The 115,343-nt window shown below is 64.3% G+C and carries 98 protein-coding genes (1 of these 98 running past the window's edge); 48 read left to right on the plus strand and 50 right to left on the minus strand.

Features of this window, described 5'->3' with window-relative positions:
• Positions 1-659: 659 nt before the first annotated feature.
• The 3 genes from D3260_RS08040 to D3260_RS08050 all read left to right on the plus strand — a co-directional run bounded on the left by D3260_RS08040 (position 660) and on the right by D3260_RS08050 (position 5,537).
• Positions 660-1,319, plus strand: a complete 660-nt coding sequence (locus D3260_RS08040) for a transposase (protein ID WP_120098080.1) — start codon at positions 660-662, stop codon at positions 1,317-1,319.
• 375 nt (positions 1,320-1,694) lie between these two features.
• The gene (locus tag D3260_RS17480; RefSeq protein ID WP_158583456.1) at positions 1,695-2,312 is read left to right on the plus strand and encodes a hypothetical protein; all 618 of its coding nucleotides are present in this window, start codon (positions 1,695-1,697) and stop codon (positions 2,310-2,312) included.
• 1,059 nt (positions 2,313-3,371) lie between these two features.
• A complete protein-coding gene (locus D3260_RS08050) occupies positions 3,372-5,537 on the plus strand; it encodes a PhoX family phosphatase (RefSeq protein ID WP_120098081.1) in 2,166 nt (721 codons plus the stop codon).
• Positions 5,538-5,733: 196 nt separating this feature from the next.
• Here the strand turns inward: D3260_RS08050 and D3260_RS08055 are convergent, their stop codons facing one another.
• Positions 5,734-6,531, minus strand: coding sequence for a TonB family protein (locus D3260_RS08055; RefSeq protein ID WP_158583457.1), 798 nt, complete (start codon positions 6,529-6,531; stop codon positions 5,734-5,736).
• Between the two features lie 330 nt (positions 6,532-6,861).
• Positions 6,862-7,623 carry an SDR family oxidoreductase gene (locus D3260_RS08060; RefSeq protein ID WP_120098083.1) on the minus strand — a complete coding sequence of 254 codons (762 nt, stop codon included), beginning with the start codon at positions 7,621-7,623 and terminating at the stop codon, positions 6,862-6,864.
• Between the two features lie 148 nt (positions 7,624-7,771).
• Here D3260_RS08060 and D3260_RS08065 point away from each other — a divergent pair, with 148 nt between their 5' ends.
• Positions 7,772-8,686: a LysR family transcriptional regulator gene (locus D3260_RS08065; RefSeq protein WP_120098084.1), complete on the plus strand. Its 915-nt coding sequence runs from the start codon at positions 7,772-7,774 to the stop codon at positions 8,684-8,686.
• 395 nt (positions 8,687-9,081) lie between these two features.
• Here the strand turns inward: D3260_RS08065 and D3260_RS17250 are convergent, their stop codons facing one another.
• Positions 9,082-9,306, minus strand: a complete 225-nt coding sequence (locus tag D3260_RS17250) for a hypothetical protein (RefSeq protein WP_147418134.1) — start codon at positions 9,304-9,306, stop codon at positions 9,082-9,084.
• A gap of 12 nt (positions 9,307-9,318) precedes the next feature.
• On the opposite strand from D3260_RS17250, the gene D3260_RS08070 reads away from it, so the two are divergent.
• Positions 9,319-11,652, plus strand: coding sequence for a bifunctional diguanylate cyclase/phosphodiesterase (locus D3260_RS08070; protein WP_120098085.1), 2,334 nt, complete (start codon positions 9,319-9,321; stop codon positions 11,650-11,652).
• 207 nt (positions 11,653-11,859) lie between these two features.
• Here the strand turns inward: D3260_RS08070 and D3260_RS08075 are convergent, their stop codons facing one another.
• Together D3260_RS08075 and D3260_RS08080 are read right to left on the minus strand one after the other, a co-directional pair.
• On the minus strand, positions 11,860-12,933 hold the full coding sequence (locus tag D3260_RS08075; RefSeq protein WP_120098086.1) for a GTP-binding protein: 1,074 nt from the start codon (positions 12,931-12,933) through the stop codon (positions 11,860-11,862).
• Between the two features lie 13 nt (positions 12,934-12,946).
• On the minus strand, positions 12,947-13,186 hold the full coding sequence (locus D3260_RS08080; RefSeq protein WP_120098087.1) for a hypothetical protein: 240 nt from the start codon (positions 13,184-13,186) through the stop codon (positions 12,947-12,949).
• A 1,051-nt stretch (positions 13,187-14,237) separates the two neighbouring features.
• Between D3260_RS08080 and D3260_RS08085 the strand changes: the two genes are divergently transcribed.
• From D3260_RS08085 to D3260_RS08095, 3 genes are all read left to right on the plus strand, one after another.
• Positions 14,238-15,197, plus strand: a complete 960-nt coding sequence (locus D3260_RS08085) for a triacylglycerol lipase (protein WP_199671420.1) — start codon at positions 14,238-14,240, stop codon at positions 15,195-15,197.
• A 160-nt stretch (positions 15,198-15,357) separates the two neighbouring features.
• Positions 15,358-16,203 carry a lipase secretion chaperone gene (locus tag D3260_RS08090; RefSeq protein ID WP_158583458.1) on the plus strand — a complete coding sequence of 282 codons (846 nt, stop codon included), beginning with the start codon at positions 15,358-15,360 and terminating at the stop codon, positions 16,201-16,203.
• A gap of 448 nt (positions 16,204-16,651) precedes the next feature.
• Positions 16,652-17,284, plus strand: coding sequence for a sulfotransferase family 2 domain-containing protein (locus D3260_RS08095; protein WP_158583459.1), 633 nt, complete (start codon positions 16,652-16,654; stop codon positions 17,282-17,284).
• 1,266 nt (positions 17,285-18,550) lie between these two features.
• On the opposite strand, the gene D3260_RS08100 is transcribed toward D3260_RS08095, so the two are convergent.
• Both D3260_RS08100 and D3260_RS08105 read right to left on the minus strand, forming a co-directional pair.
• Positions 18,551-18,994, minus strand: a complete 444-nt coding sequence (locus tag D3260_RS08100) for an HPP family protein (RefSeq protein WP_233544006.1) — start codon at positions 18,992-18,994, stop codon at positions 18,551-18,553.
• A gap of 529 nt (positions 18,995-19,523) precedes the next feature.
• On the minus strand, positions 19,524-21,140 hold the full coding sequence (locus D3260_RS08105) for a tannase/feruloyl esterase family alpha/beta hydrolase (RefSeq protein WP_120098090.1): 1,617 nt from the start codon (positions 21,138-21,140) through the stop codon (positions 19,524-19,526).
• A 329-nt stretch (positions 21,141-21,469) separates the two neighbouring features.
• Here D3260_RS08105 and D3260_RS08110 point away from each other — a divergent pair, with 329 nt between their 5' ends.
• The gene (locus D3260_RS08110; RefSeq protein ID WP_120098091.1) at positions 21,470-22,606 is read left to right on the plus strand and encodes an alkene reductase; all 1,137 of its coding nucleotides are present in this window, start codon (positions 21,470-21,472) and stop codon (positions 22,604-22,606) included.
• A gap of 167 nt (positions 22,607-22,773) precedes the next feature.
• Here D3260_RS08110 and D3260_RS08115 read toward each other — a convergent pair whose 3' ends face one another.
• Positions 22,774-23,892, minus strand: coding sequence for a GGDEF domain-containing protein (locus D3260_RS08115; RefSeq protein WP_120098092.1), 1,119 nt, complete (start codon positions 23,890-23,892; stop codon positions 22,774-22,776).
• 116 nt (positions 23,893-24,008) lie between these two features.
• Positions 24,009-24,557, minus strand: a complete 549-nt coding sequence (gene opgC, locus D3260_RS18095; protein ID WP_120098233.1) for an OpgC domain-containing protein — start codon at positions 24,555-24,557, stop codon at positions 24,009-24,011.
• A 415-nt stretch (positions 24,558-24,972) separates the two neighbouring features.
• On the opposite strand from opgC, the gene D3260_RS08130 reads away from it, so the two are divergent.
• Positions 24,973-25,533 carry a hypothetical protein gene (locus D3260_RS08130; RefSeq protein ID WP_120098094.1) on the plus strand — a complete coding sequence of 187 codons (561 nt, stop codon included), beginning with the start codon at positions 24,973-24,975 and terminating at the stop codon, positions 25,531-25,533.
• Here the strand turns inward: D3260_RS08130 and D3260_RS18100 are convergent.
• Entirely contained in the window at positions 25,521-25,898 is a 378-nt protein-coding gene (locus D3260_RS18100; RefSeq protein ID WP_370456286.1) for a DUF2188 domain-containing protein, read from the minus strand. The genes D3260_RS08130 and D3260_RS18100 overlap by 13 nt on opposite strands.
• Before the next feature lie 52 nt (positions 25,899-25,950).
• Complete coding sequence (locus D3260_RS08135; RefSeq protein WP_147418135.1) at positions 25,951-28,008, minus strand: M48 family metalloprotease; 2,058 nt, start codon at positions 28,006-28,008, stop codon at positions 25,951-25,953.
• 61 nt (positions 28,009-28,069) lie between these two features.
• Here D3260_RS08135 and D3260_RS08140 point away from each other — a divergent pair, with 61 nt between their 5' ends.
• The gene (locus tag D3260_RS08140) at positions 28,070-28,558 is read left to right on the plus strand and encodes a hypothetical protein (protein WP_158583460.1); all 489 of its coding nucleotides are present in this window, start codon (positions 28,070-28,072) and stop codon (positions 28,556-28,558) included.
• A gap of 145 nt (positions 28,559-28,703) precedes the next feature.
• Positions 28,704-31,448 (plus strand): M1 family metallopeptidase, encoded by a 2,745-nt coding sequence (locus tag D3260_RS08145; RefSeq protein WP_120098097.1) that lies wholly within the window; start codon positions 28,704-28,706, stop codon positions 31,446-31,448.
• Between the two features lie 367 nt (positions 31,449-31,815).
• Here D3260_RS08145 and D3260_RS08150 read toward each other — a convergent pair whose 3' ends face one another.
• A complete protein-coding gene (locus D3260_RS08150; RefSeq protein WP_120098098.1) occupies positions 31,816-32,280 on the minus strand; it encodes a 3D domain-containing protein in 465 nt (154 codons plus the stop codon).
• A gap of 375 nt (positions 32,281-32,655) precedes the next feature.
• Positions 32,656-33,555, minus strand: a complete 900-nt coding sequence (locus D3260_RS08155) for a CHAD domain-containing protein (RefSeq protein ID WP_120098099.1) — start codon at positions 33,553-33,555, stop codon at positions 32,656-32,658.
• 198 nt (positions 33,556-33,753) lie between these two features.
• On the opposite strand from D3260_RS08155, the gene D3260_RS08160 reads away from it, so the two are divergent.
• From D3260_RS08160 to D3260_RS08185, 6 genes are all read left to right on the plus strand, one after another.
• A complete protein-coding gene (locus tag D3260_RS08160; protein WP_158583461.1) occupies positions 33,754-35,865 on the plus strand; it encodes an FUSC family protein in 2,112 nt (703 codons plus the stop codon).
• Positions 35,866-36,132: 267 nt separating this feature from the next.
• Complete coding sequence (locus D3260_RS08165) at positions 36,133-36,435, plus strand: hypothetical protein (protein ID WP_147418136.1); 303 nt, start codon at positions 36,133-36,135, stop codon at positions 36,433-36,435.
• Positions 36,436-36,553: 118 nt separating this feature from the next.
• On the plus strand, positions 36,554-37,003 hold the full coding sequence (locus tag D3260_RS08170; protein WP_120098102.1) for a YaiI/YqxD family protein: 450 nt from the start codon (positions 36,554-36,556) through the stop codon (positions 37,001-37,003).
• 297 nt (positions 37,004-37,300) lie between these two features.
• Positions 37,301-37,504: a cold-shock protein gene (locus tag D3260_RS08175; protein ID WP_120098103.1), complete on the plus strand. Its 204-nt coding sequence runs from the start codon at positions 37,301-37,303 to the stop codon at positions 37,502-37,504.
• 499 nt (positions 37,505-38,003) lie between these two features.
• The gene (hemG, locus tag D3260_RS08180) at positions 38,004-39,434 is read left to right on the plus strand and encodes a protoporphyrinogen oxidase (RefSeq protein WP_120098104.1); all 1,431 of its coding nucleotides are present in this window, start codon (positions 38,004-38,006) and stop codon (positions 39,432-39,434) included.
• Positions 39,435-39,574: 140 nt separating this feature from the next.
• Positions 39,575-39,853 carry a peptidylprolyl isomerase gene (locus tag D3260_RS08185; protein ID WP_120098105.1) on the plus strand — a complete coding sequence of 93 codons (279 nt, stop codon included), beginning with the start codon at positions 39,575-39,577 and terminating at the stop codon, positions 39,851-39,853.
• Positions 39,854-39,907: 54 nt separating this feature from the next.
• Here D3260_RS08185 and D3260_RS08190 read toward each other — a convergent pair whose 3' ends face one another.
• From D3260_RS08190 to D3260_RS08205, 4 genes are all read right to left on the minus strand, one after another.
• On the minus strand, positions 39,908-40,528 hold the full coding sequence (locus D3260_RS08190; RefSeq protein ID WP_120098106.1) for a YigZ family protein: 621 nt from the start codon (positions 40,526-40,528) through the stop codon (positions 39,908-39,910).
• 97 nt (positions 40,529-40,625) lie between these two features.
• On the minus strand, positions 40,626-40,841 hold the full coding sequence (locus D3260_RS08195) for a TIGR02450 family Trp-rich protein (RefSeq protein ID WP_120098107.1): 216 nt from the start codon (positions 40,839-40,841) through the stop codon (positions 40,626-40,628).
• Between the two features lie 60 nt (positions 40,842-40,901).
• Positions 40,902-41,324, minus strand: a complete 423-nt coding sequence (locus D3260_RS08200; protein WP_120098108.1) for an RbsD/FucU family protein — start codon at positions 41,322-41,324, stop codon at positions 40,902-40,904.
• Between the two features lie 63 nt (positions 41,325-41,387).
• Positions 41,388-43,598, minus strand: a complete 2,211-nt coding sequence (locus D3260_RS08205) for a bifunctional diguanylate cyclase/phosphodiesterase (RefSeq protein ID WP_120098109.1) — start codon at positions 43,596-43,598, stop codon at positions 41,388-41,390.
• A gap of 451 nt (positions 43,599-44,049) precedes the next feature.
• Between D3260_RS08205 and D3260_RS08210 the strand changes: the two genes are divergently transcribed.
• The 3 genes from D3260_RS08210 to D3260_RS08220 all read left to right on the plus strand — a co-directional run bounded on the left by D3260_RS08210 (position 44,050) and on the right by D3260_RS08220 (position 45,607).
• Positions 44,050-44,829 carry a hypothetical protein gene (locus D3260_RS08210; RefSeq protein ID WP_147418137.1) on the plus strand — a complete coding sequence of 260 codons (780 nt, stop codon included), beginning with the start codon at positions 44,050-44,052 and terminating at the stop codon, positions 44,827-44,829.
• Between the two features lie 60 nt (positions 44,830-44,889).
• The gene (locus tag D3260_RS08215; protein ID WP_120098111.1) at positions 44,890-45,105 is read left to right on the plus strand and encodes a DUF3820 family protein; all 216 of its coding nucleotides are present in this window, start codon (positions 44,890-44,892) and stop codon (positions 45,103-45,105) included.
• Between the two features lie 73 nt (positions 45,106-45,178).
• Positions 45,179-45,607: a YkgJ family cysteine cluster protein gene (locus D3260_RS08220; protein WP_120098234.1), complete on the plus strand. Its 429-nt coding sequence runs from the start codon at positions 45,179-45,181 to the stop codon at positions 45,605-45,607.
• Positions 45,608-45,634: 27 nt separating this feature from the next.
• Here the strand turns inward: D3260_RS08220 and D3260_RS08225 are convergent, their stop codons facing one another.
• Positions 45,635-46,630, minus strand: coding sequence for a GAF domain-containing protein (locus D3260_RS08225; protein WP_120098112.1), 996 nt, complete (start codon positions 46,628-46,630; stop codon positions 45,635-45,637).
• A 231-nt stretch (positions 46,631-46,861) separates the two neighbouring features.
• On the opposite strand from D3260_RS08225, the gene D3260_RS08230 reads away from it, so the two are divergent.
• Positions 46,862-48,139, plus strand: coding sequence for an acyltransferase (locus D3260_RS08230; RefSeq protein ID WP_233544007.1), 1,278 nt, complete (start codon positions 46,862-46,864; stop codon positions 48,137-48,139).
• Between the two features lie 107 nt (positions 48,140-48,246).
• On the opposite strand, the gene gndA is transcribed toward D3260_RS08230, so the two are convergent.
• Together gndA and D3260_RS08240 are read right to left on the minus strand one after the other, a co-directional pair.
• Positions 48,247-49,662 carry an NADP-dependent phosphogluconate dehydrogenase gene (gndA, locus tag D3260_RS08235; RefSeq protein ID WP_120098114.1) on the minus strand — a complete coding sequence of 472 codons (1,416 nt, stop codon included), beginning with the start codon at positions 49,660-49,662 and terminating at the stop codon, positions 48,247-48,249.
• A 360-nt stretch (positions 49,663-50,022) separates the two neighbouring features.
• Positions 50,023-50,655 carry a hypothetical protein gene (locus D3260_RS08240; protein WP_147418138.1) on the minus strand — a complete coding sequence of 211 codons (633 nt, stop codon included), beginning with the start codon at positions 50,653-50,655 and terminating at the stop codon, positions 50,023-50,025.
• Positions 50,656-50,916: 261 nt separating this feature from the next.
• Here D3260_RS08240 and D3260_RS08245 point away from each other — a divergent pair, with 261 nt between their 5' ends.
• Positions 50,917-51,237 carry a hypothetical protein gene (locus tag D3260_RS08245; protein WP_147418139.1) on the plus strand — a complete coding sequence of 107 codons (321 nt, stop codon included), beginning with the start codon at positions 50,917-50,919 and terminating at the stop codon, positions 51,235-51,237.
• Between the two features lie 209 nt (positions 51,238-51,446).
• On the opposite strand, the gene D3260_RS08250 is transcribed toward D3260_RS08245, so the two are convergent.
• Positions 51,447-53,588, minus strand: a complete 2,142-nt coding sequence (locus tag D3260_RS08250; RefSeq protein WP_120098117.1) for an FUSC family protein — start codon at positions 53,586-53,588, stop codon at positions 51,447-51,449.
• 48 nt (positions 53,589-53,636) lie between these two features.
• Positions 53,637-54,302, minus strand: coding sequence for a nucleoside/nucleotide kinase family protein (locus D3260_RS08255; protein ID WP_233544008.1), 666 nt, complete (start codon positions 54,300-54,302; stop codon positions 53,637-53,639).
• 354 nt (positions 54,303-54,656) lie between these two features.
• On the opposite strand from D3260_RS08255, the gene D3260_RS08260 reads away from it, so the two are divergent.
• Complete coding sequence (locus D3260_RS08260; RefSeq protein WP_120098119.1) at positions 54,657-55,541, plus strand: NAD(P)-dependent oxidoreductase; 885 nt, start codon at positions 54,657-54,659, stop codon at positions 55,539-55,541.
• On the opposite strand, the gene D3260_RS08265 is transcribed toward D3260_RS08260, so the two are convergent.
• Positions 55,513-57,753, minus strand: a complete 2,241-nt coding sequence (locus D3260_RS08265) for a prolyl oligopeptidase family protein (RefSeq protein WP_147418140.1) — start codon at positions 57,751-57,753, stop codon at positions 55,513-55,515. The genes D3260_RS08260 and D3260_RS08265 overlap by 29 nt on opposite strands.
• A 198-nt stretch (positions 57,754-57,951) precedes the next feature.
• On the opposite strand from D3260_RS08265, the gene D3260_RS08270 reads away from it, so the two are divergent.
• From D3260_RS08270 to D3260_RS08275, 3 genes are all read left to right on the plus strand, one after another.
• Positions 57,952-58,713, plus strand: a complete 762-nt coding sequence (locus D3260_RS08270) for a 3-hydroxybutyrate dehydrogenase (RefSeq protein ID WP_120098121.1) — start codon at positions 57,952-57,954, stop codon at positions 58,711-58,713.
• 139 nt (positions 58,714-58,852) lie between these two features.
• Positions 58,853-59,008 (plus strand): hypothetical protein, encoded by a 156-nt coding sequence (locus D3260_RS17485; protein WP_158583462.1) that lies wholly within the window; start codon positions 58,853-58,855, stop codon positions 59,006-59,008.
• A gap of 317 nt (positions 59,009-59,325) precedes the next feature.
• Positions 59,326-60,018: a hypothetical protein gene (locus D3260_RS08275; protein WP_147418141.1), complete on the plus strand. Its 693-nt coding sequence runs from the start codon at positions 59,326-59,328 to the stop codon at positions 60,016-60,018.
• Positions 60,019-60,084: 66 nt separating this feature from the next.
• Here D3260_RS08275 and D3260_RS08280 read toward each other — a convergent pair whose 3' ends face one another.
• The 6 genes from D3260_RS08280 to D3260_RS08305 all read right to left on the minus strand — a co-directional run bounded on the left by D3260_RS08280 (position 60,085) and on the right by D3260_RS08305 (position 67,332).
• Positions 60,085-61,506: an amidase gene (locus D3260_RS08280; protein ID WP_120098123.1), complete on the minus strand. Its 1,422-nt coding sequence runs from the start codon at positions 61,504-61,506 to the stop codon at positions 60,085-60,087.
• A 14-nt stretch (positions 61,507-61,520) separates the two neighbouring features.
• Positions 61,521-62,951: an NAD-dependent succinate-semialdehyde dehydrogenase gene (locus tag D3260_RS08285; protein WP_120098124.1), complete on the minus strand. Its 1,431-nt coding sequence runs from the start codon at positions 62,949-62,951 to the stop codon at positions 61,521-61,523.
• 227 nt (positions 62,952-63,178) lie between these two features.
• On the minus strand, positions 63,179-64,117 hold the full coding sequence (locus tag D3260_RS08290; protein WP_199671423.1) for a hypothetical protein: 939 nt from the start codon (positions 64,115-64,117) through the stop codon (positions 63,179-63,181).
• Between the two features lie 178 nt (positions 64,118-64,295).
• Positions 64,296-65,189: an Hsp33 family molecular chaperone HslO gene (hslO, locus tag D3260_RS08295; RefSeq protein WP_120098125.1), complete on the minus strand. Its 894-nt coding sequence runs from the start codon at positions 65,187-65,189 to the stop codon at positions 64,296-64,298.
• Between the two features lie 61 nt (positions 65,190-65,250).
• On the minus strand, positions 65,251-66,090 hold the full coding sequence (locus D3260_RS08300; RefSeq protein ID WP_120098126.1) for an SDR family NAD(P)-dependent oxidoreductase: 840 nt from the start codon (positions 66,088-66,090) through the stop codon (positions 65,251-65,253).
• A gap of 111 nt (positions 66,091-66,201) precedes the next feature.
• Entirely contained in the window at positions 66,202-67,332 is a 1,131-nt protein-coding gene (locus D3260_RS08305) for an AI-2E family transporter (RefSeq protein WP_120098127.1), read from the minus strand.
• 204 nt (positions 67,333-67,536) lie between these two features.
• On the opposite strand from D3260_RS08305, the gene D3260_RS08310 reads away from it, so the two are divergent.
• Positions 67,537-68,859, plus strand: coding sequence for an MATE family efflux transporter (locus D3260_RS08310; RefSeq protein WP_120098128.1), 1,323 nt, complete (start codon positions 67,537-67,539; stop codon positions 68,857-68,859).
• Positions 68,860-68,882: 23 nt separating this feature from the next.
• Here the strand turns inward: D3260_RS08310 and D3260_RS08315 are convergent, their stop codons facing one another.
• The 7 genes from D3260_RS08315 to D3260_RS08340 form a co-directional block, all read right to left on the minus strand.
• Positions 68,883-70,583: a S10 family peptidase gene (locus tag D3260_RS08315; protein ID WP_120098129.1), complete on the minus strand. Its 1,701-nt coding sequence runs from the start codon at positions 70,581-70,583 to the stop codon at positions 68,883-68,885.
• A gap of 96 nt (positions 70,584-70,679) precedes the next feature.
• The gene (locus D3260_RS08320) at positions 70,680-71,450 is read right to left on the minus strand and encodes a glucose 1-dehydrogenase (protein WP_120098130.1); all 771 of its coding nucleotides are present in this window, start codon (positions 71,448-71,450) and stop codon (positions 70,680-70,682) included.
• A gap of 232 nt (positions 71,451-71,682) precedes the next feature.
• A complete protein-coding gene (locus D3260_RS08325; protein WP_120098131.1) occupies positions 71,683-73,065 on the minus strand; it encodes a GntP family permease in 1,383 nt (460 codons plus the stop codon).
• Between the two features lie 74 nt (positions 73,066-73,139).
• Complete coding sequence (locus D3260_RS08330; protein WP_158583463.1) at positions 73,140-73,778, minus strand: DedA family protein; 639 nt, start codon at positions 73,776-73,778, stop codon at positions 73,140-73,142.
• A 336-nt stretch (positions 73,779-74,114) separates the two neighbouring features.
• Complete coding sequence (locus D3260_RS08335; protein WP_120098236.1) at positions 74,115-76,220, minus strand: M13 family metallopeptidase; 2,106 nt, start codon at positions 76,218-76,220, stop codon at positions 74,115-74,117.
• A gap of 244 nt (positions 76,221-76,464) precedes the next feature.
• Positions 76,465-76,617: a hypothetical protein gene (locus tag D3260_RS17490; protein WP_158583464.1), complete on the minus strand. Its 153-nt coding sequence runs from the start codon at positions 76,615-76,617 to the stop codon at positions 76,465-76,467.
• Positions 76,618-77,205: 588 nt separating this feature from the next.
• The gene (locus tag D3260_RS08340; RefSeq protein ID WP_120098133.1) at positions 77,206-77,811 is read right to left on the minus strand and encodes a LysE family translocator; all 606 of its coding nucleotides are present in this window, start codon (positions 77,809-77,811) and stop codon (positions 77,206-77,208) included.
• Between the two features lie 150 nt (positions 77,812-77,961).
• Between D3260_RS08340 and D3260_RS08345 the strand changes: the two genes are divergently transcribed.
• A complete protein-coding gene (locus D3260_RS08345; protein WP_120098134.1) occupies positions 77,962-79,353 on the plus strand; it encodes a PLP-dependent aminotransferase family protein in 1,392 nt (463 codons plus the stop codon).
• Positions 79,354-79,409: 56 nt separating this feature from the next.
• Here the strand turns inward: D3260_RS08345 and D3260_RS08350 are convergent, their stop codons facing one another.
• Both D3260_RS08350 and D3260_RS08355 read right to left on the minus strand, forming a co-directional pair.
• A complete protein-coding gene (locus D3260_RS08350) occupies positions 79,410-79,949 on the minus strand; it encodes a cupin domain-containing protein (RefSeq protein WP_199671424.1) in 540 nt (179 codons plus the stop codon).
• Positions 79,950-79,994: 45 nt separating this feature from the next.
• Positions 79,995-81,278 (minus strand): NAD-dependent epimerase/dehydratase family protein, encoded by a 1,284-nt coding sequence (locus D3260_RS08355; protein ID WP_120098136.1) that lies wholly within the window; start codon positions 81,276-81,278, stop codon positions 79,995-79,997.
• A gap of 115 nt (positions 81,279-81,393) precedes the next feature.
• Between D3260_RS08355 and D3260_RS08360 the strand changes: the two genes are divergently transcribed.
• From D3260_RS08360 to D3260_RS08370, 3 genes are all read left to right on the plus strand, one after another.
• Complete coding sequence (locus D3260_RS08360; protein ID WP_120098137.1) at positions 81,394-81,840, plus strand: GtrA family protein; 447 nt, start codon at positions 81,394-81,396, stop codon at positions 81,838-81,840.
• Between the two features lie 68 nt (positions 81,841-81,908).
• Complete coding sequence (locus D3260_RS08365) at positions 81,909-82,799, plus strand: UDP-2,3-diacylglucosamine diphosphatase (protein WP_120098138.1); 891 nt, start codon at positions 81,909-81,911, stop codon at positions 82,797-82,799.
• Positions 82,796-83,878, plus strand: coding sequence for a glycosyltransferase family 1 protein (locus D3260_RS08370; RefSeq protein ID WP_120098139.1), 1,083 nt, complete (start codon positions 82,796-82,798; stop codon positions 83,876-83,878). The genes D3260_RS08365 and D3260_RS08370 overlap by 4 nt, the downstream gene beginning before the upstream one ends.
• Here the strand turns inward: D3260_RS08370 and D3260_RS08375 are convergent, their stop codons facing one another.
• The 8 genes from D3260_RS08375 to D3260_RS08410 all read right to left on the minus strand — a co-directional run bounded on the left by D3260_RS08375 (position 83,879) and on the right by D3260_RS08410 (position 93,822).
• A complete protein-coding gene (locus tag D3260_RS08375; protein WP_120098140.1) occupies positions 83,879-84,952 on the minus strand; it encodes a Gfo/Idh/MocA family oxidoreductase in 1,074 nt (357 codons plus the stop codon).
• A gap of 143 nt (positions 84,953-85,095) precedes the next feature.
• Complete coding sequence (locus D3260_RS08380; protein ID WP_147418142.1) at positions 85,096-86,466, minus strand: hypothetical protein; 1,371 nt, start codon at positions 86,464-86,466, stop codon at positions 85,096-85,098.
• Between the two features lie 213 nt (positions 86,467-86,679).
• Positions 86,680-88,641: an oligoendopeptidase F gene (pepF, locus tag D3260_RS08385; protein ID WP_158583465.1), complete on the minus strand. Its 1,962-nt coding sequence runs from the start codon at positions 88,639-88,641 to the stop codon at positions 86,680-86,682.
• A gap of 194 nt (positions 88,642-88,835) precedes the next feature.
• Positions 88,836-89,849, minus strand: coding sequence for a DUF4105 domain-containing protein (locus tag D3260_RS08390; protein WP_233544010.1), 1,014 nt, complete (start codon positions 89,847-89,849; stop codon positions 88,836-88,838).
• 25 nt (positions 89,850-89,874) lie between these two features.
• Positions 89,875-91,491, minus strand: coding sequence for a glucan biosynthesis protein (locus D3260_RS08395; protein ID WP_120098143.1), 1,617 nt, complete (start codon positions 91,489-91,491; stop codon positions 89,875-89,877).
• A gap of 125 nt (positions 91,492-91,616) precedes the next feature.
• The gene (locus D3260_RS08400; protein ID WP_120098144.1) at positions 91,617-92,111 is read right to left on the minus strand and encodes an acyl-CoA thioesterase; all 495 of its coding nucleotides are present in this window, start codon (positions 92,109-92,111) and stop codon (positions 91,617-91,619) included.
• A gap of 98 nt (positions 92,112-92,209) precedes the next feature.
• Positions 92,210-92,518, minus strand: a complete 309-nt coding sequence (locus tag D3260_RS08405; RefSeq protein WP_158583466.1) for a DUF3301 domain-containing protein — start codon at positions 92,516-92,518, stop codon at positions 92,210-92,212.
• Between the two features lie 5 nt (positions 92,519-92,523).
• Complete coding sequence (locus D3260_RS08410; RefSeq protein WP_120098146.1) at positions 92,524-93,822, minus strand: alpha-hydroxy-acid oxidizing protein; 1,299 nt, start codon at positions 93,820-93,822, stop codon at positions 92,524-92,526.
• Positions 93,823-94,058: 236 nt separating this feature from the next.
• Here D3260_RS08410 and D3260_RS08415 point away from each other — a divergent pair, with 236 nt between their 5' ends.
• From D3260_RS08415 to D3260_RS08460, 9 genes are all read left to right on the plus strand, one after another.
• Entirely contained in the window at positions 94,059-95,351 is a 1,293-nt protein-coding gene (locus tag D3260_RS08415) for an FAD-binding oxidoreductase (RefSeq protein ID WP_120098147.1), read from the plus strand.
• The gene (locus D3260_RS08420) at positions 95,348-96,484 is read left to right on the plus strand and encodes an ABC transporter ATP-binding protein (RefSeq protein ID WP_120098148.1); all 1,137 of its coding nucleotides are present in this window, start codon (positions 95,348-95,350) and stop codon (positions 96,482-96,484) included. The genes D3260_RS08415 and D3260_RS08420 overlap by 4 nt, the downstream gene beginning before the upstream one ends.
• Positions 96,477-97,409, plus strand: a complete 933-nt coding sequence (locus tag D3260_RS08425) for an ABC transporter permease (protein ID WP_120098149.1) — start codon at positions 96,477-96,479, stop codon at positions 97,407-97,409. Before D3260_RS08420 ends, D3260_RS08425 begins: the two co-directional genes overlap by 8 nt.
• A complete protein-coding gene (locus D3260_RS08430) occupies positions 97,406-98,224 on the plus strand; it encodes an ABC transporter permease (protein WP_199671425.1) in 819 nt (272 codons plus the stop codon). The genes D3260_RS08425 and D3260_RS08430 overlap by 4 nt, the downstream gene beginning before the upstream one ends.
• 56 nt (positions 98,225-98,280) lie before the next feature.
• Positions 98,281-99,393 carry a PotD/PotF family extracellular solute-binding protein gene (locus D3260_RS08435; protein ID WP_120098150.1) on the plus strand — a complete coding sequence of 371 codons (1,113 nt, stop codon included), beginning with the start codon at positions 98,281-98,283 and terminating at the stop codon, positions 99,391-99,393.
• Positions 99,394-99,425: 32 nt separating this feature from the next.
• Positions 99,426-100,511, plus strand: coding sequence for a PotD/PotF family extracellular solute-binding protein (locus D3260_RS08440; RefSeq protein ID WP_120098151.1), 1,086 nt, complete (start codon positions 99,426-99,428; stop codon positions 100,509-100,511).
• A 64-nt stretch (positions 100,512-100,575) separates the two neighbouring features.
• The gene (locus D3260_RS08445; protein WP_120098152.1) at positions 100,576-101,940 is read left to right on the plus strand and encodes a glutamine synthetase family protein; all 1,365 of its coding nucleotides are present in this window, start codon (positions 100,576-100,578) and stop codon (positions 101,938-101,940) included.
• A 299-nt stretch (positions 101,941-102,239) separates the two neighbouring features.
• On the plus strand, positions 102,240-103,289 hold the full coding sequence (locus D3260_RS08455) for a histone deacetylase family protein (RefSeq protein ID WP_120098154.1): 1,050 nt from the start codon (positions 102,240-102,242) through the stop codon (positions 103,287-103,289).
• Between the two features lie 131 nt (positions 103,290-103,420).
• Positions 103,421-104,248, plus strand: a complete 828-nt coding sequence (locus D3260_RS08460; protein WP_158583467.1) for an META domain-containing protein — start codon at positions 103,421-103,423, stop codon at positions 104,246-104,248.
• Positions 104,249-104,302: 54 nt separating this feature from the next.
• Here D3260_RS08460 and D3260_RS08465 read toward each other — a convergent pair whose 3' ends face one another.
• On the minus strand, positions 104,303-105,676 hold the full coding sequence (locus tag D3260_RS08465) for an aminotransferase class III-fold pyridoxal phosphate-dependent enzyme (protein WP_120098156.1): 1,374 nt from the start codon (positions 105,674-105,676) through the stop codon (positions 104,303-104,305).
• Between the two features lie 128 nt (positions 105,677-105,804).
• Here D3260_RS08465 and D3260_RS08470 point away from each other — a divergent pair, with 128 nt between their 5' ends.
• Positions 105,805-107,601, plus strand: coding sequence for a monovalent cation:proton antiporter-2 (CPA2) family protein (locus D3260_RS08470; RefSeq protein WP_120098157.1), 1,797 nt, complete (start codon positions 105,805-105,807; stop codon positions 107,599-107,601).
• Positions 107,602-107,654: 53 nt separating this feature from the next.
• Here the strand turns inward: D3260_RS08470 and D3260_RS08475 are convergent, their stop codons facing one another.
• Positions 107,655-108,539: a phosphatase PAP2 family protein gene (locus tag D3260_RS08475; RefSeq protein ID WP_120098158.1), complete on the minus strand. Its 885-nt coding sequence runs from the start codon at positions 108,537-108,539 to the stop codon at positions 107,655-107,657.
• Positions 108,540-108,785: 246 nt separating this feature from the next.
• On the opposite strand from D3260_RS08475, the gene D3260_RS08480 reads away from it, so the two are divergent.
• Positions 108,786-109,631: a DUF1206 domain-containing protein gene (locus D3260_RS08480; protein ID WP_147418143.1), complete on the plus strand. Its 846-nt coding sequence runs from the start codon at positions 108,786-108,788 to the stop codon at positions 109,629-109,631.
• A 32-nt stretch (positions 109,632-109,663) separates the two neighbouring features.
• On the opposite strand, the gene queA is transcribed toward D3260_RS08480, so the two are convergent.
• Complete coding sequence (queA, locus tag D3260_RS08485; RefSeq protein WP_120098160.1) at positions 109,664-110,689, minus strand: tRNA preQ1(34) S-adenosylmethionine ribosyltransferase-isomerase QueA; 1,026 nt, start codon at positions 110,687-110,689, stop codon at positions 109,664-109,666.
• A 131-nt stretch (positions 110,690-110,820) separates the two neighbouring features.
• On the opposite strand from queA, the gene D3260_RS08490 reads away from it, so the two are divergent.
• The 3 genes from D3260_RS08490 (at position 110,821) to mscL (ending at position 112,657) form a co-directional block, all read left to right on the plus strand.
• Complete coding sequence (locus D3260_RS08490) at positions 110,821-111,576, plus strand: glutathione S-transferase N-terminal domain-containing protein (RefSeq protein WP_199671426.1); 756 nt, start codon at positions 110,821-110,823, stop codon at positions 111,574-111,576.
• Positions 111,577-111,765: 189 nt separating this feature from the next.
• A complete protein-coding gene (locus D3260_RS08495) occupies positions 111,766-112,185 on the plus strand; it encodes a hypothetical protein (protein ID WP_147418144.1) in 420 nt (139 codons plus the stop codon).
• Positions 112,186-112,231: 46 nt separating this feature from the next.
• Positions 112,232-112,657, plus strand: coding sequence for a large-conductance mechanosensitive channel protein MscL (gene mscL / locus D3260_RS08500; protein ID WP_120098162.1), 426 nt, complete (start codon positions 112,232-112,234; stop codon positions 112,655-112,657).
• A 421-nt stretch (positions 112,658-113,078) separates the two neighbouring features.
• Here the strand turns inward: mscL and D3260_RS08505 are convergent, their stop codons facing one another.
• A complete protein-coding gene (locus D3260_RS08505) occupies positions 113,079-113,525 on the minus strand; it encodes an SRPBCC family protein (RefSeq protein ID WP_120098163.1) in 447 nt (148 codons plus the stop codon).
• Positions 113,526-114,381: 856 nt separating this feature from the next.
• Between D3260_RS08505 and D3260_RS08510 the strand changes: the two genes are divergently transcribed.
• The gene (locus D3260_RS08510; protein ID WP_233544011.1) at positions 114,382-114,762 is read left to right on the plus strand and encodes a hypothetical protein; all 381 of its coding nucleotides are present in this window, start codon (positions 114,382-114,384) and stop codon (positions 114,760-114,762) included.
• A 60-nt stretch (positions 114,763-114,822) separates the two neighbouring features.
• On the plus strand, positions 114,823-115,343 hold the 5' end (the start) of the coding sequence (locus D3260_RS08515) for a YdiU family protein (RefSeq protein WP_120098165.1). It continues 1,015 nt past the right edge of the window; the window shows 521 of its 1,536 coding nt (coding positions 1-521); it begins with the start codon at positions 114,823-114,825; its stop codon lies beyond the right edge, outside the window.

Consider the following 115,343-nt stretch of genomic DNA (forward strand, 5'->3'; position numbering starts at 1 on the left):
CATGAAGACGAAGCGCTTCATCGACAAGCGCTGGCGAGACCAGGCGTGACAGCAATCCAATGCTGAGATAGTCCGCCATGCGGATGGGACCACCCAACGTCGACGCCTTGCCTGCCATGCCGATTACCGGAAGCGATCAATATTCAATAGTATATCGCTAAGTGAACGGCATTGGGGACAGACCACGGTTATGAGCTCTCAGGCGATGCCTGACGTGTGTCCAGTCCAGAGTCAGGATTGAATTTAGAGCGTCGCCGAGATCGGCGGCCGGATCCCGGGACAGTATATTAATTTCCTTCTTACCCTTTGCTTTCTTCCCCGGCGATTGCCTGTGAAGCGTGCGCCCAAGCTGCCGCTTGGCTTGGTCGATGAACGCCTCGTCGCCGAGGGGCCGTCTGGTGCGTAGAGGCGGTTTGACTGGCGCTTTTTCGTGCACCGGAACGTCGGGGCCGGGTAGTCGGCCCAATCATCAGACAGGTTGGACGTTCGTGACAGTCGGGTGTGTGGATCAACTTGGTCGCGGATATGGGCCTGGGAACTCGACCATGGCCAGTCGAGCGGATCCGCTACAACGCTCGCCTTAACCGTGCTGCCGGATTTAGGGACAGTATACTGATCTGTCACGCGCACTCCGGGGCGCGCAACCAAGAACTGAACTTATGGCTCGTCTTGCCCGCGTCGTTCTACCGAACACACCGCACCACATCACCCAGCGCGGCAACCGTCGCCACCCGGTGTTCTTCGAGGACGACGACTATCGTTACTACCTCGCACTGATCGACGAATTCGCGCAGAAAGCCGGCACCCGGGTGATCGCTTACTGCCTCATGCCCAATCATGTGCACTTTATCCTCAAACCGGAGCACAGGGATGGCCTGCGTGCTGCACTGGGCGAGGCCCATCGACGGTATACCCGCTACATCAATTTCCGTGAGAATTGGCGCGGCCACCTATGGCAGGAGCGGTTCCATTCGTACCCGATGGACGATGCCCATCTCTGGATGGCGGTGCGTTACGTAGAGCTCAACCCCGTTGCAGCAGATCTGGTCGCCGAACCGACGGGATGGCCATGGTCGAGCGCAAACGCACATGTACTTGATCAAGCGGATCCATACATTCAGCTGTCGCCGGTTCCTAACTTGGCCGACGACTGGTCCGATTATCTGGCTTGCGGCGTTCCGACGCACGAAGAAGCACAGGTCGAACAACACCTACGCACCGGCCGACCTCTCGGCAACGATGCGTTCATAGATAAAGCCGAACGGCGACTTGGGCGAACGCTTCGCAAGCAACCACCTGGGCCGAAGGCGAAGGGCTAGGAACGGAGATAAGCATACTGTCCCCGGATCCCCGCACTGTCCCCGGATCCCCGCAGGGTCTGTCCCCTATAGGACGTCTGTCCTTGAGGAAGTGTTTAAACCGCGCAGAATGGCTGCTGGCCGAGTCTCTCTGCGAAAATTAATAGCGATAGCCAATTTGATAGGCAGTTTGAACCTGAGCCCAAACATTCGCAAAGTATCTGAAAAAAAAGACATCCTTTGTTTCTCGTGCAGCCACGTAAAAATGACCCAGAGAAATTCCCTAAAAAAGACTTGACATTATATCCAAAGAGGGGTTGGTTTATTATGCAGTTTTTAATAAGGATTGTTGAATTGGTACACCGCTGAACTAGTTGTGACTAAGGGGAGATAAGGATGAATAGATCAATAAAAAGGGCGCTGGTACTCATCGCATTTGGGCTAGTGGCGACTACGGCCGGTGCTGCTTCGTCACCGCTCGCAATTTCCGGGGCGCCAGGGCAAAGCAATGCTAACTGTGTGACCAACTGTATCAAGACATATCGGGAGAATAATGTCTTGAAAACAGTTGTATTGGATAAAAATGGAGACGTATTCGAGATCGTACGTACTCCACTGTCGGACTCCGCGAAGAAGATTGCGACCGATCTCGGCCAAAATCCTTACGGCTCCAGTCCTTCTAACGGGGTTCACGTGAACCCCAGAAGCACAAGCTCGGGTGGCGGAACGTCGAGCGGCAAGAATCTGGCAGATGCTGATTCTTATGAGAATTTCACATATCGAATCAATCAGGGAACAGGTAGCGGAACGGTTGGCTATGGCGTTCACTACACGTTTCACGACTCGTATACGACTACATCTTCGATCGTAAGGGTGACTACCGTTCTAACCTACGAAAATTGCAGTTCGAGCACAGGGTACTCCGGCGCTTATTCGGGCGGCGACCTAGAGTCTGTTGATGTACACAGATCAACTACGCCGATAGCTTCGGGCGGCAAGCGGAATGCAAATTAGTGTGTACCGCTAGGCTGTTGTTTTGAGGTTTGCGAGTCGAGGTAGCGACCCGTGAACTAATGGCAGCTGGGTATTAAGGTTTTAAGAGGTATTAAGGAACAGACTACGGTTCGCGAGCTCTCAAGCGATGCCTGGCGTGTGTCCAGTCCAGAGTCAGGATTGAATTTAAAGCGTCGCCGAGATCGGCGGCGGGATCCGGGGACAGTATAGTGATTTCCTTCTTACCCTTTGCCTTCGGCCCCGGCGATTGCCTGTGAAGCGTGCGCCCAAGCTGCCGCTCGGTTTGGCCGATGAACGCCTCGTCGCCGAGGGGCCGTCTGGTGCGTAGAGGCGGTTTGACTGGCGCTTTTTCGTGCACCGGAACGTCGGGGGGCCGGGTAGTCGGCCCAATCATCAGACAGGTCGGACGTTCGTGACAGTCGGGTGTGTGTATCGGCTCGGTCGTGGATATGGGCATGGGCATTCGACCATGGCCAGTCGAGCGGGTCCGCTACAACGCTCGCCTTAACCGTGCTGCGCTGTACGTAGCGCATGACGGCCGGAGATGCGCCGTGTCCATGGGGTAGGCGTGGAATCGCTCCTGCCATAAGTGGCCGCGCCAGTTCTCACGGCAATTGATGTGTCGCGTATCGCGCCGACGCGCTTCGCCCGGTGAGGCGCGCGATCCGTTGGTGTGGTTCGGTTTAAGGATGAGGTGTATGTGATTCGGTATGAGGCAGTAGGTGCCCCTGCCATATTCGCCTTATGTACGAATACGTCGATTAACGCCATGTCGTATCGATCGCCGTCGTCTTTGAAAAGGACCGATTGGCGACGATGGCCTCGTCGGGTGATGTGGTGTGATATATCGCCAAGTACGACACGGGCGAGGCGGGCCATAACGGCGTTCCGGGTGTGGCACGACGGGATATTGCGTTAAATGTACTGTCCCGGATAAGCAATATTATTCAAATCAACCAACGTTTTTAATAAGACGGTCACAGGCCGTCTTTAATCTTTGTGCCTCCATAGAAAGTGGTTTGAACCACGCGCCATTTTGATGCCATAAGGGGGCGTTTCATGAGTGAGGAAGTCGAAGACCACCGGCTTTTCAATGACAGCGACAACGAGCCGTTTTCGTCGGTATTGACGCGACGTCTGTCGCGCCGCGATGTGATGCGCGGCGGGATGGGGGTCGCGGCCGCGACCATGCTTGCCGGTTTCGGGCTCACCGGCTGTAACGATGATGATCGTGATGTGTCGGTCGGTGATGATGACGATACCGCGCCGGCGCTCGCGCTGGCTTTCCAGGCGGTGGCAGGTTCAAGGACCGATGCGGTCGTCGTGCCGAGCGGCTACACCGCCCAGGTGTTGATTCCCTGGGGGACACCGATCGATGCCTCGGCACCGGCCTGGACGATGAGCCAGCATATGACGCCGGCAATCCAGGCCAGCAGCGTCGGCATGAACCATGACGGGATGTACCACTTCCCGCTGGCCGACGACACGGCCTCGCGTGATTTCGTGCTGGCCATGAACAACGAATACATCAACCAGGGCCCGCTCTGGGCACCGCAGGGCGGGCCGACCGCCCCGGAAGACAATGACGGTCGGCGCCCGGTCGACGAGGTCCGGACCGAGATCAACGCCCACGGCGTAACGCTTGTGCGTCTGCGCAAAGACGACGATGCCCACTGGGCGCCGGTCATGGACGCCAACTACAATCGTCGTATCACCGGTCATACGCCGTGCCGGCTGAGCGGGCCGGTCGCCGGTAGCCCGTACGTGGTCACCGCCTACTCGAATGGCGGCACAGCCACGCGCGGCACGATGAACAACTGTGCCTGTGGCTATACCCCCTGGGGGACTTATCTCACCTGCGAGGAGAACTGGCCCAATCTGTTCATGAAATCAGATGATCGTGACCCCGACGATGACCGCTTGGGTATCTGGACGGATGACACGATCTATCATTGGCAGACCGCTGCCGGTACCGCCGACGAAGATAGCGGCGAATTCGCGCGGTTCGATGCCACACCCAGCGCCGATGCGGCGACCGGCGACTATCGCAACGAGCCGAAGACCTACGGCTACGTGGTCGAAATCAATCCATACGACAACACCGCGCGTCCGGTGAAACGGACCGCGCTTGGCCGTTTCCGCCACGAGGGCTGCTGGCCCGGCAAGCTGGTCGAAGGCGAGCCGGTGGTGTTCTATACCGGCCATGATTCGCGCAACGAATACATCTATAAATATGTCTCCGACGCCGTCTGGGACTCCAACCACGAAAACCGCGCCGGCGCCAATACGGATCGGCTCGCGGTGGGCGATCTGTATATGGATGCCGGAACGCTCTATGTCGCGCGCTTCAATGCCGATGGCAGCGGCGACTGGCTCGCCCTGACGCCGGATGCCATGACGAAGTCGGGCGATCAGACCCTGGCTGCGGCCCTCGGGCTCGCCGCGAACGATCAGGCCGGTGTCATCATCAACACCGCCGATGCGGCCGATCTGTTGGGCGCAACGCCCATGGATCGCCCGGAATGGGGAACGGTCGATCCGGTGTCGGGCGATGTCTATATGTCCCTGACGAACAACTCCGACCGTACCGCCGCCGATACCCAGCCGAGCTTCACCGGCGACGGCACATCGATCGACAACCCGGGCGTGGGCTATGCCTCGGCGCCGGTCAACGCCGCCAACCCGCGTCCCGACAACGAATACGGGCAGGTCATTCGCTGGCGTGAGAGCGATGCCAAGGACAACACGTTCGCCTGGGACATTTTCGTCTTCGGCGGGGCGCCGGAAATCGATGACAATCTATCCGGCCTGACCGAGGCCAATCAGTTCGCAAGTCCCGACGGTCTCTGGTACGACGATCGCGGCGACGGCAACGGCATCCTCTGGATCGAGACCGACAATGGCGGCAATCGGGTTGCTGAAGATACCAATGACCAGGTCCTGGCTGTCGTGCCCAAGGCGGTGAGCCTGGCCGACGGCGATGCCGCAGTTATCGATCCGGCCGACCAGGCCCAGCTCAAGCGCTTCACCGTGGGGCCGAACGGGTGCGAAATTACCGGTATTTTCGCCACGCCCGATAAATCGGCGTTGTTCATCAACATCCAGCATCCGGGGAACTGGCCGTCGATGTCCGACGACGCCACTGCGGTGACCAACGACACCGTGCGGCCGCGCGCATCGACGGTCGTGATCCAGAAAAGCGACGGCGGGCCGATCGCCGTGTAGACGCGACCGGCCGTATCGCGTGGTTATTGGCTTGGCGCTCCGGCGAGCAGAGCGTCAAGCCGATCTTTTGACGATAAAGACCGCGGTTTTCGGCGCTCTGGCCGCGCTGGATTCATCCGTCGCCCGCTTGGGGCGAGACGGAAACGCTTCGTACTGTTCCTGAATAATCCGGATAAACGTCGGGTTGGCGCCTCTATCAAGGCAATGTAAAGGTGATCTCTTCGCGCTTCAGATAGAGCTCGTTCTGCCCGAGTCTGGGGGTGGGCTCGTATTTCATGGTGGCCCATGCCGCCTTGGCGGCGGCATCGAGCTCGCCGTAGCCTGACGAGCCGACGATCTCCGGCCACAGGACGTTGCCCTGTGTGTCCACTGCGGAGACAAGATGTACGGTGCCTTCGTGGCCTTCCTGAATAGCATTGCTTGGGTAGCGAGGCACTGCGTAACGGCGTTCTTTGGGGACCGGCTTGGGCATCGGTACCAACGTCGATGCCCGAATCCGGACCAGTACGGGCATCTGCGAGGCGATCGGTGGACAGTGCGCCATGAAATTCGCACCGACCGATTCATACGGCCCCTGGCCAACCGTGAAGTGTAACGGCGTCTGAAAACCCGGTACGTGGGTCAATACCACGCGACGGTGAGAGCGAAACACGCTCGCCAGGCCGGTCGCCAGGGTGTCGACGGGCAGCACGGGTGTCGTTTCGGCGTTTTTCGATCGCCAGGTCACGTTGAATGGTGGCTGATCGCCGAAAGTGATCGTGCCGTTGCCGTTGCCGTCCGGTTCGGTATCGGTTTCTACGGCCAGCCTCAGGGGGGATCCGGGACCTTTGCGGTCGGTGCCGCAGGTCAGGCGCACGGCAATACGCTGGCCATCAGTCGTGCTGGCCTGGGTTTCGATCGATGGGTCGGCGGTCTGAGAGACCTGTTTCCAGGCAGAGACAGGCTGGATGGCTGGCGTCGTCGTACAGCCCGTCAGCACCAGACCGAGTGCCATACCCCAATATTTCATCGTTTGTCTGTCGTTGTCGCCTCTGACTACTGTAGTCGAAAAAGCACATCCCATGGGTTATTCAAGAGGGCAGCCTGTTTTCGGTCCATCCCCGCATCGCGGGCAATGGCTTGAGGGAGGGGATGAGCCGTGTCGGATCGACGGGTAGGGCGATGGCGCATAGACGATGTGACTGGCGTGCCTTGGTGCGGTCGCCATGAGGCGAGGGTAGCCGCTGCGCCGCCCACGATGAAGACGCTCTGTCTTTACGTGGCCTTGCCAATACAAGCCGATGGGACAGGCGAGGCAAACGGCCTCGCCCGCCCATGGGGCGAATCAGATCACGCCGCCGTTGACGTGAATCGTCTGGCCGTTGACCCAGCCGCCGTGCGCGCCGGCCAGTGCGGCGATCATGGCAGCGATCTCGTCGGGCTGTCCCAGGCGCTCCATCGGCGATAGATTGGCGATGTGGTCGACGACGTGATCGGGCTTGCCTTCGAGGAACAGCTCGGTCGCCGTCGGCCCGGGGGCAATCGCGTTGACGCGAATATCGCGGCCGCGCATCTCCTTCGTGAAGACCCCGGTCATCGCTTCGACGGCAGCCTTGGTTGCGGCATACGGCCCGTAACCGGGTTGCAGCAGTCGCGTCACGCTGGACGAGACATTGATCACCCGGCCGCCGTCTCTGAGGTGTTGGGCGGCCTGGCGCAGTGTGTTGAACGTGCCCTTGAGATTGATCGCAACCGTTTTATCGAACGTGGCGTCATCCATCTCGCCGATCGGTGCCAGATCCATGACTCCGGCGCAGTTGACCAGCACATCGACGCCGCCGAACTGATCGATCGTCTCGTCGAAGAGCCGTTTGACCTCGGACGGGTTCGAGACATCGGCCTGAACGACGAGCGCCTGGCCGCCGTTTTGTTCGATGTCGCTGCGAACGGCGTCGGCGGCCTCGCGATTGCCCGCATAGTTGACGACGACCGCGAAGCCGTCGGCGGCCAGCCGTTTGGCCGTCGCCGCACCGATGCCGCGGGAGGCGCCAGTGACCAGAGCAACACGATGATCGTTGTGCGTATCGGAGGAATGCAGATTGGCCATGATGGGTCCTTTCGGGTCGTTTGAAATCGATAGGACGGATTCTATTGATTCGCTGAGTCAGGATAATCAGGCATTCCGCGACATCACTGGTCGCCTAGAGCGAACAATCGCGCTAGATTGAACACATTGCCTGCTGCCCGACCTGTCGATGGACCGACTCGATGTCATGCGGTTGTTCGTGCGTATCGCTGAACGACGCAGTTTCACTGCCGCCGCCAGTGACCTCGGCCTGTCGCGCTCGGCGGCTTCCGAGGCGATTGCTGCACTGGAGGCCCGTCTGGACGTGCGATTGCTGCAACGTACGACGCGCCACGTGGCGCCGACCGAGGAAGGCAAGGTCTATCACGCGCGCTGCAGCGACATTCTCGCGGCCATCGAGGACGCCGAGGACACGGTCTCCGATACCGAGCCGCGTGGCCGCTTGACGGTGGATTTGCACGGCACCATGGCGCGCCATTTTCTGTTGCCGCATCTGCCCGCGTTCATGCAGCGCTATCCCGGGTTGTCGTTGCATATCGGCGAGGGCGATCGGCTGGTCGATCTGGTGCGCGAAGGCGTGGACTGTGTCGTGCGCGCGGGTACGCCGCAGGACAGCGACATGATCGTGCGTCGCGTGGCGGCATTGCCGGAGGCAGTGGCGGCAAGCCCTTCTTATCTACGGCAATACGGCCATCCTGAAAGCCCCGCTGATCTGGGCGGCCATGTGTTGATCGGTTTCGTCTCGTCGGCGACTGGCGATGTCATGCCGCTGGGGCTTCGCGATCGCGGTCGACGGATCCAGACCACGCCGGCCTCGCGAATCACGGTGGCCCAGGCCGACACCGCGGCCGAGCTCGCTCGGCTGGGGTTCGGCCTGATCCAGGCGCCGCGTTATCGCTTGGCCGAGGATTTCGCCTCGGGTCGGTTGATCGAACTGCTGGTCGACTACGCGCCGAATCCGACGCCGATCTCGGTGCTGTATCCGGAGCGTCGACAACTGTCGCCGCGTGTCCGCGTGTTCGTTGATTGGGTGCAAGACTGTTTCGCGCACGCCGACGGCGACCCGAATATCCGGGGCCGCTGATGACCTCGTGAACCGCAGGGTTCCTCGCCGGGCAGCCGCCGGCCCGGTATGGATCGGCTGTTCAGAGGGGCCGCGACGGTCGGTGACGCGTGGCCGTCATGTTTCCAGCGCATGGTACGGGACGCCAACGACGAAGAGCGGGCAGGCGCCGCCAGAACTCTGGGGACGCTGAGTTTCCACAGGGTGCGCGTGTTGCACGACCGTCGAGAAGACCATTCGTCGCCGTCTCGCAATGGCGCTGCCGTTCTGCGAGACCGGGGTGATGTGCGCACCTCGAGCAGCCATCTCGGTCGAGGCTGGGTTGGCCAGGTCCGACCGGCATGATGCTGTTCGCCATGGGCGCCGACGGTCTCGGACGGCTGTCTCCATTCGCGGGGACTTGTTTCACCTGCCCCCTAAATATCCGGGCGCGCCGGCCGATAGCGCTTTAAGGCATGCCGATGCGCTTTCAATGTGTCGTTCTGGCCTTGGTGAATGATGCGCCAAGCCATTTTTTCATCGGAAACCGCTTTTTTCGACAATGACTTGCGCGGTTTTTGGCGCCGGATATTTGGGTCTGCATCCGGTGCGAGACCGAACGAATCGTCGATCGGCTCTAACGGCAGTTTGATCCGGGTCATCGAGATAATTTTATGACCAATATTACAAATCCGCCGGACGAGATAGCGAGAGACGTCGTTCGCGGTTTGCAGGTGCGTTTCCTCGAACGAAATTTTCTCACCACGATCCCGACCACTTTGTTGGGGATGGTGATCACCTGCCTGCTGTTCTGGGCAGAGTGTGGTTCGGTTCTGCTGTGGTGGGTCGCGATCAGTGCGCCGATCGCGCTACAGCGTTTTTATTTCGCCTACCGAGCGGCCTTCGCGCAGGCTGTGCCTTGCAACGCCAATGCGGTATGGCGGCATCCGATTCTTGACGTCCTGCTGTGGCTCAGCGTGTTTCTGCCGCCGGTCGCGATCGCGTTCACATACGGCGGGGCGGTGTCGACATACATGGTGATTGTGGCGTCGAGCGTCATGTGGGCCGGGGTTTTCGCTTATATCGCGACCTTCTGGTTGGCCGCAGTGTTCATCGTCACGAATATTGTCTGTTGGCTTCTGGTGCCGACCGTTGTCGGCTGGTCGGTCATCGATTATCGGCCGATCACTCTGCTCGTGTTCATGGCGTTGGCGGCGTTACTGATCGCCCGGCGACTCTCGCTGTGGCTGGAGAAAAGTCTGCAGCGCAAGATCCAGCTCGAGCAGCAGACCGATGAGCTGAGCCAGCGCGCCGACACCATCGCGTTGCTCCTGCACGAGTATCAGGACGAATCGAGCGATTGGCTCTGGAAAGTCGATGCCGACAATCGGCTGCTTGATGTCTCCGAGCGATTTGCGCGTGCGTTCGACAGATCGGTGGAGCAGCTCGAGGGCGTACCGATCGCCAGGGTGCTCACGGCGGCCGACGTGGGCGGCAACGGCGAGGCATGCCGGCTGCTGGCCACGCGTCTGGGCGATCGACAGTCGTTTCGCGATCTGATCGTGCCCGGCATGGCCGGCGATGAACGACGCTGGTGGTCGATTTCCGGTCGCCCGGTCCATGATCGGAATGACGGCGCCGGCGTCTTTCGGGGTGTCATGGCCGATGTGACGGCCGAGCAGTTGGCCAGGGAGGCGGTCTACAACCTGGCCCATCACGATGCGTTGACTGGACTGCCCAATCGGCTGACGTTCTTCAATCGGCTGGCGTCGATGCTCGAGCGAAAGAATGCGCCGCAGGTCGCGGTCATCACGCTCGATCTGGACGGCTTCAAGCTTGCCAACGACAAATACGGCCATCCGGTCGGGGATGCCATATTGAAGGGGGTGGCCGATCGTCTGCGCGAGGTCGCCTCGGATATCGGGCTCGTCGCCCGTATCGGCGGCGATGAGTTCGTGATCAAGACGCTGCTGGCGGATCGCGCGGCGCTCGGAACCCTGTGTGACGATCTGATCAATGCGTTGTCGTGCCCGTACGAGATCAAGGACCTGTTGATCCGAATCGGTGTGAGTGCGGGGGTGGCGATCTCGCCGGGTGACGGCACAAAAGCCGATACGCTGCTGAAGAATTCCGACGCCGCGCTCTATCGATCGAAACAGGCCGGTCGTGGTCAATACCGTTTCTTCGATCACCGGGCCGACCGGCAGACAAAACAACGTGCGGCCATGCTTCAGGATCTGCGCGATGCCATCGCGCTCGAGGAATTCGTTCTGTATTACCAGCCGTTCATTGCCTCGGATTCCGGCGACGTCACCGGCTACGAAGCGCTGATTCGCTGGCGCCATCCCGAGCGCGGCATGGTTTCGCCGGCCGACTTCATTCCGCTCGCCGAAGAAAGCGGGCTGATCGTGCCGATCGGCGAATGGGTGCTCGGCCGGGCATGTGCCGATGCCATGGCATGGCAGGACAATCGCCGGGTTGCGGTCAATATATCGGCGGCCCAGTTCCAGGATCAGAGTCTGCCCGACCGAATACAGCGTGCGTTGACCGAATCCGGCCTGCCACCCGGCTTGCTGGAGATCGAGTTGACCGAGAGTGTGCTGGTCGAGGACATCGACGACGCATTGTCGATGCTGTGTCGCATACGTGCCTTGGGTGTCAAGATCGCGCTCGACGACTTCGGCACCGGCTATTCGTCCCTGTCCTATCTGCGGACGTTGTCGTTCGACCGCGTCAAGATCGATCGCTCGTTCGTCAACGACGTGATCACCGAGCCCGGTAGCAGTGTCATCATCCGCGCTGTCGGCGATATCGCCCGCGGCCTCGGCATGACGCTGATCGCCGAGGGGGTCGAAACACGCGAGCAGGCCGAGCTGCTTCGGGATAAGGGATGCCAGGAGCTGCAGGGGTTCTTCTATGGCCGTCCGGTCATCAATGCCGAGCGGCTGCTATCGCTCGATTTGCACCTCGGTGAACTAGCCGGCACCGAAGCCGTCGGCCCGCAATGAATCGTCGCGAATGCTGGCACGACGGAAATCCAGCGGTCCAGCAGGTTGGCGCAGAATGACACGCTATGCGTGCTACGCCTCGTCTTGCCGCAAAACAGCGCTTGGCGCGGACTCGAACGAAACCTCAACACGCCCTGGGCCGTTCGGCGTTCGACGAGACATGCGTGTTCCGGCCGAATCGGGTGGACCGGCTGCCTGGCGCGACGGTCAGTACAGTGCGGCCATCAGGTTGTCGAGAGTATGGCGCGGCACGTCACAGGTGATGAAGACCAGGCGGGAGCGACGGTCGTCGTCGGGCCACTCGGGGAGTTCGGTGAGCGGGTGCAGGATGTGCTGCACGCCGTGGAGCACCGTAGGCGCGGTTTCGTCGGCCAGGTTGAGCAGGCCCTTGATCCGCAGCATGCGCTCGCCCATGACAGACAAGACGAACTCCAGCCAGGTCTGCAGGCGCACCCGCGCGATCGGTGTGTCGAGGACATAACTGTCGGTCCGGATTCGTGTGTCGTGGGGCGGGGGCGTCTTGTCGACGGCCGAGCCCGTGCGAGGAGATGCAGGTGCGGTGTCGATCGGTTCGGCCAGCTTCAGTCCGGTCATCGTCGGCGCGGGCTCGGCGAGCCATCGATCCAGTGCCGCGGCGGTTTCAGCACCGCTGTGATGATCGAGGCCAAAGACTTCTCCGGCATCGATGTGACCGTCGCGGGCCGCAATACAGCGCGCGCCCGGGTTGAGCGCGGCCAGCCGCTCGTGAAGCGCTGTGCGGGTGGCGGTGCCGGCCAGATCGTCTTTGGTCAGCAGCAGGCGATCGGCCATGGCAACCTGGCGCTTGGCTTCGAAATGTGCGCTCAGGCTGGCCTCGCCGTGCACGCTGTCCACGGTCGTCACGACACTATCCAGGCGATAGGTCCGCGCCACACGCGGCTCGCTCATGAGCGTATGCAGAATAGGGGCTGGATCGGCCAGACCAGTGGTCTCGATGACCACGCGGTCAAAGAATCGTTGTCCACCGCGAGAGAAACGGCCGGGCAGGTCGCGCAGAGTCCGTACCAGGTCGCCCCGGACCGCGCAGCATAGGCAACCGCTGTCCAGGGTGACCAGCTCGATATCTTCGGTGGCGCTGAATAATTGATGATCCAGCGGGATTTCCCCGAATTCGTTGATGATGACCAGCGTGCGGGACATGGCCGGCTGCCGGACAAGCCCGTTGAGCAGGGTGGTCTTGCCACTCCCGAGAAAACCGGTCAGTAGCGTGATGGGAATCGGTTGATGTGTGGACGCGGACATGGGGCCTGGGCCTTTAAGCGGGCGCGGGGCAGCAGGCTTGCCGGCGGGCGTGTTCAAACCACGTGATCACCGCCTGGTGATGGGTGGGGCCGTAGGTCCGGATAAAGCGCTGGGTGCCGGGATCCGCAGGATTGTTGAGGGCGTCGAGGCGAGCGCCGATAAAGGCCGGCGTGAGGTCGATGCCGCAATCCACGGTGATGCAGTGGTGCCACTCGGCATAGCACCGCGGGATGATGTCGGCCAGAGTAGACATAGGCGATGAAAGCGACCGTCTGTTAAATAAAGTTATAACATAACAAAACGATACATGTATCGTTCTCGCGCTTCTCGTGACGTCGAGTGCGGGCCGATGACCGCGCTTATATGACGCCCGGCTTTCGTACCCCGAGCCGGCGACGATGCGGCAGCGTCGCCGCTGTGCGGATCATGCGTTCGGTGCCGATGTCCGGTCTTGTGGACAAGCCTGGTTATCGATCGGGCTGATCGTGAAGGAGTGGGGGGCAGCGCTTTATCCGCTGCGGTGCCGGCGGCGACGGCCGTTATACGCTGTATGCATAGCGGCCGACTCGCTATCGCGTGACGCTTGACGGCCGGGTCATCGTGACCGGTCCACCTATTTTTGCCGAGCCGGTTGATGGGTTCGGGCAGCCGACGGGGGCACCGGGCGCCGAACAGATGGTCTCTGCAATACGGGCCCGGATCGCCGATGACGCGACCGCGCGCCTGCCACACGGCCCCGAAAGCGGCGGCGAATACGAGGCGCTGCGTGTACAGATCGCGGGGGTTGCACGCTGTGTGCCGGGGGAGGGGGAACGAACACGACTGGGTGACACTCGAGCCATCGGCTCGGTGAAAACGGGGCAGGGGGCAAGCGCTCGGTTCTGTGCTTGATCGGGGGGGGTGACCCCGGATTGGTGTGGTCGCAAATAACCCGGTCCCGCACCGCCAAGGACATGCTCGTTTTCGCGCTCAGCGCCAGACAAGCACGCAACACGCGTGGCGTGAGTCGATTTCATGTCCGGTGGCCCAGAGCTCGGGTCGCGGGAGCCAGCAGCCATGAATCAATCATGGGACAGCGCTTTGTCGGCTGTCGCTGGGACGCGCGGAGCAATCGATGATCAAGCACGCTTTGCGTGCCGACCGATTTTATCGCCGATTTTTTAAAATCGGCGCAAGTTGTCGAATTAAAAGACAAGTGCCTATTGATCCCAGATTCACCTATTGGTCTTAAGACCATTCGCTTGATTCGGGCGCTGTCAGTTCCGGGCTAGCCTTGATCCGACGAGCGAAACGAGGGGGTCGTCATGAAAAAAACACTGGGGCTTGCCCTGTTATCCATGGGCGCGTTCTGTCTTGCCTCGCCGGCTGCGGCCGGCCTTTTTCCGTGGTCACAGGGCGAAAAGTCGAGTGGCTATACCGCAACGCAATATCCGATCGTCCTGGTGCACGGGCTTTTCGGATTCGATTCGGCGGCCGGTATCGACTACTGGTTCGATATCGTCGAGAACCTCCAAAAAGATGGCGCGAATGTTTATGTGACCTCGGTTTCGGCGGCCAACAGCCCGACGGTGCGTGGCGAACAGTTGTTGGCCCAGGTCGAAGAGATCACGGCCGAAGCCGGTGTACGCAAAGTCAATCTGATCGGCCATAGCCAGGGCGGTTTCACGGTGCGTTACGTCGCGTCCGTGCGACCGGATCTCGTGGCATCGATTACGACGGTCGGCACGCCGCACAAGGGTTCGCCGGTCGCTGATGTGGTCGATGGTGTCACCGCAGCGGTGCCGCCGGTGCGTGACGGTGTGGCCACAGCGGTGGATGCATTCGGTACCGTGATTTCCGTGCTCAGTGGACACCCGTTCAACCCGCAGAACTCGCTGGGTGCCCTCGATGTCCTGACAACGCAGGGGGCCGCGCGATTCAACCGGACGTATGCGACAGCGGCCCTGCCGGCGGGCTGCGGCAACGGCGCGGCTGAAGTCAACGGGACACCGTATTACTCCTGGAGCGGCGTGGTCCGTATTCCGACGAATATCGTTGATCCCACGTCGACAGCGCTACTGGCGACGGGCGCGCTCATCAGCGAGCCGAACGACGGGCTGGTGGGCCGGTGCAGTTCTCATTTCGGTACGGTCATTCGCGACAACTATCGACTGGACCATCTCGATGAAGTCAACCAGATCCTCGGCCTGACCCCACCGCTGGGCACGGATCCGGTTTCGTTGTTCCGTCAACAGGCGAACCGGCTGAAGAATGCCGGCATCTGAGCCGCGGCGGCGATACGGCATCGTCTTTGGCATGGTGACCGCGGTGTCGAGCCTGGTCGTTGGCAGCTGGGCCTGGTTCGGTGCACCGGCGCCGGCGGGGCCCGTCGTTGCTGCGAATCAATCTCCAGGGCCGTCGGCATCGTCGGGCGTGACTCAGGCGATGTCCGCCGTCTCCCGCTCGTCGCCTTCGACCGTCATCGAAGTGTCTTTCAGTGACACATTACCGCCCCAGTTCCAGGGCACGGCCGTCGACGGGGCGATTACCGTGGACGCGAAGGGTGGTCTCGAACCGAGCCGTGCGGTGCGTCGTCTGTTCGATTATTTCATCAGCGGCGCAGGGGCTTACGACGGTGACGATCAGGCAGCGGCCGTGCGGGAAACGATCGGTCGATATGCGCGATCGCAGGGTGTGCCCGATCGGGCTCGAGACCAGCTGTTGGCGCTTTATGATCGCTATATGGCGTTGAAACAGCGGGTTGTCGATCACAGCGCTGTGTTGGCATACAGCGATCTCGAAACTCGCCTGAACCGGCTGAGCGAAATACGCCAGGCCGAACTGGGGCCCACGGCCGCGCAGGCTTTCTACGGAGAATCGAACGAGGCGGTCCGTGATGCGTTGGCGCGTCGCCGCGGCGTGCAGGGCGTCGAAGACGACCCGGTCCTGGCGAAAGCGACGACGCCCGTGCGACTGGCGACCCGCGTATCCAAGGCGCGTGCGTCCGGGGCCAGCCCGGCGCGGATACGCGAGATGAGAGCGCAGGCGCTGGGCCCGGACGCAGTGGATCGTCTCGAGGCTCTCGATATCAGACGCGCGGCCTGGGCGCAGCATTACGACGCCTACGCCCGAGAGCGGGATGCCATCATCGACAGCGCAATGGCCGAGGGAGATCAAAGCCGGGCGTTGACAGATCTGCGCGCGCGTCACTTCACGTCCGAACCCGAGCGTCGTCGGGCCGCTGCCCTGGATCGTCTGGCACAAACTCAATCAATTTCGTCGACGCGTTGAGCATGTGAACTGGAAACGGCGGGGTGAGCAGGGCGGTTCATGCACGGACGACCCTGCCAGGCGTGGCAGGGTCGGTCACGATGCGTTTGCACATCCGGTCTCTGGCATCAGCATCGGGTAAAATAGGCCCCGTTCATCGTGGGCTCGTCCCCCGATGGCGCCCTAAAAGATTGGTGAGCGACGGCGTAGGGTCGGATGGTCCATCATGCCAGTGCATACGATACAGGCTTTTCGGCGCTCCCGGGTTAAGCGATCAGGTGGTTGAGCTGATATATCGTGCCGGAAATAAAGAACGAAATTGTTGTCGCGAAAAGCGGATCAATGTCCAGTTTAAGTCTGCCAACCATGCGGATGCCGTCAATCATCACCCTGTGTTAGGTTAAGGTATTAATTTTATAAAAACCTGATATGCCGGGCAGGTATAATTTTATTTTTAAGGTTTATGGCCATGAAAAGCGCTGATTTCCTGAGTTGTCGCTCTAGAAGAAATCCCTTGATTTTTGATTCGGAAAAGCGGTTTATCTATTTTCCGAACAACAAGGCCGCGCAGACATCGATTGCTAGAAACATGCTGAGGGATAGGGCGATCGTCTGGAAAGACGACAAGATACAGTGGGAAAAAAACTTTTGGTTGAATCTCGCTGAAAATATTTATCGGCCGAAATTCTCTTTTACTGTCGTCAGAAATCCCTACGATATCGTCGTTTCAGCATTTCATTATCTGAAGGATAAAAACGAAACGGTCGGAAAATACGACAGCTTTTCGTCGTTCTGCGTCCAGGAGTTGCAATATCGACGGGAAGAAATAGATCATCATTTTTTGCCGCAAAGCGAAAAAATGTTTAAAGACGGGGTCTGTCGCGTCGATTATGTCGCCAGAGTCGAAAGCCTCAACGAAGATTGGAGCAAAATAGCGTCGGCCATTGGCGCGAAAGACTCGGAACTAGTGCACAAAAATCCCTCTGAAAGAAAAAAAGAGTGGCTGAGCTACTACGATAAAAAATGCATAAATATAATCAATAATCTATATGAGGAAGATTTCTATTTTCTGGATTACGAAAAAATAGATAAGCCAGAGTAGCTTCGTTTTCAGCGATCCGGCTCAGTTCATATTTCCGTCGTCAAATAACTCGGAAGAACGGCTGGCTCAAAAAAGTGAGCGTATCGATCGATTGCGGTCACGAAAAGTGCGTTGAAGTCGTCGACGGAGACACGGTTGCTATATCCACTCTTGCCCCGCGCATGTATCAGCACTTCATGCGAGCAGGAATGCCGGGACAGGTTGCAGACAGTTTTTAGGCGATCGGTAAGATTGGCGACAGTAGGACGAGGCAATCTCGTATATTAGCGTTCGTCTAAAGAGTTCGTGGGTGGCGTAGTCTGTTGTGTCGCGCGAATCTTCAATACACCGATCGGTGCGTTGTCGATCCACGCCATGATCGGCGCAGACTCAATGGCGTCAGGTCCATGCCATCGTCAGGCGCGAAGCCGGAATAAGAGATCAACCACGGTCGCTTCATGCGGTCCGATGCGAGGCTCGCTTGGGCATTGATTGCCGCTCGACGATCCTGGCGATCTCGTCTGTGCAATAGGCACTGTAGTGCGCGTGTTGCCCGGGCCGAGCATGGGTTAGCGAGACGTGCGCCGGATTCAAGTGGTCGAGAAGTTGCCGTGCATCCTGCTGAAACGTTTCAAATCACCCGACAAAATCGACGATCGGACTGCTCGATCATCACGTATCAGGAGACCAGTCGATCTCAGGAGGTTCTCACGAAGGCCGCATAGAAGCAGCGCTTTTGTAAGAAACGGCCGATCAATCGATTACCTCTTCGCAGAGTATCGTGTGTGCCGCCGATACGTTCGAGATCCGACAGATTGTGTTCCAGGCAACGACGGATGCTCGTGCCTCCGGTCTTCTGGATATGAACGAAGGCGAGTCTGGCCTGTAGAGAAACAAATATAAGAGGCTGGGGCGTGTCGTCACGAGATAGACGATCGCACTCGCGGCCAAGCGGCGGCAAGACAAGGCATTGTGAGCATGGCGTAGCCCAGCCACGGGAGCGCGTGATAACGCCGTATGGCCGTCGCTTGGGCGCTAATCCTTCGGGAGCCTATCTCGTGATGACAGGCCCTTGAGCGGAAGATGCGAGAAGAATCTGAAATGATCGCAAGTATTCGATATAAATTGTCCGCGGTATATGCGTTTCGCGATTCTGGCCGATAAACAGGTTTTGTATCGGTGGCGGCAGTCACTCGCTGACTTTACAGATTGTCGCAAGTCGCCATTAACAACGTGGCTTGGTCTATGCGTTGGGGCAAACGCGTCATTCTCGTCTCGGTGACCCGATCACGGCGCGTCGTGATTGTCGATCAGGTCGATCGTCATTCGGACATAGTCCACGACTGACAGCATGCCCACCAAGATGTCGCCGTCGACGACGGGCAGGCTGACCTGGCGATGATCGAGTAACAAACGACCGGCGTCGGCCAACGACGTGTCGGCGGGCAGTGTCGTGAATGTCGTCTCGAGAACGTCGGAGAGCGGTATCGCGGCCATTCGCTCGTCCAGCTGGTTATAGCCGTGGGCGTCGGTGAGCCGCAGCGCCTCGCGTAGCATGGTTTTCTGGTTCACGAGCCCCATCAGACGCCGATCCGAATCGAGAATCGGCACGTTGCGAATCTGGTATTCGCCCATCAGCTGGCGGACGTCATAAAGCGTGTGATGACAGCCAAGGCTGATGACCTCTCGGGTCATGATGTCGGACACGTGGTCGTAGTTCAGGGTATTCATTGGTGCCGTCTCCTGGGCCGACGAGCAACAGCGACGCGGCTGGCAATCGATCGTGGATCGCCCGTGGGCGGATTCTTGCGGTTCCGGAAGGTCGGCAGGGGTCGCCGGACATATCCGTTATGGGTTTATCGGCCGGTTGAGCGCCAGCGTGAGTCTTTCTGCGGTCCCAGATCGGATCAAGGCGAGGCATGTTCTGCTGTGTAGTGCGAAAAGGGCCGAGCCATCAGCGGCTTGTCGATGGCGCAAAGAGGCCGCGCCATGGCGAAAAAGACGTCGACCGGGATGGTCAACGACGGTGAGACGCCTTTTGGGGGCGGCGCGGGCTGTACGCCTTGGTGGCCCGCTCCATGCGGTGCGGAGCGCGACTCGCCCGGTTTTATGGAGTGTCGTTAGGGCCTGTTGGGGCGAATGCCAATCGCTGCCTGTTGGAATGTCGGAAATGCTCGCCGGTAAGCGGGCCTTTTTCGCGCCAGCCAGCGTGGCATGAAAATGACCCGCGGCGTGTCGATTACGCGCCGTTCAACGTGCTTTAGTCCGGCGTGCTGCACGTGAAACTATTGGCATCGTTGACGTCGCCGGTGCCGTTGTAGGCCGCGTACTGCGGATAAGGACACAGGGGGCGTGTGCGGTCGGCCCAGTCATCCGGGATTTCCGTGTTGTCGGGATCGACAGCGGCCACGATGCGGGCTGGCGGTTCGTCGTCTTCCACCCAGGCCTGCAGGGCGGTCAGCGCATCGAATTGATCGGTCGCCGGACCACCAGCGCAGTGGTTCATGCCGGGAATCCGGAACAGGCGCGCATAGTCGCCGACGCTCTGGAAGCCCCCACCGGCTTCGAGCAGTCTGTCGTAGTAGCCGATGATGCCGTCGGCGGAGAAAACGGGATCCGCCATGCCCTGGTAGATCAGGAGCTTGCCGCCGGCGCGATCGAATGCCTCGAGATCGATGCTGTCGGCATCGATAATCCGGGACGAGGGGGCCGTCTGCGCGGCCGCGGTATCGAAGTCGAAGTTCAGGGCGTAGGCAAGCGGGTTGTCCTCGGCGTTGGTCGGAGGCGTGGTGAACACGGCAGCCAGCGACGATGCCCCCATGGCCGCGTTGATGCCGTTGAAGCCGGGGCTGCCGACGGTCCAGAGCCGCCAGCCGGAGCCACGGATGCCCGGATCCCATGGGAAGGTCGTATACAGATCGTTCGGCGGCCCGTCATGGAAGGCTTGCAGCGCCTGTTTCTGGCCATCGCTCAATGCATCGACCGTGGCGATGTCGAAACCGGTACAGGCCGCCGGGCGATTGACCATGCCATCGCGCAGCCCATCGGCGGCATCGCAGTAATCCAGGATGGCGTCGGATACGGCTGCGAGATCGTCGTCGTCCGGCGGGAAGGCGGTCCACAGTTGTGGTGTGCCGGTATCCGGGTCCGTTTCGGCGATACGAGCGAACTGTTGTGTGTTCCAGGCCTCGTCCACGGCAACCTGGGTCAGGTTCCAGCCCGGATCGCCGGCAATGATGCCATCGAAATAGTCGGGGAATCGCTGCGAGGCCTGCATGGCCTGGCGGCCGCCGTTGGAGCAGCCGACGAAATATGAATAGGTCGGTGCCTGGTCATAGTATTGGCTGATCAGTGTCCGTGCGGTCGGGGCGACCTGGGCGATGGCGTTGTAGCCGTAATCGATACGGGCCTGGTCGTCGAAACCGAAGCCGACATCGTTCTGCGGGTGGCCGCCGTTCGTGGCCACGATGGCAAAGCCGCGCGACAGCGCGCTTCGGTCGCCGGCCGCGCGTGCGCCCTGGACCTGATCCAGGACCTGATTGCCATCGGTGCCACCACCACCCTGGAAATAGAAACGATGGTTCCAGTTGTCCGGCATGCGCAACAGGAAACCGGTGTAGTACGGCGCGGCGGTACCGTCGGGGCCATTGCCGGTGCGTTCGTTGATACGGCCCGAGACTTCGCAATAGGCTGGCAGGCCGTCCGCGGCTGCGACTCGGTGTGTCTCGATCCGGGCGTTCAGGTCGGTCGCGGCCTGGGCGATACCGGCACAGTCACGGGTCGTCTCCTGTGTGGTCACATCAGTGTGGTCATCGTCGCAGCCGGTCTGGAGCAGCAACGCGCCGATCGCGAGTGCCCACAAGCACGATTTATTCATGCGCCCCTCTCATTTTGTTATTGATGATAATCAAAATACGAACGGTGAACTCGTGCCTGCAATAGGCCAAAAGTCGACGCATCGAGCCACCGGCTGTCGTATTGGCAATAACAGACGTGGTGGGCGACGGGGCGATATACGCGTGTTGCGGTGTGCGCTGTTCGACCATGCCGGTGCGTCGTCGGTCGCGCGCGCCGGATTCAAAAAGCGCTAAGCGCTTCGTGACACGGGCGTTGATTTGTACGTGTGCATCGATACCTTGTGCTCAATGGTTTTAAACGCCGCGGGCTGCGTGAATCCGACCGCGCCCGATGGCAAGGAACGAGTCCATGAGTGCATTGTTCGAGAACTACGACGTCGGTGGCCTGCATCTGCGTAACCGGGTCGTGATGGCCCCGATGACCCGCTCGCGCGCGCCGAACGATATCCCCAATGAAATGGGCGCGCTGTATTACCGGCAACGCGCCAGCGCCGGGCTGATCATCTCGGAGGGCACGCCGATTTCGCGCGAAGGGCAAGGCTATCTGTTCAACCCGGGTATCTTCGGTCCCGATCAGATCCGGGGTTGGCAGAAGGCCACGCAGGCCGTGCACGCGCGTGGCGGCACCTTTTTTGCCCAGATCTGGCACGTCGGGCGGGTATCGCACACATCGATTCAGATCGCTGGCAAGGCTCCGGTCGGACCGAGCGAAGCCCAGGGCGGCAAGGCATTCGGATATGACGCACAGGGTCGGCCTAACATGCTGTCGGCCAGCAAGCCGCGGGCGCTTGCGACAGCCGAGGTCAAGCGCATCGTCGACGATTTTCGGCAGGGCGCGATCAACGCCCGAAACGCCGGCTTCGACGGGGTTGAGATCCATGCCGCGAACGGCTATCTGTTCGAGCAGTTTTTGAATCCCGGCGTCAATGATCGTCACGATGTCTACGGCGGGAGTCGTGAGAACCGCTGTCGTCTGGTCATGGAAGTGATCGATGAATGCGTGGCGGCGCTCGGCGCCCATCGCGTCGGGATCCGGCTGTCGCCGCACGGCACGCTGTTCGACATGCCGGAATACGACGACAACGGCGAGACCTATCTCTACCTGGCCCGCGAAATCGAAAAACGCGGCCTGGCCTATATCCACCTGCATGATCAGGGGGGACAGGGCATGGCGCCATTGCCCATGGACTATCTGCGGACGTTCCGCCAGACCTATGGCGGCAACCTCCTACTGGCCGGCAATCTGGAAAAGGAAAGCGCCGAACGGATGATCACCGACGGCCTGATCGATCTGCCCGTGTTCGGCCGCATGTATACGTCCAACCCGGATCTTGTCGAGCGGATGTACAACGGCTGGCCGCTGGCCGAGTACGATCCGGACACGTTCTACGGCGGCGATGCCCGTGGCTATGTCGATTTCCCGACCTACCCGGAAGATCAGGCGCGCAAGGCGCGGGAGGCGATGATCGCAGACAACCAGGCGTGATCGCCGGCACGCCCGATCCCCGATCGCTGCAACCGGCGCGTTCGGGGGTGGGGCGGGCTCGTCGGAACGGTAGACAGCCGGCCGTTTGAAAAAGCCGCCCGGGTCTTGCCGTGCCGGCACGGCTGCCGGGGCAAGACGCATGGCACTCGATGTACGACGCCGAGTGGCTATTTGGCCATGCGAAGCGCCCGCCGAACGCCGCCGCCGGCGCGTTTGGCGGCGTAGCAGGCGCGGTCGGCGCGCCGCAGCAGATCATCCAGTTCGGCTTGATTGGCCCGGGCGACCGCATAGCCGATGCTCAGGCCGATCTTCTGCGTACAGACACCGTCGAGCATGTAAGGCTGCGACAATAGCTCATAAAGATGCTTGGCCATGGCGGCCGGGGCCTGTGCGTTCCGGACGTTGCCCTGAACCACGACGAATTCGTCACCACCGATACGAGCGGTGATGGTCGTGTCGTCGGGCAAGGCCTCTCGCAACCGATCGGACAGCGCCTGCAACAGTTGATCCCCCGCTTCGTGGCCGTACTGGTCGTTCACGGCCTTGAAGCCGTCGAGATCGAAGGCATGGAGGGCCACGCTGTGCGACTCGGTTCGCTTCATTTCGCCGAAGGCGGTTGTCAGGCCGAGGCGGTTGCAAAGCTGGGTCAGCGGGTCGTGATGCGCCAGGCTGGCCATGACGAGTCGCAGCTCGATATGACGTCGGGCGTTGCCATAGGCATGGCCGATCGTTTCCATCGAGCCGGTGAGAAAGATCAGGAAGACCACACCGACGAGCAGGCGTCCGTTACTGCCTGCGTATACGCAGACAACGATGACCGGCAGGCTGGCGATCGAGACGGCGGCAGCGGCCATGAACGGTCGCACCGATACCCGCGATACGATACCGGCGCAGTAGCCGAACAACAGTGCCGTGGCGATCAGGTGCAGCGACACGTCCGGTTCGGTGAACCAGGATGACACCAACGCCCCGGTGGCCCCGGCCAGGCTCAACGTGGTGGCGGCATGGCCCAGCTCGAACCGGCGCGACTCATGCAGCGTGGCTTCGCGCCGCGCCAGAAAGGCCCGATGTCGCGCACTGAAGACGATCTTGGCGATATTGGCGATCACACTGATGATGACCAGCACGGCGATCGTGTTGTCGCCGCTGCGCACGAACGCATACGTGCCGATCCCGATCAGCAGGAGCGCCATGACGACGGTTGGCACGTGGCTATAGGCAAGATCGGCGACGAGCGCCCGGTAGACATCCACCGGCTCGCGGGAGCGCCGCCAATCGAAACCCATATTTACGCCTTCGCAAGCATTGCGCTGTTATTCAACCGATATCAGTGTGCCGTAAAGACATCGATCGTGGGAGGGCCGCAACCGGAGTGTCGGTGCCGGCCGCGGTCACGATGATGTCAGGCAATGGCCCGCCGTGCTTGGTACGAGCCGTGAGCCGGGGGCGATGCCGCCACGCCGGGGAAACGCGCTGCTCGAATCATCCAGTGGTGGGGCGGCAACGGTGCGTCCGATGTGCGGGAATCGTCAGCAGGGCGAGGCAAAGCACGGTATAGCCGGCGTACAGTGGCGCGCCGCCGACGGCCCGAATGGGCGCGCCGAACGGAAACGTGAAATAGACGATGATCAGGTGAAACGCAAAGACCTGGATCGAGGCATGTCCGAGGCCGCTCAACCATATAGCCGGACAGGAATACGAAACCCCAGGCCGCCGAGACGAATCCGAACGGTTCCATCGTGAAGCGCGAAAGCGGCCCTAGATGATCGATGGTCATGATGACGAGCATCAGCCCGCGCAGCGTGTCCACGCGCTGATCGTGTATCGCGCGACCCCGCGCATCGGACCGGGCTCTGGTCGGCGGTGCCGATCGGCCCCGCGTGTTACCGCCACGAGACGGCCATGACGCCAACCATTCGCGTGCGTTACGCAGCGTGTGCTGAATCGGCATCGTCTCCCCCGGATGATACGAAAACAGCGCTTTCTGCACACACTTGGCCAACGCGATACAGGCATTAAATTCAGTGTCTTGTAATCGGCATGAGGGCGCTGGCCGTGGCGCGCGTGCTTTCGAACACGCGCGTTATCAACCCGAAAAATCATCTATTTTTAGGCCGGGTTAATAAATCGACAGACAGCGCCGGCGATGGTGTTCGCGGGCGGCTGACCGTATCGTGAGGCCCGCAGCAGAACGGGTCGGCTCCGATAGGGCGATCGCATCGTCCCCGTGCCGGGCCGATGAGGCGGTCCGCTGCAGGCCGGGTCGATTCGTGCTGAACCATGCCGGGCGCTTTGCCCGCGGGCTGGCGCTGTCCGTCATGGCGTGTTGGTCAGGCGTTGTGTGACACATGAAAAGGAGAAAGCCCATGTCCGTCAGACGCTGGCTCGCTCATCTCGGCCGTTCACGCGGCGCGGGATCTCGCCGGCCGGTCGAGGCGTCGGTCGATCGTCGCGGGGATGGACGGCCCGACGAGTGGCTGGCAAGGACCGAATCGGGGGCAGTCGCGCAGGCGGTACTGCCGGCGCGCATCAGCCGGATGGTGGCCCGATTGCACACCCGGGGCTATGCCGCGCTCTATCTCCACGCCGGCATGTCGCCGGCCGGGACATGTTGGCGTTACGAGATCGGCGTACTGGGCGCGAATGGTGCCTGGCCGGGTGGGGCAGCGATCGTCACGGACAGTGTCGGGCCGGTCGGCAGCGTGGCCTGGTCACGCGTGGCGGCTGAGCCGACGACGCTGGCCGCGGACTTCGAACGGACGTATGGCTCCGCGCTGCGCCCGGCGCGCGCGGACGTGACGGCTTACGCTGACTGGTACGCTCGACATCTGGCCGAGCTCGATGCCCACGAATTCCCGATCTTCTTCGCCGACGGGCCAGCGCCCCACGCCCACTGGCTCGCCGAGGCGCCCGGCTATCGCGGCTGACGACACAGCGATCGTTCAGACCGGCCCCGGCCGGCGGCAGGCGACGCGCTGCATACCGGTGTGGTGTGGCAACCCGGGCGTTCGGTGCGCCGTCGATGGACCGGCGTAGCCGGTCTGTTCGCGTGATACGGGCCTATCCGGGCGGCGGGAAGGGATCGTCTTCGTCGGTGCGTTCGTCTTCGATCTGGCCGCGTCCGATTCTTGATGGCGAGCTGGCTTGGCTGGTTGTTGCGTGTCACGGTGGCGCCGTGGTCGATCGCTGGCGGTTTGGTGTCGAAATTCTTGATCGCGTGCGTGTTGACGGTGCGGGTGACCTGCGACTGTGAGGCGGCGGTGTCCCAGACAATCCTGTATCGAGTTCGCATATCCGTCTCCTCGTTCGCGAATGGGCACGGTATCGCGATTGGTCATGACACATCAGCCGTCATGGCTGTTTCCTGTCGATCCGCCCTCTCGCGCCCGCGCTTCGGTTGTGGCCTTGAGCGCCGGCGGTGCACGGTCTGATTCAACGGGCCGCTCGGTCGATGTTGTATCGACGGCTCGATCGGACGCATCCAGGGTTTCGAGCGTCGCGCTGGCGGCTTGGCCCTGTAGGGCCGCGGTCAGACGCTCGGCAAAACGTGCGTGATCGATGCGGCCGGTTCGGGTGCGCAGCGGGCCGAAATGCAACAGAAGCCGATGATGCTCGGGATCGACACAGGCTTTATTGAACGCACGTCGCCTGCGGCGTGGCAGGGGGGCCTCGGGATCCAGCTGTAGATACACGCTCAGCAGTTGGCCGCGTCGATCGAAACCGATATGGTCCAGCGCATCGATCGGCACCGGGTCGCGCAGACGTGGGCTGACCAGTTCGGTTTCGGTCACTTCGACGGCCAACGGCGCCGCGTTGCCAAGGCGCCAGGCCGCCAGTCCGAGGCCGAATACGCCGGTGCCGAGCATCGAGAGAATCGGTACCGGCTCATCGATGACGGTCAGGATCGGGATCAGGATGCCGGCAAGCAATGACATGGTGGCAAAGCCTGCGATCACGATGATCAGCCCGCGCATGTCCTCGTAATAGACATTGTCGATGGGCAACCGCGCGCGATCTCGGATCAGCGTATGCAGCCAACGGGCATAGTCGTCGGTCAACAGGTTGTGCATGTCGCTGTCGAGCTGTTCGACGATCGGCGCGGTGCGGCCGATATAACGCGCCAGCGCACTCTCGTCGGGGGCGATCGTTCGGGTGGCGCGTTGGGCCCGCATCCGGTCCGCATCGAGGCCGAGTGCAGCCAGTCGCGCGTCCATGTCCGGGTGTCGGTCATGGGGTGTCGTCGATGCCGCGTCGTGGGCCGGGGCCGGCATCGCGTGGGTCGCGAGCCAGGCATCGGCCAGTGCAAACGGCTTCTGCGGGCGCTCGTTCTCGAACATGCGTTCCTGAAACGCCTCGATCGCGCGCTGTGCGACGGCCTGGCAGGCGGTCGAACGGATCAGCGCGGCGGCGGCGCTCGTCGCGGACGTCGCTTCAGCAGCCAGCCGATCCGCCCGATATTCCTCGGCGCGTCGTCGTTCGGCCACCGCCCGGTCGAGTGCGGCCATCACGCTGTGGGCGAGCAGCACGACCGGCCACGTCAGCATGCCGTCCAGCCGAGCTTGCCCGCCGGCTTTGACGAGCATGGTGTAGCCTTCGGTGATGCGTGCCTGTTCCTGGGCCAGCGTGATCGCCGGTTCGAGCTCGTCGTGGGCGATGTGTGACAGCTCGTGGGCGAGCAGGGCATTGCACTCGTTTGTGTCGAGATGTGCCAGCGCCAGCAACGACAGATACAACGTCTGGCCGCGGACTGTGCCGATGTCCGGTTCCAGGCGCAGCGGTACCGCCGTGGCGAATGAGCCGTGGGTGAAACCGATCACGATCTGGTCCGGTACGCGGGCCGCCTGTCGGTCGGCCATGGCCCTGACGTTCTGCCAGAGCACCGGGGCGTCGGATTCGGGCAACAGACGCCCGGCGATGCGCAGCGCCGGCGCCTCGGCCAGAGCACGGCGCCAGGCACGCGCGCCGGTGATGAATCCAAACAGGTCGATGGCCACGAACAGCACGATCACGCCAAAGGCCATGACGCCGGCGTGATGCAACAGGGGCAGATCGCCGTCGGTCGGATCGTTCAGGCCGATGGCGATGTCGATCCAGATCGCGGTCGCGGTGAGCGTGACCGCCAGCGCACAGGCCGTGGCGGCAAGCGCGGCGCTGAGCCGCGTCCGCGCCCAGCGCGCTGTGGCGATGAGATCCGACGTCGAATGCCGGGCGCGGCGTGCCCGGCGATGGCCCAAGCCCAGCACACCGAGGCCGAGCACCAGCCACAGGCCGGCGGATACCGCCACGACGGCTGCGGCGATATGCTGCACGTGGCGCAGGCCGCCCGCAAAGCGGCTATCGAATGGCGCGGCGGCCGATTCGCCGAAGAACCACGCGAACCCGGCCAGGACAAGAAAAAGCATTGGGGCCGCGACGCCCGCGGCGATGCCCCGCGCGGTCGTGGATAAGGACAGACGCACAGCAATGACCGAATCGACAACGAACCGACAAGATACCCGATCGCCGGCATCGTCCTCGGCGCCGGCCGCCGAGTCGGGGGCGACGATGCCGCGCGATGACACGGCGCCGGCCGACAATACCGCCGAGATTCAGGCGCGGTTGCGCCGCCTGGAGCGCCGCGGCGGTCTGTTGTTCATCGCCACGCCGCTCGCGCTGCTGTTGCTCGGCGGCCGCGATCTGGCGGGCCTGACGATCTTCATCTGGCCGGCCTATGCCGTCATTTATCTGGGATTGTTTCGGCGCGTCACCCGACGTTTCGACGACGCAGACTGGATTGTTCTGTCGCGCAGCTCGCGTCGCTACACGCTGCGCCGACTCTGTGAGGTCATGCTGTTGCTCTACGCACTCGGTTTCGCCATGTATGGCTGTGAGCGCGCCCGCGATGTGCTCGGCGACGACACGCCGGCCGCGACGGCATCGCTCGAGGCGCCGGCCGGTGCGCCGTACGGCTGATCGAGCGACGATCGCCAGGAACGCTGGCCGGGGCAGGAGCCGGCAAGCGATTCGGCACGAAAATCGCTTGATGTGGGGTCCGCGCGCCGATTCGTGCGTGTGGCAGGGGCGCCGCGGCTGGATCGGCCGCCGATAAGGGGAGACGATGAAACAAGCGATCGGGAGCCGACTGTTGTCGGTGGCCGTACTGGCCATGGCCATATTTGTTTCGATGCCGGCCGCGTCGGCATCGGCGGCCTATTCGGGCCAGGGCGTGCCGACGGGCAAGCTGCCGGACTGGGTCGTGCCTCAGCGCTACGATGTGGCGCTGCGCGCCGACCCGGCTGAACAGGCCTTCACGGGCGAGGTCACCATCGATGTCGTGCTGAAAGAGGCCCATGACTTTGTCTGGCTGAATGGCCAGAACCTCGACGTCACCCGGGTTCAGGCAACAGACGACGCCGGCCATACCCGCACCGGGCGATATCATGAAGTCGATACGGAGGCCGGCGTGGCACGCATCGACTTCGATCGGCCGTTGCCGGCGGGCACGGTGCGTCTGCATTTTATCTATTCCGCGCCGCTCAATACCGATCTCCAGGGTTTCTATCGTGTGGACCATCAAGGGGCGGCCTATGCCATGACCCAGTTCGAGGCGGTGAGTGCCCGGCGGACGTTTCCGAGCTTCGACCAGCCCGATATCAAGACGCCGTTTGTCCTGCATTTGACGGTGCCGGGCACCGATCGTGCCCTGGCGAACACGCCGGTGGCCAGGCAGACAGCGCAGCCCAATGGTTGGCAGCGTTTCGATTTCAAGCCGACTCGGCCGCTGCCGACCTATCTGGTCGCGTTTGCGGTCGGGCCGTGGGATGTCGTCACCGGCCCAACGGTGGCCGCGAATCGCTGGCGGGACAGGGCGACCCCGCTGCGCGGTATCGCCGCACGCCATCGTGGCGCCGAGCTGAAGCCAGCGTTGGCGCAGACGCCGGCCATGGTGACCGCGCTTGAACAGTATTTCGACTATGGCTATCCGTTTGAAAAGCTCGATGTGCTGGCAGCCCCGGATTTTGCTGCGGGCGCGATGGAAAATGCCGGGCTGATCACCTTTCGTGATTGGTATATGTTGCGCACCCCCGATTCGCCGGCGGCCAGTCGTCGTGACTCGTTCGAGGTCGAGGCGCACGAACTGGCCCATCAATGGGTTGGCAATACGGTGACCATGGCCTGGTGGAACGATCTGTGGCTCAACGAGGCCTTTGCCACCTGGATGCAGCAGAAGATCACCGACCAGCTCAAGCCGGCCTATCACGCCGGTCTGGATCGCATCACCGGTGCCGAGCGGGCGATGAACGACGATAGCCTGACCACGGCCAGGCGTATCCGTCAGCCGATCGAGACCATCGGCGATATCGGCAATGCCTTCGACAGCATCACCTACGCCAAGGGTGCCGCCGTACTCGGCATGTTCGAGACTTTTCTCGGCCCGGATGTGTTCCGGCAGGGCATGCAGCGTTACATCCACCAGTATGCGTTTCGCAATGCCACGGCCGAGGATCTGGTCGCCACGCTGGCCGAGACGGCCGAGGCGGATGATGCCTTTGGACCGGCATTCATGAGTTTTCTGAATCAATCCGGCGTGCCTTACGTCCGCACGACACTGCGACACGTGGATGGCCATGCCGTACTCGACGTGCGACAGCAGCGCTATCTGCCATTGGGCTCGGATGGCGCAACCGATCGGCGATGGGGGCTGCCGTTGTGCGTGCGCTATCCCAGCGGTGCCGGGACGTCTCGAACCCACTGCCAGCTCGTGACCGCGTCAACCGCGCGTATGGCGTTGCCCGGTGCGGTCGATACGCCGGCCTGGATCATGCCCAATGCGAATGCCGCGGGTTATTATCGATTCGCGCTCGATCGGCACAGTCTCGACGGTCTGCTGGCTCATCGAAATGACCTGAACGACGGCGAAAAGATAGCACTGGCCGATGCCGCGCTGGCCTCGTTTCGACAGGCCACGCTCGGCCCGGACGCGCTGTTGGCCACGATGCAGGCACTGGCCGGGGCCAAGACCACGGCGGTCGCCACTGCACCGATTCATGGCCTGGCCTGGCTCTGGCACTACGCGGCCGACAGCGACCCCGCTCGGGCACACGTGCAACAGGCTGCGGCAGCCGCCTATCTGCCGCGGCTGAAAGCACTCGGCTATGCACGCCGGCGGAACGAGTCGGCCGATGCGCCCGCGCTGCGCCGGACATTGGCCGAGTTTCTCGGCGTCACGCTGAATGTGCCGGCTGTGGCCGACGCGCTTGCCGAGCGTGGTCGGGCAGTGCTCGCGCCGGCTCTTGATGAGGATGCCGATACCGACGCCACGCTGGCCTATGACGCCGTCAATCCGGATCTATTGGCCGCGGCCTTGAGCGTGGCTGCGCGACGCAATGGTCGTCCGGCGGTCGAGGCGCTGGAGAATGCCCTGCGGCACAACGGCGATGCCGATCAGCGCAATGCCATGATCACCGCGCTTGCGCGCATCGAGGATCCGGAACTGCGCGAGACCGTCCGGAATTTCGCCCTGACGCCGCACATCAAGACCGGCGAGATGGTGGCGTTATTGTCCGGAGGCGACCGCCACGGTGCCACGGCACGCAGTGCCGACGAGGCGGCCTCGATGTGGCATTGGTTCACGACCCATTTCGATGCGATCAAGGCCCGCACCGGGCCGTTTTCCGGCGGCGATCTGCCGGGGCTGGCGGCCGGCGGTGCCTGCACGGTCGAGGCGGCGGACCGGCTCGAAGCCTTCTTCACGCCGCGCCTGGATCAGCTTCGCGGGGCGCGTCGCAATCTGGCCCAGACCGCCGAGTCCATTCGGCTTTGTGCCGCACTGGCCGCGCGCCAACGGATGTCGGTCGACTAGCGGCAAGGCTTGAAGGCGTCCGGTCATCGCCGGGATCCGGGCGATGCCGTCTCCGCGGTGCCCGATGGGCGGCCATGACGCTGTGGCCGTCTAAGGAACCTCTGATCTATTCATCCACGGTCGCGTTTGAGTCCCCAAAGGCCACGATACAAGGCGCATGGCGCCGCGTCATAGCCACTCTATGATCCAGCCATGCAACGCCGTAGCGCGGCCTTTTGGGCCAAACCGCTTGGCGGCCGGGCTTTTGCGCGCGCCTGAGCGGCGTTGCCGCTCGCTCATTTGCATTCAGCAAACGGCGCTCGCGGCGTCTTGTCAGACGCGCGCAAAAGACACCGGCGCGACCGTGGATGAATAGATCAGAGGTTCCCTAATGCGCCAGCGGCGGTCGATAATGGATCGTGACCGTCTGGATGCCCCATTTCAGCGCTCGGGCGCGCTTGGCGAACAGAATGTCGATCTTCTCGCGCCAGCGTCGATGCATCTTGTCGCGCACGGTATAAACCCCGTCGAGCCCTTCGATGCGAACCTCTGTGCCGTCGATCAGGCCGGCGCGAAACAGATCGCGTGAGACCGCGATGATCTTCTGGTCGGGCGACAGTTTGTGCCCGAAGGCGCCGATCTGGTCCCCGGCTGCCCGTGTTTCACGTGGATCCAGCGTATAGGAACTGGCACGCACCTCCATGCGTGACCAGGGGTCGACTTCATCGGTCTGGGATGTATCGGTTCGCTGCGTCGTGCGCTCGCTGTCCGACGTGTCGCAGCCGGTGAGGGCTACGCTCGCCAGAAACACGATCGATGCCAGCGAAATCGAACCATTTTGTCGATTGATCAAGGCATTTCGTTGTATCGGCTTGTCTTTTTCGTATACCGGATATCGCGCCCGATTGCCAGTGTGTGGCCCGCCTCGAGCATTGCCGAGCGGGGTTGATGCCAGCGCAAGCCCGGATCCGTTCGGCGCCGTGTCGTGAACGGTCCAGCCCTTGTCGCACAGGGGATCGCAGCGACCCTCGTCGAGGTAATCACATCGGTCATGGAAGACGCGGTGGGGCGTTGATGCCGTATCGGTCGATGTGCGTCATGTCGGTGATCCCGGCGCATGCCGAGTGCCGAAACGAACGCCGGGCAGCATCACGTCGGGGATATTCCGTGCCGTGCCGGGCTCTGAGGGACCCCGGCGGGCAGGCCAAGCTGCGCAGTCCGGCGTCGATCAGTCCGTGGCCGTCGCCGCGCCGGCGGCATGCCAATAACGGGCCATGCGGTCGGTTATCACCCTGGGTTTGTCCGCGAACAGACATTGGCCGAGTGGGACGGCTTGTCGACGCAATGCGGTGCGCCGCTCAGCGATCAGTTGCGTCAGGGCCTGCTGATTGTCGTCGCGCAGTTTGTTGCCCCCGTGCGCCAGCCACGTCTGGAGCACCGCGAGATCGTGTTCATCGCCGAGCAGATCGCCGAGACGGTCGAGTTCCTTGGCCCGGGCCTTGAGCGGACGCGGCCAGGCGCCGGCCAGAAGCTGGCAATGAAAACGATGATATTTCACACGCTTGCGCCAATCATGCCAGCGCTCGGTGTCGGTTGTTTCGAAAGCCTGGCGGCCTTGCCGGCGCGCGCGCTTGTAGGTCTTGGTGAAACCGGGCCCCAGAGCTGCGAAGCCCGTGCGGCTCAGCTGCCAGTCGGCAACGGCCGTGCGCGCAGCGGCCAGTGCGTCGTCCATTCGGCCCAGTCGATCGGCCAGGTCCGCGTCGCTGATCGACTCGGCTTTGGCGACGAGCTGCTGCCTGAGCGGGGCATAGTGGCGACGATCGATCCGGTCGTCACAGGCGGCCATCAAGGTATCGAACGTCTCCTGCAACACCTGGGCATCGCGGACGTCGCTGACGGTCCGGGCGATATCGCGGAACCGGGTGTTCTCGCGGGCATAACCCTTGCCCAGGGCCGGGCGCACCAGCCGTACGAGGCCACGCAGGCGCTTGCAGCGTTTGCGCGCCTGATGCACCGCCTCGACACGATCGGGCCGGCCGATGTCCGCGCGTGCCTTGTCGATCTGCGCACGCCCGATACGACGCACACCGTCTACGACCGTTTCTTGTTGATGCAGGCGATATCCCATGTCGATACCTTACCCCGATCGGCGCACCGGCCGGAATAATCGGCCCGGCGGATGCGGTCGATACCGGTTACGCACATTACCCTATGGTGTCATGATCGCGTCGCGCGGGCCGGCCGGCATCGCGTTGTCGGCCCGGTTATTGCCTGTTCTGCAGGATCAGTGACCGGCCGCCGACGGGTCGTCGACGAGAGAGAGTGCGTGCCGAATTCGATTGCCTGGCTGATCCGGCCCGACGGACACCAGATCCTGTTTGCGCTGCGGTTGGTGGTGGCCGTGTCGACGGCGATCTATATCGCCATGTGGCTCGAACTCGGACGGCCGTTCTGGTCCGGGCTCGAGGTCGCTCTGATGATGCAGCTCCTGCCGGGCAATACGGTCGCGCGGGCCGCAGCGCGGGTAGGGGGCACGCTCGTGGCTGGCATCGCGGCCCTGATCATTCTCGGCCTGTTTCGTCAGACGCCGGCGTTGATGATCGTGGCGCTGGCCTGCTGGGTATCGGCTTGTGCCTTCGGGCTGCAGCTGTTTCGCGAGAATCTGTCACATGCTTTCGGCGTGGTCGGTTTCATCACCGGCGTGATCGTGATGTTCACCGTTTCGGCGATGTCCACGAGCACGCCGTTCGATGTCGCCCAGTCACGCGTGGCCGAATGCTGTGTCGCGGCCGTGGTGGTGGCCGTGGTCAACGTGCTGTTCTCGACCGGCGCCACTGCCCGGCGCTATTACGCCCGAAGGGCCGAGGTCCTGCGTGATGTGGGCCGCGAGATGCAAGCGGTCATCGCGAGCGCGCAGGCCACGACCACCGGCTGCGGCGGGTCCGCCGGCGACCCGCATCCGCGGCTTGCCCGACTCGCGCAGTCGGTGCTCTCGCTCGAAGCACTGCGGCCCTACGTGCGCTGGGAACATCCCGGTTTTGCGGCCTTCGACCGCGTGGCGCAGCGCATGGATCGCGATCTGTTGTCGTTGACGAGTGCGTTCTCGGCGCTGCATGTCCATATCGCGCGACACGGGATGGCACTGGATACCACGCCGCTTGCCGAACTGGCCGATGCCGCCGAGCATCTGGCCACGCTGGCGGTCCCGCCGGCGGTGCTGAAAGATGATTTCGACCGGGCCCATGCGGCGCTGGTGGCGCAGGCGGATGCGGAACGCGACCGGGCATCACCGCACGCCATTGATGATCGCGTGGTCCTCGGGCGTGCGCTCGAGCTGGCCGAGCGCACGCGCAGCGTACTGATACGGCACGAGATTCTGGTCTCGGAAGACGCATCGCGCTCGGCGCAGGCCGCGCCCGACCGGCCCGGTTTCAGCTGGCCGACGAACTGGCCGCGTGTGTTGCGCAACAGCCTGGCTTCGCTGGTCGCGATTCTCATGGCCGGGACGTTCTGGCTGCATTTTCACGACCAGACCATGAGCATCATCATGGTGGCGCTGGGCGGTGCGATTGCCACGCTGTTCTCCGCCGGCCCCTCGCCGATCGGTTCGGCCGCCAACTTCGCCAAGGGGGCGATCGTGGCCACAGCAGCCTCGTTCGTGATCAATTTCTTCTGGGTGCCGATGGCGACCGGCTTTGTGTCGTATCTGGTGCTGACCACGCCGGTCCTGTTCGTGGCCGGGCTGGCGATGACACAGCCGTCGATCGCGCTGCCGGCGCGGATTACGGTCGTGGTTTTCGAGCTGACGCTGCACACGCAGAATACGGCGCGTCTGGATCTGCCGACGTTCGCCCAGTTCGCGCTCGGCGTGTACGGCGCGGTGACGGTTGCAATGCTGGCCTTCGCGCTGGTCGTCGAACGTGATCCGGAGCGTCAGCTGCGGCATCAGATCCGCGATCTCTTCCGTGAGCTGACACGTGGTCTCCACGGATCGCGCGTGCGCTTCGAGTCGCGCGTCTACGACCGGCTGAATCAACTCGCGCTGCTCGATGGCCGTGGGCACCATCCCTATGGCCTGAACCAGGCCGTACTGGCGGCGATCAATCTCGTCCTCGAGGCACGCCGATTGCGCGTCTACGTCCGGCGCGCCTGCCTGTCGGCATCGCTTGCGAACCGGGCCGGACGCGTGCTCGCCGATGTCGAGGCAGCGCTGGCGGATCGGCGTGGTCACGAAGCTATCATCGTGCTGCGCCAGACACTGGACACGCTGGCCCACGATCTCGATGCCGCGTTCATCAAAGCCCGGCCGTCGACGTCCTCGCGTCGATTGATCGGTCGCGCGGCGATCTCGGCGTCTGTGATGTCGAGCGCGCTCTCGGACTACGGTGAGGCCGTGCAGACCGCGGCTCGACGAGCCCCGGGGCTGGTCACGGCCTGATCCCGGTGCCGGGTCGGCGGCGAGCGCGACCTGATTGGTGGCGTCGTTGGTGACGGGGGACCGGCACACGGCCAGCACAAAAAGCCGAGCGTCGTGTCTTGAAAGCGGGCGGCGTTACGGCGGTATCGGACATCGCCGGTGCGATCGGCGGGCAACATATATCTCTGCGCGGGCTGCTCGTCGACCGGCCCGGATGGATCGCGTGTGCATTGGGACGTACCGTGCTGGCAAGCTGGGGCCCGAAATACGCCAATGCGGCGTCTCGACATGCAACCTGAATCCGATACGTCGTCGCCGTCCGATGCCACGGACCCGCGTGATGAACAGATCGACAATCTCCAATGGGCGCTGGCGTTGGTACTTGCGCTTTTCGGGGCTTATATCGTGTTCACCCACATGGTATCGCTGACCGATAACGACGTCCTGGTATTCGGGACTTCCGGTGCCGCTTTTCTCTTGTTCGTCGCCGTGACGGCCGCGATTCGGCAATCTCTGGTCGGGCTGATCACCATCGGGCTGGTGTCGGCTTTGCTGTTCGGACTCTATTCGGGGTTCCGGTGGCTGCAATAGCCGGTCGGGCCATATCGTGGGCATGACCGGATCGGTCGATGGGACGCCCCGGGCTGCAGGGCGGTTGCCCGGGCGGCGATGCGAGGTACACCCGATCCGATTGGGCGGGAGGATAGGCATGCAGATATGGGTCGACGCCGATGCGTGTCCGGTGGTCATTCGACAGATTCTGTTTCGGGCGGCCCGGCGCACGGGGATGGCGCTGACGCTGGTGGCCAACCACGCGCTGGCCGTACCCCGTGATGCGCATATTCAGGCGCTGCAGGTCAGCACGGGGTTCGATGTCGCCGACGATGTGATCGTGGCGCGTCTGACGCCGGGTGATCTGGTCATCACGGCCGATATCCCGCTGGCAGAGGCCGTGATCGCTCACGGCGGGCATGCGCTCAGCCCGCGGGGCACGATGTATACCGCCGACGATATTGCCGCCAAACGCACGATGCGCGATTTCATGGACACCCTGCGTTCGTCCGGCATCCATGGCGATGGGCCTGCTGCATTCGGCGAACGTGAACGCCAGACATTCGCCAATGCTCTCGATCGCTGGCTGACCCGAGCGCGCCGTTGAGCGCAGTGTTCGTCGCATAACGCGATTTTAGGGCCCGATCATCGCCGGCGGCGAAAATAAATCAGCCACGGGCCTGAGGGATCGATCGCGACTGCATCACGCGGGTGCGCGCCGCCAAGCGACTGCCGATAAACGCTTTCTTGCGCCAGGGATGACACCGTGCTTGTTGTCGGAGCCCTGTGTGACGCGCAGCGAATGGCGTGCCGCGTTTTTTTTGTTCGTGTACAGCGGCTGTGACGCGTATGCTTGATCGCGCAGGCAACTGCACACATAAAATCGTAGTACCAAGAGTAAATTATGGCCAAAGGCACAGTGAAGTGGTTTAGTTCGGAGAAAGGCTTCGGCTTTATCGCTCCTGAAGATGGCAGCAAGGATCTGTTCGTCCATCATTCCGAAATCCAGATGCAGGGCTTCGCCACGCTGGACGATGGACAGGCAGTGGAATTTGAAGTCGGCGAGGGCAAGAAAGGCCCGTGTGCGACGAGCGTTAAGCCGCTTTAACGCGGCGCGGGCAACGCGATAACCAAGCGGGCTGGTTCTCCAGCCCGCTTTTTTTGTGCCCAGAGCCTGTCGATGTTGTCGTTCGAGCGTTGTCGTCGAGAGTTCGCCGGGCGGCCATCGTCGATTGTTCATGGGCGGCCCAACCTGTTGTCGCAAGCGCCCCGATCAACAACACGACGCCGATCCAGCGTACCGGGACAGCTGGCGCAGAATGATGGCACGACGCGCGCGACGCCGCCGCTTGCCGCCTATTCGTCAATGGCAGGGAGCGCCGGCGTGGACTCGCACGACACGCCCCAGCATCAGCCGCGCGGCCCAATGCCCGAGGCGGGCTGAGTCGCTCGGGTGACAGCCGCACCTGCATGAGCCGCCGGCTGTGCCGGCCTGGGCATCGGCGACCCGGGGACGCCTTGATCGGCATGACACGCTGCGGGGCGTATCCTGATGCTGGAGCGATGACGACACAGGGCGGGCCGGACGCATCCGCTCTCGCGAGGCGATGATGACGAGTGGCCGGGCCAGGACAGACCCAGTACAGGATGTGGTGATCGTTGGTGGCGGGGCCACCGGCCTGGCGGCGGCCCATGCGCTCGCTCGCGAACAGGCCCGCGTGACGCTGCTCGAAGCCCAGCCGCAGGTCGGCGGCAACCTGCGCACGCTGCGCGACGGCCCGTGGCAGATCGAGCAGGGCCCGAACACGGTGATCATGAAGCCGCCGCTGTATGCGCTGCTTGCCGAACTCGATCTACTCGACGAGGCTCGGGTGGCCGACCCGGCAAGTCGCAAGCGGTTCGTCGCGCTCGCAGGCCGGCCGGTCGCGTTGCCGAGTAATATCGCCAATGCGGTCACCAATCCGCTGCTGGGCTGGCGTGGCTGGTCCGGCATCCTGCGCGAGCCTTTCGTGCGTCGTTCGACCGCGGCCGATGAAAGCCTGGCGGATTTTGTGCAACGACGGCTCGGGCGGCGCGTGCTGGATCGGCTCGTCGACCCGTTCGTTTCCGGTGTCTATGCCGGCGACCCGGCACGCCTGTTGGCGCGGGCAGCGATGCCGCGGCTCGTTGCGCTCGAACAAGCGTATGGCTCGCTGATCCGGGGCGGACTGATGCGGCTGCTGCCCGGTCGGGCCAAGAGCACACCGGCCGTGCCACGGGCATGGCGCGGCCGGCTCTTGAGCTTCGACGGGGGCCTGCAACGGTTGGCCGAACGTCTGCAGAGCGCGATCACCGCACAGCGCCATGCCGATATCGTCTGCGAATGTCGGATCGAACGGATCGAACGCACATCCGACGGAATCTGGCAGCTCACGGATGCCACCGGCCGGCGCTGGGCCGCCCGACGCCTGGTGTTGAGCGTGCCGGCCCATGTCGCGGCATCCTTGCTGGCCCCGATCGACACGACGCTGGCCGAGGCCCTGTCCGAGATTGTCTATCCGCCGGTCAGTATCGTGGCACTGGGGTTTCGCCAAGCCGACATCGCTCATCCGCTGGATGGCTTCGGTCTGTTGTTGCCGCGGGCCGAGGGACGTGAAACGCTCGGTACGCTGTTCCCTTCCAGCCTGTTTCCCGGGCGCGCGCCGCCCGGTCATCATCTGCTCAATGTGTTTCTCGGCGGGCGTCAGTCACCGGATACGGCGCGCGGCGACGACGCACAGCAGGTCGCACGCGCAACGACGGATCTGCGCGATCTGCTGGGTATTGCAGGCCCGCCGGTCTGGCAGCGCGTCGTACGCTGGCCCCAGGCGATTCCGCAATACGAGATCGGCCATCTCGAGCGTCTGGCGCGTATCGATGCAGCCCTGACTGCGCACGAAGGCCTGTCTCTGGCCGGCAATTGGCGAGATGGCATCGCGGTTGGCGATTGCCTGGAAAACGGCAGGCAGCTTGGCGAAGCGCTGGCCGCTGCGATGAGATCACGCGGGCGCGCGCCCTGAACCGGCGAGGCGCCGGACGGCGGTTTCACGGGAAACACCAATCAGGCCGGGCCGATGGCCCAACGAAGACGTGCGCGGCGATGCACAGCGGTTTCGTTTACCATCGTCGCCTGTCATCTCCGACCCAATGAGTGATTGCCATGGCCCAAGCCAGTGCCCGTCATATTCTTGTCGACAGCGAGGCGAAATGCGTCGAGCTGAAACAGCAGATCGAAAACGGCGCGGACTTCGCCGAACTCGCGCGCCAGAATTCCACCTGCCCCTCGGGCAAGCAGGGGGGTGAGCTCGGTACGTTCGGCCGCGGTCAGATGGTGCCGGCCTTCGATGAAGTCGTCTTCAGTGCCCCGGTCGGCGAAGTTCAGGGCCCGGTCGAGACCCAGTTCGGCTATCACCTGCTGGAAGTGACCAGCCGCGGTTGAACTGCCAGATGGCGCCGCGCGGCCACCATCTCGCGCGGCGCTCGGTTGTCGCGGCTATATGTCCGGTGCCTGCGACAGCCGGCCGCCCAGTCGGGCATCGAGTGCCTCGAAATCGGCTGTGGCATCCGTCGGCCATCCCACCTGCAGGGTCACGCCCGCTTCGTGATAATCGACGGCGCGGATCGTCCCTTCGTGTTGGGCAAGCCATTCCCGTGTGGGCTGCTCGTCCGCGAAGCGCACGTCGAGCGTGAGGTTGCGGCGCGGGATATGCGTACGCTGCGGTAGATCGACCAACAGTTGGCTGACGGTCTGGGCATAGGCTCGGGCCAGGCCGCCGGTGCCGAGTTTGGTGCCACCGAAATAGCGTGTGACCACGCAGGCGATGTGGCCGAGACCGCTGCCCGCCAAGACCTGATACATGGGCCGACCGGCCGTACCGCCGGGCTCGCCGTCATCGGAAAAGCCGATGGCCTGATCGTCGCCGGGCGCGCCGGCGATGAAGGCCGAGCAGTGATGGGACGCGTCCGGATATCGCGTCTGTGCATCGGCAATCAGCCGCGCGGTATCGGCAGCGGTCTCGATCGCGGCACACCAGCCGATGAACTGACTTTTCTGGACCTCGTGTATCGCGATGTGGGGTGTTTCGATACACGCGGCGGGGATGGGATAGCGCATTCGCTCTCCGGGCGCGCCGGCCAGATGCCGGCATGGTGTCGTGGGCAAGCCGATGCCGACGGTCCCCGTGTGGCCGATCCGGCTCTGGGCATCGGATTCAATGCCAGCCCGGCTGCCATGTGTCGCCGTCCTTGAGATCCTGCCAGGGGCGCGTGTAACGCCGGCGCGTCAGGACCGCTTCGAGTACGACATCGATCACGCGTTGTCGCGCATCGCGCACGATATCGACCACAACGAAATGTCGTTCGCGATGTGTGGGTTTAACGGCCGTCCACTTGCTGTTCTGCAGCTTGTTCGGATGGACATCGGTCATTCGGTGGCCGGCCCCGACGTGGATACGAACCGCGACGCGCGATTGCGGCCCATCGGTTGGTTAGCCACGGACCACGCCTTTGGTGAGCAGGATATTGCCATAGAGCCGACGCTCGCTGGTGGCCACGACGGCATAGGCCTGGCGCGTGCGCTCGTAGAAAGCGAAACGCTCGATCATGTCGATGGCGACCTCGCGGCCCTCGGCCTGACGGAGCTGGTCGCCGAAGGTTTCGTACATGGCCGGCCGGGCCTGGGGCGCCTGCATTGCTGCCGTCGGGGGATCGATGAAATCGTCGATCGGCATCAGCTCGAGAATGGCGCCCAGGGCCTCGGGCGCGGTGGCCGACGGTAGTCGGACCAGGCGTCCGGCCAGGGCGGCTGCGGGGAAATTGGCATCGACGACCACGATTTCGTCGCCGTGGCCCATGTCGGCGAGTATGCCGAGCAGATCGCCGGTCAGCAGCGGATTGATGTTCTTGAGCATGATGGTCCTGTGGTTGATTCCAGGGCAGAGACGCGCGGCCCCGCAACGCAGCGCGGCGGAGCGTCACTCGTCCATCATGTTACAGGCCGACCGGTTGCTCGCCAGCAGAGGGCGCAGCACATCGAGTGGTACGGGCCGGCCGAAAAGATACCCCTGGGCGAGCGGGCATTCATAGTCGACCAGCGCGCGGCGCTCGAGGTCGGTCTCCACGCCTTCGGCCAGTGGCTCGACGCCGAGATTACGCGCCAGGCTCGTGAGCATGCGCACCAGTTCGCTCGAGCGCGGCGATTCGTTGATGGCGTTGACGAAGCTTCGATCGATCTTCAGGCGATGGATCGGCAGACGGCTGAGATAGCTCAGGCTGGAATAACCGGTACCGAAATCATCGATCGCGAGCTTGATGCCGTAGGCGTGCAGGGCATGTAGCGTATGCACGGCCGAGACGTAATGACTCATGCAGACGCTCTCGGTGACCTCGATCTCCAGCGCGTCCGGCGGCAGGGCGTGTTGCGTGAGCACGGCCGCGACGATATCCGTGAACCCGGGATCGCGCAGCTGCTCCACGGAGACGTTGATCGCCATCGTCAGCGTCGGATGTGTCGTGGCCCGCAGGTGGGCCAGATCGTGACAGGCCTGTTCGAGGACCCAGCGCCCGATCTCTCGGATCAGGCCGGTCTCCTCGGCCACGGGGATGAACACGGCCGGGTTGGCGAAGGCCAGATCGGCGTCGGGCCAGCGCAACAGCGCTTCGACGCCGAAGATACGCTGTGTCTGCAGATTGATCTGGGGCTGATAGTGCAGGGCAAACGCGCGGGCCGCCAGTGTCTCCCGCAGTTGGCTCTCGATCAGCCCGCGCTGGCGGAACTGGCGTTCGAGCGAGCCCGAGAACCATTCAGTGGCCCGACCGCCGAGGCGCTTGGCCATATGCATGGTCAGATCGGCGCGCCGCAGGAGGGTTTCGGCGTCGTGGCCGTGGTCGGGAAAACAGGCGATGCCGATACTCACCGACGAAGCCAGGGCCTGGTCGCGGTGTTCGATGGGGACAGCGAAGACTTCGTGCAGACGATCGGCCAGGCTCAGCAGCTGATCGCTGCTGCCGTTGTCGCGCGAGATCAGCACGAACTCGTCGCCGCCGACCCGGGCCAGCATATCGCCCCGACGAATCCGGTCGGCCAGTCGGGCGGCCACGCCCTTGAGATAGATATCGCCGGCTTCGAGGCCGCCCAGGTCATTGATCTTCTTGAAGTCGTCGATGTCGAGAAACAACACGGCCACCTGTCCGCCGCCGCCGGGCAGGCTGGCCTGTTCGATTTCAACGGCGAGCCGGCGTGCCGCGGTCTCGCGATTCGGCAGGCCCGTCAGCATGTCATGGCCCGCGCGGTAGGCAAGCGTTGCCTCGAAGCGTTTCTGCTCGGTGATGTCCTGGACCACGCCGATCCAGTGCGCGGTCTCGCCGGCCTCGTCCGGCACGGCCGTGACCTGGATCTCCAACCAGGCGTTCTCGCCTTCGGCGCCCTGCGTCGAGACCACGGCCCGGCTGCGTGAACGGGTCTGCAGAGCCGTGTTGAGCTCGCTGACCTCGCGCGCGTTGACGCAGGCGAACAGGTCGGCCATCGAGCAGCCCATCAAGGCCTGCCGGCTACGGCGCATCAGATGCGCCATGGCCGAGTTGAGATAGACCACGGCCCCCTGGGGCTGCGCCGCGGAGACGATGAACATCCCGTTATGGCTGGCCTCCATGGCGCGTGTTTGCAGGTCCAGCGTGCGCTGGACGCTGCGCTGCTGGGTCACGTCGCGGGCAACGATCAGCCAGGCTGGCGTACCGTGCCAGGCGATCGGATGAATCGACAGTTCGACCTCCAGGCTGCGCCCGGTACGCGTGACATGCCGCCATACGCCGGTATGAATCAGGGCACCGGACAGCGCCGCCCGACGCGCATCCGCGCCGGCCAGTTCGGAGACCGGCTCGATGTCGCGAAGCGTCATCTCCAGCAGTTCGTCACGACTGAATTCGTAATGATCCGTCGTGGCCCTGTTCATCTCCAGAAAACGCGTCGTCTGTCGATCGACGACATACAGCGGCAGCGGATTGTTGGTGAACAGCTCGCGATACAGGGCTGCGCTCTCGTCCAGTTCGGTGCGTGCCGTAGCCAGACGGGCGTCACGGGTGCGCAGTCGTCGGCGGGCAAGATGTGCCAGTCGCTGTTGTTCCAGCCGCGCGCGGCGTCGTGCGAGTCGCAGCTGGCGTTCGCGAGCGCGCCGGTCGTCACGCATCGCAGGTCTCACGCGCTTTGCCAGCAAGCCGACCGGCCGGCCACGGCATGATCATCGGCGCGCGATCGCGATTCGCCATCGGTCGGTCGATGATCGTCGGCGTGCCTGTCTCCGCAAGGACTGCTGTCAACGCTCTGCTCCGGAACCCTGGCCGGTTCGCCGATCAACCTCGACCTCGATTATCGTTCGATGACGAGATTTCTCAATGGGTGACATGTCGTAGACGTTGCGTCGGCCGGGCCGGCACAACATCGACCATGGGCATCGGACGGGCGGTACGATGCTGTTTTGCGTTGGGAATTCCGTTGGACCAGGGGCGATGGCAAGGGGCCATCGACCCGTCACGGCGAGGACGACGGCGACAAGACACAATGAGTGGTCCGGCCGGATACGGGGCCGCATACGACAAAACGCGCGGATTGGCACCGGATTGGGCAAGTCGAGGTGAACGATGAGGCAACGATACTGGCGGCGCATGGCATGGCTCGCGCTGCTCGTCGTGACCGTCGGCGGGGCCGTGGCGGGTTATCGGCTGGGCCAGCCGGCTCTGGACGGGCTCGATGTCGTCACGCAGACAAAACGCTTCGCGCCGGACGGTTGTCGTCAGTCCTGTCCGACCGTGCGCGTGGAGACGCTGCACTTTGCCGCGGCGCCGCATCTGCAGGCACAGCTCAGACAGCGCCTGCTGGCCACGGCCGGCCGGTCATCGTCCGACGGGGCGGGGCCGCCGCCCGACTACGCACGCTACGCCAATCGCCTGTTCGCCGCGGATGCGGCGGCACGCCGGGCCGATCCGACGGCGCCGCCGTATCATGCCGTGTTGCGTGCTCGTCTGGTCGATACCCATGACGGGCTCGCGGTGGTCGAGCTGGACACCGATGTGTATCTGGGCGGTGCACACGACATCGCCGGCCGCGCCTTTCTCGTCATCGATACGCGCACTCGGGCCGTGCTGACGCTCGCCGACCTGTTGCGCCCCGGTCGGCGCGCGGCCTTCGAGCAGCGCCTGCACACGCGTTATCGACAATGGCGGGATGAAAAGGGCATGGCGCCGGATACGGGGCAATTCACGCCCGACGGAACGGTCGCGCTGCTGGCCGGCGATGTCGCCGTCGCGTATCCGGCCGGCGAGATTGCGCCGGTGCGCTTTGGCGCACCGGTGCTGCATATCGACTACGATCGGTTGCGGGATATTCTCAAGCCGCGTTTTCTGCCCGACGCAGACGAGTGATGACCGGTCGGCGTACCTCGAACGGCGCATCGGACACGAACGCAAGACAGGCCAGCGCGCATGGATGACACCGATCTGACCCGTCTGGTCACCCAGCGCATGCCGTTCGGCAAGTACGAGGGCCGGTTCATCGCCGACCTGCCGGGGCCTTATCTGAACTGGTTCGCGCGACACGGGTTTCCGCGGGGCGAGCTCGGCCGGCTGCTGGCCCTGATGCATGAAATCGATCACAACGGCCTCGCGTATCTGCTCGAGCCACTGCGCGGGCGATCCTGAAACCGCATGACGGCGCCGCGTATCGGTGTATGATCGCGCCGATGCTCTGCCGCGATGGCGGCCGGTGACTGCCATGCACCCTTGTCTTGCCTGTGGCGCCTGTTGTGCGCATTACCGTGTCGCCTTCCATTGGCTGGAGACGGATGCGGCCGCACCGACGGGCGTGCCGGTCGCGTTGACCGAGCCGCTCGACCCGCATCGCGTGGTGATGCGCGGTACGCGCGCGCATCCGACACGCTGCGCGGCGCTGGCGGCGATCATCGGTCAACAGGCGCGTTGTACGATTCATCCGCAACGGCCCAGCGTATGTCGGGATGTGCCGGCCTCCTGGGAGAACGGCACGCCGAGCCCGCAATGCGATCGGGCACGACAGGCACACGGACTGGTCGTCCTGACCGCTGCCGATTGGCCCGCGCCGCCGGCCGCGATGCCCCGGCCGGCCGCCAACACGTCGATCACTGACGATCATGCATGGCCGGACGATTCGGCGCCGGCCGCCTGAGACGGCCGTGCCGCGTCGTCGAGCGGCTCAGCGCACGGTTTCGCGGGCCCGCACGGCATCGAGTCGTGCATCGTCGAGCAGGTTGTCCAGCGATACGGATTCGTGCGGCTCGACGGTACTGACGCCGTGCCGATAGGCGATTCGTTCGGGATCGTCCTGACCGCGATGCGCGGCAGCCAGTGCCTCGTCGAGCCGTTCGATGATCCGCTCGGCACCCACGGCATCGCTTTTGCCGGCGAGCAGCGCGAAGGTGGTTTCCCCGACCCGGGCGAATAGATCGGCGGCGCGCGTCGTGTCGATGACGATCCGGGCAAAGCATTGGAGCGTGTCGTCGCTCGGTGTCTCATCGGTGGTTCCGAACGCGTGCGCCGGGGCGAGCTCGAAATAGAGCAGGGCCGCGGTGCGTCGGTTGAGCCGGCAGCTCTCCAGCAGGCAGGGTGCCAGCGATTCGAATCCGCGCCGGTTGATCGCACCGGTCAACGTATCGACGGTCGCCTGGCCGTTGGCGGCCTCGAGTTCGCGTTCGACCAGCACGCCGAGATCGTCGAGCAGGGTCAACTCATGTTCGCTCATGAAACGCGGCGCGCGATCGACAATGCAAAGAGCCCCGAGCGCGTGGCCGTTCGCGGCCCGCAGCGGCCGACCGGCATAGAAGGCCATGTACGGCGGGCCGGAGACCAGCGGGCTGTCCATGAATCGCGGGTCGCCGGCGAGGTCGGGGATGACGAGCACGTCGTTTTCCGACATCGCCTGGGCGCAGAAGGACTGCTCGCGCGGCAGCACGTCGATATCCACGGCATCGCCGGCCTGGGATTTCGTCCACTGATAGTGCTCGGCGACCAGCGTGATGAAGGCGAACGGCACATCGAAGATACGACAGGCCAGACGCGTGATGCGGTCGAAGCGTTCTTCGGGCGCGGTGTGCAGTACGTGCAGTGCTGCCAGCGTGCGCAGTCGCGCCTGCTCATCAACCGTCGTGGTGTAGCCTGCGAAATCCGTTTCCGGGAAAATCTGCTGTGGCATCGATGCCCCCTGCCCATCGCTGCATTCCGGACGCTGGCGCTGTCACGGCCTGTCCCGTTTTCACAAAACGGCTCGTACAACAGTCTGCCCGAGCCCATGTCGATTGGCCATATCGGCGGGAGGCGCGGGCATCGTTTGCGAACACGGGCCTGACAATACAATTGTCGTCTTTGTAAGCTCTGCCCTGGCCATCGCCCGATGCGGTGGGGGACGATTCAAACGGGGATGAGTGTGACCGATGCACAGAGCGCGCCGACACCGCGACGGCGTGAGCGTTTCATGGGGCTGGAATGGCTGCGTTTCGGGCTGGGCCTGTATCTCGTGGCGTTCCACACGCTGCATGCGTATCAGCCGATCCGCAGCTGGTCGCATTACGTGACCGATCTGGGGTTCTTCGCCACGAGCACGTTCTTCGTGCTGTCGGGATTCCTGCTCACCCACGTCTATCTGGACGCGCGATCGAACCATGTCATGCGGGAGCCGGCGCGCAGTTTCTGGGTCAAGCGCTTCTCCAATCTCTACCCGATCCATATCGGCTCGCTCCTGCTGGCGATCCTGATGGCTCAGATGGTGGGCTGGCTGGCCCTCACGCCGGCCGATGCGGCGACCACGTATCGATTCGTCGCCTACGACATCAATCGCGCGGCGCTGTTTCCTGGCGAAACGCACCACATCATGAGCTACGCCGAGCTGTTCACCAATCTGGGGCTCAACGCGGTCATGCTTCAGGCGTGGAATCCGTATTATCTGACTTTCAACCCACCGTCATGGTCGATTTCGGCGCTTTTCTTCTTCTATCTGTGGTTTCCGTGGCTGGCGCCGAAACTCATGCGTCTGCGGCGTCCGGCGATCGGGCTGGCCATCACGCTGGCGGTGTATGTGGTCCCGGCGCTGATCGTGATCGCGTTGACGAATTACGACACTCCCGAGACCGGCATCCTGCACCGCAACCCGATCGTACGGATGCCCGAGTTCATCGCCGGCATTCTGCTCTATGCCATCTATGCCCGACGACGGGCGACGGGCTCGGGGCTGTCGGTGGCCACGGGGGGCATCCTGGGGGTGTTGATCGTGGTCTCGTTCGTCGGCGGGACCCTGTTGCTGACGTTCGGCTCGGCCGCGTATTACCTGCTCCACGACGGTTTGTTGCTGCCGGCCTGCCTGGCGGCGGTGTATCTGGCCGCCTTCGTGCGGCCGGCCGGGTCGGAACGCATCAACGACTGGGCGGTGCGTCTGGGCGGTGCGGCGCTGCCGATGTTCGCCCTGCATATTCCGTTGTTCACGGCCTTCACCCGGTTGGAAAAGATTCTCGCCGGTCAGCCGTCGCTGTGTCTGGCCGGCCAGTGGCGACCCTGTTTCGATGCCGCCGGCCAGGCCACGCTGTCGGTCTGGGCCTATCCGTTGTATCTGGTGCTCACGATCGCGGCCTGCGTGGTCTTTCAGCAGCGTTTCGTGCGCGGCGCCCGTCACCTGATCGAACCGCCGCTGATGCGACTGGTCATGCGTTGAGCCGCGCGCGCCGACAGGCCGGCCCGATCGGGACGGCTAGCGGTGGATACGCCTGACGCGGCCGGCGACGACGATGCCGCCGGCCGTGCATCAGGCCAGGCAGGCGGTTACTGGTCGTTCCACTGCGCGTGGAAGCTGCCCTCGCGATCGACGCGCTCGAACGTATGGGCGCCGAAGAAATCACGCTGCGACTGCAACAGATTGGCCGGCAGCCGCTCGCTGCGATAGCTGTCGTAATAGGCGATGGCCGACGCGAAGCCGGGCACCGGCACGCCGGCACGAACCGCGGTCGCAACCACGTCGCGAAGCGCACTCTGATAGCGCTCGGCAATATCCTTGAAGTGCGGATCGAGCAGGAGATTGGCCAGTGCCGGCTCGGCGGCATAGGCATCGGTGATCTTCTGCAGGAAACCGGCGCGAATGATGCACCCGGCGCGGAAGATACCGGCGATGCGGCCGTAATCCAGCGGCCAGTCGTATTCCTCGGCGGCGGCCCGCATCTGGGCGAAACCCTGCGCGTAGGAAATGATCTTCGACAGGTACAGTGCGCGACGCACCGACTCGATGAAATCCGTCTTGTCCTCGATCTCGACCGTCTGCGCCGGGCCGTTGAGTTGCTTGGCGGCTGCGACACGCTCGGTCTTGAGTGACGAGAGCACGCGGGCGAAGACCGATTCGGTGATCAGTGGCAACGGGACGCCGAGATCCAGCGCACTCTGGCTGGTCCACTTGCCGGTGCCTTTCTGCGCGGCCCGGTCGAGCACCATGTCGACGAGGTCTGCACTGGTCTCGTCATCCTTCTTGGTGAAGATCTGGGCAGTGATCTCGATCAGATAGCTGTCGAGTTCGCCGGTGTTCCATTCGGCGAATGTGTCGGCCAGCTCGCTGTTGGACAGCCCGGCGACCTGCTTGAGCATCGCATAGCTTTCGCAGATGAGCTGCATGTCGCCGTATTCGATGCCGTTGTGCACCATCTTGACGTAGTGTCCGGCGCCGTCGGGCCCGATATAGGTCGTGCAGGGGCTGCCGTCGGGCGCGCGGGCGGCGATCTCCTCCAGAATCGGGCCGACCAGATCGTAGGCCTCTTTCTGGCCGCCGGGCATGATCGACGGACCGTTGAGCGCGCCTTCCTCGCCGCCGGATACGCCGGTGCCGATGAAATGCAGCCCGTGCTCGGAAAGTTCGGCGTTGCGACGGATGGTGTCCTTGAAGAAGGTATTGCCGCCGTCGATGAGAATGTCGCCCTTGTCCAACAGGGGCTTGAGTTGCTCGATGACCTTGTCGGTGCCCGGGCCGGCCTTGACCATCAGCAGGATGCGCCGCGGCGTTTCGAGCGATGCGACGAAGTCCTCGAGCGAATAGCTCGGAACGAGCTGCTTGTCGGGGTTGTCGGCCATGACCTCGTCGGTCTTTTCACGCGAGCGGTTGTAGATCGAAACCGCATGCCCACGGCTTTCGATGTTCAACGCGAGGTTGCGGCCCATGACGGCCATGCCGATCACGCCGATCTTCTGTTTGCTCATGACTGTGCTCTCGATTGAAAGTGGGAAAACCGTACCTGAAAACGATTTCAGACGGGGCGCTGATTGGGATGATCCGGCACTGTCTGAACGACTTGCCGACGTTGTCGGATCGTGGGATCGCATATCGTCGAGGCAACGGTATCCGACCGGCCGATCAGCAGGTCATGGCATCCGCCGTGCATAAACCTGTGCACAACTCGTGTGGATAATGCCCCGGTTTCACATGGAATACCCGTCAATACAGGCTCCGGGCGGCACAGGACACGTTGTGGACAACTGAGTCGTTGCCGCGACTGTTCGTGCAATCGATCACGGGGCGACGCCCGGTGACACGTCTGATCAGGGCGCGAGTGCGGTGATTCAGGTCGCCAGCCTGGGCGTGCCGGCGCCGACCGCCGGGTCATAGCCCGAGCGGGCCGGCCAGTACCCGTTGGTGTGGCCGCCGTCGATGTCGCGATAAGCCCCGCCCGTGCCGTAACCGCGTGCGCCGATCAGGGCGTAGAGCCGTGGGTTGATCAATCCGTAACGCGACTGTCCCCGCTGCACGCCCAGCGCGATGAGCTTGGCCAGCTGCGGGGCGACGAAGCTGGTGCCGCCGTGGTCGCTGCGCTGGCCACCGTCGATCGTCGTGTAGGTCAGATATCCCGAGTTCGTATCGGCGTTCATCGAGACATCCGGCACGTTGCGACCGACGAAGCCGTTGGGCAGGCGCGTGTAGGTCCGGCCGCTGTCGTAGTCGGGGACTGTCTGTCCGGCCGCGCTGTCCTGCATGCCGGCAATGCCCTGCTGATAGGTCGGGCGGTCGGTATAGACACTGACATCGCCACCGCCACCGCCACCGACCGGAAACAGATAAGCCGCTTCCGCCGAGAGCCCTTGGCAGTCGCGATCGTAATCGCCGAGGTAATCCTGGGGTCTGTTGATGTTTCGTTCGAGCGCCGCGTTGGCGCCGCAAATCCCGTCCGGCGGCGTTGCGAGCCTGGATCGTGGCACGCCACGATCGGCAACTCGCGCCTTGCCGGACACACGGCGGTCTCTCGACGAAAAGGCGCTCGAACGAAACATCAACACGCCCTGGCAATTCGGCCGATCGACCGGTAGGGCAGCTCATCCCAGAGCGCGCATGCCGCCCGGCGATCACGCGATCGTAATTCCAGTTCAATGTTTTCTTTACTTCGTTCAGCAAACCCCGTAAAAGATTGTGTGCGATAAATAAGAGCCGACGACGGCTCGCGAAAAAGGAAAGGAGATCTCATGAAAGCGGAAAAACGAGCTCACGGTCGGCTTGTTTCGGGGATGGCCGCAGGGCTCGTGCTGGCGGCCGCCAGCGGGTGTGCGAGTCAGCAGGGTACGGCTGCCGGTGATGACGGGTCGCTCGACTCGCGCGTGGCGCCCACCCAGAACACGCAGGCCACCGGCACAGTGCCGGCGGCCGCTTCGTCCAAGGGCGGCAATACGGGTGTTTCCGACGATCAGTCCCGGGCCTCGGATAGCGACACGAGCGCGCTGCCGCGTGTGGCCCCTACCCAGAGCACGAAAGGCACCGGGGCCTATCCCGACGCCAAGCAGCAGTAACCACGCTAGAGCCTGTTGAGGTTTCGTGCGAGTCCGCGCCAAGCGCTGTATTGCCGCAAAACAGCGCTTGTCCCTTTGGGTTGGGCCGCAAATCGCGCCTTGCAGGACACACTGCGGTCTCTCGACGAAAGGGCGCTTGAACGAACCTCAACAGGCCCCAGCGCCGGTCGGGCATGGGGCCCGACCGGTTCGACGGGGCGAGGCGGTTGTCAGTCAGCCTGTTGCGATGATGGTCGCTCGCCCAGCGCGATGGCGCTGTGGTCCACCGACTGGAAAGCCTGCATGTAATCGGCCAGCGCCGAGGCCATGAGTTCGGCCGATACCGCGGCCCGGATGGCCTGTCGCCGTTCTGCTATCTCTTCGATCCCGACCGCGTGTTCGATCACGCGCTGGGCCAGGGCATGGGTATTGCGCTGAGCGTCCATCACGGTCTCCAGCGCCGGGCTGCGGCCGGCAAACTGAGCGCGCAGACGTGTCATCTCCGCTTCGATTGCGCCGTGCAGATCGGCATCCAGATTCAGTCGCTGTGACAACACCACGAGCGTTCGTGCCTCAAGCCCGATATTGATCGAGGCCAGCACGGCCTGCCGTGGCGAGAATGTGACCGGCCCATCCTCGACGTCATTGAGCGCCAGGCTGTTGAGGCGGTCATACATGCGGGTTTCGAAACGTGCCCGGGTTCGTCGATCGCCGCCGGCCATCTCATCGAACACGCCGTGCATCTGCTCGCGTAGCCGTTGGCGCGCTGTGACCGGCAGTACCAGGCGAAAGGCGAGAATGGTCAATCCGACCGCGCCCGAAATCCCGAGGGCGATCTGGAAATAGGTTGTGAAGCTCGGCAGGGCGCCGCTCTGAACATGGACCAGCAACGAAAACATGACCGCGGAAATGCGCCCGGGCAGGGCCACCGCGATATTCGGCACGGTCATCGCCAGGCCGGCTGCGAAGTAGAACGGCAGCGTGCACAGCATGAGCATGGCGTAACTGTTGGCCTGGGGCAGCAGGAGGAAATCGACGACGAAGGCCGCTATCGCGGCGATTGCCAGCCCCTTGCCGAAACCGCCGGCTGCCGCGACCGGGTTGGGCAGCGTCGCGAATATGGTGGTCAGTGCGGCCAGCAGGATCATTAACAGAATAGCCGGCAGTTGATCGTGGAAATTGATCCAGACCATGCCCCCGAGGCTGACGGCCACGAGTGTGCGAGCCGCGTTGCGCAGGGCATTGCGGATGTCCATCGGGTGCCCGAATTCGGACCCGTCGTTGGCACCGTCCTCGGCGGTGAGGCTTTCGGTGAGCAGCATGCCGTGCTTGATCAGGGCTGCCCGCCCGCGATCGGCCAGATCCAGCGCCCGGCTGATCACGACCCAGTCCGCCAGCGTTCGCGGCCGGCCGTGGCTGGCCGGTCGCCGGGCGTTGTCGATGATCGCATCATAGGCGGCGTCGAAGGCCTGTCTCGCGCGCGCCCAGTCCGTCGGCGCGTCCTGTAGTCGTCGGGCCGGTTCGGCCAGAGCCTGCAGCGGCGTGGTATCGGGTTGGCCCGGACGTGCCGCCAGATAGACGTGCAGGGACGAGGCCGCGCTGACCAGCGCCAGAATGTCATAGTCCAGCCGGCGTGCCATGCGGTTGAGATGGGCGAAACCGGGATACTCGTAGCTGATGTACTGGCGCGTCTGTTCGAGCGCCAGGGCCTGGGCGGCGAGATCCTGCAGCACCGGATGAGGATCGTCGTCGGTTCCCTGCGCGGTCTCCCCCTGTTCGGCGGTGGGAGAACCGCCGAGGCCGGCCAGCCGGACGAACTCCCCGCCCAGAGCGCCGAGCAGGCGCAACCGGCTCTCGCGGTAGCTGCGGGCGGTTTTCGGGGGTGAGAAGAGCACGTTGACCGCCGCTGTGACGATGGCGGCGAGCACGCATTCCGAGGTGCGCGCCACAGCGATCTCGAACGGCGGCTGGTCGAGCGTGTGCGACAGGATGACGGTCACACCGGCAATGAAGCCGGCGATCGCGAAACCGTAGGACAGATTGTTGCGCAGCAGATTCGAGCAGAACGCGCAGAACGTGATCCAGATGACGAGCGCGGCTGCGCTGAGTTCATAGCTTTGATAGAACAGCGCGAGGATGAGCAGGCCCACGCAGCCGGCCACGAGCGTGCCCGCTGCGCGGGCAAAGCCTCGCACCACCGCCAGGCCGGGCAGCGGCTGCATCATCACGGCGACTTCCAGCGCGGCCCAGTACGGCCGATCGAGTTCCAGCCACATCGACAGGAACAGAGCCAGGGCAATCGCGAGACAGAAACGCAGCGCGAACCCGACGCTGTCGGCCGACGGCAGGAAAAGCCAGGAGAGACGCGACATGATCAGCCTGCGTTGATGCCGGATCGCATGCCGGTGTTCTGCTGGGGCTCAGGCAGCAAAGCGCAGCATCTGACCGTCCCAGACCAGATGCCGGTCAGCACGGGCCGCCGTGGCCTCGATATGTGCCGCGTTGGGCCGATCGGTTGCCGCGATCCAGGCCCAGGCTGCGTCACGGCTGCGCCCGAAGCGCTGATGGCGCGCGGCCAGCCAGGCCTCGCGCTGTTCTGCGGCGACATCCAGAAACCAGACGGCATCCAGCGCATCCGCGATCGACGTCCACGGCGTCTCATCCAGCAACAGATAGTTGCCTTCCGTGACCACCAACGGCGTCTCGGCGTCGACGGCGATACTCGCGGCGATCGGCTCCTCGATCTCGCGATAGAAGCCCGGCGCATAGATGGTCTCGGCGCCGCCGAAGCCCTGGCGGATACGGGTCAGCAGATCCCGATAGCCCGCGGCATCGAACGTATCGGGCGCACCCTTGCGATCGTGACGGCCGAGTCGGTGGAGTTCGCGCTGGGACAGATGAAAACCGTCCATCGGCACGTTGACCGCCCGCGGCGCGAGGGCGGCGACGAGGGCTTCGGCCAGTGTCGATTTACCCGATGCCGGGGCGCCAACCAGGCCGAGGACACAACGCCCCGGTCGGTCGGCCAAAGCGCTCGCCTCGGCGCGAACTGCGGCATCGAGGGCAATATCGGTCGCGTACGTCATCGGCTCGCTCATCCTGCGCTCGCAGCGGGTTGGGACCCCGACATGGCCGGTCGGGCATGACGATCATCCTATCTCACAGGTCGTCGACCCATTGGTCGGCCGGCAGATCGTGCGCCCGGACAGGGCGGCGTCACGCCCGACAAGATACTCCGGCGTCGGCCGTAACGACAGACGCCTCGTCGACCAACGACGAGACAGCCGCCACGCGCGAGGCCGTGTCCGGCCCGCGATCGGATATGTGTGGCGCCTGGCGCATATGCCGGCAACAGCCGCACGTCGTGCGTCTTGCGTTGCCTTGATTGATCAGGCCGAACGCTATGCTGATGCCATGTTGAGCAAACCATCCAATGCATCATGAGCCATTCAATCAAGATTGCCGTGCTCGGTCTGGGCGCGATGGGGTCAGCGTTCGCCGAAAATCTTTGTCGCGCCGGCTTTCGCGTCCATGTCTGGAACCGCACGCGCGACAAGGCCGAGCCGCTGGTCGAACACGGGGCGATCGTCGCCTCGACACCACATGAGGCAGCCCGCAACGCCGATGTACTGATCACGATGGTGCCGGATATCGAGGCCGTGAACAGCGTTCTGTTCGATGACGACGGGGCACTCGATGCGTTGCCGGACGGCGCGGTGCTGGCCCAGATGGGCACACTGGGCGTGTCGGAAACCGATGCTCTGGTCGCACGTGTGGCCAGTCAGCGCCCGGACATCGTGTTCATCGATGCGCCGGTGTCCGGTACCAAGGCACCGGCCGAGCAGGGGACGGTTACTGTGCTCGCCAGCGGGGACCGGGATGCTGCGTTGTCCCGCGTGCAGCCGGTCTTCGATGTCATCGGCCAGGCCACGCATTGGCTCGGCAGCGCCGGTCAGGGCGCGCGGGTGAAGATCGTGGTCAACGCCTGGCTGGTTGCGACCATGCAAGGCGTGGCCGAAACGACCCTGCTGGCCCGGCGGCTCGGACTGTCGACCGACGATATCTGGCAGGCGCTCGAGGGCGGGCCGTTGGCCAACCCTTATGTCGAGAACAAACTCAGGATGATCGGCGCGGACGATTTTTCTGCCCAGATGGCGCTCAAATGGGGTTTGAAGGATATCGAACTCGCGCTCGAGGCGGGTGAGACCGACGAAATGCCGGCCCTGACCCGAACCCGCGACATCTGGCGTCAGGCCGCCGCCGAGGCGTCACTTGCCGACCAGGATATCGCGGTCATCAGCCGTTATCTGACGCACCCGGGCTGACCGACGTTTCGCCGCCGGATGACGGTGCCTCGTCGCCCGGCGGTTGCGCGCCGAGATGCTGTGACATGAAGGTCAGGATATCGGCCGCGCGATCGATCTGCTTGTCGGTGGGCATGTAGCCGTGGCTGGTCTGTGTGTCCACGCGCAGCAGCACCGGGTGGCTGCAGTCCGCTGCCTTGGCCTGTGCATGCTGGAGGGCAGCGGCGAACTTGTAACTGTGGCTCGGCACCACGCGATCGTCATGGTCGGCCGTGGTGAGGATCGTCGGTGGATAGCAGGTGCCGGCCTTGACGTTGGCCAGGGGGGAATAGCGGATCAGCCAGTCGAAGGCCTTCTCGTTGTCCGAGGTGCCATATTCCGGGGCCCAGAGCGCACCGCCCGAGAATTTCTGGTATCGGAGCATGTCCTGGACACCGGCGCCGGCATAGGCCGCGCCGAACAGGTCGGGGTGCTGCGTGATCGAGGCGCCGACCAGCAGGCCGCCGTTGGAATAGCCCTCGATGCCGAGATGCGGCGTGTCGGTGATCTTGTTGTCGATCAGCCAGTGTGCCGCCGCCGCGAAGTCATCGAACACATTCTGCTTGTTGGCCTTCATCCCGGCGTGGTGCCAGGCCTGGCCGTATTCGCCGCCGCCCCGGATGTTGGCGACCGCATAGACGCCGCCCATGTCCAGCCAGGTCGCGATCGATTTGGAAAAATGCGGCGTGATGCTGGCATCGAAGCCGCCGTAGGCATACAGCAGCGTCGGATTCCTGCCGTCGTGTTTCAGGCCCTTGGCGTGGACCAGAAACATCGGGATGCGCGTGCCGTCGGCCGAGCGATAGAAGACCTGGTCGGTCGTGTACTTGTCGGCATCGAACGGCACGTCGGGCGCGAACAGACGGGTCTGTTGACCGGTGGCGACGTCGTAGCGCTGGATGACACCGGGCGTCAAAAACGACGTGAAACCGTAGTAGATGGTGTCGCGATCGGACTCGGCATGCACCGCGCCGACGCTCCCGATACCGGGCAGATCGATCCGCCCGAGCGACTTGCCGTGGCGGTCGTAGAGACTGAGTCGGCTTTTCACATCCACGAGGCGCTCGACCAGCAGCCGATGCCCGGCCAGCATCGCGCCGTCGATCACGGCATCGCCTTCCGGCACGATGGTCTGCCAGTGCGTCTGTCCCGGTCTGGCGAGTGGCGTGGTCACGATACGGCCCTTGGGCGCGTCCTTGTCCGTGCGTAGATACAACGTGCCATCCACGACCCCGATGGGCTGGTATGCGGCATCGTTTTCGGTATACAGCGCACGAGGCCTGGCATCGATCGTCGGATGGGCCGGGTCGCCCAGATCCACGATATAGAGTGCGTTGTCCGAGCTCGTGCCCTGATTGAACGAGATGAACAGATAGCGGCCGTCGTCCGAGACACGGCCGCCGACCACCCAGCCGCTGCGCTCGGGCCGCGTGAAGATCAGCTTGTCCGCGGACTGGGGCGTGCCGAGCCGGTGGTAATACAACGACTGCACATCGACCTTGTCGGCGATTTCATTCGTCTTGTCCGGCGCGGGATAGCGCGAATAGAAAAAGCCCTTGCCGTCGTGTGTCCACGCGAGGTTGGAGAATTTCACCCAGCGCACGACGTCGTCGCTCGACTGGCTGGAGTCCGTATCCAGCACGTGCAGGGTCTGCCAGTCGGAGCCGCCCTGGGACAGGGCATAGACGACATGTTTGCCGTCCGGTGAAGGGGCCGCCCCCATGAGTGCAATCTGGCCGTCCGACGAGAGCGTGTTGGGATCGAGCAGGACGCGGGGTTTCGTATCGGCCTTCGCATTGACCGGTCGCATCTTGAGCACACCCTGATCCTGCAGCCCGGTATTGGTGCGGTAGAACAATCGCCCGCCGCGCTCGACCGGCACGCTCTCGGACGGGACGTCCTCCAGCGCCGTCAAGCGCCTGTGGATAAAACTGTGTGTATTTCCATCGCCGATCTGGCGGGCGGTCAACGCATTCTGTTGTTTGACCCACTGCCTGAGCTTCGGATCGTCGAGATTTTCCATCCACTGATACGGCGCCGGCACGGCGGTGCCGAAGTAATGGTCAACCGTATCGCTGCGATGCGCGAGCGGATAGTCCGGGCCGGCACCGGCAGCGAAGGCATGGGTCATGACAAGCGAGAGCGTGACAGTGGCGAACAGGCGAAGCGAGGGCATGGGCAGAAAACGTTGCACGATGGAAACAGAATGTCCGAGCTCGGTAAGCAATTACCACGCCCGATTGTGGCGCAATGGTCGCAAGAAACGATTTTTAATTAATATTATCAATGCTTTATAAATTTATTGCGCTTTCGTCTGACGACGAATGTCGCAGGTTGTATCGTTTCGATACGGCAGCCCGGGGCGCCGGGCACAGCACAGTGGAGACAGCATATGACACAAGCAGCACATACGGCCGTGGTCACCGGGGCGGCCAGCGGTATCGGGCACGCTGTCGCCGAGGCATTGCTGGCACGCGGCGATCGTGTGCTCGCCGTGGATCGGCCCGGCGCATCGCTGGACGCGCTCATTGCCGCCGGCGCCGCAGCCCACGCGGTCGACCTGAGTGAGTCGACCGCTGCCGCAGACGTGATCGAGACGGCCGTGGCACGTTTCGGGTCTGTGGATATCTTGGTGAATAACGCCGGCATCCAGCATGTCGCCGCCATCGCCGATTTCCCGCTCGAACGTTGGGACACCATGATGTCGCTCATGCTGGATACGCCGTTCCGACTGATCCAGGCGGCCTGGCCGCACATGCAGGCCACCGGCTGGGGGCGCATCGTCAATATCGCCTCGATCCATGCGCATGTCGCATCGCCCGGCAAGTCCGCCTATGTCACCGCCAAGCACGGCCTGATCGGTCTGACCCGGACAGCGGCGCTGGAAGGCGGCGATGTCGGCATCACCGCCAACGCCGTCTGCCCGGCCTATGTGCGCACACCGCTGGTCGAGAACCAGATCGCGGACCAGGCACGGCTCAACGGCATGCCGGAAGAGGCCGTGATCGAACAGATCATGCTGTCGCAGGCCGCGGTCAAGCGTTTGATCGAGCCGTCGGAAGTCGCCGGCGTGGTCGCCTATCTCGCCTCGGACGCCGCCAGTGCGGTCACCGGGGCCGCCTGGGATATCGATCTCGGCTGGACGGCCCGATGAACCGACGTCGCCGGGCCGGCCGTGTCGATGAACGGAACACGCTCGGCCCCGAGCCTTGCGACACAGCCGGGCCGTCGACGCCGGTTGGGTTGTGGCGCTGATCGGTGGATAATCGAGTCAAACGCAATCGGAGCGTGCCATGAGCGTGCTGGGTGTGGTCATCATCGTGGCGATCGTGATCGCCGGCCTCTGGGGGCTATTCTTCTGGTATCAGAACCGTCGGGCCGCAGAAGCCAATAAACATATCGACCACAGCAAACTGAATGATCTCGACAACGACGGTTGGAGCGATTGAAGACGAATCTGCTTTTCTTTTTCTGATCCGCGCGACCCTCGCGGGCCGCGATAAAATCAGAGGCTATCGCGCAAGCTATCTGGAAACGTTGCGGCCCACACGGGCTGCGTGGATCGAAACCGCTTTTGCCCAACGATTGCGTCGATGCCGGCTTCGTAGGCTACGATCGTGGCTTCACTTGAGACATGTGTCGGTGCCAAAGCCCTGGCAGCGGCGCATGTAGCGGTCGAGTACCGCGATAGTGCTATGTTGCGATGACGCCGCTCCGGCGTTCGCTGGCTGCCAATAGTGGGGCCGCTCCGAGGTGAGGTACGCGCATGAGATCGTGGAATGGTCCTATTTCGCTCGCGAGCCTTCTGGAATGGGTCGTGCAGATCGATATCGAGGCGCTTTCGGCGAGCATCGCGGCCGATCGGGCCGCCGAGCCGGCGGTGACCGATGCCGCGTTGATCGATCGTGCCTTCGATGCCGCGCGTCGCAAGTCGACGCTGCTGGCGCTGGCCACTGGCCTGCCGGCCAATCCATGGATCGCGATGCCGGCAGCTTCATTCGATGTGGCGTTGACCCTGCGAGCCGAAATCCAGGCCGTGGCACGTGCCGCGCTTGTTCATGACCCGGCGTTCTTCGACGACGAAGCGGCGGCCTGGACGCTGCTGGTGCCAGTTTTCGGTATCGGCGCCAGCAGCCAGTTCGCGCGCTCGATTGGCGTGGCCGGCACCCATTACGTCAGCCGGGCGTTGCTTCAGCGTTATCTGGCGCGTGAAGGAGTGCGCCATTTCAAGCGTCTAATGCTCAAACACTTCGGACTGCGGGTCACCCGGCGCGGTCTGATCACCAAGAGCGTGCCGCTGGCTGGTGCGGTGATCGGTGCTGGCTGGAATTATGCGGAGGTGGCCGCGATCCGCTCACGTACCCGCCGTTTTCTCGAGCGGCGCACTGTCGAGCGACGCTTGAACCCGCCGGGCGCGCCGCTGCGCCTGACGTGGAAGCCGACGACAGAGTCGGCGTAGCACAGGCGCGGTACGGCGCCGCCCACGGGACCGGCCATCTATCGGGCCGGTGGCCGGACGCTCGCCTTATGCGAATTCGGCCGGATTCGGCACCGTGGGAAACCGGGCCGGATAGGCATCGAGATAGGCATTGGCTGCGCGCAGCACCCGCACGTCGTCGAACCGCCCGCCGGCGAGCTGGAAGCCGATCGGCAACCCGGAACGCGTGAAACCGCAGGGAATCGAGGCGGCCGGCTGATTGGCCAGGTTGAGCGGGTAGGAGAACTGGGCCCATTCCTCCCAGTCGTGCATGCCGACGCCGGGCGGGACTTCGTGGTTGATCTCGAATGGCTCGATCGGTACCGATGGGGTCATCAACAGGTGATATTCCTGGTTGAAGTGCTCCAGCTTGGCGGTGAGATCAGCGCGGTCGGCGTAGGCCCGGAACAGATCGATTGCCTGCCAGTGCTCGGCCTTGCGGGCGTCGTCGACGAGGCCCGGGTCGAGCAGTGCCTTGCCGCGCTCGTCGCATTGGGAATAGACCTCGAGAGAGGCCGTGAACCAGAGCCGGCGGAAGATATCGATGGGCGATTCGAAACCGGGATGCACTTCAATGACTTCGGCCCCGAGTTTTTCCAGATTCGTGGCTGCCTCGCGTACACGGGTCGCGATTTCGTCGTTGACCGACGCGTAGCCCAGATCCGCTGAATATGCGATGCGCAGTCCGCGCAGGTCGCAGTCCAGGTCGACGCCCCAGTCATCCGGCTGGCCGTGCACGGCATAGGGGTCGCGGTAGTCATAGCGCCCGATGACGTTGAGCATGCGAGCGGCGTCGCGCGGATGCCGCACGATCGGGCCGATGCTCGACAGCGTCGTCATCTTGGCCGGCGGCCATTGCGGGGTCCAGCCGAAGGTCGGCATGAAGCCGAACACGCCACAGAACGACGACGGGATACGGATCGAGCCTCCCGAGTCGCCTCCCTGATGCAGCACGCCCATGTTCAGCGCGGCCGCCGCGGCCGCGCCGCCCGACGAGCCGCCCGAGGTCAGTCGCGTATCCCACGGATTGCAGGTCGCGCCGAACAGCCGGTTGTCGGTCACGGCCTTCCAGCCGAACTCGGGCGTATTGGTCTTGCCGAGCAATACGGCACCGGCTTCGCGCAGCCGTGTGACCGGCGGCCCATCGAAGTCGCAGTAGGCATCCGATGTGGTGGCCGAGCCTTCACGGCAGGGCATGCCGGCACAGGAGGTCAGATCCTTGAGCGAGACCGGGACGCCGTCGATGGGCGAGCGTTGTTCGCCGCGGCCCCAGCGTCTTGCCGAGGCCTTGGCCGCCTTCTCGGCGCCCTCCCGATCGACGTGGACATAGGCATTCACGGCCTCGTTGAATCGATCGATGCGATCGAGGGCGGCGCGCGTGGCCTCCAGCGGCGAGGCCTCGCCGCTGGCATAGAGCCGTGTCAGGGCGCCGGCGTCCATGTTGCCGAGGTCGGTGTCGTGATCACGCATGAAAGGCTCCTGGCTCAGCGATGGGCATCGCCGATGCAATAGAATTTGGTTTCGAGGTATGCCTCGATGCCGGCGTGCCCGCCCTCGCGGCCGAGGCCGGATTGCTTGACGCCGCCGAAGGGCACCTGGGCGCCCGTGATGTCCATCGTGTTGATGCCGACCATGCCGTAGTCCAGCCCCCGCAGGAATCGACGGATGCGAGCGTCGTCGTGGGTATAGACGTAGCTGGCCAGGCCGTAGATCGTGTCGTTGGCGGCTGCCATGACGGCGTCGTCGTCGTCGAACGGTGCGATCGCGGCCAGCGGACCGAACGCCTCTTCTCGAGCGATGCGCATGGCCGGCGTGAAGTCGGCGATCGTGGTCGGCATGAAGAAATTCGGCCCCGGTGCTTCGTTCTGGGGCCGGCCGAACAGGCGCGCGCCTTGCGCAGCGGCGTCGTCAGCCAGCGCCTGCACGTCGGCGACGGCCTGGCTGTGAATCAACGGGCCGATCGCGGTTGCCTCGTCCAGGCCGTGCCCGACCGGCATCGCGTTCATGCGTTCGACGAAACGAGCGACGAAGGCGTCGTATAGTTTCCGGTGCACGTAGATGCGATTGGCGGCGACACAATCCTGGCCGGAAGTCTGGAATTTGGCGGCGATGGCGTCGTCGACAGCCCTATCGAGATCCACATCGTCGCAGACGATGAACGGCGCGTTGCCGCCGAGTTCCATCGATGTGCACTTGACGGTATCGGCAGCGCCGGCCAGCAACGCGCGCCCCACGTGTGTGGAACCGGTGAACGACAGCGCACGGACGCGCGTATCGGCACAGACTGTCTCGCCGAACGTGCGACCCGAGCCGGTCAGGACGTTGAACTGACCGGCGTCCAGCCCGGCGGCTTCGGCCAGCCGGGCCAGCGCCAGTGCACAGAACGGCGTCTCACTGGCCGGATTGACCACTGTCGTGCAGCCGGCGGCGATCGCTGCGCCGACCTTGCGGGTGATCATGGCCAGCGGGAAATTCCAAGGCGTGATGATGGCCGCCACGCCGACCGGCTCGCGTCGCGTGCCCAGTGCCAGGGTCGGCGCTTCCGGGGGGATCGCGGTGCCCTCGATGCGTCGTGCCTCTTCGGCGAACCAGCGCAGAAAACTGGCCGCATAATCCACCTCGCCGCGGGCCTCGTCGATCGGCTTGCCCTGTTCCCGCGTCATCATCTCGGCCAGGGGGTCGCGATGACGGCACATGCCGTCGTACCAGGCCAGCAGCGCCTCCGCGCGGTCGCCGGCCGTGCTGTGTCGCCAGTCGGCAAAGGCCGCGACGGCGGCATCGATGCCGGCTTGCATTGTCGGGCTGTCCAGATCGGGCACCTGGCCCAGAGTTTCACCGTTGGCCGGATCGGTGACCGCCGTGCGTGCGCCGGATCCCGCGGTCTGCCATTGGCCACCGAGGTAGGCGTTTTCCATCCACAAGCTCAAAGTGCGGGCGGGTCCGGGGAATTGACGTCGCGCACACTAACAGCCCGCCCGCGCGCCGCAGATCCGGGCAGTTACTTATGTGCGCGTGCTCTCGTAGCGCCTGCGTTTGGGCGTTGGCGGGTCGGCAGTTGGCTTGTCGGACGTGGGCCGGTCAGGGGCAAGATGGTCGTATCGACGGCGTATCAACGTCTGGCGCTGGCCCGGCATCATGGGCCTCAGAGTTGCCATTGCAGCACGACCGCAGTCGAGATCAGCAGCGCCATCGCTTGATGGAAGGCCACGACCGCGCCCGGCGCCTTGGGTTTGAGATTGACAGCCTGGAAGACGATAAAGCCGATGGCGAGCTGTGCCAGACAGAGAATGAAGGCGACCGGGTAGGTCGGGGCATACCAGCCCAGCGTGCCGAGCGTGAGCAAGCCGGCAAGGCCGTGCAGCGCAAAGATCCACTGCGGTTTCTTCCGAGGGGTGGGGGCGAATGCGCCGATCGGCTCGCCGAAGCCGCGGCCGCCGGTCACCACGCCGCCCATGAAGATCGAAAAGAGCAGCGCATGCGTCGGCACGATGATCTTCAGATACAGGCCGAGTCCGATGTCGTTATAGGCCAGCGGGACGAGATAGGCGAAGAAGACCAGATATGCCAGCAGCCCGTGGATGCCGTGCACTATCGACGGCGCACGGCCGGCCAGGACATGTAGTACGCCCATGCCGAACAGCGCGGTCGCGACGATCATGCCGAGGCCGAGCGCCATTTCGTAGCTCGGATCCACGATCACCAGGGCCACGCCGACCAGGCCGACTGCGGTGGCCACCACGCGGTGGGCGGCCTCCGGGTCGCCGCGTAGCGTGAGCACCAGAATGTTTTTGGTGTACGGCCAGCGCGTGCCGAGGGCCAGGCCGAAGCCGAAGCCCTCGACGATGCTGCCAAGCATGATCAGCACGGCCGCGAAGACGATCTGGGTGAACAGCAGGCCGTGGGCGATCGAGGCCCGCAGGCCTTCGACATCGCGAAAGCCTTCCCACAGGCCGAGCAGCACGGCGAACGCCAGTGCGGCGCCGATGGTCAGGCCGACCGCACGCACCAGCCATGTGATCTCGCCGTCGACGACGTGATAACGGTTGTCGGAATCGGGCGCCTGCTGCGTATCCGTGGCCATGACCTATCACCTGGTAACCGGAACATTCTGTCTGGGCGCAGCGTCCCGCGCCGCCGCAATAATGCTTTGGTTGTATACGCCAGGCAACCTCGAGCCGGATGCATCGTGCCATCCGTTGCCCCGAACGGCCTCGTTGCGCGACGGCGAGACGCCGGCGGCGGATGGAACCGTCTGGTTTTCAGTGCACGGTCGGCGAGCTTTCGTCCGGGTTGTCGATGAGTGCCTCGATATCGGCCGGCGTGAAGACATATTCGGTGTTGCAGAAATGGCACTGCGTGGCGAGCTGGCCCTGTTCGGCGATCACGCTGCGCAGTTCGTCTGCGCCGAGCTGGTGCAGGGCCGCGCCGAAACGCTCGCGCGAACAGGTGCAGGCAAAGACCAGCGGCGCCGGGTCGAACAATCGGGTGTGCTCTTCGTGAAAGAGCCGGAACAGCACATCGCGCGAGGGCAGGCCCGTCAGCTCGTCGTCGGTCAGCGTATCGGCCAGATGGTTGAGCCGGGCCCAGGCATCGGTATCCGCGACGCGCTCGTCCGACGGCAATTGCTGTAGAAGCAGACCGGCGGCGTTGTCGTCGTCGGCGGCCAGCCAGACTCGGGTCGGCAACTGTTCGGACTGCGCGAAATAGGCCTCGATGCAGCCCGCGATGGTCGTCGCCTCGAGCGGCACGATGCCCTGGTAGCGTCGACCCTCGCGCGGATCGAGCGTGATCACGATGCGACCGTCGCCGAACAGTTCGGCCAGCGTCGCGCCCTCGAGTTCGGCCCAGGCCTGGTTGTCCAGGCGTGCGATGGCACGCAAGCGTTGGGCCCGTTCGTGGTTGCCGGGGTTCGATTCGGCCATCAACAGCGACAGCGGGCCATTGCCCCGAATCTCGACGCTCAGCGTGCCGTCCAGCTTCACGGTGGCCGTGAGCAGCGCACAGGCAGCCATGAGCTCGCCGATCAGGTGCTGGATCGGCGCCGGATAATCGTTGTGGGCCAGCACGTCCTGGTAGGCACCGGCCAGCTGCGCGATTTCGCCGCGCACCGCCGTGTCGTCGAACAGAAAACGCTGCAGTTGATCGGAAGCCATGATGCGCTCGCTCGAATCGAGTGGGGATTGCCCGTTGATATGCGCGCGCTTTGCTCCGGATTCAATGCGCGGTGAGTACGGCCAGCCGGCGCTCGGTCTCCTGCCAGAGCCGGGCGGCCAGGGCCATGTCGGCCCCGGCGCGCGAACTGGCGACCGGTTGGCGATCGACGACGTACTCGCCCTGGAACGCAGCGGCCTCGGGCGCGCGTGCCAGCCAGATGCCGGTGTCTGCGCCGCGTTTGCTGTCGATGAAGGTATTGCCCAACAGCTTGCGCACGGGGCGCGGCAATTCGGCCCAGATGCCGGTGGCGACCGCGCCGGGATGGAAACAGTTGGCGGTGATGCCGCTGTCACCGACCCGTCGTGCCAGCTCACGCGTGAAAAGCAGGTTTGCCAGCTTGGCCTGGGCATAGGCCTGTAGCGCCATCCAGTGGCGGTTCGGCTGGTCGAAGGTGGCCGGACGTATCCGTCCTATCTTGTGGGCCACCGACGAGGTGACGACCACGCGCGCATTCTCGGCGCTCGCCAGACAGCTCTGTAGCTGCTGGGTCAGGCGGAAATGGCCGAAATGCATGACGCCGATCATCGTCTCCAGGCCGTTATCCAGCGCCCGCGTGCCGTGTGTATAGAGCCCGGCATTGAGGATCAGCACATCCAGCGCGGGTATCTGTTCGCGAATCCGGGCGGCAAAGCGGTCGACGTCGTCCAGATCGCCGAGGTCCAGGGCCATGGCCTGGATGGCGACATCACCGTGGGCCTGCCGAATCGTCTCGGCCGCGGCCTGCGATCGCGCCAGATCGCGTGAGGCGATGATCACCTGATCGCCGTCGGCGGCCAGTGTGGCGGCCATTTCGCGGCCGATGCCGCTGTTCCCTCCGGTGATCAGGATGTGTCGCGCCATGATCGAAGCCTGCGAAGCGATACGCTGTCTTCGACTATACACACCGCGCGCCTCGATGATGCGGCCGTCAATATCGCCGCGCCCCTCGCGTGCTGGCTCGGGGCGGGCGTATCAGGATCTGTCTGCCTCGGCCTCGGTGTCCGGCTTGGCGAGATCGCCGGGCAGATGCGGTGTTTCGCCGATGACATCACGAATGTAGGCCAGCTGTACGACCACGGCGATGACCAGCGCAATCGGGGTGGCGAGTGCGACGCCAAGCACGCCGGCGACGGCGCCGCCCAGCACCTGGACGGACAACAGAAAGCCGGGCGCGATCGAGACCGCGCGTTTCTGGATCAGTGGGGCCAGCAGATAGCCTTCGATGATGTGTAGCCCGATATAGAGCGAGCCCACGTAGATCATCGGCCAGTAGCCGTGCAGTCCGGCCACCAGCAAGGCCGGCACTGCCGAAACCAGGGCGCCGAGATATGGGATGAACGTCAGCAGCCCGGCCGACAGGCCGAGCAGGAAGGCGAACGGGATACCGATCACGGCCAGACCGGCGGCGCTGGCCACGGCGACAACGCTCATCGAGACGACGCGTCCGGTGAGCCAGCGCCGCACGGCATCGGTGGCCTCGTTGGCGATGTCCTTGGCCCGGTCGCGCTGCGTGGGGGGGAACAATCGCATCAGCCCGTCGCGATAGAGTGCCGGCTGCAGAGCCAGATACACGCCGATGATCAGGATCACGAAGGTATCGGTCAGCGTGGTCAGGGTCACCGACGCGGCGTTGGACAACTCGCTGGTCAATTGTTCGCCCAGGGTGTCGGGGCGGTCGGAGGCCTGCTGGCTCGATAACAGCGAGCCGTCGAGCAGATGCTCGGTGATCTGATACTGATCCAGCTTGCTCTGCAGTTTGTCGATGGACTGGGCGACCTGGGTCTTGAGTTTCGGTGCCTGCGAGGCGATGTTGATCGCGCCGATCGCGATCGAAAAGCCCAGCACCAGTGCCAGTACCGAGGTGGTGATCACCACGGCCGTATGGCGGCCCCACGGAATGATGCGTTGGGTCAGGCGCGCCAGGCCATCGAGTCCCACCGCGACCAGGAATGCCGCAAAGATCAACAGGGCCGCATGCGCGACGGTCTGGGCAAACCAGGCGATCGTCAGCACGGCCAGGGCACAGGCCGAGACCACGAGGCTGCGACGCCAGAAGGCAGAGAGCGACATGCGCGTCGCGTTCTCGTGATCGGATGTGTCCATGAAATGGCTCCGTGCGGCCAACGGGCGAGTGCCCGATATGCGGGCATTGCATCCTGCCGGGCGCCGCGATTCAACCCGGGTTCCTACGGGCCCGTGACGTCGCCTCGGCGTGTGGCTGGTGATCGGGCCTCGATCGCTCGGACATGGGCGCCGTCGTGAGGCCGTGGCACACTTTGGCCCCGATCCGGACAGGACCCGACGACAATGCGCCAACAGGCCGGCGACGCGAGCCCGCAAGACGTGACTTTACGCCGAATTCTCGCGCTGGCGGTACCGGCGCTCGGCGTGCTCGCCGCCGAGCCGCTCTATGTACTGATCGATACCGCGGTCGTCGGTCATCTGGGCGCGTTGCCGCTGGCCGGGCTGGCGCTGGGCGGCACGATGCTGTCGGTCATGACCAGTCAGTTGACGTTTCTGTCGTATGGCACCACGGCACGGACGTCGCGGCTCTACGGCGCGAATCGGCGTGCCGAGGCCGTGGCCGAGGGCACGCAGGCCAGCTGGCTGGCGGTGGCCGTGGGGCTGCTCGTTGTCCTGCTCGGCGAGTTCTTCGCTCACGACCTGTCGATGCTGCTGGCCGGAAAGTCCGATGTGGCCGCGGCCTCGGCCGAATGGCTGCGGATCGCGCTGCTCGGCGCGCCGGCGATTCTCGTCACACTGGCCGGCAACGGCTGGATGCGCGGCGTGCAGGACACGATCCGGCCCCTGCGCTATGTGCTGGCGGCCAATGTCATCTCGGCCATCGCCTGCCCGGTCCTGGTCTATCCAATGGGCTTCGGGTTGGCCGGTTCGGCGATCGCCAACGTGATTGCGCAGTATATTTCGGCCGTGTTGTTCATCACCGCACTCGCCCGCGAGCGTGCGTTCGTGGCCCCGAGCGTCTCGGTCATGCGGGCGCAGATGGTGCTTGGCCGCGATCTGATCCTGCGTAGCGCCTCGTTCCAGATCTGTTTTCTGTCGGCGGCGGCGGTCGCGGCCCGCAGCTCGGCCGCAGCGGTCGGGGCGCACCAGATCGTCTATCAGCTCTGGGTCTTCCTGTCGCTGACCCTCGATTCGCTGGCGATCGCGGCGCAGGCGCTGATCGGCGCGGAGCTGGGAGCTGATCGTACCCGTCGGGCGATACGGGTCGCCTGGCAGATCACCGCATACTCGTTCGCTTTCGGCTGTGGACTCGGGCTGCTGTTTGCCGGCGGTTATTTCGTGTTACCGCCGCTGTTCACGTCGGATCCGGCCGTGCTGGCGCAGATCCCCCATGCCTGGTGGCTGTTCGTGGTACAGCAGCCGATCGCCGGGATCGTGTTCGCCCTCGACGGCGTGCTGCTCGGCGCCGCGGATACCCGGTTTCTACGTACAACGACACTGGCAGCCGCGCTGCTGGGCTTCCTGCCGTTGATCTGGTTGTCGTGGGTCTTCGGCTGGGGGCTGACCGGCATCTGGATCGGGCTGACCGTCTTTCTGCTGGCTCGTCTGGTGGCCACGGTCTGGCGTACCCGCTCCGGCGTCTGGGCGGTCGGCGGCGCCGGCTGAGCCGTCGGACCGCCGTGCGGGCGTCAGTGCTCGGGGGCAGGTGTTTTCTTGCCGTTCTGGGGCCGGTCCGCCGCGTCATCGGTTACGCGATCCGTCTGTTCGATGAAGGCCGCGACGTTGGCGTGGAGCTTGTCCAGGGCCGGCTTGTGGGCATAGACCATATGGCCTGATGCATAGCCGTGATAGCTGATGTTGTCGGCCAGTCGTTTCGGGATCGGCAGGTGATGCATCTCGTAGAGGGCGGTGAAGAACGGCGTGGCCAGATCGTAGTAGCCGACGTTGAGCATGACCTTGAGGCCCGGGTTGATCTTCAGCGCGGTGGCCAGATCCGGCATGACGTTGACCGGCCCCTGGCTTGGCTTGGCGGCGCCGGGCGGCTGATGCGAGAAATCCCAGTCGTTCCACAGGCCGGTGACCGGGCGATACGCCATGTCCGCGTGATAGTTCAGCGTATTGCGAACATAGCTGTTGAAGGTGGCGACATACGCCGAGGACAGGCCGGCCGACTGCGGATCGTACTGAGCGCCCTGAGACAGCGGGTCGAGACTGGGCCCGGCAAAGCGCGTGTCGAGCCGGCCGGTGGTGTCGTTGGCATCGGCCAGTAGATTCTTCTCGAACTCGGCGCCGTTGACACGCAGGTCGGCTTTCTTCCAGTAGTCGACCGGCAGGCCCGTGAACTCGTGCAGCTGCGCGGCGATCTTCTGTTTTCGATCGTCCGCCAGGGTGTTGCCGGCGACGAGCGCATCCAGATACGGGCCGGTGGCAAAGTTCTCGACGCGATCTAGAAACGGCTTGAGCCGGGCCGGCTTCGGGCCCGGCAGCTTGTCGTGGTACCAGGCCGTGGCGGCGTAACTGGGCAACGCCAGCGCATAGGGCAGCGGCTGACCGGGATTGTCTTCGGGGCCGTCGATCGACAGGTCGAAGTTCAGGATCTGGGACAGCAGAATCACACCGTTCAGATCGATGTTGTCTTCACGCGCGAGCTGGTTGGCCAGAATGGCCGAGCGGGTCGTGCCATAGGATTCGCCGAACAGGTATTTCGGCGAGTTCCACCGATCGTAGCGGGTGATGAACCGCGTGATGAACTGGGCGAAGGCATCGGCGTCGCCATCGACGCTGTAGAAATGCTTCTTGCGCTTTTTCATCAGCGCATCGCGATCGCCGTCCTGCGGTGTCTCGGCGATCAGCCGCGAAAAACCGGTGCCGGGCGCATCGACGAATACCAGGTCCGAGGCATCCAGCAACGAGTCCGGATTGTCGGCGAGCGTATAGGGGGCTGCCGGTGTGTGCGCATCATCGCGCGTGATGACCCGTTTGGGGCCGAACGCCCCCATGTGCAGCCACATCGAGGCCGAGCCCGGGCCGCCGTTGTAGATGAAAGTGATCGGTCGTTTCCCGGGATCCGCGCCTTTCTTGAAATAGGCGACATAGAACAGGCGGGCGGTCGGCACGGCTTCCTGATCGCCGCTGCCGTGCAGGGTCAGGGTACCGGTCCGGCTCGTGTAGTCGATCGTCTGGCCGTCGATCGTGATACGACCGTCGCTCTGCGCGGTCTTTTCCTTGGCCAGCGCGTCCATGTGGGCCACGATCTGGCCGGCCGGGGTATCGGAGGCGCTCGTCTTGTCGGATGACGGGGCTGGTTCGTCAGACCAGGCCGGCCCGGCCAGGGACAGCGTGGTCGCCAGAACACCGAAGACGGCCGGAACGAAGCGCGAGGTGGGCATGGGCAATCCTTGTCGAGACGATCGATGAAGCAGCCCGCCTCGATGCAAGAAATACGCCGCCACCCGCGCCGTTGGCGATGGAGGCGCGGGTCGTCGTCAGACGCTCGACGTCAGTCCGCCGTCGACGAATATGTTCTGTCCCGAGACGAAGTTCGAGGCCGGTGAGCACAGATAGATCAATGTGCCGACCAGTTCCTCGAGCTGGCCCCAGCGGGCGGCCGGTGTGCGTTGTGTCAGCCAGGCATCGAAATCCGGATCCTGCCAGAGCGCCGTGTTCATGTCGGTCTGGAAATAACCGGGCGAGATGCAGTTGACCTGGATGTTGTAGCGGGCCAGATCGGCGGCCATGCCCTTTGTGAGCATGGCGACCCCGCCCTTGGAGGCGGCATAGGGCACGATCGTCTCACGCGCCAGCATCGACTGTACCGACCCGAGATTGATGATCTTGCCGGCTCCGCGTTCGGACATGGCCGCAGCTAGGGCATGGGCGACATAGAACGCGCTGGACAGATTGGTGGCCAGCAGCCGGTCCCAGTCTGCCGGTGCGAATTCAGCGAACGGCGCCCGCTTCTGCAGGCCGGCGTTGTTGACCAGAATATCCGGCACGCCCTGGCGCCCGATCAGGGCGTCGACGCCGGCCTGGACGGCTTCGGCGTCGGTGATGTCGAAGGTGGCGTAGGTCACCTCGGTGCCGGTGCGCTCGGCGAGTCGGCTGGCGGCCTCGGCGAGCGCTGCTGCATCGCGACCGTGCAGCACCACGCGCGCGCCGCGCTCGGCCAGCCCGGTGGCCAGGGCCTGGCCGAGCCCGCGCGAGGAGCCGGTGACCAGCGCCAGCCGGTCGGTTACATCGAAAAGCGTATCGGTCATGGCAGGCCCTTGGATCGTATCGTTTGCGAGAACGTGATCGTTTGGAAAATCACATATTATTAACCCGGCATAAAAATAGATGATTTTTCGGGTTGATAACGCGCGTGTGCGACAGCACGCGCGCCACGGCCAACGGCCGTGAAGCCATTGAAAATAAAAAGACGGACAAGTGCCGGCATTTCTTTCGATGGCGTTGAAAACAGCTGACGTCGTCAGCTGTTTTGGTGCCGGATTAATAGAAAAGCAGGAACAGACCACAGGCCATGGCGAAGCCGACGAGTGACTCCAGGGCCTGTTGGACGGTCCAGGTCTTGAGCGTTGTCGCGACATCCATGCCCATCAGCCGGCCGACCAGCCAGAAGCCGGAATCGTTGACGTGCCCGGCGAAGACCGAGCCGGCAGCCGAGGCGAAGACGACGGCGACCACCTGCATGGCGCTGTAGTCACCGCTGATCACCGCGGGTGCCATCAGGCCCGAGGCCGTGACCAGAGCAACGGTCGCCGAGCCCTGGGCCAGGCGCAGGGCAACCGCAACCACATAAACCGCCACGATGACCGGCAGCCCGATGTCATCGAGTGAATGAGACAGTGCGTCACCGATACCCGAGGCCTTCAGGACACCGCCGAACATGCCGCCCGCGCCGGTGATCAGCACGACCGAGCAGATCGACGGTAGCGATGAGTCGAGAATGCGTTCGATATCGGCCGGGCGCCTGCCGCGTCGCCAGCCGAGCATATAGGTCGCCGCGAGTACCGATATCAGCAACGCCACCGGCGTGTTGCCGAACAGCTGGACCAGCTTGAACCACGTCGCGTTTTCGTCGAACCAGCCGAGGTTGGCACCGAAATCGAGTGCGGTGTTGGCGAAGATCAGAACCAGCGGGATCAGGAGCAGGCCGAGCACCGTGCGCAGCGAAGGCGGGTTCTCGATCGCCTCGCGATCGGCCTCGCCGAATAGATCGGCTGCCACGCGAAACGGATGACGACCGGCGGCAATACGCGCCCAGAGATACCCCGAGATCAGCCACATGGGAAACGCGAGCACCACACCTGTCGCGAGCACCAGACCGGGGCTGGCGTTATAGAAATCGATCGCGGAAACCGGCCCCGGATGCGGGGGCACGAATACGTGCATGACCGAAAAGGCCGCGGCGGCCGGCAGGCCATAGAGCAGCAACGGCCCATCCAGACGTCGGGCAACGGCGAAGATGATCGGCAGCATCACTACCAGGCCGGCATCGAAGAAGATCGGAAAGCCCATGAACAGCGAGGCCAGACCGAGCGCGAAGGGCGCCCGTCGCTCGCCGAAGAGCGCGACCATGCGATCGGCCAGCATCTGGGCGCCGCCGGATTGTTCGACCAGCTTGCCGAGCATGGCGCCGAAACCGACCAGCAGCGCCACCTTGGATAACGTGTCACCGAAGCCGCTCAGCAGGACAGGCACGATCTGATCGGGCGGGATGCGGGTAGCGAATGCGGTCGCCAGGCTGATCATCGTCAGGGCGACAAAGGCATGTACCCGGAACCGGATGATCAGCAGCAGCAGCAGTGCGACCGCTGCCGCGGCGATCATCAGAAGCGGACCGGTCGTCAGGGTCTGTGTCCATTCATCCATGCGCGGAGATCTTCATGACGGAGCGAGACGGGTAGCGTGCGCGACACCCTATCGTGAAACCGATTCCATGCTCTTCATCTTTTGGTCTTAGGCCCGCCTTGCGGATCGGATGGGTTCGGCCGGCGATAACGCCGGACCCATCGCCAGACGATATAGCCGGCCACCACGACAGCGACCAGCGTGCACAGGACGTACATGCCGACCGGGCCGAATCGCTCGATCAGGGCGTGGAAGCGTTGGCCGAACCAGTACACGCCGAACCCCCAGACTGCGACCCAGAGCGCCGCGCCTATCGCGTTGTACAGAGTGAACTTGGCGGCAGGCATACGTGCGATGCCGGCCACGATGCCGTTGAGCTGGCGCAGCCCGACGAAGAAACGGGCAACGAGCACGATAGCGCCGCCGCGCCGGACGAAAAAAGCCTCGATGCGCGCCAGGCGGGCATCCGTGATGCCGATGCGTTCACCGTAGCGCACCACCACACGTCGGCCGCCGAAGCGGCCGATGGCATAGCCGATATTGTCCCCGATCACGGCACCGGCCCAGGCCGCGATGAGCAGCGTGAGAATCGGCAGTTTGCCCTGCGAGGCCAGCAGGGCGGCCGAGATCAGGGCTGTCTCACCGGGGACCGGAATGCCGAAATCCTCGATGAGGATCAGCAGGAATATGGCCCAGGGGCCGTAGTCGCTGATGACTTGGCTGATATCGGGCATGTCGGACTCGGCGTGCTGGGCGCGATGCCGCGAGGCGAGGCCGCACGGTGTGGGTAAAGGGCTCGGTAACAGGATCTGGCAATTGGCGGACCGCCAGGCCGCTACGCAAACCGCGGGGCGATGCCGCACGGCGTGCAACGGCAGTGCGTCACGCCGCGAGACGATAGCGCACGCGGCGTGAAGATGCATCGCATGCGCCCCGAGGGGCCATCGCGGGCCGGACGATCGGCGAAGCCGAAGCGGGCATCACGATCGTCCGACCGTCGGCTGTCATGTACCAAGCTCGAACCGAAAAAGCCGCGGCAACCGCGGCTTTTTCGGTCGGTCGCACGTCGTCTACCAGATCTCGACGCGCTTTTTCGGCGGACGGACCATGGCATCGCCCGGCTTGCAGTCGAACGCCTTGGCGAAGGCGGGCATGTTCGACGGCGCTCCGATCGCGCGATAGGTCATCGGTGAGTGCGGGTCGGAGTTGAGTTGCACGGCCAGTGCCTTGGGCCGGCTATGGCCACGCCAGACCCGGGCCCAGGCCATGAAGAAACGCTGGTCCTGGGTATAGCCGTCGATCTTGCGCTTGGCCTCGGTGGGATCCGCGGCCAGGGCTTTCTGCAATGCATCGTAGGCCAGTGTCAGGCCGTCGAGATCGGCGATGTTCTCGCCAAGCGTCAACTTGCCGTTGACGTGCACGCCCGGTTTGCCGGGGATTGGTGTGTACTGGTTGAACTGATCGACCAGCTTGGCGGTGCGTGCATCGAAGGCCTTGCGATCGGCGGCGGTCCACCAATCGTTCTGGTTGCCGTCGCCGTCGAACTGGCTGCCCTGATCGTCGTAACCGTGGCTCGACTCGTGCCCGATGACGGCACCGATGCCGCCGTAGTTCACTGCGTCATCGCCGTGAGCGTAGAAGAAGGGCGGCTGCAGGATTGCGGCCGGGAAGTTGATGGTGTTGTCCGTCGGATTGTAATAGGCGTTGACGGTCTGCGGCGTCATGCCCCAGCGCTGGCGATCACGCGGCTGGCCGACATAGGCCATCTCGTAGTCGTGGTTGAACTTCGCCGCACGCGTCATGTTGCCGTAGAAATCGTCGGCCTGGATCGACAGCCCTTTCCAGGAGCGCCAGTGTTCCGGGTAGCCGATCTTGGCCAGGAACTTGGACCACTTGTCGAGCGCCTTGTCCTTGGTGGTGTCGCTCATCCAGTCGTTGTTCTGGATCCGGGTCTTGAGCGCGGCGCGAATGTTGTCGACCAGTTCTTCGGCGCGAGCCTTGGCCTGCGGCGGGAAATACTTGGCGACATAGAGCTGGCCCAGTCCCTGACCCATGGCGCTGTTGACCGCATCCAGCGATTGTTTCCAGCGTGGCTTCTGCTGCGGCTGGCCGTTGAGTTCGGTGCCGTAGAAGGCAAAGTGCGCATCGCGATATCGCTTGGCCAGCAGCGGGGCGGCATCGTCGATCGTGTGCGCGGTGAGATAGGCCTTCCATTCATCGATCGAGGCATTGGCCAACAGCCGCTCGAATTCGGCGAAGAACTTGGGCTCGGAGAGCGAGAACCCTTTCTTGATATCGGCCCCCTGAGCCGCCCAGAACGCTTTCCAGTCGAAATGCGGCGTCGCCTTGTTCGCCTCGTCGAGTGTGACGAAGTGGTACTGGTTGTCCGGATCGCGCATCGCGACCTGTGACAGTGAGTGCTTGGCCAGTTTCGTCTCGAACGCCATGGCCGCCTCGGCATGGTGGGCGGCTTCGTCGTCGCTCTGGCCGATGAGCGAGAACAGCTTCGTCAGATAGGCGACATAGGCCTGACGCTGTTCAGCGTAGTCCTTGTCGGTGTAGTACTTCGGCGTCGGTAGGGACAGGCCGCCCTGGTAGACGTACGCGATGACCTGCTTGGCGTTCTTGTAGTCCGGGCTGGCATCCATGGAAAAGACCTGCCCCTGGCCTTCGGCGAAGGCCAGGGTCAGATACCGAGCGATCGCATCACGGGAATCCAGCGCCTGAATCCTGGCCAGCCGGGACTTGACCGGGGTATCGCCGGCCTTGTCGATGGCCGCGGTATCCATGGCCGAGGCATAGAGATGACCGATCTGGGTCTCGACACTGTCGGCATCCGCCGTGCCGGCCGTCTTTTCAGCGGCTTCGACGATCGTGTGCTGGTCCTTCAGGCTCTTCTCGGCGAGCTCGTTGAACGCACCCCAGCGGGTATGGTCGTCGGGAATCGGGTTGGCGGCGATCCACTTCGCGTTCACGAAGTCATCGAGGTTCTGGCAGACGTTGGCGTCGGTATCCAGCTCACTCGTGTCGAACACATTTTTGGCGACCGACATATCGGTCTTCGCGGCCGGGGCGTCGCTTTCGGGTGGGCTTTCGTTGCCCTGGGCCATCGCCACGCCGTTGAGACACATCAGGCCGAGGGCCACGGCCGTCGGCCGCAGGAAATCACGCGTCATAATCAATCCGTTGTTGTGCGAGTGCATCGGCCGCCGCCGACGATGAACGAGCAGAACAAGCATTGCTCGTGCCAAGGCGGCATTCTGGCACGTCAGGCGTGCGCGCATCGGCCGACGATGGTCGCAAACTATCGCTGATGGGGCAGCGATGGGCGAGCCGGGATATCAACGGACAAAAAATACCCGGCGCGGTGGCCGGGTATGTCACGAGCGTACTCGAGCACGCTCGAGTTCGATCACATGATCAGCGTGCGGCCTCGGCAGCCGGCACTGTCGTCGTCTGGGCCACGCTCTGCGTCTGCGCCAGGTTGGCGGCGACCAACGGCATGGCCATGGCAGCGGCCACCAGGCCGACGACAACGATGCTGTTCACGATATTCAGCTTCACGGTATTCATGGCGAAAACTCCTCGAAAGCAGGTACCCGGGGCGCGCGGACGCTCGGGGTACCGGTCGGCGCACAGCTGACGAGAACGCGAAGAGGTCGTGCCCGCTCAGTCGACGCCGAAGATTGAGATCAGAAACAAGAAAAACCTCTAGGGGACAAGCCCGATGTCGACCGGCTGCAACCGATATCGAATGCACCGAATGCAATAACGAAGGTCACAAGAAGGCATGCCGTCCTGAACGGCTTTTTTATGCATCCTCAGCCTGTCGACGGGCGCGATTCTACGCCGAAAGTCTCATATGGCAATAGCTGCCGATAAAAAAATTGAAGACAGGATAACGCCATTTAAAATCAATCGTTTGGCGATAAGAAAGGCGGCGTTTCGGCTATTCCGATGCCCCGTGTGGCGGGAATCGCGCCTTCATCGGGCCGCGGCTGCCGTGCCACGCGCGGTTCCGGCACGGGCATCGATTGAAAAAACCGATGTTATCGATAAGAAAGACGGATGGAGGTAACCGGGTCTTGTTGCCCCATCGATGCAGATCATCGCCGCTCTGAACGTGGGCCGTGTGTCGAGGTGTCTGCAAAACGATCATCGTCAATCGGCGAAGATGAATACGAGACAGGCGGCTGTCAGAGCGCCCATGACGCGGTTGAACCAGTGCCAGGCGCGATCGGTGCGCAACAGGCCGGCGAGGGCGCGTCCGAAGCCGGTCCAGAACGACAGACAGGGCAATCCGACGACGCTCATCGTGAGGACGAGGAGGGTGGCGTCTCGCCAGAGCAGGCCATCGGCCGGCATGAACGATGCGCCCAGCGTCAGGCCCATGACCCAGACTTTCGGGTTGGCGTACTGGAAAGCGGCGGCCTCCCAGAACGACAGCGGGCGCGTGTGCTCGTGCTGATCCAGTCGGGGCGGCGGTGCGCTGGCGATGCGCCAGGCCAGATACAGCAGATAGGCCCCGCCGGCCAGCCGGAGAGTCCATTGCAGCGGCGGCCAGGCCTGGAATAGTGCGCCGAGCCCGGCGATCACGGCGAAATAGAGAGTGGCGCTGCCGATGATGATGCCGGCGATATGCGGCAGCGTCCGGACATAACCATGACGCGCGCCCGAAGCCGTGAGCATGACGTTGTTGGGCCCGGGGGTGCCGACCGCCGATACCGCGAACAGCCCGAGCGCAAGCCAGGGAATACTCGTGATCATGCGGGATCTCCTCGAAGATGGGATGTTCGAAAGCCGACAGGGCCGAAAGATCTCGATTGTATGGGTAACAATTCAGAGTTTTGTGTCTATATTCGGCGTTTCTAGTAAGATAAATGACGTTGAGAAGCCGTCAATGAGTTTATTGTACCCATGACAATCTGGACGCCCGATTTATCCGGGGATGGCCCGCGGTATCGTCAGATCGCGAGAGCGATCGCCGATGCCATCGATTCGGGCGCGCTGGCCACCGGCGAGAAGCTGCCGCCCCAGAGACGGCTCGCCCATGCGCTGGGCGTGACGCCGGGCACTGTGACACGTGCTTACGCCGAGGCCGAAAAGGCCGGCCGGGTGGTTGCGCGCGTAGGGAGCGGAACCTATGTCGCCGAGCCGGGGACACAGGATTTCACCCAGATTCGAGTCGATCGCGGTACGTCCGATGTCATCGATCTCGGCCTGGCGCTGCCGCCGCCGCTGGCCGTGCGGGACAGTGGCTTCGCGCGTGCCCTGTCGGCAATGCCTGCCGATGCCACGCTGTGTGCAACGGCTCTGGATTATCAGCCGCCGGACGGAATGGCGCGCCATCGCACGGTCTACGCCGAGTGGATGACAGCGCTCGGATTACCGGTCGCCGCCGACGAGCTGATCGTCAATCTCGGCGGGATGAACGGCATCTTTGCCGCGCTCAGTGCGTGTCTCCAGCACGGTGAACGAATCGCCGCGGAGCGGCTCACCTATCCGGGGCTGATCAGCGTGGCGGCCCAGCTGGGCCTCAAGACCGTGCCGCTCGCGCACGATGGCGACGGCCTCGACGTCGACGCGCTGGCCGCGCGGCATGCGCGTCAGCCGTTCTCGGCGCTCTATGTCATGCCCGAGCACCAGAATCCGACGACGACGCGGTTGTCGGAAGAGCGACGCGCGGCGCTCGTCGACTTCGCGCGCGCGCATGATGTCTGGCTCATAGAAGACACCGTGCAGTTCCTGCCTGAAGCCGAGCGGGGGACGCCGCTCTATCGGCTTGCACCCGAGCGCACCATCCTGTTGTTCTCGATCTCCAAGATGCTGGGCGGCGGCCTGCGCTCGGGCGTGATGCGGGTGCCGCCCGTATTGCATGCACGCGTGGAGACCGTGATACGCAACGTGAGCTGGATGCCGCCGCCGCTTATCGTCGGCCTGGTCTGTCGCTGGATCACATCCGGCGATGCCGATGCCGTGCTCGCCGCGCAATGGGACGAGTTGGCCGAGCGACGGCGGATGACGCACGAAGCGCTTCCGGGGATCGATGTTGCCACGCGCGCCGGGGGATTCTTCGCCTGGATACGCTTGCCGCCGGGCCAACGTGCCGCTGCCACCGCAACACGGCTTGCCGCACAGGGCGTACGCGTGACGGCCGCGGAGTCGTTCTGTCTCGGCAGTGAGGCGGCGCCACAGGCGCTGCGTCTGTGTTTCAGTGCTGCGCCTGACCGCGCTGAACTGGTTCGTGCCCTGGCGATCGTCAACCAGACGATCGCGTCACCGCCGGCCGGGGCATGGCAGACGATCTAGGTTTTCAGTCCCGTCATATGATGGGTTGCACGTGAAACGCAGGCGCGCCGGGCTTTTCAGGCAGGCAGCCAGATATCGCGCAGACCGCCGTCGCGGCCGGTGACGGGGTCGGTCTGCGGACAGGGCACGCCGGCGATCCGCAGACGGGCTTTTTCGATGTCGGCGTGGCCGCTACGGCAAAGATCCCAGTCCGGCTGGCCCACCGGATAACCGCCGACGAGCAGGAAATCCTGACTGGCTTCGATGCGGCAATGGCCGGTACCTGCAGGCAGAATGACGACATCGCCGGCCCGAATCGTGATCTGTTGGCCCGCTTCACCGCCAAGCTGCAGTCGCGCGCTGCCGGTGGCAACGGCCAACACCTCGTGCGCGGTCGAGTGATAGTGGTGATAGTCGAATACGCCACCGCGCCATTGCGGCGGCCAGTCGTGATGGGCCAACAGCCGCTCAAGCGCGGCGGCCGGGGCGCTTTCACTCGCGGCCAAAACGGCGTGGTGCATGACGACGGGCCAGGCGTTATTCGGTGTACGTCCGTCATCGTCGAAGGTGAGCGTGTCGAACGCCATTGCGGGCATGGGTGTTGATACACGGGCCATGCTCAACTCTGTGCCAGTCCGAAGCCATTGTCGAGACGGTGCAAGTCAAATGGGCTGGATGAGGGGATCTGTCGTGGCGGTGTTCCGGGCGGTGCTCATCGTCACCTCGGCGTGCCCGGTACGGCGCCACTGCGATCGACAGGCGATGCGACGCTTGTCACAACGATGGGCATAACGGGCCGCGATTTCGGTGACTTCGGTGAACAGGCCGGTTGCCAGCGTCGTGGGTTTCAGACCGAGGGCGATCAGGGCGTCGTTGGCGACATGCAGATCGTTCTCGGCGGCTTCGACCCGTGGATTCTGCACATGGTCGATGGCGGCTCCGGTCTGGGCCGCGATCCGCGTGGCCAGGTCGCGGATACGATGGGTCTCGGTCATCTGGTTGTAGATACGTACGCGCTCGCCGGTCGCCGGTGGGTTGCCGATGGCCAGGGCCACGCAGCGCACGGTGTCCTGGATATGGATGAAGGCGCGGGTCTGGCCGCCGGTGCCGTGCACGGTCAGCGGATGGCCGATCGCGGCCTGCATGAGAAACCGGTTGAGTACGGTGCCGTAATCGCCGTCGTAATCGAAGCGATTGATCAGGCGTTCGTCGAGACGGGTTTCCTCGGTCTGGGTGCCCCAGACGATGCCCTGGTGCAGATCGGTGATGCGGATGCCGTCGTTCTTGTTGTAGAAGGCGAAGGCCAGCTGGTCCTGGGTCTTGGTCAGGTGATAGACACTGCCGGGGTTGACCGGATAGAGGATCTCGTCGCGGGCCATGTCGCCGTCGTCGGTCTCTACGTGGACAGTGAGATAGCCCTCCGGAATCTTCATGCCGGCACTGCCGTAGCCGTAAACGCCCATGGTGCCCAGATGCACGATATGGGCATCGACCCCGGATTCGACGAGCGCGGCGAGCAGCGTGTTGGTGGCCCCGAGGTTGTTGTCCATGGTGTAGCGCTTGTGCCAGGCGGATTTCATGGAATAGGGGGCGGCCCGTTGTTCGGCGAAATGCACGATCGCTTCCGGGCGCCAGTCCACCAGCAGATCGAGCAGACGCTGATAGTTCCGGGCCACATCGAAGCGATGAAAGACGATACGACGCCCGGAAACCGCTTCCCACGCGGCCAGTCGCTCACTCATCGGGCGGATGGGCGTGAGGGAGTCCACTTCCAGTTCGACGTCGATCTTGCGTCGCGAGAGATTGTCGACAATCGCCACTTCGTAACCGGCGGCGGACAGATGCAGGGCGGTCGGCCAGCCGCAGAAACCGTCACCGCCGAGGATGAGCACGCGCTCGGCGGCCCGTCGTCCGGCGGGTCGCCGGGCAGGTGTCGTGTGGTGCATGGTCGACTCCCATGGTTGGTCGGACATGCCATTCAGCGTGGGCACGCCATGTGACCGGGGCGTGACGCGCCCGTGTCATATCCGTGTCAGCACGACCTGCTAGATCTGGCACGTCATGGCATGCGATCTCTCTTGGTGTGCGCGCCTTGCGCGACGTATTCATCGGCCGGCGCTGTTCGCGGCCGTAGGGGGCGTGGCGTTCGGGGTGGATATGACGGTGCTCGGTGGCCTGGTGCACGGGCTCGGTCTGGCGCCCGCGATCGCGCGCGGGCTGTCGATTCTCGCGGCGCTCAGCGTGGCCTGGTACATCAATCGGCGGGTGACGTTCGCGGCGGCCGGTGGTGGCGGGCATCTCGGCGAGTGGCTGTCCTATCTGGCGGTCAACGCGCTGGGAATGGGCCTGAACTACGGCATTTATGTGGCAATCGTCTCGCTTACCCGTCTCGGGGCAGCCCATCCGCTGCTCAGTGTCGTGCCGGGCGGGGTGCTCGCGCTCGGGGTGAACTACGGTCTGGCCTCACGCCTGATATTCCGGACCGGCGAGGTGTCATCGCACCGTTAACCAATCGTCTTATTGTCGTCATGTGCCGCCGGGACACTACAGATCGTCAGCTTGCGTGGAGGCTCGCCATGATCTTCGACGACGATGTGCTCGATCGCCCCGCCGGCTCGCCCGGCAACGCCGACCCGCCGTTGGCGCGTCCATCGGTGCCACCGCCGGGCGCGAACCGGCGCGGTCTGCACCGCTATCGCGCGATCTGGATCTCGGATTTCCATCTCGGTACGCGCGGTTGCCGGGCCGAGCGACTGCTGGATTTCCTCTCGCGCGTGCACTGCGACACGTTGTATCTGGTCGGCGACATCATCGATGCCTGGGCGCTCAAGAAGGCCTGGTACTGGCCGACAAGCCACACGGCCGTGATCCGCGCGATTCTCGATCTGCATCGCAGCCGTGGTACCCGCGTGGTCTATGTGCCCGGCAATCACGATGAGGTCCTGCGGGATTACCTGCCGATCGATCTGTCCGGCATCGAAGTCTGCAACGAATGCGTGCACGAGACAGCCGACGGCAAGCGCTATCTGGTGATGCACGGCGACGAGTTCGACCTGGTGTGCACCCAGGCCCGCTGGCTGGCCGTGCTCGGTGACTATGCCTATCGCGGCGTGATCCGCGCCAACAGCGGCTTCAACACCGTGCGCCGGCGGCTGGGCTATCCGTACTGGTCGCTGTCGGCGTTTCTGAAATATCAGGTCAAGAACGCGGTGGCCTTCATCGGACGCTTCGAAGAAGCGCTGGCCGATGAAGCACGGCGGCGTGATGTCGACGGCGTCATCTGCGGGCATATCCACACGCCGTCGCGCCGCACGATCCAGGGCGTGGACTATTGCAACGACGGCGACTGGGTCGAGAGCTGCACGGCACTGACCGAGGATTTCACCGGCCGGATCGAACTGTTGTACTGGGGACGCGACGGTATGGCGGCGCCGGCCGAGCCGGTCGCGCAGGCGGTCTCGGCATGAAGATCGCCCTCGTCACCGATGCCTGGCACCCCCAGATCAACGGCGTTGTACGCACCTGGTCCGTGGTCCTCGACGAACTGCAACGGGCCGGGCACGAGGTGGTCACCGTCACGCCGGATCAGTACCGTACGCTGCCCTGTCCGGGGGACTCGACGATCCGGCTGGCGCTGGCCACGCCGGACGGCGTCGGGGACCGGCTGATCGAAGCCGCGCCGGATGTCATACACATCGCCACCGAAGGCCCGCTCGGGGTCGCGGCACGCCGTTGGTGCGTGCGTCATGGCCTGGCCTTCACCACGTCCTACCACACGCATTTTCCGCAGTATCTGCAGATGCGGCTGGGCATGCCGAAGTCGTTGACCTATGCCGCGGTGCGTCGTTTCCATGCGGCTTCGGCCCGCGTGATGGTCACCACGCCCACGCTGGCCGATGAACTGGCCGGCCACGGCATCCGGCACACTGCGCTCTGGCCGCGCGGCGTGGATGCCCGGACCTTCGCCCCGCGCGCGGACGCCGTGTCCATCCCGGGGCCGCGACCGGTCATGATCTATGTGGGGCGCGTGGCCGTCGAGAAGAGCATCGAGGAATTTCTGGCTCTCGATGTGCCCGGGACCAAGGTCGTGGTCGGCGACGGGCCGGCGCGCCGCGGGCTCGAGGCACGATATCCCGAGGCTGTTTTCGCCGGCTGGCAGAGCGGTGCCGATCTGGCGCGCTGGTATGCCGGGGCCGATGTCTTTGTCTTCCCGTCACGCACCGACACTTATGGTCTGGTGTTGCTGGAAGCCCTGGCCAGCGGTCTGCCGGTCGCGGCTTACCCGGTGCCCGGCCCGCAGGATGTGTTGGGCGATGCCCCGCACGTGGCCTGCCTGGATTCGGATCTCGCGCGCGCGGTGGCCGGGGCCGTCCGTCTGTCGCCGGCCGCGGCCCGCCAGCATGCGCTGGCATTCTCCTGGGCCGCCTGTGCCGCGCGTTTCGCCGATCTGACGGTGGCGTTACCCGCCGGCACCTGGCGGCGCCTGGCCCGGCGATCGCTCATGACCCGGGCGATTGCGCCGGCCCGACGGTTGCTGGCCGGCTGATCAGTCGCGAACCGGGTGAACGAGCTCGCCGCCCGCGCCGGCCGAGCGCCGCGCCGCCTCGATGACCCGAAGGGTGGCCAGCCCGTCTTCGGCGGCGACCGGCAATTTGCCGTCGCCGGCCAGGGCTGCGGCGAAGCGTCGATAGAACGCGGGATAGTCGCCCGGCCGGGTTGCCACCGGTTCGCTGGATGAACCCGCTGCCAGATGCCCGTCGGGCACGCCCGGCGCCTGGCGGCCCCAGCCGGACGCATCGGGCCGTGCGCCGTCCTTGAGTGCGTCCTCCTGCGGGTCGAGCCCGTATTTCTCGTAGCCGGCGCGTGCGCCCAGAACCCGGAACCGTGGTCCCAGTACCGGTGCGACGCTGCTCATCCACAGATGGGATCGCACGCCGTTGTCGTGACGCAGAGCGATGAACGAATCGTCGTCCACGCCGTCGTCGACGTAGCGGGGGTCCAGCTCGGCATAGACCGTCTGTGCCGGGCCGAACAAAGTCAGTGCCTGATCGATCAGATGGCTGCCCAGATCGAACAATATGCCGCCGGCGGCCAATGGGTCGGGATCGCGTTTCCAGCCCGGTTTGGCCTCCGGGCGCCAACGTTCGAAGCGGGATTCGAATCGTCGGACCGGCCCGAGCCGATCGTCGGCCAGCAGTTTTTCGAGCGTCAGGAAATCGTTGTCCCATCGCCGGTTCTGAAACACCGTCAGGGGTACGCGGCCGGCGCGGGCGGCGGCGATCAGCGATTTCGCCTGATCGGGCGTGGCCGCCAGCGGTTTATCGACCACCGTGGCCAGTCCGGCCGCGATGGCTTGCTCGGCGAGTGCGGCATGTGTGCCGTTCGGCGAGGCCACGACCACGGCATCGAACGAGTCGCTGTGCTGCCAGAGCGTTTCCGGATCGGGCATGATTTCCACGCCGGGATAACGCGTCCGGGCGGCCGCGGCCCGCTCTTCGTTGCCGGTGACCACGGCGGCCAGCGACAGGCCCGGCGTGGCCGAGATCAGCGGCGCGTGAAAGACGGCACCGGCCAGGCCGTAGCCGATGAGTGCAATGCGATGTGAGGAGGCGTCGGTCATGAACAATCCCGATGGCAAAACCGCCAACAAGATGCCCCACGGCCCGCCGATCGGGCAACGCCTGCGTATTCAGCCCCGGTTGTCCAGGCCGGGGGCGACGACCGGCGACGATGTGCGATCGCGCCGGCGGCCGCCGCGCCGAATCATCGCTTGATGACGTCGCCGGCGAAGTAGAGCCCCATCTGCAGGTTGTAGCGCGTGTTCCAGTCGCCGTCGTTCGGGCCGTTGAAGGCCATCGCCGAATTCTTGCCCGAGAGCACGTCGAGCCAGATCTGAAGCGGGCCGAACGACAGATTCATGCCGGCCGCGTTGAACTGGATATCGCCGGCCATGTTGGACGGGCTGCCCGGTGTCGCACTTTCGAAACGCCCGTCGCCGCCGGTCATCAGATAGGCATAGTTGTCGTAGAGCTGGATCGACTCCAGCGCGCCCCAGCCGATGTCGAAGGTACGGGCGATGTTGCCCGAGAAGATCTGCCCGGAGGCCGGCATCTGGTAGCCGAAACCGTAGTTCTCGACGGTGATCGAATCGGTGGGCAGATCGAAACCGTTGTACTGGCGCCCATCCGGGATGTTGTAGCGGTAGTCGACGTACTGGCCCTGGAGTGTCCAGTTGCCGAGCGCGGCATCGACGGCCGCCGTGGCCGCCCAGCGGGTGCCGTTGTCGTTGGAATCGCCGACCTCAAGCTGGCCACCGCGCACCGCCGCCGAGACCTGCACGCTGCGCTCGCTGCCCTTGTTGAAGGTCCAGGCCGCGCGCATGTTGCCGCCGTTGATCTGTTGATAACCCTCGAACGGGTTCGACCCGTAGAGGCTGTGTTGCTGGAGATCGTCGTTCTTGAAGGCGTCGATATCCAGTCGGAACGGCCCGTTTTCGTACTTGTAGCCGATGCCGGCAGCCTGGTTGTCGGTGAAACCGGCGAAGTAGTTGAGGTTGCCCCAGAACGACTGATAGCCGAAGCGCAGGTTGCCGAAGGGGACCTGGAACAGGCCGGCCTTGAGTTGATGCTTCGGTGTGAAATCGTAGGCGGCCCAGCCGTAGCGCAGGAACGAATCATCGGCAAAGGCCACCTGGGACCAGCGATATTCGCCGGCGTAGGTCAGCTTGCCGTACTGGCCGTCCCAGTTGACTGCCGTAATGCCCATCACGCCGTCGCCGCGGTCCTGGCTTTCGTTTTCCAGATCCGGCTTGAGCTTGTAGCCGAGCGTATAGGCGCCGCCGAGCGTCAGGCTTTTCTTGGGTGCCTCGTCGGCCGGTGCCGGTGACGTCGCGCTGGCCGTATCGCTGGTTTCGGCATCGTCTGTGGCCGGCTCGGCACTGGCCTGGCTGGGCTGCGCCCCCTGATCGGCCTTGAGCTGATCCAGCGTGGTCTTGAGTTGATCGATCTGTTGTTGCAACGCGGCGCGGGCCGCGCTGTCATTCGTGTCGTTGGCAGCGGCGAATGCCGGTGCCGTGCAGAAAAGGCTGGTACCGGCCACGATCGTGGCCAGCCGCAATCCGGATGCGTGCGTCACGTATCCCCCTGAAATTGTAATCCCCTGGCCCGCGGGGCGAACGCCGCGGGGTTGAATGCGACCCGGACTGTTTGGACATCGATCCCCGATGATCGATGACAGGAGCCGGGTCGCTCAGCCAGGCGAAGGCTATCACGACCGGCTGTGTGCTTGCCCTGTCTTGCCATGCATATCGTCGATATGCCCCCGGCTGCATAGCATTCGATCGGCCGCTCAGTCGGCGTTCGGCGACGATTTGTCGTTTTCGGGTGTCTTGTGGCCCTGTTTGTCGAGAATCGCGTTGGCCTGATCCATCAAGTGATTCATGTAATCCATGAGCGCCTGATACGGTTTGGCGGTGGCCAGATCCACGCCAGCCGCCTTGAGGATCTGGTAGCCGGATTCGGCGCCGCCCTTCGACAGCGCGTTCAGATAGGCCTTGCGTGTCGCCTCGTCGCCGGACTCGATCCGGGTGGCGAAATAGCGCCCGGCGGTAATCGAGGTCGCGTACTGATAGACGTAGAAGTCGTAGTAGAAGTGCGGGATGTAGGCCCACTCGATGTCATCGCGATCATCGATCTTCGTGATGCCCTGATCGACCCCGTAATACTTGTCGAGGATCTTGCCGTACATCTTGGTCATGCGCGCGCCCGACAGGGCTTCGCCTTTTTCCGCGGCCTGATGAATGGCCAGCTCGAATTCGGCGAACTGGGCCTGGCGGAAGAACGTGCCACGCAGCTGCTCAAGCGCCTGACCGATATAGTAGAGCTTGTCCTTGTCGGTCCTGGCGTGATCGATCATGTAATCGATCAGCAGGGCCTCATTGGTGGTCGAGGCCACTTCCGCGGTGAAGATCGGATAGTCCGACTTGGCGTAGGGCTGGGCTGCATCGGCCAGCATGCTGTGTACGCCGTGGCCCCATTCGTGGGCGTAGGTCGACACGCTTTCGTAGTCGTCGTTGAAGTTCATCAACACGTAGGGATGCACATCGTAGGCCGCGCCGTTCATGTAGGCGCCGGGGCTTTTACCCTTGGATGGATAGACACTCGTCCAGGGTTCGCTCGTGGCCTTGTCGATCAACTTCTGATAACGCGGACCCAGCGGCTCGACCGCCTTGCGCACCAGGCTGCGGGCCTGATCGAGAGTGAAGGTCTTGTCCGTGTCGACCAGCGGCGGATAGATATCGTAGTAATGGAGCTGATCGACGCCGAGCATGCGGGCCCGCAGCTTGAGATAGCGATGCAGCGTATCCAGGTGGTCATTCACCGAACTGATCAGCTCGTGGTAGACCGAGACCGGGATATCGTTGCCGGCCATGGCATCGGCCAGCGCACTGTCGTAGTGGTGCAGACGGGCATCGATGACGTGCTGGAGCACGGTCTGGTCGAGCAGCGAGCCGAAGGTGTCCTCGTATTGGTTGTATTTCGACCAGAAAGTCTTGAAGACCTGCTTGCGGACGTTGCGGTCCGGATTGCTGCGCCACTTGGTGTAGCCGGCCTGATCGATGGTTTCGGCCTTGCCGTCGATGGTGACCTGTGGCCATTCGATATCGGCCGAGGACAGCAGCGAGAACGTATCCGCCTGGCCGGCGACCGGCCCGAGCGCGGCCAGCGCCGACTCGGTCTGCTTGGACAGTGTGTGCGGGGCAGCGCGCATCACGTTGGCCAGGTAATAGCTTTCATCGGACAGCACCGGCTTTTTCGCCCAGTCGGCGAGCTTGTCCTGATCCATCGCCGTCAGTTCCGGGCGCACATAGCCCGTGGCCTCGCCGAACTGGGATGCCAGACGGCTGACCTTGTTGCGCCGTTCCTGCGCACTGCTGTCCCGCAGATCCTCATCGGCGCGCAAGCCGGCATAGACGGACAGCCGGGCCAGGGATTTGTCGACGTCGTTGATGGCCGCGAGTGCCTTGGCCAGCGCTTGTGGGTTGTCGGTCAGATGACCCGAGAATCGCGACAGGGCCGCGATCTGCTTGTCGGTCTTGTCGAAGGCGTTCTGCCAGGCCTCGGGCGAGGCATAGAGATCGGCCAGGTTCCAGTGACTCGGTGTCTTGGACGGGGCGTTTGACGCGGTACCGTCGGCGGTGCTGGCCGACGTTGTCGTATCGGTGCCGGTTGCTTCGGCCGCCAGGGCCGGCAGCGCGGTGGTACTCAAGGCAGCGGCGAGCACAGCCGCGCGAAACATGAAAGATGGCATTGGCAACAAATCCCCCAAGAAATGGCGTATCGGCCCACAAGCAAAAAGCAGGCCGCTGCCGCGACGATCGCATGATCGGCTGTCAATACGTCGCCCGAGCTCATCGAGCATAGCGACAACCGGGTCGGCCGTGCAGGGCCGGTGGTGGCCCCTACGTTGTCATGGCACAGCCGGGGGCCACGGGCACGCAGGCCCTAAGGCGGCGGTACGGGCCAGCCTTCGGGGGCGGGGAGGCCGCGCCGGATTGCGGCCGAGAAATCGTCGGCCGAGGGGCCCGCATCACGATCCCAGGCCAGCGCGCGGGCATTGATCCAGCCGCGACGGCGCAGCTCGGCCAGGCTGAGGCGCGTATCCAGGGCGCCGAGCGCATAGAGATAGCTGGGCAGTCGTCCGGAGACGATCAGGCGCCAGTTCCATGGCAGGCCCGGCACGATAGGTTTGACCATGTCGTAGATCAGTGTCGTGCAGTTGGCGGTCAACGTATTGTAGAAACGCGGGCGGCGCTGCAGCCGCTCGGCGGTATCCAGATAGGCATGGAACAGGGCCCGGGCCTCGCCGGGCGGCAGGCCGACGCGGTAGAGATGGACGTGCTCGCCGCGGATGTTGGTGCGGGTGCGCAGGATATCGCGCTCGTCGGCGGCCACCAGCACGAGTTCGCATTGTCGGAACAGACCGCCGATCGCCGAGAAATGTTCGCCGTCCAGGCGCCGGACCTCCACGGAAAAGCATAGATGACGCCCGTCGGCAAAGGCGAAGGCGACAAGCGTGTGGGCGATGTTCGGCCCGGCCCAGTAGGAGACCGCGAGATCGACCCCGACGATCGTGGCCGCATTGAACGTGCGTTTTTCCCAGCCGGGCGTGAAATCCTGCCGGGTACGCCAGACGAAATGGCGCACGTTGTCCAGTTCGACGATATCGCCGTGCCGTTGTACGCCGAGCTGCCGCGCCACGTCCGGTGCCCAGTCACGATCCTGACGGGGTGTGATGCACGCCCACCAGATCAACAACACGATCGTGGCCACGACAAAGAGCAATGGGCCGATATCGCCGCCGGTCGCAAAGCCGGCCAGGCCCGCACCGGCAAGGCCCAGCCAGATCGTGATCAACAGATAACGCGCCGGGCGCTGTCGTGGGCCGCGAAACGTCAGCGCGCCGAGGCCGTAGCCGGTGAGCACCAGGCCGGCAGTGCCGGCACCGAGACGGATCACGGTGCCGGCACCGCCGGTCAGGGCATCAATAATGGCGGTCGCCGGGGGCCGGTGGCTGGAACTGGTAGAGCCAGGTCTCGGACAGGGTCTGATCACCCTGCTTGAGATAGGCCCGTAGCGTGACGGGTGTCGTGTCCGAGGACGTGGGCATCCAGTCGAAGACCGCGCGATATGCATCGATCGGGTCCATCGCGTGCACGGCGGTGTAGCTGATCTTGCCGTTGGATGCGCTGACCTCGACCTGCACGTCGGCATTGTCGTCCAGCTTTTCGAGGGTCTTGCCGGTGAAATCCACTGCGAAACGCCGGGCATATTCCTCGGGGGAATGGTCGCCGGGGATCCAGCCTTCCTGTACGTTGCCCATGCCCGACCAGGTCTCGTCGACCTCGGCCAGCGACGGCGAGGCCGGCGGCTCGGGCCACCAGTACAGGCGATAGTCGTAGGTCAGCGTCTCGCCCGGCGTGACCGGGTTGGCCGGCACCCAGAAGGCCACGATGTTGTCGACCGTCTCACCGACCGTCGGCATCTCCATGAGCGCGATCTCGCCCTTGCCCCAGTCGTTCTTCGGCTCGAGCCAGAGACTCGGGCGCCGGTTGTACCAGGCCACGGGATCACGATAGTGGTCGAAATCGTGATCGTGCTGGATCAGGCCGAAGCCTTTCGGGTTTTCGTCCTGGAACGTGTTGAACTGGATCGTCTGCGGGTTGTAGAGGGGGCGACAGATCCATTCGCCGTTGCCGCGCCACATGGACAGCCGGTCGGAGTCGTGCATGCGCGGATAGATCGTGTCGCGCGCCGTCTCCTGGGCCGTGCCCTTGAGATACATGCTGGTCATCGGTGCGACGCCGAGTCGCTTGATGGCCTTGCGGGTATAGACGTTGGCCTCGATGTCCATGATCACGCCCTGCGCGTTGCCGGCGTCGATCGTGAAACGATAGGCTCCGGTCGCGCTGGGCGAATCGAGCAGGGCATAGACGGTGACCGTCTTGGTATCGGGATCTGGCTGCTCGAACCAGAACTGGGTGAAGTCCGGAAACTCCTCGCCCTCGGGCTCGGCAGTATTGACCGCCAGGCCACGGGCCGACAGCCCGTACTGCATGTTTTTGTCGATCGCCCGGAAATAGCTGGCCCCGAGAAACGAGGCGACCTCCGGTCGCTCGCTCGGTTTCTCGTCACCGACAGCCAGACGCCAGCCGGCAAAGCCCAGATGCTTGCCCTCGAGCTGGCCGGTGTCGACGCCGCTGTCGCCGTAGTTGAACATCGACGGCTCGAAGGGAATCAGATGTGCCCGCCCGTCCGGGCTGATGGCATGCATGCGCACCGGCACCTTGAAGTGCATGCCGGTATGAAAGAAGCGCACGCTCAGATCGATGTCGTTCTTGTCCGACCACAGGGCGTCGGCCTTGTTGAACTCGATCTTCTGGTAGTCGAGCGGTTGGAGATTCGACAGCGTCGGCGGCAGCTTTTCGGCCGGGGACTGATAGGCCTGGGTGGCCAGTTTCTTGGCCTGATCCTTGAGGCCGTCAAAGGAGAACGGTTCCCCCTTGCCCGGTTTGACCGGTGAGGCAGCAAAGGCCGGCAGGCCGGGCAGACCCAGCGCGCTCAGCGCGAGCGAGGCTTTCAAGAGCGTGCGTCGTTCCATGCACCAATATCCTTGTTATCTGGATTTATAGCTTGTTCTGGGTCTGCAACAAAGACAGATCATGTTCTGCAAGGTTCCCTGTCACACGCCGTCATGACAAGCCTCGGCGTCGCCGGAACCGGTCACTAGCCGGGCGAGTCGATCTCCAATTCGGAGAGGAAAGCACTGGCCTCGTCCTGCATGTTCTGGCGCAGTTCAATCATCTTTTGCGCATAGTCGTTGAGACGACGCGAATGCTCGGTGGCCGGTGTGAATGACGGTACGCTCGCGGGCCGGCCCTCGGCATCCACGGCCACGAACACCAGAATGCAGTGTGTGGTGAAGCGGGCATCGTCGCTCTTCGGATCGCGTGCGTAGACCGACACCGAGATATGCATGCTCGTGTTGCCGGTATGGATGAGCTCGGCCCGCAGTTCGACGAGATCGCCGATGCGGATCGGGCGCAGAAACCGGATGCCGCCGACATAGGCGGTGACGCAGTAGCTGTGCGACCAGTTGGCGGCACAGGTATAGCCGGCGTGGTCGATCCATTTCATCACGCTGCCGCCAAAGACCTTGCCGCCGAAATTGACGTCCGATGGCTCGGCCAGAAAGCGTAGCGTGATCTCGTGTTCGGGCATGACAGTCTCGAAGCAGGTTGAAAACGTTGATCAGTCTAGAGGCTGCTGCCGTATCCTACGAGGCCGGACCGAGGCGCGGCTGAATGGCCCGGCATGCCTCAATCGATGGGCCGTGGGCCCATATAGACATGGGCGACGGCCTGGCCGTGCATCTCGATCGTTCCGGCATAACGGCGATCGCCCCGTTGATAGAATTCGAAGCCGTAGCGGCGGGCCAGGCGCCAGTGTCCGGTGCGGTCGCGGGTCAGGCCGAGACGCTTGAAGGCCAGTTCATCGATGAAGATCACATCGGCTTCGGCACAGGCATTCTGTGCGGCCCGGCGGGCGCTGGCGCGGGCGCCCATGGCACGCCACCAGACCAGTGCCACGACCGCCAGGCCCAGCAACCAGGGCGCGAGTTCGAGCATGCGGATCAGCTCCGGGTTCGTGGGACGAGCTCGATCGCCCCGGCGTGAATATCGGCGACCGAGGTCGCACCGGCCAGCGCCATCGACAACGCGAAATCCGCGGCCGTGTTGGCGATCCATTCGGCTACCCCGTCGGCCCCGCCCAGGGCCAGCGCATAGGCATACGGCCGGCCGATGGCCACGGCATCGGCGCCCAGCGCCAGGGCCTTGACGATGTCTGCCCCGGTACGCACCCCGGAATCGAGCACCAGTCGCAGATCCGGGGCGGCGGCGCGGATTGCCGGCAACGCGTCGAGACTGGCCAGGGCGCCGTCGACCTGGCGCCCGCCGTGATTCGAGACCACGAGTCCGTCGATGCCTGCAGCAGCGGCGGCGCGCGCATCGGCCGCACTCAGCACCCCCTTGAGCAGGATCGGCAGGCGCGTCATCTCGCGTAGCCGTTCGAGTTCGGTCCAGGTCAAATCGGGCCGCGAATAGGTGGCGATGAACTGTCGGATCGCCGCCGCGGCGTGGCCGCGGCGCAGGGCCTGCCACGTCGATCCGGGATAGTGATACGCACTGGCCAGGACATTGGCCAGCAGGCGCGGTGTGATCGGTGGGCGCGTGGTATCGGCCGGCGTGTGCGCCAGCAGGTCTCGAAAGACCGGATCGTGGGTGTACTGGGCCAGCCCCTGACCGCGCAGAAACGGCAGATGGCCGAGCGCGAGATCGCGAGGGCGCCAGCCGAGCAGCGGCGTATCCAGGGTCACCACGAGGGCATCGCACCCGCAGGCCTCGGCGCGTGCGACCAGCGAGGCCGCGAGCGCATCGGACTTCGGCCAGTACAACTGGAACCAGCGGGGCGCATGATCGGCGATGCGGCGCATGGCCGCCGTGCAGGCCTCCATCGATCGACCGGCCTGGTTGGAGAAGATCATCGGCACGCCGGTGCGGGCTGCGGCCTCGGCCACGCCGACGTCGGCGCTGCGATGCGCCAGCTCCAGTGCGCCGATCGGCGCCAGCAGAAACGGCTGCGGGTAGCGGTGGCCGAACAACGAGATCGCGGTATCGCGTACTGCGATATCGCGCAGCATGCGCGGCACGAGCCGCCACTCGTCGAACGCCCGTCGATTGGCGGCTACGGTGGTCTCGTCGCCGGCACCGCCGGCGATATAGGCATGGGCACGGGCCGACAGACGACGCTGTGCCCGGGCGGCGAGCGCATCGTGCGTGATCGGAAGTCTGGGCCGATGGCCGGCCAGTCCGGCGCGATAGATCGCCTGCTGGCGGTCGTGGGTTCCGGTCGTCGGGGGCGGTTCTGCCATGTGCGGCTCCGATGCGTACCGGCGCGCGCACAGTCGCCCCGGTCTCATCCAGAATAGAGGGCGCACGGCGTTGCGCCAATGCCGGCCGGCCGATGCGCTGTACAGGTGTGAGCGGCAAGGCGCCGGTGCACGGCATGACCGCGCGCCGCGATGCCGGCACTATAGCCGGACGTGCGAACCGCGGCCCCGCCAACAGCCGGCAGTGCCCCGATGGCAATCACGAGACCGGGAGGCCGATGAGCGACTACGTCGACAGCTATTATCGCGACACGAATCGTGTGACGCTCGCGCCGACGCCGCGGCTGGCGGGGGCGGCACGGGCCGATGTCGCGATCGTCGGTGGCGGCGTGACCGGTGTCTCGGCCGCGCTGTCGCTGGCCGAGCGTGGTTACGATGTCGCGCTGCTCGAAGCCAATCGAATCGGTTGGGGCGCCTCGGGGCGCTCGGGCGGTCAGATCCTCACCGGTTTCGGCACCGGCATGTCGACGTTCGCCGAGGCGCTCGGCGCGACGGCGGCCCGGCATATCTTTGCCATGTCACGCGAGGCGGTTTCGCACACCGTCGCCCGGATCGAGACGCATGCCATCGACTGCGATCTGCGCCCCGGGGCGATCTACGCTGCATTGAAGCCGCGCCACATGACCGAATTCGCGCGCGAGCGCGACATGCTGCAGCGCGACTACGATTACGATGGCCTGACACTGCTCGATGACGAGGCGTTGGCCGCGCGGGTGCAGAGCCCGCGCTACATCGGCGGGCTGCGCGATGCCGAGTCCTGGCATCTGCACCCGTTGAACTATGTGCGCGGGCTGGCGCATGCGGCCCAGACCGTCGGGGCCCGACTGTACGAGGACTCGGCCGCCGTGCGCATCGAACCCGGGTCGCGGCCGGTCGTGCACACCGCGACCGGCCGACTGCAGGCCGATTGGCTGGTGCTGGCCGGCAACGCCTATCTCGCTGCCGATCTCGTGCCGGAGCTGTCCGGGCACGTGATGCCGGTGGGCAATTACATCATTGCCACCGAGCCGTTGCGCGAGGACCAGGTCGCATCCAGTCTGCCCGGCGACGATGCGCTCTCGGATGCCAATTTCGTGCTCGACTACTACCGCCTGTCGACGCCGCCGGGTACCTCACCGCGTCTGCTCTATGGTGGCCAGGTCAGCTATGGTCACCGGCCGCCGCGACGGCTCGTCGCGCGCATGCAGGCCAAGCTCGGCCGGCTGTTTCCGGCACTGGCGGGTATCGGTATCGATTACAGCTGGGGTGGTCTCGTGGGTGTGACCCGCAACCGCGCGCCGCATTTCGGGCGTGTGGGCGACAACATATTCTATGCTCAGGGGTACTCGGGCCATGGCATGGCCTTTGCGGGACTGGCAGGCGGTCTGATCGGCGATGCCGTGGCCGGCCAGGCCGAGCGTTTCGATCTCTATGCACGCATGGCGCATCGTCGCTTTCCGGGCGGAACGCGGTTGCGCACGCCGTTGCTGGTGCTGGCCACGAATTTCTATCGTATGCGGGACTTGATATGACAGTGTCCTCGACACCCTCGAAACCGACATCGCAGGCCGAAGGTGTTCGGGCGGACCCGCCAGACGAGACTGCCCGGCGCGCCGCCGCGGGCATCGAGCTGCAGGGCCTGAGCAAGCACTTCGCACCCGATGCGATCGCGCTCGACGGCGTCGATCTGTCGATTCCGGCAGGCGAGTTCTTCACGCTGCTCGGCCCGTCGGGCTGTGGCAAGACCACGCTGCTGCGCCTGATCGCCGGGCTCGAGGCAACCACGAGCGGCACGGTCGAGATCGGCGGTCGGGCCGTTACGGAGGCGCCCGCGCACAAGCGCAACGTCAACACCGTATTCCAGTCATATGCTCTGTTCGATCATCTCAACGTGGCCGACAACATCGGTTTCGGGCTCCGGATGCAACGGGTCGCTCGTGCGGAGATCACCCGGCGCGTGGCCGAGACCGCCGCGTTCATCAAGATCGACAACCTGCTGGGGCGCCGGGTCGATCAACTCTCCGGCGGCCAGCGCCAGCGCGTCGCACTCGCGCGGGCGCTGGTCAACGAACCGGACGTGCTGCTGCTCGACGAGCCACTCTCTGCGCTGGATGCCGGCCTGCGTTCGGATCTGCAGCTGGAGCTGATGCGCATCCAGCGTCGGCTGGGCATGACGTTCGTCTTCGTGACCCACGATCAGCAGGAAGCCATGGTCATGAGCGATCGCGTGGCGGTGCTCGATGCCGGGCGTATCCAGCAGGTCGGTTCGCCGCAGGCGCTATACGAGCACCCGGAGAATCTGTTCGTCGCCCGTTTCATGGGCCACGAGAACCTGTTCGAGATCGTGGATCGCGATGAGGCCGGCGTGGTGCTGTCCTTCGGGCGCCTGAACGGCCGTTTCACGGCCGGCACCCATCTGTTGATCCGCCCGGAGACGATGACGGTCACGCGCGACGACGAGAGTGTCGCGACCGCCGACAACACCCTGCGCGCCCGGGTCGCCGAGCGTGTCTATCGCGGGCACGTGGCGGAATACGGCCTCACGCTGGCCGACGGCACGGTTCTGGTGGCGACCTGCAATAACCTCGGCGAGCCGATGTTCGATGTCGGAACCGAGGTGTGTGTATCGATCAGGACATCGGGGGTGGTGGCCTTTCATGCCTGACGTCGGAACCTCGTCTGCCTCAGCCGCCGGCGCCTCGCGCGCTGCCCGGACCCGCACCCTGCATCTGTTGGCCGTGATCTCGCCCGGCGTGCTCTGGATCGTGATCTTTTTGGTGCTGCCGAGCGCGTACCTGATGACTATCGCGTTCATGAGCAATGGTCCCTACGGTCTGCCGCAGATGCCATGGACGCTCGATGCCTTCAAACAGCTGGCCGGTTACGGCTTTCTCGGTTGGTCCCCCGGCAATCTGTACACGCTGCTGCGCTCGCTCTGGCAGACCGTGCTCGCCACCGGGCTCGTCATCGCCATGGCCTATCCCATGGCCTATTACATCAGCACCGCGCCGGCCCGACTGCGGCCGTTGATGCTGCTGGCCGTGGTCGTGCCGTCGTGGACCAACCAGGTGATTCGGGCGATCGGCTGGATGAACATCCTCTCGCCGGGCTCGCCGATCAGCGACGGCGTGGCCGCGCTCGGGCTGATCTCGCCGCAGATGGGCCTGTTCCCGTCGAAGTTCGCGGTGGTCGTGGGGCTGGTCTACAACTTCCTGCCGTTCATGGTGCTACCGCTCTATGCGGTCTTCGAAAAACTCGATTGGGGCCAGATCGATGCCGCGCGTGATCTGGGCGCCGGGCCGTTGCGCAGTTTTCGTCATGCCGTGCTGCCCCAGACTCTGCCCGGCCTGCTGGCCGGCACGGTGCTGGTCTCGATTCCGGCGTTCGGCATGTATGTGATTCCCGAGCTGCTCGGCGGCGGCAAGTCGATGATGCTCGGCAATCTCGTGGCACGACAGTTCGCCGAGGCTTCCAACTGGCCGCTGGGCGCGGCCGGGGCGCTGATCATGATCGTCGCCACGCTGGGCGGGCTGGTGGTGTTGCGCCGGCTCGGCCGTAAGCTCGGCGGCGATACGCAGGTGGTGCTGTGAGCGGGCGCGGCTTGCGGATCACGCTGCGCGGCTTCTGGTATCTGATGCTGCTGTTTCTCTACGCGCCGCTGGCCGTCGTCGCGCTGTATTCGTTCAACAGCATCAACTCGTCGGCCGTGTTCGCCGGGGTTTCGCTGCGCTGGTATCACGCGCTGCTGGCCGACGACACGATCATGAACGCGTTCTACAACAGTGTCGTGCTGGCCCTGTCCTCGTCGGTGATCGCTACCGTAGTGGGCACGTTGCTCGGCTACGGCATGTACACCCATCGCGAACGTCGGCTGGGCTGGCTGATCTGGCTCGTCTATCTGCCGATCGTGATGCCGGACATCGTCTACGGCATCTCGCAGATGAGTTTCTTCACCTCGATCAGCGCGGCCACCGGCGGCATGCTCGATCTCGGTCTGACCACAATGGTCATCGCGCACGTGAGTTTCCAGGTGCCGTTCGTCGCGCTCCTGGTCTATTCGCGCCTGGTCGGTCTCGACAGCCGGCTGTTCGCGGCCTGTCAGGATCTGTATGCCAATGCCTGGCAACGGGCCTGGTATTTCATCCTGCCGACGCTGCGCCCGGCGATCGTGGCCGCGTTCTTCCTCGCGTTCACGCTGTCGATCGACGATTTCGTGATCAGTTTCTTCACCGCGGGGCCGGAAAGCACGACGTTGCCGATCTTCATCTGGAGTGCGATCAAGAAGGGGGTGACCCCGGAGGTCAACGCCATCGCGACGCTGATGATCGGTGCCGTCTTTGCGGCAGCGGCCGTGGCGCTGGCCTTTCAGTACGTCCGGGCCGGACGCCGGAACGCCGCCGGTTGATGCCGCGTCGAAACACGCCGGGCAGAATAACGTTTTTGCCAAGGAATGAGCATCGCATGACCCGATCGACTTCACCCGCGCCTTCGACCGTGACCCGCTGTCTGCGCTGTCTCGGGGGCCTGTTGCTCGTGCTCGGGGGCCTCGGCAGTGCCCAGGCCGCGCCGCAGACGGATCATGCCGACAAGCTGATTCTGTTCAACTGGTCGCATTACATGAACCCGGCGCTGGTCAGCGCGTTCGAGAAGAAATATCACGTCAAGGTGGTTCAGAACTTCTACGAGTCCAACCCGGAGATGTTCGCCAAGCTGCAGGCCGGTGGCGACGCCCAGTACGACGTGATCGTGGCCTCGAACTACTATGTGCCGCGGTTGATCGACACAGGTCTGATCCAGCCGTTGAACAAGGCTCTGATTCCGAATTACCAGAATCTGATGCCGCGTTTCGCCAACCCGGACTACGATCCGAAGGGCCGCTACACCGCGGCCTACCAGTGGGGCGATACCGGGATCGTCTACAACACCGAAAAACTCGGCGAGCAGCCGGCGAGCTGGTCGATCCTGTTCGACCCGAAGGCCAATACGAAGTCCCCGTTCGCGCTCGGCGCCGATGCCCAGGTGATGATGGGCGCGGCCTGTGCCTATCAGGGCCACGATTACGATTGTCGCGGGGCCGAGAACTGGAAACAGGCCGCGCGGCTGCTTCTGCAGACCCGCCGTCGCGATAACTTCTCCGGATTCCAGGGCGGCACGCCGGTACTGCGCCAGCTCGCCCGCGGCAACATCGCGGCCGGGGTGAGTTTCAACGGCGACTATCTCCAGTACAAAAAGGACAACCCGAAGACGTTCGCCCACATGAAGTTCGTGGTACCGAAAGAGGGCGCCGAGCTCTGGGTCGACACGATGGCCATTCCGGACAAGGCCCCGCACGCGCGGCTCGCCAATCTGTTCATCAATTTCATCCTGAACGGCGAAAACGGGGCGAGGCTGTCCGAACACACCTTCTATGCCAGCCCGAACAAGGCAGCACAGCCGTATCTCGAGCCGGCGCTCAAGCAGCCGCCGAGCCAGCCGACCGACGCACAGATGGCACATCTCGTGTATACGCCTTCATTGAAGGGCAACGGGTTGCAGATCGTCCAGCAGCTCTGGAACGAGGTGCAATCGCGCTGAAGCGATGATTTTCCAATGGGGGAGGGCAGACGATGATCAATAAAAGAGTAGGCGGCGTGCTCGCCGCGGCACTTCTGGTCGGGGTGGCCGCGCTGGCCTCGCCGCTGGCGATGGCACAGGACAAGGCCCGGACGCTCTATCTGTTCAACTGGTCCCAGTACATGGACCCGGCCATCATCAAGGCCTTCGAAAAGCAATACGACGTCAAGGTGGTCCAGACCTATTACAACTCGCAGCCCGAGATGTTCGCCAAGCTGCGGGCCGGGGGCGATTCGCAATACGATGTGGTCGTACCGTCGAGCTATTATGTGCCGCGGCTGATCCACACCGGCCTGCTGCAGCCGCTGGACAAGAAAGCGATCCCGAACTACAGCAACCTCATGCCGCGTTTCAGCCATCCCGACTACGATCCGGACGGCAAGTACGTGGCGGCCTATCAGTGGGGCGATACGGGTATCGCCTACAACGTCGACAAGCTCGGTGAGCAGCCCGAGAGCTGGTCGATCCTGTTCGATCCGAAAGCGAATGCGAAGTACCCGTTCGACCTGGGCACCGATGCCCAGGTGATGCTCGGCTCGGCCTGCGCGGCACTGGGCCACGGTTATGATTGCACCGACCGCGACCAGCTCAAGAAAGCCGCGCAGCTGATCCTCAAGACCAAGCAACGGCGCAACTTCAGCGGTTTCGAGGATGCCACACCGACACTGAAGCAGCTGGCGCGCGGCAATATCGTCGCCGGGGTCGCCTATAACGGCGATTATGCCTTCGACAAGCAGGAGAACCCGCAGGGTTACAAGCACATCAAGTTCATTGTGCCGAAGGAGGGGGCCGAGCTCTGGGTCGACAGCATGGCGATACCGGCTCATGCCCCGCACCCCAGACTGGCGAACCAATTCATCAATTTCATCCTGGACGCGAAGATCGGCGCTCAGTTGTCCAATTACAACGCGTATGCCAGCCCCAACAAGGCAGCCAGGCCCTACCTGGACAAGGCGCTGACCGAGCCGCCGATCATGCCGAGCGATGCCGAGATGAAGCGTCTGCACTTCACGCCGTCGATCGCCGGCGACCAGCTGCAGTTCGTCCAGCAGCTCTGGACCGAGGTGCAATCGCGCTGATTGCATCCGCCATGTCTCGTCGATCGCGTGGTCGCTGCATGATTCATCCGTCCAGGGGAGCCTTATGATCGAGGACACCAGTGACCCGCGCGTCCGGGATTGGTTCGAGACGCACGAAATCAGCGAGGTCGAGTGTCTCGTGCCGGACATCACCGGTGAGGCCAAGGGCAAGATCATGCCCGCGGCGCGCTATCTCAACGGTGAGCGCCCGCGTCTGCCGGATTCGATCTTCATCCAGACCGCGACCGGTGCCTACCCGGACAACGAGGACGAGATCGTTGACCCGGCCGAGCTGGACATGCAGCTGACCGCGGATCTGTCGACGTGTCGACTCGTGCCCTGGGCCCGCGAGCCGACGGCCCAGGTCATTCACGAATGTCGCTATCTCAACGGCGAGGCCGTCGAGGTCAGCCCGCGCCATGTCCTGCGTCGCGTACTCGCGTTGTACGAAGAGATGGGGCTGCGGCCGGTGGTCGCGCCCGAGATGGAGTTCTATCTCGTCCAGCGCAACACTGACGCCGACTATCCCCTCAAGCCGCCGGCCGGGCGCAGCGGTCGGCTCGAGATTTCGCGCCGTGCCTATTCCATCGATGCCGTCAACGAATTCGAGGACGTCTTCGAGGATATGTATGCCTACTGCGAGGCCGAGGAACTCGATATCGACACCCTGATCCACGAGGAAGGATCGGGCCAGATGGAGATCAACTTCGAGCACGGCGACCCGCTCGAACTGGCCGATCAGGCGTTCCTGTTCAAGCGCACGCTGCGCGAGGTGGCACTGGCCCACGGCATGTACGGCACATTCATGGCCAAGCCGATGGCCGACGAACCGGGCAGCTCCATGCATCTGCATCAGTCGCTGCTGGATACCGCGACCGGCGAGAACGTGTTCGCCGACGAGAGCGGTCAGGCCACGAGCCTATTCCATCATTTCATCGCCGGCTTGCAGACCTATCTGCCTTCGGCCCTGGCTCTGTTCGCCCCGAACGTGAACAGCTATCGGCGCCTGATGCCGGACAGCTCCAACGCATCGGCACCCATCAATACCGAATGGGGCTATGACAACCGGACCGTCGGACTGCGGGTACCGCATTCCGGGCGCAGCGGACGACGTGTCGAGAACCGGATCGCCGGGGCCGACGTGAATCCCTATCTCGCGATCGCGGCCTCGCTGGCCTGCGGCTATCTCGGCCTCGTGGACCAGCGCGATCCACGTTCGCCCGTGGCCGATTCGGCCTATGCCCAGGGCCATCGTCTGCCCTCGGATCTCGGCCGCGCGCTGGAAGCACTGGCAGGCTGTGATCCCCTCAAGGCACTGCTCGGCCGCCGTTTCATCGAGACCTATCTAGCGGTCAAACGCACAGAGGAACGGGCTCATTTCAAGGTCATCAGTTCCTGGGAACGCGAGTATCTGTTGTTGCGTGTTTAGGGCGAGTCGTCACGAGATCGGCAGCCGCATTGTCCCGCCGGCGGTGTCAGGCAAGGCGCCGGCCGTCGCGCGCCACTTGCCGCGACCGCAACGCGATATGACGCCGCGGCAGGGATGAGCCGAAAGGGAGCGGCCCGGCCGGCGAGGTCGTGGATGCGTCCGATCGCAATTCCGCGGCGGCCGGGTCCGCCCCGATATCGTCAATGGCATACCGTGCCCGATGCGACCATGTCATTCGGGCGTGCCGCGTGCCGTGACAGCGCATTGCGCACGCGATTCGCCCTCGTCAGGAGCTCTTGATGCAGATCGTCCATACCGAAGACAGCAAGCGCCGCGCGGCGACCACCGAACTCAGCGGCGGTCATCTGGTCGCGCCGTTCGAATCGCCCGCACGGGTGGATCAGGTCATCGCGGCACTGCGTGCCCGCGACAGCGGGCCGATCGTCGCGCCTACGTCGCACGGCATGGCGCCGATCGCGGCCGTCCACGATGCCGGCTATATCGATTTTCTGGCCAGCGCCTGGGACGACTGGGTCGCGGCCGGCAACACGGGCGAGATCATTCCGACGATTTGGCCGACGCGACGGCTGGGCGAGACGCTGCGTTCACGCCATATCGAAGCCCGGGTGGGCTACTACGCCCTGGCCGGCGAGACCTCGATCGAGGCGCAAACCTACGAGGCCGCGCGAACGAGCGCGGATATCGCGCTCAGCGCGCTCGATCATGTCCTGGCGACCGGGGCGCCGGCGTTCGGATTGTGCCGGCCGCCGGGGCATCACGCTGCGGTCGACCAGTTCGGCGGGTATTCTTTCTTCAACAATGCCGCGATCGCGGCCGAGAGCGCGCGCCAGCGGGGCGTATCGCGTGTGGCGATCCTCGACGTGGATTTCCATCACGGCAACGGCACGCAGCAGATCTTCTACGAGCGGGCCGATGTGTCGTTCGTTTCGTTGCACGGTGATCCGGTCGACGAGTTCCCGTATTTCTCCGGTTTCGCCGACGAACGCGGGGCAGGGCCGGGCCTGGGCTACAACCGCAATCATCCGTTGCCACCCGGCACCGACTACGTCGTCTGGTCAGGCGCACTCGACGCGGCACTCGCCGAAATCGCTGCCCAGGCTCCGGCGTTGCTCATCGTGTCGCTGGGTACGGATATTTTCAAGGACGATCCCATCAGTTCGTTCACCCTGGACAGCGACGATTTCGTCGATTGCGGCGCCCGTATCGCCGCGCTCGGGCTGCCCAGCCTGTTCCTGCTGGAAGGTGGGTATGCGGTGGCCGCCATCGGCACCAACATCGCCAACACGCTGGCGGGCTTCGAGGCGGCGTGGCGGCCGGGGCGGTCGTGACGCCGCGCTCGGCAGGCACCGGCGTGGCCGGTCTGCAGAGTGCGGCCCGTTTATGTCATCTTGATAGGCCGTTGACGTGGTTTTCTCGAGCCCGGGGCATCGTCGTGAACAGGCTAAACCGTTTATCTTTCGTGCATTACAGGCGTGCAGCCTCACTGACGCTGCTGTCGCTGTTTGCTGCGGCGCTGCTTGGCGGCTGCGCAAACGGCCCGACCCGTGGGGCAAGCGACCAGGCCACGACGGCCGCCACATTGCCCGACGCGCTGGCCCCACTGCCGGCGCAGTATGCGGGCACGCTGCCCTGCGGTGACTGCGGCAGCATCGCCTACTGGCTGACACTCGGCCCCGACGGCGATTACATTCTTCAGCAGCACTACGACACGAACGATGCACAGAATCCGGCCGACTACGTCGAGGTTGGCGGTTGGCAGCTGGCCGCCGACGGTCGGCGCCTCGCGCTCACGCCGGCCGATTCGGATGAAAGCGGCACGAGTTTCTGGTCGATCTCGGCCAACGGCGATCTGGTCGCCCTGGACGAGAACAGCCAGCCGATCACGCCCGCGGCGCAATACACCCTGCATCGCCGCGCGCATCTCGACGAGCCGCCGCTGACGGGCGGGCGCTGGTATCTCGTCAACGCACCGGACGCGCATCAGGGTAACGCCGCCTACATCGCCTTCGACGATGACGACAAGCGTCTGTCGGGCTCGACCGGCTGCAACCGTCTGATGGGCGACTACGAGCGCGATGACGCGGCATTGTCGCTCGAACATCTGGCGGCCACGAAACGGGCCTGCTTCGCCTTCGAGGATACCGAACAGTCGATGCTGGAGGCGCTGCGCCAGACGCATCGCGTGCGGATTCTGGGCAATTATCTGCTGCTGCTCGGGCCGGCGGGCAATGCCTCGCCGCTGGCGGTCTTTCAGGCCCGCAGCGAGGCCATGCCGCTCAGCCGATGAACCGCGATGCCCGCCCGCGACGTCGGCGTGTCGCCGCGGGCCGGCCGTATCGGGTCACGGGGTGCGCGTGATGATGTCGGCCAGCACCTCGCAGATGTGATCGATATCGGCTCTCTCGGCGATGAAGGGCGGGCCGAGCTGAACCGTGTCGCCGCCAAAGCGCACGTATAGGCCGCGTTCCCATGCCGCCAGCGCGATCTGCCAGGGCCGTCGGCCCGGCTCGCCCGGGACGGGCTCGATCTGGAAGGCCCCGGCCAGTCCGAGATTGCGGATATCCACGATATGCCGCAGGCCCTTGAGATGGTGGATCTGTGATTCGAAATAGGGCGCGAGCGCGGCGGCCCGGCCGACCAGATCGTCACGTTCCAGCACGTCCAGGGCGGCCAGCCCGGCCGCACAGGCCAGCGGATGTGCGGAATAGGTGTAGCCGTGACGGAATTCGACGTCGTAATCCAGCGGCGTGCTGTCCATGAAGGCATCGTGCACGGCATCGGTCACGGCCACGGCCCCCATCGGCACGGCGCCGTTGGTGATGTTCTTGGCCATGGTGAGAATATCCGGCGTGATGCCGAACAGCGTTGCGCCGAACATCGCCCCGAGACGGCCGAAACCGGTCAGCACCTCGTCGAATATCAACAGGATGTCGTGTGCGCGACAGATCCGCGCGAGGCGTTCGAGATAACCCTGGGGTGGGATGACCACGCCCGCCGAACCGCTCATGGGCTCGACCATCACGGCCGCGATCCGCTCGGCGCCGAGTTCATGGATCTGTGCGAGAAGCTCATCGGCCAGCTCGGCGCCTTCGGCCGGGCAGCCCCGCGAGAAACGATTGGCCTCGATCAGCGTGTGGGATAGATGGTGGGTATCCATCAGGGCACCGAAGCCGGCACGGTTGGGCGCGATCCCGCCGACGCTGGTGCCGCCGACATTGACCCCGTGATAACCCTTGGCCCGGCCGATGACATGGTTCTTTTCCGGCTGGCCGCGGCGGGCCCAGTAGCCCTTGGCGATCTTGATCGCGGTATCGGCCGATTCCGAGCCGGAGTTCGTGAAAAAGATATGATCGAGGCCGTCCGGCGTGAGTTCGGCCACCCGGTTGGCCAGTTCGAAGCCCAGCGGATGGGCGTACTGGAAGGGCGGCGCATAATCCAGTGTCTGGGCCGTATCGGCGATCGCCCGTGCGATCTCGGGCCGGCCGTGTCCGAAGCTGGCACACCAGAGCCCTGAAAGCGTGTCGTATTTCTGCGAGCCGTCGGCGGCGGTGTAGTGACAGCCGGTGGCGCCCACGATCATGCGCGGGGCGGCCTTGAACTCGCGGTTCGAGGTGAACGGCATCCAGAACGCGTTCATGGCATCTGCATCGAGACGCGCGGCGTTGTCGCGCAGATCGGGATGTCGCGGTTCGGGGGCGTCGGTTGTACCAGTCATGGGCAGGCAACGCAGCGTCAGTTGAACGATCAGCGATCATTGGACGATGCACTGAGTGTCGGTTGCAACCCTGTCCGCTGTTTTCGCGGTTAAAGTATGGGGTTACAGCGCCAATCGGGAGGTCGCCGTTGAGCGTCTCGTTGCAGGAAATCGTGATCTTTCTCGCCGCCGCGGTCATCTCGGTGCCGATCGCCCAGCGCCTGAAGCTGGGTTCGGTGCTGGGCTATCTGCTGGCCGGCATGATCATCGGTCCCTGGGGTCTCGGGCTGATCGGCCAGGTCGACGAGGTCCTGCATCTGGCCGAGTTCGGCGTGGTGTTCCTGTTGTTCATCATCGGCCTGGAGATGCAGCCGCGACGCCTGTGGGCGCTGCGCAAGGCGATCATCGGGCTCGGTGGGCTGCAGGTTCTGGCTACGGGCGTGGCGCTGGCTGTCGCGGCGGCCTGGGTGATGGATCTGCCACCGGCGCCGGCCGCGGTGGCCGGCGCCGCACTTGCCCTGTCCTCGACCGCATTCGCCTTGCAGATGCTGGCCGAGCGCGGCGAGCTGACGTCACGACACGGCCGTGGGGCGTTCGCGATCCTGCTGTTCCAGGATCTGGCCGTGATCCCGATTCTGGCGCTCCTGCCGCTGCTGTCGGTCGGCCATGCCGAAATCAGCCTGCTCGGTGGGCTGGAGAAGACCGCGAAAGCCGCCGGCGTGATCGGCGTGCTGGTGATCGGCGGCCATTATGTCCTCAAACCGGTTCTGCGTCTGGTTGCAGCCACGCGCATGCAGGAGATCTTCATCGCGACCGCCTTGCTGATCGTGGTCGGCACGGCGGCGATCATGGAAGCGGCCGGCATCTCGGTGGCACTGGGCGCGTTCGTGGCCGGCGTGCTGCTTGCCGATTCGGAATATCGGCACGAGCTCGAGGCCAATGTCGATCCGTTCAAGGATCTGTTGCTCGGACTGTTCTTCATCGCGGTCGGGATGTCGATCAATCTTGGACTGTTCGCCTCGGTGCCGCTCAAACTGATCGAAATGACCGCCGGGCTGTTCGCGGTCAAGGCGCTCATTCTGTTCGGGCTCGCCCGGCGGCACGGCCTGAAAGGGCCCGCGGCGCGCAATCTGGCAGCCTATCTGGGCCAGGGCGGCGAATTCGCGTTCGTGATCCTGTCGACCGCTGTCGCCGGGCATCTGTTCGTCCAGGCCGAGGCGGATCTGCTGGTGGCGACGGTGACGCTGTCGATGGTGATCACGCCGCTGGCGGTGCAGGGCGCGGCGCTGTTCAATCGCTGGCGTGCCGGGGAAGTGGCCGCGCCGGATTACGAAACACCCGAGGAATCCGAACACCCGGTGATCATCGCCGGTTTCGGACGCGTGGGTGGCATCGTCGCGCGCATGCTGCGCGCCAAGCGCATCGGCTTCATCGCTTTGGAGGCCAATCCGGCACAGGTGGATTTCGTGCGGCGTTTTGGTGCCCGCGTCTATTACGGCGATGCCGCGCGGCTGGAAATGTTGCGGGCCGCGCACGCCGAGGAGGCCAAGGTGCTGGTGGTGGCGATCGGTGAGATGGAGACCTCGCTACGCCTGATCCACATGGTACGCACGCATTTCCCGCATCTGCACATCGTGGCCCGGGCCCGCGATCGCCGGCATGCCTATCGTCTGCTCGACGAAGGCGTCACGGTCTTCCAGCGCGAGACGTTCCTGTCGAGCATCGCGCTGGCCGGCGACACGATGCGGGCCCTGGGGCTGTCGCGCGACGAGGTCGACAAGGCACAGAAGACGTTCCGGGCCCACGACGAGGCACGGCTGTCCGAGCATTACGAAGTCGCCGATGACGAGGAACGTCTGGCGCGTCGGGCGCGTGAAGCCGCCGCCGAGCTCGAAGCGCTGTTCGAACGCGACGAGGCCGAAAAGTCCGCCGACGAGGCACGTTGATCGCACGGCTTCGCCGGCCGGCATCGAACGATGCGCGACGTTCGGGCGGACTCTCAAGCGTGGCGTCGGTGGACGATCTCGCGCCAGTATTCGGTGAGCGCGAAGGCCGCGAGCAGCCAGAAACCGCCGACGATCAGCCCGGCGGCCACGTCGCTTGCGAAATGGACCGAGAGGACCAGACGGCTGGCGGCGATGGTGGCGATCAACGCGCCGGCCCAGAACGCCAGTTCGAAGCGCACGGCGGGCCGGTCGATCTCGCGCAGGATCGCGTAGGCGATGAAACCGTAGACTGCCATGGCGCCGGTCGCATGCCCGCTGGGAAACGACGGCGTGGCGGCGCTGGCGAAGGTCAGGAATTCCGGACGGGCCCGGTCGATCGCATACTTGCCGATATAAGTGATCGTCTGCGAGCCGATCACCGCCAGCCAGAGACCGGGCAGGAAATGCATTCGGCGATCGGCCCAGAGAAACGCGCTGGCCACCACGGTGACGGCCACCAGCGTGACGACATCGGCCAGATGCGTGATCTTGCCGACCACCGCCAGGATATGCGGATCGCGAACGACCGACAGCGCGCGGTTGATGTGCTCGTCGAGATGCATGATCTCTTCATGCTCGATGACATGCTCCGCCAGATCGCTGCCGAGTGAGACCAGATAGGCCGCGAGTAGCACGAAAAGCGTCAGCGGCAGTCCGGTGAAGCGATCGGTGGCGAAGCGCTGGCTGACCCATTGTGTCGGCCCCGGGGCACGCAGGCGCAGCAGCTCGATGACATGGGGCACGCCATAGACGCGGCGCATCCAGCCCTGCAGCCGCGCGATCAAGGGTGGCAAGCCACGCAGAATCATCGTCCGGAGCAGCCCTGCGATGAGCCGGGCAACCAGCAGGATGCCGGCAATCACCAGAATAATGAGCCAGAAGGACAAGGGGTCGGGCATGTCGGCGGCTGGTGACTCGGGACAGCCCTTCAGTATAGCGCCTGGGCGATCGGGCCCTGTTAACATGCCGGCATAAAGCCGCGTCTCCAATCGTCGGGCCATACCCGGACGTCACGCCATGCATGATTTTCTGCCCGCCGATCCGCTCGTCGTATCGCCCGGCCTAAAGGTCGCGCGATCAGGGTATCGTGGTCGGGCCCGATCGGTATCCCGTGATCGCGATATCAGTCCGGTCAGCGCGCGTTGTTGAGGCGGGCATCGTGGCCACGCACGCCGGCCCTGCCAGGGGCCGGGATCGCCCATGCGACGGTGCGCTGGGTTGCCCGTATCGGCTATGGCGCGCGGGGTGTGGTCTATCTGATGTTCGGCGCGCTGGCGATGCGCACGGCCGTGACGCTGTCCGATGTGCATGACGTGCGCGGCACGCTTGGTGTCATGCACCAAATGACCGGCGGGGGCGTGCTGCTGCTGGGCGCGGCTGCCGGTCTGGCAGCCTATGCGCTCTGGCGTCTCGTCCAGGGCGGTTTCGACACCGACGGCCACGGCTGGGGGCTGCGCGCTTTGATTGTGCGGGGGGCGCTGCTGGCCAGCGCGGCCGTCTACGGCTCGCTGGCATGGGCGAGCCTGAAGCTGGTCGCGGCGACGGCGCATCGGACCTCGCAACCGGTCCAGCATGCTGTCGCGGCCACGCTGGATTGGCCGGCCGGACGTGAGATGGTCGTGCTGGGCGGTCTCATCGGGCTGATCGCTGGCATCGCCCACATCCACAAGGCGTGGTGTGCCGGCTTTCGTCGCTGGTTCTCGGCGTCGCCGGCCGCGATGCGCTGGATCGATCCGGTGAGCCGGATCGGACTGTGCGCGCGAGGCCTGCTGTTTCTCGGTGTGGGCGGCTTCATTGTCTATTCGGGGATCACGCTCCAGCCGCAGGACGCGCTCGGCGTCGCCGAGCTGCTGGACTGGGTGCGCGGGGCCAGCTACGGGCGCTGGCTGCTCGCGGCCTGGGCGGTCGGCGTCATGTTGTTCGGTGTCTACTCGCTGATCGAGGCGTTTGTCCGGCGGGTCGATCCAACCCCGTATCGCGCCCCGCGTTGAGCCCGAGCGGGCTCGGCCGGCGTGAATCGGCCTCAGGCGATGAACATCGCATCGCCATAGCTCAAGAACCGGTATTCGGCGGCCACGGCATGGGCATAGGCGGCGAGCACGGCCCGATGCCCGGCGAAGGCGGCCACCAGCATCAGCAGGCTGGACTGGGGTTCGTGAAAATTGGTAAGCACGGCATCGACGACGTGAAACGCATCGCCCGGCTTGATGAACAGCTGGGTCTCGTCGGCGTAGGGCACCGGCGTGCCATCGCCGGCACGCGCGGCGGTTTCCAGGCTCCGTACGGCCGTGGTGCCGACGGCGATCACGCGACCGCCGGCGGCGCGGGTTGCCGCGATCTGTTCGCAGACCGTGGTATCGACGAACACGCGCTCGGCGTGCAGCGTCTGATCGTGCACGTCGCCCTCGCGCAGGCGCTGGTAGGTGCCGGACCCGACATGGAGCGTCACATAACCGAAGCGCACGCCCCGCGCGGCCAGCCGGTCCAGCAGTTCGGTATCGAAATGCAGGCCGGCGGTGGGCGCGGCGACCGCACCGTCGTGGCGTGCCCAGACCGTCTGGTAGCGTGCCCGATCGTCATCGGCATCCGGGCGGCGGATGTAGGGCGGCAGCGGCATGTGGCCGTGATCGCCCAGTAGATCGGCGACCGAGTCGGCCGATGCGACCAGCCGCAGTGTGTAGAGCTCACCCGTTCGTGCGGTGACCTGAAGGCGATAGTCGCCGATCCGGATCTCGCTGTCGGGTCGCGGGGGCTTGTTGGCCCGGATCTTGGCCGTGAGCAGCTGTGAATCCAGAATGCGTTCGAGCATGACTTCCACCGCGCCGCCGGTGGCCTTGGCGCCGTGAAGCCGGGCCGCCAGCACGCGCGTGTCGTTGAAGACCAGGAGATCGTTCGGGCCGAGCAGGTCGACCAGGTCGGTGATCCGCCGATCGGCCAGCGCGCCGTCATCGCGATCCAGGGTCAGCAGGCGCGAGGCCTGACGCTCGGCCAGCGGCGCCTGGGCAATACGGGCCTCGGGCAGGTCATAATCGAAATCGCGCTTGTCCATGGGGTGGCAGCGGTGTGAACGCGTCGCGATTCTGGCCGTCCCGTCGCGTGCCGGCAAGCCGGTTCAGGCGAAACCGTGGCACCTGTGGTTAGACTTGGCGTATTGATCAAGCGCGATGGGGCCGCTTACGCATGCGTCATATCGTCACATCGATCGCTGCCAGCACGCTGGCCGGCTGGCGCGGCACGATGGCGGCCCGTCGCACCGATGGGCCGCCGCTCATGCTGCAACTCTACGAATTCGAGGCCTGCCCGTTCTGTCGCATGGTGCGCGAGACGCTCACCGAGCTCGACCTGGACGCGGTGATCCTGCCGTGCCCGCGCGGCGGTACGCGGTTTCGCCCGCAGGCCGAGGCTGTCGGCGGACGACAGCAGTTTCCGTTGCTCGTCGATGACAACGTCAATCGCGTCATCTACGAGTCGCGCGAGATCATTGCGCATCTGCGCCAGACCTACGGCCAGGGGCAGGCGCGCGAGAAATCACCGCCCGGACGGGTCGGCGAGATCGGTTCGGCCCTGGCCAGCGTCGTGCGCGGCATGGCCGGCATGCATGCCGATACAGGCGTCGATCGGGCCTGCCCCCGTGAGTTGCCCGAGCTCTACAGTTTCGAATCCAGTCCGTACTGTCGCCGCGTGCGTGAAGTCTTGTGCGAACTGGAGGTGCCTTACGTGCTGCGCAACACCGGCAAGATCGGGCTCGCCGACATGGGCCCGCCGTGGGTGCGGGAGAAACTGTTCCCGAACGCGCCCGTCGAGGGGCGCAATCGTCAGCACCTGATGGACGAGGCGGGGCGCGTTCAGGTGCCGTATCTGGTCGATGCCAACACGCAGACCGCGCTCCATGAATCGGCCGATATCGAAGCCTATCTGCGCCGCACCTACGGCTAGGGCGTGTTGAGGTTTCGTGCGAGTCCGCGCCAAGCGCGCCCTGAAATTGACGATGGGCGCCCGGCGGCGTTGCGAGCCTTGATCGTGGCACGCCACGATACGGCGACTCGCGCCTTGCCCGACACACGGCGGTCTCTCGACGAAAAGGCCCTCGAACGAAACATCAACACGCCCTAGGGAGATCACGACATGAAACGATCGACAATGATGGCCGGGGCCGCCACGCTGGCGCTGCTCGGCGGCTGCGCGGCCCAGAAGCCCGTGCTCTATGCGCCGAACGATGCCCATCCGCCCGGCGGCGAAGCTGCCGTTGAGGCGTGCCAGAACCAGGCCCGGGCGGCCGGTCTGGATTACTCGAAGGGGCGGGTCGGCGCGACGGCGCGTGGCGCGGTCAAGGATGGCGCCGTCGGCGGCGCCGGGGGCGCGGTCGCCGGGGCGATCTACGGCAATGCCGCGCGCGGCGCGGCCGCCGGTGCGGCCGGCGGGGTGGCGGCCGGACTCGTACGCGGTCTGTTCGCCGGCCACGATTCCGGCCCGGCGCCGGCCTACAAGGCCTACGTGAATCGTTGTCTGCGCAGCCGTGGCTACGATCCGGTCGGCTGGAACTGACAGGATCGATTAAGCTGGAACGATCATCCCGCAGCACTGACGTCTCGTGAGCCGGTTCATCGACGAATTCAAGGCCTTCGCCGTGCGCGGCAATGTCATCGATCTGGCCGTCGGCGTGGTCGTCGGCGGCGCGTTCGGCAAGATCGTGACCTCACTGGTCAACGATCTGATCACGCCCCCGCTGGGGCTTCTGATCGGTGGTGTGGATTTCTCGGCCCTCAAGATCACGCTGCGCCACGCCCATGGCGATGTGGCGGCGGTGACGCTCAACTACGGCGCGTTCATCCAGACCGTGATCAATTTCCTGATCGTGGCGTTTGCGATCTTCGTCGCCGTGCGCCTGATCAACCAGCTCAAGCGCCGGGAAGCCGTCCAGCCGACCGTGGCGCCAGCGCCCACGCGCGAGGAAGTGCTGTTGACCGAGATCCGGGATGCACTGCGTGATCGCGCAACGCAGCCCAAGGACGACTAGACGTCTTAGGGCGTGTTGAGGTTTCGTGCGAGCGCCTTTTCGTCGAGAGACCGCCGTGTGTCCGGCAAGGCGCGAGTCGCCGTATCGTGGCGTGCCACGATCAAGGCTCGCAACGCCGCCGGGCGTCCATCGTCGATTTTTCATGGGGGGCGGCCCAACCCGAAGGGACAAGCGCCCCAAAATCGAGAACACGACGGCGATCCAGCGTTGTCGCCCGCGGGTGCGGAATGGCTGCACGGCGCGCACGACGCCTCGTCTTGCCGCCCATCGTCAATTTCAGAGCGCGCTTGGCGCGGACTCGCACGAAACCTCAACAGGCCCTAGGCGCGCCGCTTATCCGCGATATGCGATGGCCGGCCCGCGGAGGCCGTCATCCGCTCGGACGAGGGCACGCCGTGCCGGTTCGCCCGTGCGGCTCCTCTCAGCCGAGGCGGCGCGCCCAGACTTCCAGGGCCCCGCGATAGGCAAGCTGCATCTGCTTGGCGACTGCCAGTGCCGCGAAGTCTGCGGCGATCGGTGTCGTGCCGCGCAGGCGGGAGGTCCAGTGGACGCGCGTGCGCAGGCCACTGGTGCCCAGCGGCTGTAACAGGATGCGGGCGCCGAGGTGATGGATCGGCAGCGGCGATTCGATGATGCGATAACCCAGCGATTCGCCGGGCTGGTACTCGACGATCTGCTCGACCAGCTGCATCGCCGGTAGTTTGATCACGCGCTCGGCGCCAATGCCGCCGCGCTCGTTTTCGCCGGGAACGCGCAGCCAGGCGGCCCGCACGCCGGGTAGGCTGGCATAGCCTTCATGATCGGCAATGACATCGAAGATAGTGGCCGCATCGGTATCGAAGTCGCGGCTGACATGAATCGTCTGCATGACAAGTGCCTGCGCGTTCCAAAGACGCGCACCTTATGTGCCGGCCGGCGGCTTGGCAATATCCGAGGGCAATGACAGGGGCGCTGCCCGCGATAAGCCACGGTCGATGCACGGTATTGCACGTCCCCATGTTGTCCGCCCGACATGTCGCTGCCAGGCGCGATGCGTGCTCGGCAAACCACGGGGTGGCGGCTGTCGAGCCCGGTGAACAATACCGAATACGGGCGTGAGCAGATCGTTCGGGGCAAGGCCGCCAGTGGGCTCGCACGAACGGCCGATATGCCGCAGTCATCTCGGCCGTAGCAACCAGACGTGTGCGCGATCCTCGGTCGGTTCGGAAAATCCGCGCCTGTTCGCGACACCTAGGGCCTGTTGATGTGTCGTGCGAGTCCGCGCCAAGTGCGCCCTGAAATTGACGATGGGCGGCAAGACGAGGCATAGCACGCATAGCGTGTCATTCTGCGCCAGCGTTCTAGCACGCTGGATTGCCGTCGTGTTTTTGATTTTGGGGCACTTGTCCCGAAGGGTTGGGCCACAAATCCCGCCCGGCGGCGTTGCGCGCCTGGATCGTGGCACGCCACGATACGGCGACTCGCGCCTTGCCGGACACACGGCGGTCTCTCGACGAAAAGGCGCTCGAACGAAACCTCAACAGGCCTTGGGGTGCGGCCAATCAGCGAACGGTGTGACGCGAGAAAGGAATCGCGCGCGACATTTATTTCTACGGCGCAGACTCCTAGACTCGATGCATCAGCCTGCGTCGAGCCCGCCCGGCCGGCGGCGGCCAGTGCGGTTCTGCCGGCACATCGGTGTGCGCCAGGCTGCACGTTTCTGGGAGAAAACCGTGTCCTATCTCATGTCACGAAGCGTTATCCGCCTGGCGTTCGCCGGTCTCGTCGTCGCCGTGCTGGCCGGCTGTGTCAACGAGCCGCCGCCACCGCAACATCCCGGCCCGTACGACGATCCCGTCGATGCCTTCAATGCCACGCGGGCGCCATATGATCCGAATGCGGCCAAGGGCGCCGATCAGCCGCTCACGCGGGATCTGTCCCAGCTGCGCGATGCGCGCGCGAACTATGAACACAGCCAGGCCGTTCAGCGCGCGCGCCTGCGTGACGCCCAGGCGAAGTGTCGCCAGCAGCCCGATGCGCATCTCGTGCATATCCGGGACGGCAGCGGTGATCCGGATGCCGTTTACTGTCAGTCCGGGCCGGGGCAATCGGACAGCGACGACTGAACCCGAGCGCAAGCGCGGCCGGCGGTTGTCCGGTGCGGTGCTCGTCGCCATGTTCATCGCATGAGTGATACGACAACGCCGCCGGCCGAGCCCTACACGCTGGCCTCGCCGCTCGACGCGCTGGATTGGCGTAATCGTGCGGCCGAGCTCGGCACGCCGTACTACACGCCACAACGGCCCACACCCATCGCCGATCCGTATCCGGTGATTTTCAATGCCGACGTGGCGGCGCTGCTCGGTCTGGATGCCGAAGCGATGCAGACCGCCGGTTATGCGACGGTCCTGTCCGGCAACGCTTTGCCGGCGGCCGCGGCTCCGGTCTCGCATCGCTACGGCGGCCATCAATTCGGCCTCTGGGCCGGTCAGCTCGGCGACGGCCGTGCGATCACGCTGGGCGATATCGAAACCGAAAGCGGGCAGGTCTACGACATCCAGCTCAAGGGCGCCGGCGCGACGCCATATTCGCGTTTTGCCGATGGGCGCGCCGTGCTCCGTTCGACCATCCGCGAGTTTCTGGCCAGCGAAGCGCTGGCCGCGCTGCGGATCCCGACCACGCGGGCGCTGTCGATCGTGGGTAGCGA

It is taken from the genome of Salinisphaera sp. Q1T1-3, assembly GCF_003602005.1.
Lineage (GTDB): Bacteria > Pseudomonadota > Gammaproteobacteria > Nevskiales > Salinisphaeraceae > Salinisphaera.

What these genes read in the sequence shown, in the direction of transcription:
- D3260_RS08040 (WP_120098080.1), top strand. Translation starts at nt 660, where the DNA reads ATGGCTCGTCTTGCCCGCGTCGTTCTACCGAACACACCGCACCACATC.
- D3260_RS17480 (WP_158583456.1), top strand. Translation starts at nt 1,695, where the DNA reads ATGAATAGATCAATAAAAAGGGCGCTGGTACTCATCGCATTTGGGCTA.
- D3260_RS08050 (WP_120098081.1), top strand. Translation starts at nt 3,372, where the DNA reads ATGAGTGAGGAAGTCGAAGACCACCGGCTTTTCAATGACAGCGACAAC.
- D3260_RS08055 (WP_158583457.1), bottom strand. Translation starts at nt 6,531, where the DNA reads ATGGCACTCGGTCTGGTGCTGACGGGCTGTACGACGACGCCAGCCATC.
- D3260_RS08060 (WP_120098083.1), bottom strand. Translation starts at nt 7,623, where the DNA reads ATGGCCAATCTGCATTCCTCCGATACGCACAACGATCATCGTGTTGCT.
- D3260_RS08065 (WP_120098084.1), top strand. Translation starts at nt 7,772, where the DNA reads ATGGACCGACTCGATGTCATGCGGTTGTTCGTGCGTATCGCTGAACGA.
- D3260_RS17250 (WP_147418134.1), bottom strand. Translation starts at nt 9,306, where the DNA reads ATGACCCGGATCAAACTGCCGTTAGAGCCGATCGACGATTCGTTCGGT.
- D3260_RS08070 (WP_120098085.1), top strand. Translation starts at nt 9,319, where the DNA reads ATGACCAATATTACAAATCCGCCGGACGAGATAGCGAGAGACGTCGTT.
- D3260_RS08075 (WP_120098086.1), bottom strand. Translation starts at nt 12,933, where the DNA reads ATGTCCGCGTCCACACATCAACCGATTCCCATCACGCTACTGACCGGT.
- D3260_RS08080 (WP_120098087.1), bottom strand. Translation starts at nt 13,186, where the DNA reads ATGTCTACTCTGGCCGACATCATCCCGCGGTGCTATGCCGAGTGGCAC.
- D3260_RS08085 (WP_199671420.1), top strand. Translation starts at nt 14,238, where the DNA reads ATGAAAAAAACACTGGGGCTTGCCCTGTTATCCATGGGCGCGTTCTGT.
- D3260_RS08090 (WP_158583458.1), top strand. Translation starts at nt 15,358, where the DNA reads ATGTCCGCCGTCTCCCGCTCGTCGCCTTCGACCGTCATCGAAGTGTCT.
- D3260_RS08095 (WP_158583459.1), top strand. Translation starts at nt 16,652, where the DNA reads ATGAAAAGCGCTGATTTCCTGAGTTGTCGCTCTAGAAGAAATCCCTTG.
- D3260_RS08100 (WP_233544006.1), bottom strand. Translation starts at nt 18,994, where the DNA reads ATGAATACCCTGAACTACGACCACGTGTCCGACATCATGACCCGAGAG.
- D3260_RS08105 (WP_120098090.1), bottom strand. Translation starts at nt 21,140, where the DNA reads ATGAATAAATCGTGCTTGTGGGCACTCGCGATCGGCGCGTTGCTGCTC.
- D3260_RS08110 (WP_120098091.1), top strand. Translation starts at nt 21,470, where the DNA reads ATGAGTGCATTGTTCGAGAACTACGACGTCGGTGGCCTGCATCTGCGT.
- D3260_RS08115 (WP_120098092.1), bottom strand. Translation starts at nt 23,892, where the DNA reads ATGGGTTTCGATTGGCGGCGCTCCCGCGAGCCGGTGGATGTCTACCGG.
- opgC (WP_120098233.1), bottom strand. Translation starts at nt 24,557, where the DNA reads ATGCCGATTCAGCACACGCTGCGTAACGCACGCGAATGGTTGGCGTCA.
- D3260_RS08130 (WP_120098094.1), top strand. Translation starts at nt 24,973, where the DNA reads ATGTCCGTCAGACGCTGGCTCGCTCATCTCGGCCGTTCACGCGGCGCG.
- D3260_RS18100 (WP_370456286.1), bottom strand. Translation starts at nt 25,898, where the DNA reads ATGCGAACTCGATACAGGATTGTCTGGGACACCGCCGCCTCACAGTCG.
- D3260_RS08135 (WP_147418135.1), bottom strand. Translation starts at nt 28,008, where the DNA reads ATGCTTTTTCTTGTCCTGGCCGGGTTCGCGTGGTTCTTCGGCGAATCG.
- D3260_RS08140 (WP_158583460.1), top strand. Translation starts at nt 28,070, where the DNA reads ATGACCGAATCGACAACGAACCGACAAGATACCCGATCGCCGGCATCG.
- D3260_RS08145 (WP_120098097.1), top strand. Translation starts at nt 28,704, where the DNA reads ATGAAACAAGCGATCGGGAGCCGACTGTTGTCGGTGGCCGTACTGGCC.
- D3260_RS08155 (WP_120098099.1), bottom strand. Translation starts at nt 33,555, where the DNA reads ATGGGATATCGCCTGCATCAACAAGAAACGGTCGTAGACGGTGTGCGT.
- D3260_RS08165 (WP_147418136.1), top strand. Translation starts at nt 36,133, where the DNA reads ATGCAACCTGAATCCGATACGTCGTCGCCGTCCGATGCCACGGACCCG.
- D3260_RS08170 (WP_120098102.1), top strand. Translation starts at nt 36,554, where the DNA reads ATGCAGATATGGGTCGACGCCGATGCGTGTCCGGTGGTCATTCGACAG.
- D3260_RS08175 (WP_120098103.1), top strand. Translation starts at nt 37,301, where the DNA reads ATGGCCAAAGGCACAGTGAAGTGGTTTAGTTCGGAGAAAGGCTTCGGC.
- hemG (WP_120098104.1), top strand. Translation starts at nt 38,004, where the DNA reads ATGATGACGAGTGGCCGGGCCAGGACAGACCCAGTACAGGATGTGGTG.
- D3260_RS08185 (WP_120098105.1), top strand. Translation starts at nt 39,575, where the DNA reads ATGGCCCAAGCCAGTGCCCGTCATATTCTTGTCGACAGCGAGGCGAAA.
- D3260_RS08190 (WP_120098106.1), bottom strand. Translation starts at nt 40,528, where the DNA reads ATGCGCTATCCCATCCCCGCCGCGTGTATCGAAACACCCCACATCGCG.
- D3260_RS08195 (WP_120098107.1), bottom strand. Translation starts at nt 40,841, where the DNA reads ATGACCGATGTCCATCCGAACAAGCTGCAGAACAGCAAGTGGACGGCC.
- D3260_RS08200 (WP_120098108.1), bottom strand. Translation starts at nt 41,324, where the DNA reads ATGCTCAAGAACATCAATCCGCTGCTGACCGGCGATCTGCTCGGCATA.
- D3260_RS08205 (WP_120098109.1), bottom strand. Translation starts at nt 43,598, where the DNA reads ATGCGTGACGACCGGCGCGCTCGCGAACGCCAGCTGCGACTCGCACGA.
- D3260_RS08210 (WP_147418137.1), top strand. Translation starts at nt 44,050, where the DNA reads ATGAGGCAACGATACTGGCGGCGCATGGCATGGCTCGCGCTGCTCGTC.
- D3260_RS08215 (WP_120098111.1), top strand. Translation starts at nt 44,890, where the DNA reads ATGGATGACACCGATCTGACCCGTCTGGTCACCCAGCGCATGCCGTTC.
- D3260_RS08220 (WP_120098234.1), top strand. Translation starts at nt 45,179, where the DNA reads ATGCACCCTTGTCTTGCCTGTGGCGCCTGTTGTGCGCATTACCGTGTC.
- D3260_RS08225 (WP_120098112.1), bottom strand. Translation starts at nt 46,630, where the DNA reads ATGCCACAGCAGATTTTCCCGGAAACGGATTTCGCAGGCTACACCACG.
- gndA (WP_120098114.1), bottom strand. Translation starts at nt 49,662, where the DNA reads ATGAGCAAACAGAAGATCGGCGTGATCGGCATGGCCGTCATGGGCCGC.
- D3260_RS08245 (WP_147418139.1), top strand. Translation starts at nt 50,917, where the DNA reads ATGAAAGCGGAAAAACGAGCTCACGGTCGGCTTGTTTCGGGGATGGCC.
- D3260_RS08250 (WP_120098117.1), bottom strand. Translation starts at nt 53,588, where the DNA reads ATGTCGCGTCTCTCCTGGCTTTTCCTGCCGTCGGCCGACAGCGTCGGG.
- D3260_RS08255 (WP_233544008.1), bottom strand. Translation starts at nt 54,302, where the DNA reads ATGACGTACGCGACCGATATTGCCCTCGATGCCGCAGTTCGCGCCGAG.
- D3260_RS08260 (WP_120098119.1), top strand. Translation starts at nt 54,657, where the DNA reads ATGAGCCATTCAATCAAGATTGCCGTGCTCGGTCTGGGCGCGATGGGG.
- D3260_RS08270 (WP_120098121.1), top strand. Translation starts at nt 57,952, where the DNA reads ATGACACAAGCAGCACATACGGCCGTGGTCACCGGGGCGGCCAGCGGT.
- D3260_RS17485 (WP_158583462.1), top strand. Translation starts at nt 58,853, where the DNA reads ATGAGCGTGCTGGGTGTGGTCATCATCGTGGCGATCGTGATCGCCGGC.
- D3260_RS08275 (WP_147418141.1), top strand. Translation starts at nt 59,326, where the DNA reads ATGAGATCGTGGAATGGTCCTATTTCGCTCGCGAGCCTTCTGGAATGG.
- D3260_RS08280 (WP_120098123.1), bottom strand. Translation starts at nt 61,506, where the DNA reads ATGCGTGATCACGACACCGACCTCGGCAACATGGACGCCGGCGCCCTG.
- D3260_RS08285 (WP_120098124.1), bottom strand. Translation starts at nt 62,951, where the DNA reads ATGGAAAACGCCTACCTCGGTGGCCAATGGCAGACCGCGGGATCCGGC.
- D3260_RS08290 (WP_199671423.1), bottom strand. Translation starts at nt 64,117, where the DNA reads ATGGCCACGGATACGCAGCAGGCGCCCGATTCCGACAACCGTTATCAC.
- hslO (WP_120098125.1), bottom strand. Translation starts at nt 65,189, where the DNA reads ATGGCTTCCGATCAACTGCAGCGTTTTCTGTTCGACGACACGGCGGTG.
- D3260_RS08300 (WP_120098126.1), bottom strand. Translation starts at nt 66,090, where the DNA reads ATGGCGCGACACATCCTGATCACCGGAGGGAACAGCGGCATCGGCCGC.
- D3260_RS08305 (WP_120098127.1), bottom strand. Translation starts at nt 67,332, where the DNA reads ATGGACACATCCGATCACGAGAACGCGACGCGCATGTCGCTCTCTGCC.
- D3260_RS08310 (WP_120098128.1), top strand. Translation starts at nt 67,537, where the DNA reads ATGCGCCAACAGGCCGGCGACGCGAGCCCGCAAGACGTGACTTTACGC.
- D3260_RS08315 (WP_120098129.1), bottom strand. Translation starts at nt 70,583, where the DNA reads ATGCCCACCTCGCGCTTCGTTCCGGCCGTCTTCGGTGTTCTGGCGACC.
- D3260_RS08320 (WP_120098130.1), bottom strand. Translation starts at nt 71,450, where the DNA reads ATGACCGATACGCTTTTCGATGTAACCGACCGGCTGGCGCTGGTCACC.
- D3260_RS08325 (WP_120098131.1), bottom strand. Translation starts at nt 73,065, where the DNA reads ATGGATGAATGGACACAGACCCTGACGACCGGTCCGCTTCTGATGATC.
- D3260_RS08330 (WP_158583463.1), bottom strand. Translation starts at nt 73,778, where the DNA reads ATGCCCGATATCAGCCAAGTCATCAGCGACTACGGCCCCTGGGCCATA.
- D3260_RS08335 (WP_120098236.1), bottom strand. Translation starts at nt 76,220, where the DNA reads ATGACGCGTGATTTCCTGCGGCCGACGGCCGTGGCCCTCGGCCTGATG.
- D3260_RS17490 (WP_158583464.1), bottom strand. Translation starts at nt 76,617, where the DNA reads ATGAATACCGTGAAGCTGAATATCGTGAACAGCATCGTTGTCGTCGGC.
- D3260_RS08340 (WP_120098133.1), bottom strand. Translation starts at nt 77,811, where the DNA reads ATGATCACGAGTATTCCCTGGCTTGCGCTCGGGCTGTTCGCGGTATCG.
- D3260_RS08345 (WP_120098134.1), top strand. Translation starts at nt 77,962, where the DNA reads ATGACAATCTGGACGCCCGATTTATCCGGGGATGGCCCGCGGTATCGT.
- D3260_RS08350 (WP_199671424.1), bottom strand. Translation starts at nt 79,949, where the DNA reads ATGGCCCGTGTATCAACACCCATGCCCGCAATGGCGTTCGACACGCTC.
- D3260_RS08355 (WP_120098136.1), bottom strand. Translation starts at nt 81,278, where the DNA reads ATGCACCACACGACACCTGCCCGGCGACCCGCCGGACGACGGGCCGCC.
- D3260_RS08360 (WP_120098137.1), top strand. Translation starts at nt 81,394, where the DNA reads ATGGCATGCGATCTCTCTTGGTGTGCGCGCCTTGCGCGACGTATTCAT.
- D3260_RS08365 (WP_120098138.1), top strand. Translation starts at nt 81,909, where the DNA reads ATGATCTTCGACGACGATGTGCTCGATCGCCCCGCCGGCTCGCCCGGC.
- D3260_RS08370 (WP_120098139.1), top strand. Translation starts at nt 82,796, where the DNA reads ATGAAGATCGCCCTCGTCACCGATGCCTGGCACCCCCAGATCAACGGC.
- D3260_RS08375 (WP_120098140.1), bottom strand. Translation starts at nt 84,952, where the DNA reads ATGACCGACGCCTCCTCACATCGCATTGCACTCATCGGCTACGGCCTG.
- pepF (WP_158583465.1), bottom strand. Translation starts at nt 88,641, where the DNA reads ATGCCATCTTTCATGTTTCGCGCGGCTGTGCTCGCCGCTGCCTTGAGT.
- D3260_RS08395 (WP_120098143.1), bottom strand. Translation starts at nt 91,491, where the DNA reads ATGGAACGACGCACGCTCTTGAAAGCCTCGCTCGCGCTGAGCGCGCTG.
- D3260_RS08400 (WP_120098144.1), bottom strand. Translation starts at nt 92,111, where the DNA reads ATGCCCGAACACGAGATCACGCTACGCTTTCTGGCCGAGCCATCGGAC.
- D3260_RS08405 (WP_158583466.1), bottom strand. Translation starts at nt 92,518, where the DNA reads ATGCTCGAACTCGCGCCCTGGTTGCTGGGCCTGGCGGTCGTGGCACTG.
- D3260_RS08410 (WP_120098146.1), bottom strand. Translation starts at nt 93,822, where the DNA reads ATGGCAGAACCGCCCCCGACGACCGGAACCCACGACCGCCAGCAGGCG.
- D3260_RS08415 (WP_120098147.1), top strand. Translation starts at nt 94,059, where the DNA reads ATGAGCGACTACGTCGACAGCTATTATCGCGACACGAATCGTGTGACG.
- D3260_RS08420 (WP_120098148.1), top strand. Translation starts at nt 95,348, where the DNA reads ATGACAGTGTCCTCGACACCCTCGAAACCGACATCGCAGGCCGAAGGT.
- D3260_RS08425 (WP_120098149.1), top strand. Translation starts at nt 96,477, where the DNA reads ATGCCTGACGTCGGAACCTCGTCTGCCTCAGCCGCCGGCGCCTCGCGC.
- D3260_RS08435 (WP_120098150.1), top strand. Translation starts at nt 98,281, where the DNA reads ATGACCCGATCGACTTCACCCGCGCCTTCGACCGTGACCCGCTGTCTG.
- D3260_RS08440 (WP_120098151.1), top strand. Translation starts at nt 99,426, where the DNA reads ATGATCAATAAAAGAGTAGGCGGCGTGCTCGCCGCGGCACTTCTGGTC.
- D3260_RS08445 (WP_120098152.1), top strand. Translation starts at nt 100,576, where the DNA reads ATGATCGAGGACACCAGTGACCCGCGCGTCCGGGATTGGTTCGAGACG.
- D3260_RS08455 (WP_120098154.1), top strand. Translation starts at nt 102,240, where the DNA reads ATGCAGATCGTCCATACCGAAGACAGCAAGCGCCGCGCGGCGACCACC.
- D3260_RS08465 (WP_120098156.1), bottom strand. Translation starts at nt 105,676, where the DNA reads ATGACTGGTACAACCGACGCCCCCGAACCGCGACATCCCGATCTGCGC.
- D3260_RS08475 (WP_120098158.1), bottom strand. Translation starts at nt 108,539, where the DNA reads ATGCCCGACCCCTTGTCCTTCTGGCTCATTATTCTGGTGATTGCCGGC.
- queA (WP_120098160.1), bottom strand. Translation starts at nt 110,689, where the DNA reads ATGGACAAGCGCGATTTCGATTATGACCTGCCCGAGGCCCGTATTGCC.
- D3260_RS08490 (WP_199671426.1), top strand. Translation starts at nt 110,821, where the DNA reads ATGCGTCATATCGTCACATCGATCGCTGCCAGCACGCTGGCCGGCTGG.
- D3260_RS08495 (WP_147418144.1), top strand. Translation starts at nt 111,766, where the DNA reads ATGAAACGATCGACAATGATGGCCGGGGCCGCCACGCTGGCGCTGCTC.
- D3260_RS08505 (WP_120098163.1), bottom strand. Translation starts at nt 113,525, where the DNA reads ATGCAGACGATTCATGTCAGCCGCGACTTCGATACCGATGCGGCCACT.
- D3260_RS08510 (WP_233544011.1), top strand. Translation starts at nt 114,382, where the DNA reads ATGTCACGAAGCGTTATCCGCCTGGCGTTCGCCGGTCTCGTCGTCGCC.